Annotated in this window: 93 protein-coding genes, 1 tRNA gene and 1 pseudogene (2 of these 95 running past the window's edge); 19 read left to right on the top strand and 76 right to left on the bottom strand. The window is 47.6% G+C overall.

Annotated elements, in window-relative coordinates; all coding sequences use genetic code 11:
* Positions 1 to 1,973, bottom strand: partial view of a hypothetical protein gene (locus tag V5J77_RS26020; protein WP_338553685.1) — the 5' portion only. The gene continues 1,189 nt to the left of window position 1, outside the view; only the first 1,973 of its 3,162 coding nucleotides appear in the window; the start codon lies at positions 1,971 to 1,973; its stop codon lies beyond the left edge, outside the window.
* 337 nt (positions 1,974 to 2,310) lie between these two features.
* The gene (locus tag V5J77_RS26025; RefSeq protein WP_338553686.1) at positions 2,311 to 5,568 is read right to left on the bottom strand and encodes a hypothetical protein; all 3,258 of its coding nucleotides are present in this window, start codon (positions 5,566 to 5,568) and stop codon (positions 2,311 to 2,313) included.
* A gap of 407 nt (positions 5,569 to 5,975) precedes the next feature.
* Here V5J77_RS26025 and V5J77_RS26030 point away from each other — a divergent pair, with 407 nt between their 5' ends.
* A complete protein-coding gene (locus tag V5J77_RS26030; protein ID WP_338553687.1) occupies positions 5,976 to 9,080 on the top strand; it encodes a copper amine oxidase N-terminal domain-containing protein in 3,105 nt (1,034 codons plus the stop codon).
* An 89-nt stretch (positions 9,081 to 9,169) separates the two neighbouring features.
* Here the strand turns inward: V5J77_RS26030 and V5J77_RS26035 are convergent, their stop codons facing one another.
* From V5J77_RS26035 to V5J77_RS26075, 9 genes are all read right to left on the bottom strand, one after another.
* Complete coding sequence (locus tag V5J77_RS26035; RefSeq protein WP_338553688.1) at positions 9,170 to 9,703, bottom strand: VanZ family protein; 534 nt, start codon at positions 9,701 to 9,703, stop codon at positions 9,170 to 9,172.
* A gap of 85 nt (positions 9,704 to 9,788) precedes the next feature.
* The gene (locus V5J77_RS26040) at positions 9,789 to 10,880 is read right to left on the bottom strand and encodes a HAMP domain-containing sensor histidine kinase (RefSeq protein WP_338553689.1); all 1,092 of its coding nucleotides are present in this window, start codon (positions 10,878 to 10,880) and stop codon (positions 9,789 to 9,791) included.
* Positions 10,873 to 11,568 (bottom strand): response regulator transcription factor, encoded by a 696-nt coding sequence (locus V5J77_RS26045; protein ID WP_338553690.1) that lies wholly within the window; start codon positions 11,566 to 11,568, stop codon positions 10,873 to 10,875. Before V5J77_RS26045 ends, V5J77_RS26040 begins: the two co-directional genes overlap by 8 nt.
* Before the next feature lie 60 nt (positions 11,569 to 11,628).
* Positions 11,629 to 13,179 (bottom strand): tetratricopeptide repeat protein, encoded by a 1,551-nt coding sequence (locus tag V5J77_RS26050; RefSeq protein ID WP_338553691.1) that lies wholly within the window; start codon positions 13,177 to 13,179, stop codon positions 11,629 to 11,631.
* Positions 13,180 to 13,455: 276 nt separating this feature from the next.
* Complete coding sequence (locus tag V5J77_RS26055) at positions 13,456 to 14,376, bottom strand: MBL fold metallo-hydrolase (protein ID WP_338553692.1); 921 nt, start codon at positions 14,374 to 14,376, stop codon at positions 13,456 to 13,458.
* 25 nt (positions 14,377 to 14,401) lie between these two features.
* Positions 14,402 to 15,448, bottom strand: a complete 1,047-nt coding sequence (locus V5J77_RS26060) for an ABC transporter substrate-binding protein (protein ID WP_338553693.1) — start codon at positions 15,446 to 15,448, stop codon at positions 14,402 to 14,404.
* Between the two features lie 27 nt (positions 15,449 to 15,475).
* Positions 15,476 to 16,168: an ABC transporter permease gene (locus tag V5J77_RS26065; RefSeq protein WP_338553694.1), complete on the bottom strand. Its 693-nt coding sequence runs from the start codon at positions 16,166 to 16,168 to the stop codon at positions 15,476 to 15,478.
* Positions 16,169 to 16,172: 4 nt separating this feature from the next.
* Positions 16,173 to 17,012, bottom strand: coding sequence for an ABC transporter ATP-binding protein (locus tag V5J77_RS26070; protein WP_338553695.1), 840 nt, complete (start codon positions 17,010 to 17,012; stop codon positions 16,173 to 16,175).
* A gap of 29 nt (positions 17,013 to 17,041) precedes the next feature.
* Entirely contained in the window at positions 17,042 to 17,611 is a 570-nt protein-coding gene (locus V5J77_RS26075; RefSeq protein WP_338553696.1) for a Crp/Fnr family transcriptional regulator, read from the bottom strand.
* Positions 17,612 to 18,163: 552 nt separating this feature from the next.
* Between V5J77_RS26075 and V5J77_RS26080 the strand changes: the two genes are divergently transcribed.
* The 5 genes from V5J77_RS26080 (at position 18,164) to V5J77_RS26100 (ending at position 24,803) form a co-directional block, all read left to right on the top strand.
* Positions 18,164 to 19,720 (top strand): response regulator, encoded by a 1,557-nt coding sequence (locus tag V5J77_RS26080; RefSeq protein ID WP_338553697.1) that lies wholly within the window; start codon positions 18,164 to 18,166, stop codon positions 19,718 to 19,720.
* Positions 19,721 to 19,727: 7 nt separating this feature from the next.
* Positions 19,728 to 21,470, top strand: coding sequence for a sensor histidine kinase (locus V5J77_RS26085; RefSeq protein WP_338553698.1), 1,743 nt, complete (start codon positions 19,728 to 19,730; stop codon positions 21,468 to 21,470).
* Between the two features lie 175 nt (positions 21,471 to 21,645).
* The gene (locus V5J77_RS26090) at positions 21,646 to 23,022 is read left to right on the top strand and encodes an extracellular solute-binding protein (RefSeq protein WP_338553699.1); all 1,377 of its coding nucleotides are present in this window, start codon (positions 21,646 to 21,648) and stop codon (positions 23,020 to 23,022) included.
* A 90-nt stretch (positions 23,023 to 23,112) separates the two neighbouring features.
* Positions 23,113 to 24,000 carry a sugar ABC transporter permease gene (locus V5J77_RS26095; protein ID WP_338553700.1) on the top strand — a complete coding sequence of 296 codons (888 nt, stop codon included), beginning with the start codon at positions 23,113 to 23,115 and terminating at the stop codon, positions 23,998 to 24,000.
* Positions 23,997 to 24,803, top strand: a complete 807-nt coding sequence (locus tag V5J77_RS26100) for a carbohydrate ABC transporter permease (RefSeq protein WP_338553701.1) — start codon at positions 23,997 to 23,999, stop codon at positions 24,801 to 24,803. Before V5J77_RS26095 ends, V5J77_RS26100 begins: the two co-directional genes overlap by 4 nt.
* A 182-nt stretch (positions 24,804 to 24,985) precedes the next feature.
* On the opposite strand, the gene V5J77_RS26105 is transcribed toward V5J77_RS26100, so the two are convergent.
* The 3 genes from V5J77_RS26105 to V5J77_RS26115 are packed head-to-tail and all read right to left on the bottom strand — an operon-like array spanning position 24,986 to position 29,189.
* Positions 24,986 to 26,413 (bottom strand): NAD-dependent malic enzyme, encoded by a 1,428-nt coding sequence (locus V5J77_RS26105; protein ID WP_338553702.1) that lies wholly within the window; start codon positions 26,411 to 26,413, stop codon positions 24,986 to 24,988.
* A gap of 56 nt (positions 26,414 to 26,469) precedes the next feature.
* Positions 26,470 to 27,891, bottom strand: a complete 1,422-nt coding sequence (gene aspA, locus V5J77_RS26110) for an aspartate ammonia-lyase (RefSeq protein ID WP_338553703.1) — start codon at positions 27,889 to 27,891, stop codon at positions 26,470 to 26,472.
* 32 nt (positions 27,892 to 27,923) lie between these two features.
* Complete coding sequence (locus V5J77_RS26115) at positions 27,924 to 29,189, bottom strand: cation:dicarboxylase symporter family transporter (RefSeq protein WP_338553704.1); 1,266 nt, start codon at positions 29,187 to 29,189, stop codon at positions 27,924 to 27,926.
* Positions 29,190 to 29,385: 196 nt separating this feature from the next.
* Here V5J77_RS26115 and V5J77_RS26120 point away from each other — a divergent pair, with 196 nt between their 5' ends.
* Positions 29,386 to 30,699: a sensor histidine kinase gene (locus V5J77_RS26120; RefSeq protein ID WP_338553705.1), complete on the top strand. Its 1,314-nt coding sequence runs from the start codon at positions 29,386 to 29,388 to the stop codon at positions 30,697 to 30,699.
* Positions 30,700 to 30,703: 4 nt separating this feature from the next.
* Entirely contained in the window at positions 30,704 to 31,633 is a 930-nt protein-coding gene (locus V5J77_RS26125; RefSeq protein WP_338553706.1) for a response regulator, read from the top strand.
* Positions 31,634 to 31,772: 139 nt separating this feature from the next.
* Here V5J77_RS26125 and V5J77_RS26130 read toward each other — a convergent pair whose 3' ends face one another.
* Positions 31,773 to 35,540 (bottom strand): S-layer homology domain-containing protein, encoded by a 3,768-nt coding sequence (locus V5J77_RS26130; protein ID WP_338553707.1) that lies wholly within the window; start codon positions 35,538 to 35,540, stop codon positions 31,773 to 31,775.
* A gap of 193 nt (positions 35,541 to 35,733) precedes the next feature.
* Positions 35,734 to 38,832: a BTAD domain-containing putative transcriptional regulator gene (locus tag V5J77_RS26135; RefSeq protein ID WP_338553708.1), complete on the bottom strand. Its 3,099-nt coding sequence runs from the start codon at positions 38,830 to 38,832 to the stop codon at positions 35,734 to 35,736.
* Positions 38,833 to 39,360: 528 nt separating this feature from the next.
* Between V5J77_RS26135 and V5J77_RS26140 the strand changes: the two genes are divergently transcribed.
* Entirely contained in the window at positions 39,361 to 40,254 is an 894-nt protein-coding gene (locus V5J77_RS26140; RefSeq protein WP_338553709.1) for an alpha/beta hydrolase-fold protein, read from the top strand.
* A 229-nt stretch (positions 40,255 to 40,483) separates the two neighbouring features.
* On the opposite strand, the gene V5J77_RS26145 is transcribed toward V5J77_RS26140, so the two are convergent.
* From V5J77_RS26145 to V5J77_RS26260, 24 genes and pseudogenes are all read right to left on the bottom strand, one after another.
* Entirely contained in the window at positions 40,484 to 42,571 is a 2,088-nt protein-coding gene (locus tag V5J77_RS26145; protein WP_338553710.1) for a methyl-accepting chemotaxis protein, read from the bottom strand.
* A gap of 281 nt (positions 42,572 to 42,852) precedes the next feature.
* Positions 42,853 to 43,629 carry a class B sortase gene (gene srtB / locus V5J77_RS26150; protein WP_338553711.1) on the bottom strand — a complete coding sequence of 259 codons (777 nt, stop codon included), beginning with the start codon at positions 43,627 to 43,629 and terminating at the stop codon, positions 42,853 to 42,855.
* An 18-nt stretch (positions 43,630 to 43,647) separates the two neighbouring features.
* Positions 43,648 to 49,653, bottom strand: coding sequence for a SpaA isopeptide-forming pilin-related protein (locus V5J77_RS26155; RefSeq protein WP_338553712.1), 6,006 nt, complete (start codon positions 49,651 to 49,653; stop codon positions 43,648 to 43,650).
* A 472-nt stretch (positions 49,654 to 50,125) separates the two neighbouring features.
* The gene (locus tag V5J77_RS26160; protein ID WP_338553713.1) at positions 50,126 to 51,241 is read right to left on the bottom strand and encodes a hypothetical protein; all 1,116 of its coding nucleotides are present in this window, start codon (positions 51,239 to 51,241) and stop codon (positions 50,126 to 50,128) included.
* Between the two features lie 179 nt (positions 51,242 to 51,420).
* Complete coding sequence (locus V5J77_RS26165; RefSeq protein ID WP_338553714.1) at positions 51,421 to 51,687, bottom strand: CD3324 family protein; 267 nt, start codon at positions 51,685 to 51,687, stop codon at positions 51,421 to 51,423.
* 481 nt (positions 51,688 to 52,168) lie between these two features.
* Positions 52,169 to 53,065, bottom strand: coding sequence for an AraC family transcriptional regulator (locus tag V5J77_RS26170; RefSeq protein ID WP_338553715.1), 897 nt, complete (start codon positions 53,063 to 53,065; stop codon positions 52,169 to 52,171).
* Between the two features lie 543 nt (positions 53,066 to 53,608).
* Positions 53,609 to 53,866 (bottom strand): annotated as a pseudogene (locus tag V5J77_RS26175) (CD3324 family protein); the annotation flags it as partial.
* Between the two features lie 11 nt (positions 53,867 to 53,877).
* A complete protein-coding gene (locus V5J77_RS26180; protein WP_338553716.1) occupies positions 53,878 to 54,582 on the bottom strand; it encodes a hypothetical protein in 705 nt (234 codons plus the stop codon).
* Between the two features lie 136 nt (positions 54,583 to 54,718).
* Complete coding sequence (locus V5J77_RS26185) at positions 54,719 to 55,738, bottom strand: phosphotransferase (RefSeq protein WP_338553717.1); 1,020 nt, start codon at positions 55,736 to 55,738, stop codon at positions 54,719 to 54,721.
* Between the two features lie 122 nt (positions 55,739 to 55,860).
* Positions 55,861 to 56,157: a hypothetical protein gene (locus V5J77_RS26190; protein ID WP_338553718.1), complete on the bottom strand. Its 297-nt coding sequence runs from the start codon at positions 56,155 to 56,157 to the stop codon at positions 55,861 to 55,863.
* 175 nt (positions 56,158 to 56,332) lie between these two features.
* Positions 56,333 to 56,857, bottom strand: a complete 525-nt coding sequence (locus tag V5J77_RS26195) for an AAA family ATPase (protein ID WP_338553719.1) — start codon at positions 56,855 to 56,857, stop codon at positions 56,333 to 56,335.
* Between the two features lie 788 nt (positions 56,858 to 57,645).
* Positions 57,646 to 58,140 (bottom strand): DUF4411 family protein, encoded by a 495-nt coding sequence (locus V5J77_RS26200; RefSeq protein ID WP_338553720.1) that lies wholly within the window; start codon positions 58,138 to 58,140, stop codon positions 57,646 to 57,648.
* 2 nt (positions 58,141 to 58,142) lie between these two features.
* Positions 58,143 to 59,291 (bottom strand): ImmA/IrrE family metallo-endopeptidase, encoded by a 1,149-nt coding sequence (locus V5J77_RS26205; RefSeq protein WP_338553721.1) that lies wholly within the window; start codon positions 59,289 to 59,291, stop codon positions 58,143 to 58,145.
* A gap of 596 nt (positions 59,292 to 59,887) precedes the next feature.
* On the bottom strand, positions 59,888 to 61,660 hold the full coding sequence (locus V5J77_RS26210; protein WP_338553722.1) for an AAA family ATPase: 1,773 nt from the start codon (positions 61,658 to 61,660) through the stop codon (positions 59,888 to 59,890).
* A gap of 176 nt (positions 61,661 to 61,836) precedes the next feature.
* Positions 61,837 to 62,574: an HNH endonuclease signature motif containing protein gene (locus V5J77_RS26215; protein WP_338553723.1), complete on the bottom strand. Its 738-nt coding sequence runs from the start codon at positions 62,572 to 62,574 to the stop codon at positions 61,837 to 61,839.
* Between the two features lie 260 nt (positions 62,575 to 62,834).
* Entirely contained in the window at positions 62,835 to 63,314 is a 480-nt protein-coding gene (rlmH, locus tag V5J77_RS26220; RefSeq protein ID WP_338553724.1) for a 23S rRNA (pseudouridine(1915)-N(3))-methyltransferase RlmH, read from the bottom strand.
* A 226-nt stretch (positions 63,315 to 63,540) separates the two neighbouring features.
* Complete coding sequence (mmuM, locus tag V5J77_RS26225; protein ID WP_338553725.1) at positions 63,541 to 64,569, bottom strand: homocysteine S-methyltransferase; 1,029 nt, start codon at positions 64,567 to 64,569, stop codon at positions 63,541 to 63,543.
* 124 nt (positions 64,570 to 64,693) lie between these two features.
* The gene (gene mmuP, locus V5J77_RS26230; protein WP_338553726.1) at positions 64,694 to 66,067 is read right to left on the bottom strand and encodes an S-methylmethionine permease; all 1,374 of its coding nucleotides are present in this window, start codon (positions 66,065 to 66,067) and stop codon (positions 64,694 to 64,696) included.
* 298 nt (positions 66,068 to 66,365) lie between these two features.
* Positions 66,366 to 67,133: an anti-sigma factor gene (locus V5J77_RS26235; RefSeq protein ID WP_338553727.1), complete on the bottom strand. Its 768-nt coding sequence runs from the start codon at positions 67,131 to 67,133 to the stop codon at positions 66,366 to 66,368.
* Positions 67,134 to 67,135: 2 nt separating this feature from the next.
* The gene (locus V5J77_RS26240; protein WP_338553729.1) at positions 67,136 to 67,705 is read right to left on the bottom strand and encodes a sigma-70 family RNA polymerase sigma factor; all 570 of its coding nucleotides are present in this window, start codon (positions 67,703 to 67,705) and stop codon (positions 67,136 to 67,138) included.
* A 61-nt stretch (positions 67,706 to 67,766) separates the two neighbouring features.
* A complete protein-coding gene (locus tag V5J77_RS26245) occupies positions 67,767 to 68,597 on the bottom strand; it encodes a cupredoxin family copper-binding protein (protein WP_338553730.1) in 831 nt (276 codons plus the stop codon).
* Between the two features lie 58 nt (positions 68,598 to 68,655).
* Positions 68,656 to 70,269, bottom strand: coding sequence for a plastocyanin/azurin family copper-binding protein (locus V5J77_RS26250; protein WP_338553731.1), 1,614 nt, complete (start codon positions 70,267 to 70,269; stop codon positions 68,656 to 68,658).
* A gap of 175 nt (positions 70,270 to 70,444) precedes the next feature.
* Entirely contained in the window at positions 70,445 to 70,612 is a 168-nt protein-coding gene (locus tag V5J77_RS26255) for a CxxH/CxxC protein (RefSeq protein WP_338553732.1), read from the bottom strand.
* Between the two features lie 273 nt (positions 70,613 to 70,885).
* Positions 70,886 to 72,232: a S1C family serine protease gene (locus tag V5J77_RS26260; protein WP_338553733.1), complete on the bottom strand. Its 1,347-nt coding sequence runs from the start codon at positions 72,230 to 72,232 to the stop codon at positions 70,886 to 70,888.
* A gap of 184 nt (positions 72,233 to 72,416) precedes the next feature.
* On the opposite strand from V5J77_RS26260, the gene V5J77_RS26265 reads away from it, so the two are divergent.
* Positions 72,417 to 72,656, top strand: a complete 240-nt coding sequence (locus V5J77_RS26265) for a hypothetical protein (RefSeq protein ID WP_338553734.1) — start codon at positions 72,417 to 72,419, stop codon at positions 72,654 to 72,656.
* Here the strand turns inward: V5J77_RS26265 and V5J77_RS26270 are convergent.
* From V5J77_RS26270 to V5J77_RS26340, 15 genes are all read right to left on the bottom strand, one after another.
* Positions 72,625 to 73,431, bottom strand: a complete 807-nt coding sequence (locus V5J77_RS26270; RefSeq protein WP_338553735.1) for an MBL fold metallo-hydrolase — start codon at positions 73,429 to 73,431, stop codon at positions 72,625 to 72,627. The genes V5J77_RS26265 and V5J77_RS26270 overlap by 32 nt on opposite strands.
* A gap of 45 nt (positions 73,432 to 73,476) precedes the next feature.
* Positions 73,477 to 74,214: a two-component system regulatory protein YycI gene (gene yycI / locus V5J77_RS26275; protein WP_338553736.1), complete on the bottom strand. Its 738-nt coding sequence runs from the start codon at positions 74,212 to 74,214 to the stop codon at positions 73,477 to 73,479.
* A gap of 14 nt (positions 74,215 to 74,228) precedes the next feature.
* Complete coding sequence (yycH, locus tag V5J77_RS26280; RefSeq protein ID WP_338553737.1) at positions 74,229 to 75,590, bottom strand: two-component system activity regulator YycH; 1,362 nt, start codon at positions 75,588 to 75,590, stop codon at positions 74,229 to 74,231.
* Positions 75,590 to 77,434, bottom strand: coding sequence for a cell wall metabolism sensor histidine kinase WalK (gene walK, locus V5J77_RS26285; protein ID WP_338553738.1), 1,845 nt, complete (start codon positions 77,432 to 77,434; stop codon positions 75,590 to 75,592). Before walK ends, yycH begins: the two co-directional genes overlap by 1 nt.
* Complete coding sequence (gene yycF / locus V5J77_RS26290; RefSeq protein WP_338553739.1) at positions 77,431 to 78,195, bottom strand: response regulator YycF; 765 nt, start codon at positions 78,193 to 78,195, stop codon at positions 77,431 to 77,433. Before yycF ends, walK begins: the two co-directional genes overlap by 4 nt.
* A 235-nt stretch (positions 78,196 to 78,430) precedes the next feature.
* On the bottom strand, positions 78,431 to 80,014 hold the full coding sequence (locus tag V5J77_RS26295) for a peptidoglycan DD-metalloendopeptidase family protein (RefSeq protein ID WP_338553740.1): 1,584 nt from the start codon (positions 80,012 to 80,014) through the stop codon (positions 78,431 to 78,433).
* Between the two features lie 143 nt (positions 80,015 to 80,157).
* Entirely contained in the window at positions 80,158 to 81,003 is an 846-nt protein-coding gene (locus V5J77_RS26300; protein ID WP_338553741.1) for a hypothetical protein, read from the bottom strand.
* 98 nt (positions 81,004 to 81,101) lie between these two features.
* Positions 81,102 to 81,650, bottom strand: a complete 549-nt coding sequence (locus V5J77_RS26305; RefSeq protein ID WP_338553742.1) for an NAD(P)H-dependent oxidoreductase — start codon at positions 81,648 to 81,650, stop codon at positions 81,102 to 81,104.
* A 92-nt stretch (positions 81,651 to 81,742) separates the two neighbouring features.
* The gene (locus V5J77_RS26310) at positions 81,743 to 83,029 is read right to left on the bottom strand and encodes an adenylosuccinate synthase (RefSeq protein ID WP_338553743.1); all 1,287 of its coding nucleotides are present in this window, start codon (positions 83,027 to 83,029) and stop codon (positions 81,743 to 81,745) included.
* A gap of 188 nt (positions 83,030 to 83,217) precedes the next feature.
* A complete protein-coding gene (dnaB, locus tag V5J77_RS26315) occupies positions 83,218 to 84,579 on the bottom strand; it encodes a replicative DNA helicase (RefSeq protein ID WP_338557082.1) in 1,362 nt (453 codons plus the stop codon).
* 18 nt (positions 84,580 to 84,597) lie between these two features.
* Positions 84,598 to 85,041: a 50S ribosomal protein L9 gene (gene rplI / locus V5J77_RS26320; RefSeq protein WP_338553744.1), complete on the bottom strand. Its 444-nt coding sequence runs from the start codon at positions 85,039 to 85,041 to the stop codon at positions 84,598 to 84,600.
* Positions 85,038 to 87,005, bottom strand: a complete 1,968-nt coding sequence (locus V5J77_RS26325; protein WP_338553745.1) for a DHH family phosphoesterase — start codon at positions 87,003 to 87,005, stop codon at positions 85,038 to 85,040. The genes rplI and V5J77_RS26325 overlap by 4 nt, the downstream gene beginning before the upstream one ends.
* 18 nt (positions 87,006 to 87,023) lie before the next feature.
* A complete protein-coding gene (locus V5J77_RS26330; protein WP_338553746.1) occupies positions 87,024 to 87,974 on the bottom strand; it encodes a DUF2232 domain-containing protein in 951 nt (316 codons plus the stop codon).
* Between the two features lie 186 nt (positions 87,975 to 88,160).
* Positions 88,161 to 88,583: a CBS domain-containing protein gene (locus tag V5J77_RS26335; protein ID WP_338553747.1), complete on the bottom strand. Its 423-nt coding sequence runs from the start codon at positions 88,581 to 88,583 to the stop codon at positions 88,161 to 88,163.
* A 55-nt stretch (positions 88,584 to 88,638) separates the two neighbouring features.
* A complete protein-coding gene (locus tag V5J77_RS26340; protein WP_338553748.1) occupies positions 88,639 to 89,688 on the bottom strand; it encodes an LCP family protein in 1,050 nt (349 codons plus the stop codon).
* A 212-nt stretch (positions 89,689 to 89,900) separates the two neighbouring features.
* Between V5J77_RS26340 and V5J77_RS26345 the strand changes: the two genes are divergently transcribed.
* Positions 89,901 to 90,254, top strand: a complete 354-nt coding sequence (locus V5J77_RS26345) for a DUF4870 domain-containing protein (RefSeq protein ID WP_338553749.1) — start codon at positions 89,901 to 89,903, stop codon at positions 90,252 to 90,254.
* Positions 90,255 to 90,319: 65 nt separating this feature from the next.
* On the opposite strand, the gene V5J77_RS26350 is transcribed toward V5J77_RS26345, so the two are convergent.
* Positions 90,320 to 91,087, bottom strand: coding sequence for a DUF1836 domain-containing protein (locus tag V5J77_RS26350; RefSeq protein ID WP_338553750.1), 768 nt, complete (start codon positions 91,085 to 91,087; stop codon positions 90,320 to 90,322).
* A gap of 268 nt (positions 91,088 to 91,355) precedes the next feature.
* On the opposite strand from V5J77_RS26350, the gene V5J77_RS26355 reads away from it, so the two are divergent.
* On the top strand, positions 91,356 to 92,657 hold the full coding sequence (locus V5J77_RS26355) for a hemolysin family protein (protein WP_338553751.1): 1,302 nt from the start codon (positions 91,356 to 91,358) through the stop codon (positions 92,655 to 92,657).
* 225 nt (positions 92,658 to 92,882) lie between these two features.
* On the opposite strand, the gene V5J77_RS26360 is transcribed toward V5J77_RS26355, so the two are convergent.
* The 5 genes from V5J77_RS26360 to V5J77_RS26380 form a co-directional block, all read right to left on the bottom strand.
* Entirely contained in the window at positions 92,883 to 93,227 is a 345-nt protein-coding gene (locus V5J77_RS26360; RefSeq protein ID WP_338553752.1) for an MmcQ/YjbR family DNA-binding protein, read from the bottom strand.
* Positions 93,228 to 93,341: 114 nt separating this feature from the next.
* The gene (locus V5J77_RS26365; protein WP_338553753.1) at positions 93,342 to 94,520 is read right to left on the bottom strand and encodes an NAD(P)/FAD-dependent oxidoreductase; all 1,179 of its coding nucleotides are present in this window, start codon (positions 94,518 to 94,520) and stop codon (positions 93,342 to 93,344) included.
* 31 nt (positions 94,521 to 94,551) lie between these two features.
* Positions 94,552 to 94,980 carry a DUF1641 domain-containing protein gene (locus V5J77_RS26370; protein WP_046234592.1) on the bottom strand — a complete coding sequence of 143 codons (429 nt, stop codon included), beginning with the start codon at positions 94,978 to 94,980 and terminating at the stop codon, positions 94,552 to 94,554.
* 253 nt (positions 94,981 to 95,233) lie between these two features.
* A complete protein-coding gene (locus V5J77_RS26375) occupies positions 95,234 to 96,400 on the bottom strand; it encodes an AI-2E family transporter (protein ID WP_338553754.1) in 1,167 nt (388 codons plus the stop codon).
* Between the two features lie 31 nt (positions 96,401 to 96,431).
* Positions 96,432 to 97,424, bottom strand: coding sequence for a helix-turn-helix transcriptional regulator (locus V5J77_RS26380; RefSeq protein WP_338553755.1), 993 nt, complete (start codon positions 97,422 to 97,424; stop codon positions 96,432 to 96,434).
* 183 nt (positions 97,425 to 97,607) lie between these two features.
* Here V5J77_RS26380 and modA point away from each other — a divergent pair, with 183 nt between their 5' ends.
* The 4 genes from modA (at position 97,608) to V5J77_RS26400 (ending at position 100,842) form a co-directional block, all read left to right on the top strand.
* On the top strand, positions 97,608 to 98,486 hold the full coding sequence (modA, locus tag V5J77_RS26385) for a molybdate ABC transporter substrate-binding protein (protein ID WP_338553756.1): 879 nt from the start codon (positions 97,608 to 97,610) through the stop codon (positions 98,484 to 98,486).
* On the top strand, positions 98,483 to 99,157 hold the full coding sequence (gene modB / locus V5J77_RS26390; RefSeq protein ID WP_338553757.1) for a molybdate ABC transporter permease subunit: 675 nt from the start codon (positions 98,483 to 98,485) through the stop codon (positions 99,155 to 99,157). Before modA ends, modB begins: the two co-directional genes overlap by 4 nt.
* A gap of 151 nt (positions 99,158 to 99,308) precedes the next feature.
* Positions 99,309 to 99,587 carry a metalloregulator ArsR/SmtB family transcription factor gene (locus V5J77_RS26395; RefSeq protein WP_338553758.1) on the top strand — a complete coding sequence of 93 codons (279 nt, stop codon included), beginning with the start codon at positions 99,309 to 99,311 and terminating at the stop codon, positions 99,585 to 99,587.
* A gap of 67 nt (positions 99,588 to 99,654) precedes the next feature.
* Entirely contained in the window at positions 99,655 to 100,842 is a 1,188-nt protein-coding gene (locus V5J77_RS26400) for an MFS transporter (RefSeq protein WP_338557084.1), read from the top strand.
* A gap of 261 nt (positions 100,843 to 101,103) precedes the next feature.
* Here V5J77_RS26400 and rpsR read toward each other — a convergent pair whose 3' ends face one another.
* The 3 genes from rpsR to rpsF are packed head-to-tail and all read right to left on the bottom strand — an operon-like array spanning position 101,104 to position 102,275.
* Complete coding sequence (gene rpsR / locus V5J77_RS26405) at positions 101,104 to 101,388, bottom strand: 30S ribosomal protein S18 (RefSeq protein WP_099517875.1); 285 nt, start codon at positions 101,386 to 101,388, stop codon at positions 101,104 to 101,106.
* Positions 101,389 to 101,406: 18 nt separating this feature from the next.
* Entirely contained in the window at positions 101,407 to 101,952 is a 546-nt protein-coding gene (gene ssb, locus V5J77_RS26410) for a single-stranded DNA-binding protein (RefSeq protein WP_338553759.1), read from the bottom strand.
* A gap of 38 nt (positions 101,953 to 101,990) precedes the next feature.
* The gene (rpsF, locus tag V5J77_RS26415; RefSeq protein WP_099517873.1) at positions 101,991 to 102,275 is read right to left on the bottom strand and encodes a 30S ribosomal protein S6; all 285 of its coding nucleotides are present in this window, start codon (positions 102,273 to 102,275) and stop codon (positions 101,991 to 101,993) included.
* A 267-nt stretch (positions 102,276 to 102,542) separates the two neighbouring features.
* On the opposite strand from rpsF, the gene V5J77_RS26420 reads away from it, so the two are divergent.
* Both V5J77_RS26420 and V5J77_RS26425 read left to right on the top strand, forming a co-directional pair.
* Positions 102,543 to 102,725 carry a YjzC family protein gene (locus tag V5J77_RS26420; RefSeq protein ID WP_338553760.1) on the top strand — a complete coding sequence of 61 codons (183 nt, stop codon included), beginning with the start codon at positions 102,543 to 102,545 and terminating at the stop codon, positions 102,723 to 102,725.
* 476 nt (positions 102,726 to 103,201) lie between these two features.
* Positions 103,202 to 104,413 (top strand): MFS transporter, encoded by a 1,212-nt coding sequence (locus V5J77_RS26425; protein WP_338553761.1) that lies wholly within the window; start codon positions 103,202 to 103,204, stop codon positions 104,411 to 104,413.
* Between the two features lie 125 nt (positions 104,414 to 104,538).
* Here the strand turns inward: V5J77_RS26425 and V5J77_RS26430 are convergent.
* The 5 genes from V5J77_RS26430 to V5J77_RS26450 form a co-directional block, all read right to left on the bottom strand.
* Positions 104,539 to 104,629, bottom strand: a tRNA-Ser gene (locus tag V5J77_RS26430).
* A gap of 51 nt (positions 104,630 to 104,680) precedes the next feature.
* Complete coding sequence (gene asnB, locus V5J77_RS26435) at positions 104,681 to 106,600, bottom strand: asparagine synthase (glutamine-hydrolyzing) (RefSeq protein ID WP_338553762.1); 1,920 nt, start codon at positions 106,598 to 106,600, stop codon at positions 104,681 to 104,683.
* Between the two features lie 319 nt (positions 106,601 to 106,919).
* On the bottom strand, positions 106,920 to 107,156 hold the full coding sequence (locus V5J77_RS26440) for a DUF951 domain-containing protein (RefSeq protein WP_338553763.1): 237 nt from the start codon (positions 107,154 to 107,156) through the stop codon (positions 106,920 to 106,922).
* Complete coding sequence (locus tag V5J77_RS26445; RefSeq protein ID WP_338553764.1) at positions 107,146 to 108,021, bottom strand: mechanosensitive ion channel family protein; 876 nt, start codon at positions 108,019 to 108,021, stop codon at positions 107,146 to 107,148. The genes V5J77_RS26440 and V5J77_RS26445 overlap by 11 nt, the downstream gene beginning before the upstream one ends.
* Positions 108,022 to 108,034: 13 nt before the next feature.
* Positions 108,035 to 108,274, bottom strand: coding sequence for a DUF3343 domain-containing protein (locus V5J77_RS26450; RefSeq protein WP_338553765.1), 240 nt, complete (start codon positions 108,272 to 108,274; stop codon positions 108,035 to 108,037).
* 116 nt (positions 108,275 to 108,390) lie between these two features.
* Between V5J77_RS26450 and yyaC the strand changes: the two genes are divergently transcribed.
* Positions 108,391 to 108,993, top strand: a complete 603-nt coding sequence (gene yyaC, locus V5J77_RS26455) for a spore protease YyaC (protein ID WP_338553766.1) — start codon at positions 108,391 to 108,393, stop codon at positions 108,991 to 108,993.
* A gap of 29 nt (positions 108,994 to 109,022) precedes the next feature.
* On the opposite strand, the gene V5J77_RS26460 is transcribed toward yyaC, so the two are convergent.
* From V5J77_RS26460 to mnmG, 7 genes are all read right to left on the bottom strand, one after another.
* Positions 109,023 to 109,505: a DUF4446 family protein gene (locus V5J77_RS26460; RefSeq protein ID WP_338553767.1), complete on the bottom strand. Its 483-nt coding sequence runs from the start codon at positions 109,503 to 109,505 to the stop codon at positions 109,023 to 109,025.
* A gap of 26 nt (positions 109,506 to 109,531) precedes the next feature.
* Complete coding sequence (locus V5J77_RS26465) at positions 109,532 to 110,704, bottom strand: aminotransferase class V-fold PLP-dependent enzyme (protein WP_338557087.1); 1,173 nt, start codon at positions 110,702 to 110,704, stop codon at positions 109,532 to 109,534.
* A gap of 108 nt (positions 110,705 to 110,812) precedes the next feature.
* Positions 110,813 to 111,679 (bottom strand): ParB/RepB/Spo0J family partition protein, encoded by an 867-nt coding sequence (locus V5J77_RS26470; RefSeq protein ID WP_338553768.1) that lies wholly within the window; start codon positions 111,677 to 111,679, stop codon positions 110,813 to 110,815.
* Positions 111,660 to 112,433, bottom strand: coding sequence for an AAA family ATPase (locus tag V5J77_RS26475; protein ID WP_338553769.1), 774 nt, complete (start codon positions 112,431 to 112,433; stop codon positions 111,660 to 111,662). Before V5J77_RS26475 ends, V5J77_RS26470 begins: the two co-directional genes overlap by 20 nt.
* 217 nt (positions 112,434 to 112,650) lie before the next feature.
* A complete protein-coding gene (gene noc, locus V5J77_RS26480) occupies positions 112,651 to 113,472 on the bottom strand; it encodes a nucleoid occlusion protein (protein ID WP_338553770.1) in 822 nt (273 codons plus the stop codon).
* Positions 113,473 to 113,968: 496 nt separating this feature from the next.
* The gene (gene rsmG / locus V5J77_RS26485; RefSeq protein ID WP_338557089.1) at positions 113,969 to 114,661 is read right to left on the bottom strand and encodes a 16S rRNA (guanine(527)-N(7))-methyltransferase RsmG; all 693 of its coding nucleotides are present in this window, start codon (positions 114,659 to 114,661) and stop codon (positions 113,969 to 113,971) included.
* A gap of 44 nt (positions 114,662 to 114,705) precedes the next feature.
* Positions 114,706 to 115,343, bottom strand: partial view of a tRNA uridine-5-carboxymethylaminomethyl(34) synthesis enzyme MnmG gene (gene mnmG / locus V5J77_RS26490; RefSeq protein WP_338553771.1) — the 3' end only. 1,249 nt of this gene lie beyond the right edge of the window; only the last 638 of its 1,887 coding nucleotides appear in the window; its start codon lies beyond the right edge, outside the window; the stop codon is at positions 114,706 to 114,708.

Raw genomic sequence — 115,343 nt, forward strand, 5'->3', positions numbered from 1 at the left:
CCCTGCTGCCACAGCGCACGGCCGGCTGCCGCAGTCTTCTTAACCGAGTCCAGCGATTTGGATAGCTCCTTCTCCTGCTCTTTCTTTTCCTTCTTAATGGTCTTATCGCTTTTGAAGGCTTCGTCTATAACAATCGTCTTACCCTCAGTCGCTAGATTGTTAATCGCCGAGCGCAAAGCGCCGCCCACTTTGAGTGCTCCAACGACAGGAGCCACACCCGTAGCCAATGAAACACAAGTAACCACTATATCTACTGCTATCTTCAGCGACTCCACACGCAGCTCGTTTTTCAGTGCCTCGACAAAATCAGTCGCTTTCTTCTGCAGCTCATCACCTTTGCTGTGTACATCCTTCAGCATCGCGTCGATATTATGCTTAAGCTCGTTTCTTTCTTTAACAAGCACTTCTTTGCGTTTTTTTATATCTACTGCTTTGTCCGAGGATTGAGCTAGGGCATCCTTTATGACCCGCACCCGACTGTCTTGATTGCCCTGCACGTTTAAATAATCCTTATATAAATCCTCCGCTTGCTGGGCAGCTGTTATTAAGTTGCCGCCAAGCTCCAAATAACGGTCGAACGGCATGAGCGGAACCCAATTCCAAGGATGTCCGAAATAATCAAGCCCTTGGCTGAGCTGTGCGATTAGAATAGCAGCTTTGTTACGCAGAGCCAGCCACTGAAGCGAAACCTCCAGCATATGGCTTTTAAAATCTTCAAACCGGTGCTCCTCATCATCATGCACCTCATGCAGCGCCGCGTAGCGGAGCTCCTCAAACCAATCTGCATTCGGCATCGTTTTAAGCAGCCAGCTCAGAAGAACGGCCGCTTCTTCTAAACGCTCCTCGCTCGAAGCCAGATAAGCAATGCTGGCTTTGTGCAGCGTAAGGCTTTTTTGCTCTAGAGATCCCATTAGCCGTTGATCAAAAACGAGCAGCTTGGAATCTTCTGACCGATGTACCACCTCAAAGCTGCCGAAGAAATCGGTATAATCAATAGACGCAGGTTTACTATCATTATTCATTCCGCAGCGTCCCGGCTTGCCGTCTGTTGCAGCCTCCTTGTACTCGCCATCTTTGCCGTTTGTTCCGTCTTTCCCGTCCTTTGCCCTCCGATCACTACGGGCATAATAATAGCCGCCTCTACTTCCTGCCACAAACTTCTTGTAATAAAACCAACCGCCTTGGCCGCCCTTTCCTGCACTTTCTCCCTTGCCGGGGACTGCCTGCTCACCAGCCTTGCCCGCCTTGCTCTCCATCGTAATGTAGTGCTCATTGGCGGAGATGACGTAGCCGACCACAATATCTCCTCCGTTGCCGCCATCTCCAGAGGCTCCAGCATTCCCGCCGTTGCCTCCGTTGCCGCCGTCGGTACCATCCGTTGGATCGTCGTCAAAGAAAAGATTAATTTTGTAGTCTATTCCTTTAATACCTTCCTTACCTGTGCCTCCTTTTCCGCCATTTTCCCCGCGCCCGCCTCGGCCGCCGTTAGCGATCAGCTTCAATTCGCCCTGCAGCTCAAAACGTTCTGCCGCCAATGTAATGGCGCCGCCATTATAACCATCTGCACCATTTCTGCCATCTGACCCATTCGTTCCTGACTGGCCCGGATTGGTTGCTCCTGTACCCTCTTTAGCATGGTCCGTCTCAGAAAAGTCTTTTTCAGGCTCTTTGCCCGATGCGTTGATTACAGCCTTCCCCTCAGAGGAGATGATACGGGCATTAATGGTAATATCTTTTCCTTTCGTTATAAGCTCACCCGATAGGCAAACGGTATCCGCATGAATAACATAATTACTTGTATCATCATTTAAATATTCGGAGGTTAAAGTGAAATCAGCAGCCGTCAAATAAACGGTATTCCCCCTCTTGCCACGCTGAACATTCGAATACTTTAATTGATTAGCCAGCCACTCCTGCTCCACATTTTGCTGCGCAGGTCTATTGTTACCAGTCGTACTATCTTTCGTTGGCATTCCCTTCGCCTCCCTGTATTTTCCTCATAAAATAGCGAAAAACCAGATTACTTCCCATATCTGACGGCATTATCCCTGTAAAAGCCTGTAAGCTTTCACTGAATTCATCATATCAAATCGTTCTGAACGAATATTGAACCATATTCTCCTCTAAAAAATGACAGCAAAATGACAAACTCCGACAAGAAGCATGTAAATCCGATAAAGAAGCGGCCTTCCTCAAAAAAATCCTTCGAACGAACAAAAGCACCCTTTCCGAATATAGGAAAAGAACCAGCCCTCAAGCGGGCTGGCCTGTGAATAAACAAACGCTGCATATACAGCTTATAATTAATAATTACAGCTCGATTACAATGATTTCTGCATCTTGCTTCTGTTCATCCGCCACGGCAAAGAAATCATGATCGGGAATGGCTTGTATTTGCTTGGCAGAAAGCTCTACTGCACGCAATCGGCTGCTTGGCACCTTATCTGTATAAGCTTCTGATTTCCCCTTTAGCGTCATCACGATTTTCTTGACGTTGCCCAGATTGACCCCTTCATTCAGTGGCATATTAGCTAAATCAACCGTAGGCACCTTAATGGACCACACCGAGAGCAGTCCCGGCAATATTCGATTTTTATCGTCTCCAACTACCCCGCCAGCTTTAGGTTTATACTTTTCTACGATACCGCCTGTCCCGCGCCCCTTCTGAAAGGAAACCTCATACTCATAATAACCGAGGGTACTGTTATGAATAAAATCATGCCGCTTAGCGTACCGATCCAGAAACGCCGTTGAACCAGCGTGTGTGTATTCGACATGCACATTACCTGGGGATTGGCGTGCTCCATGCAGTTCAATCGAGCAATCGCTCACCACCAAATGCGCTTTTCCAGCTATCTTTTCCCGAATAGACTGGTTATCAAGCGAGATGGAGAAGACCGCTGCTTTCCCCTCACGCATAGCTTGAAACTGCTCTGGGAAGGTACCCTCATTAAAAATAAATTTAATATCGGTAAAGGGCTGCGTCGGGCCTTCCGAGTCATTGAGCGCTTTTGTTAATTGACTAGTAATCTCGGCATGGGCCATACTTAGCTCTGCAACATGACTGCCCTTAATTTTAGGAAAGCGAACATCGCTGAGCACCATATATCGGTAAGCCTGATACTCCTGATATAGGAAATCAATTAAGGCAAGCTTAGCTTGACTGTACAAGTCATAAATATATGAATGAAACAGCTGCAAGCTCTCGTCGTTATTGTCCCCTAGCCTCTGGCGCAAGCGATCTTCTTCGGCATGGATTCTGATCAGCTCCGTTGCTAGCCTCTGATCCTCCAAATAAAATCCATTGTACGCAAGCACCTTGTTTTGATAATCCTCTACTACATTCAAAAATTCATAAAAATGTTTACGATACTGTCCGGCAGCCTCCGGAACCTTGCTGAAGACCGGTGCAAGCATTTCCTCAAACTCTTCGCGGGACATTGCCAGTAAGGTGGAGTTATATCCAAACGTTTTCTTTGCGCCATCTATTTGGTTTGAGAGGTCTAGCAATCCTCCGCCCTGCTTATATAACGCATACCCGGCAGCCGCTGTATTTTTAACATTGCCAAGCGCTTTCGAAAGCTCCTTCTCTTGCTCCCTCTTCTCCTTCTTAATTGCCCTAGCCCTATCACTTTTATCGTCTTCTTTAATAACATTAGCCTTGCCGTCATTCCTCAAATTGCTAATAGCAGAGGCAATTGCTCCGCCAGACTTCAGAGCGCCTACTACAGGAGCAGCACCCGTTGCCAAAGCGACTCCCGTTACAATTAAATCCACTGTAAGCTTTAACGAATCTATTCGCAGCTCTCTGCGTAAAGCCTCTACAAAATCGGTTGCAGTCTTCTGTAGAGCTTCGCCTTTGCTTTTTACATCAGCTAGCTTTGTATCTATATCCTGCTTGAGGCTCTCTCGCACATAAACGAGCTCCTCTCTGCGATTCTCAAATTCCTTATACTTTTTATTGGAGGCATCCAGCCCTTTCTTTATAATAGCAACCCGACTGTCTTGATTGGACTGAGCCTGCAAATAACCCTTGTATAAATCCTCCGCCTGCTGAGCCGCAGTAATGAGATGATTACCAAGCACCAAGTAGCGATCAAGCGGCATAAGTGGAACCCAGTTCCATGGGTGACCAAAATAGTCGAGACCTTGACTAAGCTGAGCCACTAGTATGGAGGCTTTGTTGCGCAATACAAGCCACTGGAGCGAGTCGGACAGCACTTTTTTTCCAAAATGAATGAATGACTTGCCCTCCTCATTATGCTCGGTTTTCAATTCCGCTTGCTCCATAACGTATTGAAGCTTATCAAACCATGCAGCATCTGGAAGCGTCTTTAGCAACCAATCGAGCAGCTTCGCCGCTTCTTCAATTTTATCTTCATTCCCCGCTAAATACGCTATGCCAGCTGTGTGCAGGGTCAGTGTTTTTTGTTCCAATGTACCGAATAAACGCTGATCCATTAAACGTATGGCTTGCAGCTCAGGCTCAAGATTATCCACATTTGGGCTACTCTCTAGCAGCTGTGCGGCTTGCATAGCCCCATAAAAATGCTTGTATTGAATAGCGGCAGGCTGTCCATCATTTTTGATGCCGCAAATTCCTGGTTGTCCATCTAAAGCGGGAACAGCAGGCTGTCCATCATTTCCTTTTTCCCCATATTCCCCGCTTGATTCACGTTCATTACCTAGAATATATTTTGAAAAAGCTGGGAGAGGCAAAGTATTCCAAAAATTTTTATTTTCCTCCATTGCAGGAGGCATCCTCAATTTACGACCGCCTATTCCACCCATGCCCCCTACGTTTCCCTTTCCCGGAGTTGCTAACTCGCCAGCCAATCCACCCTTGCTTTCCATTGTAATGAAATGCTCTTTGGACGGAACGACATAGCCTACAAAAATAGTTCCTCCATTGCCTCCATTACCAGATTTTCCTGCATTCCCTCCATTACCGCCATTGCCTCCATTACCTCCTACAGTGGCATCAGTAACAGAAAAACCTGCCTCGGCATCGGAGCCCTCTGAGCCTTCTGCACCTTCGCCCCCGCATCCGCCATCCTCTCCACGACCGCCGTTGCCGCCGTTCGCAACGAGTTTTAGCTGGCCGCCCAAATTAAACTGCTCAGCTGCTAATGTAATGTTGCCAGCAGAGGGTCCCTGCCCGCCGTTTCGTCCATTAGGACCGCTTTTGCCATGTTCACCTAGAGCTTTAGCTTTATTAGCTATAACCGCTCCTGGCATAAAATGATCTGCCAGCGTCACCTTATCGGCCGATGTATCAATAATGACTTCCCCATCCGAAGAAATAATACGAGCATTAATTGTAATATCTCTTCCCTTCACCTCAAGCCTGCCCGCTAAGTGAATAGTATCTGCATGAATGAAATAGTGAACAGACGAATTCTGTAGGTATTGCGAGGTTAAAGAAAGATCAACAGCTGTTAAGTAAACCTTATTTCCTTTTTGTACGCGCTGGACGCTCGAATACTGCATTTGGTTTGCTGTCCAATCACGTTCTATATGCCCTTGAACAGCTCCGTCTCCACTGATGTTATTCGTATCAGTTGCCAATCCCTTCGCCTCCCTGAGATTATTTCATATTGACTGCAAGCTATGCTAATCCAAGCAACAACTTAGCTTCCCAGCTGTAGAGCCTATAAGCTTCCAGCTAGACTAATATTAACAAACCGCTCTGAACGGATTATGAACTAAATTATCCAAATTTTCGTCAATTAATGACATTTAAGCATGGACATTTCATATACAAAAGACAGCCCCTACAAGAGGGACTGCCTGGTTAGCCTCTTAGTATAACTCCCTCAAATCGTCGCATTTTAAATCTCTCAGCATCCCGTTGTCCGGAGCAGTAGATTTTTATGAACAAAATATGAATAAACAGAAACATTTAATCGCCTTGCCTCGTCTTATTATCGATCCAGAAAATGATGGAAGAATGATCCAGAGGGGATATGAACGCGATGAGAAAAATGATTTCCGCTCTAGCTGCTTTTGCAACGCTGTTTTTTGTGTTACTTCAGCCTGTAGCGCAGGCAGCATCAACCGATATTAACATTTATATCGATGGGCAAGTGCTGCAAACTGATCAACCCGCTATTATTATTTCAGGCAGCACCTTTGTGCCTTTGCGCGGGATTTTTGAAGCTTTAGATGCCAAAGTATTATGGAGTCAAAAAACCAAAACGGTAACCGCCACGAAGGGCGATACGACCGTTGTTCTTAAACTGGGTGCAAGAACGGCTACGATTAACAATACAACCGTTACACTGGACGCCCCAGCCCGTTCGATTAAGGGAAGAACTGTCGTCCCTGTCCGCTTCGTCAGCGAGTCGCTTGGCGAAGATGTCAAATGGGACTCAAAAACAAGGAGTGTGCGCATTACTACAGCTGCATCCGTAAGTGTTGGCGCAGCTACTTCGGTGAGCGTGTCCACGGTTAGCCAATATGGAGACGGCAGAGATTTGCAGGTTAATTTCATACCTCCCTCCGACATGACGAACGTGAACAGCTACCGCATTCTTGTCGTTCCGGCAGACAAGGCTGCGTCCTTTAATTTGGCTAAAGCGCAAATTGTAGGCAGTACGAATTATACGGCACTTCCTACATCGTCTGCTTACCAAAACAATGTATTAACGGCTCAAACAAGAGATACAGACGGGGCGCTGCTTCGCTCTAATCTGCCTTATAAAGTATTTATTTTGACCGTTGGCAATAACGATCGCTATGCGCTATCCAGCGCTTCCGCATCCATCACCCTGAGCGCGAAATTGACGGTTGATGCGGCATCGAATGTACGAATTAGCGATGTTGGCGATTTCGGTGACGGCCGTGACCTTTCAGTCAGCTTTAACCGCGCCTCCAATGAAAGCAACATTTCCAGCTACCGGGTTATTATTGTAAAAACGGCGAATGCCTCCCGATTTGATCTGGCAGCAGCAAACTCGCTTAATAGCTCCTATTACACGACCGTTTCCAAAACCGGCAGCAGTACGATGAGTACAGGCTTCAGCTCCTCGGCGAGGGACAGCTCGGGGGAATTTATTAAAAATGGGGTAGCCTATACGGCTTATGTTCTTTCCATGAGCAGCAGCGTCGGCACCACTTCTAATACCTTGTCCTCGGCTTCTTCGTCTGCGACGCTTGGCTCCTCCTCTGGCTATACTCCGTCTATTACGAGCGTAGCCGATGTGAGCAACTATGGGGATGGACGCGATTTGCGCGTTAACTTCAACCGGGCATCGGATGAGTCCCGGATTAGCTATTATCGTATTTTCGTCGTCAGAGAGGCTGATTACGGAAGCTTTAATTTAAACGAGGCGAATAATGTAGCGTCGGGAAGATATACCGATGTTTCTCGAAATGGAAGCAGCAGCTACAGCCAAATTCTCTCTTCCAGCGCAAGAGACGTGAAGGGAAACTCCATTATTAATGGTGTTGCCTACCGCGTATTCGTGATGGGTGTTACGAACAACAGCTCCACCTATTCCAGCACCTTGTCCAATGCCTCCTCCAGTATTGCTCTTTATAGCACAGGGGTTAGCAGTGTCACAAATGTTGGCGTAAACGACGTGAGTGACTACAACAATGGACAGGATTTGCGTGTTTCATTCACAAGAGCTGGAGATGAAAGCAGCATAAACCATTACCGGATCTTCGTCGTTAGGACGGCAAATGCAGGCAGCTTCAATCTGGCGGCAGCGAACAGTATAACGAATTCCAGCTATTATACGGCCGTTTCCAAAACAGGCGGCAATATTAATCAAGTATTGCCAGCGACAGCTCGTGACATTAATGGAGCGCTTATTCAAAATGGCATCAGCTATCAGGTATTCGTATTGTCCGTTGGAAATGGCAGCACGACTAGCGATAACGCCCTTTCCAGCAGCTCGGTAGCGATCACGCTGTCCTCCGGTGCTGTAACAGCAGCAACGAATGTGGCGGTCAGTGACGTAAACGAGTTTAACAATGGACAGGATTTGCTCGTTGCCTTCGCCAAAGCAGCTGATGAAACCAATCTGAACCATTATCGCGTCTTCGTCGTTAAGGCCGCTAATGCAGCCAGCTTCAATCTGGCGGCGGCTAACGCCGTGAGCAACGCCAATAACTATACGACCGTAGCAAAGACAGGCGGAAATATTAGCCAGGTGCTCGCTGCAACGGCTCGGGATGTTAATGGCGATCTCATTCAAAATAATATTAGCTATCAAGTATTTGTATTGTCCGTTGGCGGCGGCAGCTCCGCTGGCACTAATGCGCTGTCCCTCGGTTCAGCAGCTATTACACTGACAGCTAAGAGCGTATCTGCCGCAGCCAATGTCGTTGCAGCTGAATACAATGGCGGTCAAGATATCAAGGTTGATTTCACCAAGCCTACGGACGATACGAATATTGATCATTACCGGATTTTTATCGTCAAAAGTGCGAATGCTGGCGGTTTTGATCTGACCACGGCAAATCGGATTACTCAGCCTGATTATTTTACCGCAGTCAATAAAAGCGATACACCAAGCAAAGTGCTTACTCGCAACACTCGCGACACAGCTGGAGAGTTTATCCAAGCTGGCGTCAGCTATCAAGTATTTGTATTGTCCATTGGCGGCGGCAGCTCGGCAGGCACTAATGCGCTGTCTTCCGCTTCTGCACCTATTACACTGCCTGTACCGCTGCCTCCGGCAGCAGCAGCAACCGCCGTTAATGCAACCCTGCTCGCAAGCGGTCAGGAAATTCAAGTATCCTTCACGAAACCGACTGATGGGCGTAATATCTCGCAATATCGCGTGTTTATCGTGAAAGAAGCCGATGCTGGCAGCTTCAACCTCGCTGCGGCGAGTGCATCGGGCAACTATACGACATCGCCAGCTGAAGCCATGCTGACGCTCTCCAGAAGCACATCCGATGTGAGCGGACAGCCACTAGCATTTGACACCAATTATCGTGTATATGTCCTTTCTGTAGCCAATAGCGGTGCGAATGCCTTGTCCGATCCTTCGGCGGCCGTGCTAATGCCGACGCCAGTGGCGCCTGTAGCACCAACTCCCTCTCCTGATCAGCCAGCAGGAGCTTAAGTTTGAATAGAAGCAAGATGTACGCAGAAAGGCCGGAAACCCCTCGGTGGGTTTCCGGCCTTTTCTAGCTCATGTATGCTCGTATATGCTCATGGATGAGAAGTTCTCTTTAATCCTCTCGCCGTTGCGGGCTGGAGTACCTTCACGCCAATTGTAATGACTTTCCAGACGATGTATCCGACCATTCCGCCAACGGTGTTTAACAACAAATCATCCACATCAAAGATGCCAATACCTAAGAAAAACTGAGAGAATTCAAAAAACAAGCTTAACAGGAGGGACAGCACGAATATTTTTATACCTAATCCCCGTTGGAGTTTGCTTAGCATAGCAATAAAAACACCAAACGGAATGAAGGCCAGCGTATTGCCAACTAAATTCGTAAACAAGGTAGTGCCGGAGAAACGCGAGAGCGATAATTCATTAAGATCCCTTGAAATTTCATCAAATAGCGTTAGATTCGCTTGGCGCTCGTAAATCAGATACGGGTGGTGTAAAAACGTTTTGAAATGATACCACAAAGCTTCGAGACCAATGGCATTCCATTTGAGCAAAATAACTTTAAATAATAAAAACAGATACACAACAAACAGCGACCCTATAAACATGCCCCGCTTCGTCATCAATGCGCCCTCCCCTTGCCTTATACTTCTAGGATAGAGAAAACTAGTTAAAAAAAAGCGGGACAAATTTAAAGTTTTTCTTAAATTATGAGCGAGCAGGTACTCGCACCTCAAATACCGTCCGCACCACATTGCTCTCGGCCGTGAGGGTTCCCTCATGCTGCTCTACAATATTTCTGGCTATGAACAGCCCGAGGCCCGTGCCGCCCTCTTGATGCGCCCGAGACCGGTCGCCGGTATAATACATTTCGAAAATATGCGGCAAATCCTCAGGAGGAATTTCTCCTCCATAATTAGCGACTTGAATGACTACATCCCCCGCATCAAGGCGTCCATTAATGTCCACGTAGAGGCCTTCTTTGCCGTGTCTGGCGGCATTAGTCAGCAAGTTCTCGAATACACGGGCCAGCAGCTCCCCGTCGCCATCCATATACAGCTCGGGAGCCACATCCATTCGGGCTGTTAAATGATTTTTCTCAAAAACAGGATACAGCTCCTCGTTCAGCTGCCTGAGCAGCTCGCTGAGGTCGATAGACCCTTTCTCAACGGGCAGCTTGCCATAGTTCATCCGCGTAATGTCGAATAGCCCATCAATCAGCTTCTCCAGACGCTGTGATTTGTTGAAGGCAATTGCGGTGTAATGCTTGATCTGCTCATCGGTTAGCTGATTATCCTTCACCATTAAATCCAAATATCCCAAAATTGAGGTCAGCGGCGTTCGAAGATCATGCGCCAAATTCACAACCAGCTGATCCTTGCTATTTTCAGCAAAATCCCCTTTTTCAACTGCCGCTTGCAGCTTTTCGCTGGCCATATTCAAATCCTCCGCAATGCTGCTGAACTCATCGTTTGAGGAGATCTGAACCCGATTAGCGAATTCCCCATTAGCCAGATGGCGGATTCCCTTAGAAATTTCATTGAAATAAGTCCCATAACGCTTTGTAAACCAGAAGAAAAAGACAATAGCCAGCGGGATGAAAAGAATGAGGAATACATAAATATCCCCAACCTCCCTCATCATCCTCCGGTACAGCGCCAGTCGATCCCCTTCGCGGACATCGACATAATACAGCTGAAGCATCTTATAAACGCCATATGTAATCGCACCGGATAAAAGCATGCTTAAGCCCAGCAGCATAATCATCGTGGTCCGAAAGCTTCGTCTGCTCTTAATCATTGAACGTGTACCCTACGCCCCAGATCGTCTTGATGAATTTTCGCTTGGTCGTATCTTCTCCGAGTTTTTTGCGCAGCGTGCGAATATGGACCATAACTGTATTGCCGCTCTCATAGTAAGCCTCGCCCCACACCTGTTTAAAAATGCTTTCCGCGCTAAACACCTGTTTCGGGTGGCTCGCTAGCAAATATAGAATGTCGAACTCCTTCGGCGTTAATTCGACGTCCGCGCCGTACAGGGTGATTTTATGCTGGTCGGGTGAAATGACGAGTCCGCCCAGTTCCAGCACCGCTTTATTCATGACGGCTGGCTGATTGAATTGCAGCGACCTGCGGAGCTGTGAATGGACGCGCGCTACCAGCTCCATTGGGTTAAAGGGCTTAGTCATGTAATCGTCTGCCCCCATAACAAGCCCTGTGATCTTGTCCAGATCGGAGGTTTTAGCGCTCAAGAAAATAATCGGCAGATGGTATTGCTCCCGGATTTTACGAGTGACCTCGTACCCATCCATTTCCGGCATCATAATATCCAAAATAGCCAAATCAATCGTCTGCGATTGCACAGCTTGCATAGCTGCCTTCCCATTGGATGCTTTTATAATGTAATAACCTTCTTTTTGCAGGTGCAAGGCAACCAGATCCGCGATTTCCACCTCATCATCCGCGACCAAAATCGTAATACGCCTCAAAACCCAGCCACCTCCAACTGTTCCTAAAAAATAATGATCAGCAACTTTAGCCGACGCTTGTTATTCAAATCTCCCCAGCAGCGCCAACGCCTCTTCATGATCCGGCTCAAGCTCCAGAAATTGCTGAATATAACCCAATGCTTGCTCGCCGAGCTCCAGCTCAAAGCAGCAAATAGCGAGACAATAAAATACGGTTGAAACAACCTCTTCCTGTTCCTGCTGCACCGATATTTCAAGAAACTGCTTGGATTCCTCGTACATTTCCATCTCAAACAGCAGCAAGCCCGCATCAAGCGCCAAGTCATAACGCTGCTCCATGACGTAATACGACGACCACATCAGCTGAATGCCTCTTAGCAGATCCTGCAATTCTTTGTCATTTGCATCCGGCAGCAGGCTGGCAATTTGCTTCGTGCTCTGAATGAAAAACTCCGCATCATATCCACCCAAACGCCAAAAGGCGAGCAATGGTTGCAGCTCCATGCTGGCGAGATTGTGGTCGACCCACATTTTCATGCTAAAAAACTCATCAGGGCCAAAACGCTCCACAGCTCGGCGATAGGCTAATCTAGTATTCGCGTATGCCAGCGGTTGATCCATATGGACAATGCAGCCGACATTTATATTTTTATAATGGTGGGGAGGAAATAACGCCTGAGCCCCCCTTTGCTCAAAAACATGCTGAATCGCATGGTAGTTGGCGGTCAATGAAAAGCTGCCATGCAGGAACAGCTCTGGCGGCTCGGCAAATTTCCAGTTATCCAGCAGATGGTCGCCTTTGTCAGCGGTTATCAATAGAAACCCTGCCTGAGACCATTGATTCAAGCGCTCCAAGCAGGTGAGACCAGCAGCAGGGAATAAAATATGTGAATCCTCCAGCTGCTCTTGATAGACGGCAATGACATCGCGGTAAGGATAGTCGTCTTGCTCATACTCGGGCGCCCGCCTGTGCTCGTAATGCAAGGCGAGTTGATCCAATAGCTCGGCTGGTTTAAGAGCATCCCAATTGTCAGGATATTCGACAAAAACATCCGCCTCGTATATTTGGCCGTCGCCTACATAAATCAGCTCTTGTGGAATACTGTCAAAAAAGTAGTTGGCGACAATAATTAACGGCTGCTCTAGCTCCTGTTCTCTAATCGTTCTACCTGACACGGCAAGGCTTAACGACGTATCATGAACCGCATCAAATCGCGCAAAATCCAGCAAGCCCTCCGCGATAAAAGCTTGCAGGGCAGGATGCACCTGCCAGGCCAGAACATTTTTCATAGCCAAATCGGTCATAATATAGCGGAAAGGGGGGAGGGCTATCCCCGCATAGTCTCTTAACTGGCACAGCTCTTGCAGCACATGGTAGGCAAGACGGCCTGCTCCTGCCCCTAGCTCCACAATGAATACGGGCTCTGAGCGATTCCCCTGATTGGCCCGATCCTGAAGCAGCCCAAATATCATTTCGGCATAGGCCGAAGCAATCATCGGATTACTCGTTATATACTGAGGGACTTGATCATTATTCCAAGCCTTCATGCCTGCTTCTTCGAAATATTCCCTTTGGAGATGCCAGATTGGAGCTTCACTGAAGCGATAGCGCTTTGTATCGTTAACGGTCATTTATATGAATCCTGCCTTCTGAAGGTTATTGCGTTACATTGTATTTCAGCTTACTTGCTCGCACATGACTTATTTTCATAATATCCCTTTTTATGATAGCACATCCCTTTCAAGTACGCCGTCGCAACCTGCTCAGGGGGGAGCAGCGCCGATATTTTAAGTTAAAGGGCAACAACCATCAATAGTCCGTTTGCCGTACAAAAAAAGGGCGCCCAAACCGGCGCCCCACTCTAAATGGATAAAATTATTATTCAGGTTCAATAAGTCCTATGTCCGCTACTTTAATTCGAAGACCATCAAGTCGCGACCTACAGTGATCGGGCCGGCGTAAATGCCAGCCATCCCCTCGATATACGCTTGCTCAGCCTCTGGATTCGCCTCTGGCGCGGGAATGTGATGCGTGAGCACGAGATGCTTGACTCCCGCCCGTTGCGCGATTGCAGCCGCTTCCAGCGTCGTCGTATGATACTTCGCGGGGTTTGACAGCGCCTTCTCATGCTTTGGATATTGCGCGGTCAAGGCGTCAAGCCACGACTTGTTGTACGCTTCGTGAACGAGCAGATCTGCCCCGGTCGCTTGTTTCTCCGTATTGGCCACAGGAATCGTATCGCCTGATATAACGACCGTCTTGCCGTTATACTCGAACTTGTAAGCGATGGCCGGATAGACAGGGCGATGGTCCACTTCGAAGGCCGTAATTCGGATGCCGTCCTTGTCGTACACAACTCCCTCATTGCATTCCGTATACTCGATTAGCGAGCCCGCTTCATCCGACAGATTATAGCTGATTCGGAGCTTGACGTCGAATTCGAAGGACTCCCGCATTTTACCGATGATCTCCTTCGTCGTCTCTGGTCCGTACACTTGCATGGGCACTGAACGACCTTCGAAGACGCGTTCTGCGGTAATATGCGTGCGCCAACTCGTGATGAACACGTCGAAGAATCCTCCGTTATGATCGTAATGGTGATGGGTGAACAGGACATCGGATATCCGTTGAGGCATGATGCCCGCTTTGATTAGTTGGTCCACCGTAGAGCCCCCGCAATCAACGAGGAACGTCTTGTCTCCCGCGAGCACCGCGGCTCCGGGCTTCGCTCGACCATAGAAGGCACGGGGAGAACCCGTCCCGAGCAGAACGACGGTCAGATCTGGGTGGTAGTCTGGCCTCAAATTCATTTGTGGCTGGATATGCATCGCTGTCAGTCCTCTCTTCTTCGTTTTATTTGCCTTCCTGCGTCTCCTTCAGCAGCGACAAATCGTACAAGCCTGCCAGATCGAGGCCATCTGCTCCGACTCCCTTGATATAGCCGGCATCGACCGCCACCTGCGCCATTATCTTCAAGGAATCTTGGTCGATGTTCATCGTCAGATTGAGATGAGACAGTGTGGCCTTGATCAATTCGGCGTCCAAGCCCTTGCCCGTCAGTTCCTTCAACTCGTCGCTAACGAGAGAATATGTGTCCTCTGGACTATCCTTGATAAACTTGATTGCGTCCTCGTTGGCCAGAAGAACGGATTTGGCCAAATTCCGATGTTCCTTCAGGAAGTCGTCGCTAGTTACGATAATCGTAAGTGGATAATTCCCCTTATTCGGCGGAATCTGATCCCACTCGACGACGATATTACCGATGCCTTCGTTCTCGATCTGCGTACCCCATGGCTCCGGCAATAACGCCGCTTCTATCTGTCCTTGCTTCATGGCCGTCAGCGTATCCGCTGGAGCCATCGCAATAAGCTGAACTCCGCTATTGTCCGTAGACACCTCCAGGCCATGCTCCTGAAGAAGCAGACGCAGAGATATCTCATTCGTGCTCCCCTTTGTCGGGATGGCGACCAGCTTGCCCGCCAAGTCCTTGACGCTCGTCACGCCGGAGCCCTTCCTCGTCACTAGCACGGCGCCGCCGTTGTTCGCTCCTGACAAAATCTTAATGTTCTTGCTCCTTGTATATTGGTTGATTATCGGGCTTGGCCCGACGTAGCCGATGTCGATCTGGCCTGTCGCCATAGCAGTCGAGAAGTCGGAGCCGTTATTAAAGCCCTGTACTTCGATCTTCACATTAGCGCCAAGACGGTCTTGCAGATAGCCCTTCTTGATTGCTACGAAGGCCGGAGCATGGGTCACGTTCTTGAGCAAGCCGATCCGCACCGTAATGGGGTCGACTGGCTTGGAGCTTCCGTTACTCCCCGAGCCAGAGGTACCGCAGCCGGACAGCAGCGTCAGAATCAAGACGATCATAAGACTCGAATAAGCCACTCTTCTAAACATGCATCATTCCCCTTTTCCTTGATAAGCTTACGTTTTGGCAGCATTCAGACCGTACTGGGTCCAGATCCGTTCCTCTATTCGCTTGAAGACGAGGTGGTCGGAGATTGTACCGAGAATCGCGATCACGAGTACGATGCAGAGCATAAGAGAGGTGTCGCCAAGGCTTCGCCCCTCTTCCAGCAGCTGCCCCAAACCGATGCCGCGCGCAATGAGCTCACCGGAGACGAGTGCCCGCCAGGCGAACGCCCAGGCCATGCGCATGCCCGTAATGAGCTGTGGTATGGCTGCGGGGATCATCACTTGGTAAAAGAGTCGGAACCCTCGGCCTGTTCCAAACATCTCCGCCGACTTCAGATAAATTGGAGAAATGTTCTTGATCCCACTCCGACTAGCAATCGTCATCGTCCACGTCGCCCCAATCGTCGTGATGAACAAAACGGCGAAGTCGTTCAGCCCGAACCATATGATAGCGAAAGGCAACCAAGCGATGCTCGGCACCGTCTGTAGAGCGACGACGACAAATCCGAGCGTCTCGTCCAGCAGCCGGCTCCGAGCGAACAAGACGCCGAGTGTCATGCCGATGCCGCATGAGAGGACGAACGCGATGAGGATTCGCCTCAAGCTGCTAAGCATCGCTTCGAGCAGCTGCCCATTTGCCATCCCATCGTAGAATGTCTGCACGGTCTGCAGCGCCGATGGAAAGCGCCAGCCCCAATGCATTGTCCTATATGCCGTCTCCCAGATTATTAGCAGTAGAATGAGAAAGAGGGCTTTTCTCCAAAGTGTAGTCATTGCCATATTCCTCCTTCGCCACCTTCTCCAGTTCAGCGGCCAACGTATCCATAATCTGACTCTCGATATGGTGCAGAAGTGAGTCGCCAGGCTCCCGCGGCCGTGCTGCCTGCACGCGGAACTCCTTCTTAATCCGTCCCGGCCGGGTAGACATGACGAGCACTCTGTCCGACAGGATGACCGCCTCCCGAATGTTATGCGTGATGAACAGAATGGTCCTCCGCGTGTTCAGCCATATTAGCTCCAATTCCTTATGCAGCAGCAGCCTAGTCTGTTCGTCCAGTGCAGCGAATGGCTCATCCATGAGCAAAATCTCCGGGTCCATGACGAGCGCCCGCGCTATCGCCACCCTCTGCTTCATCCCGCCCGACAGCTCGTGAGGATAGCGATCCGCGAACTTCCCCAAATGGACAGCCCGGATCTGCTCCATGGCTCGCTCGCGGCGCTCCTTCTTTTTAATTCCCTTTTGCTTAAGGCCGAATGCGACGTTCTCCAGCACGGTAAGCCAAGGATACAGTGCATGGTCTTGGAATACGACGATCCGATCAGGCCCTGGGGCCGTGACTTCCTTGCCGTTTGCTTCTACTCTGCCGTGATCCGCCAGCTCCAGCCCTGCAACCAAGTTAAGCAATGTGGACTTGCCGCAGCCGGAAGGACCGAGGATGGAGACGAACTCTCCCTTTCCTATCTCGAAGTCAATGTCTTCCAACGCAGTATAGCCCGCTCTACCCCGTTGCGCGAACGTCTTACCTACTCCATCTACACGAATCATGCTCCCGCCCCCCATGGCTTTCCACATCGTTACAAGTGCTCTTGGAACTTGTTGGTATCTTGAATGACAACTATTTTCTTCTCATAGCGAATGATGCCTTCCTCCCGCCATCGACCCAATGTCTCCGTAACCGTCTGCCTGCTGCAGCCGATGACATAGGAGATCTCCTCATGGGTAAGCGAAAGCGTGACGACCGTCTCCTTCCCCTCACGAACTCCGAGCTGCATTAGCAGTTGAGCCAGCCTCCAGGCAACCGGCCGTGAGATGAGCGTCTCTACGTAACGCTGTGTCTGCAGCAGACGACGGGCGTTGACTACCGTTAGCGCGTAGAGTGCATCTGGATATCTCCTCAGCAAGCTGGTGAATTGGGAGGTTGGAATCGAGACAATTTGGCTGTCCGTAATGCATCGCGCGTAACGTTGTCTCTTCTGCCCCGTCAGCACCTCGGCCGCACCGAACACCTCGCCCTTGTGCCTCAGGAACAAGGTAATGCTCTGGCCCTCTTGCGCAAACTGCGAGATCTTCACCAGTCCGTCCTGGACGAAATAGATCTCTTGACTTTCTTCCTCGCTCCTGAAGATAAAGGAGTTCTTCTTCATGCCGCGAGAAGCACCAAATTCCTGGAAGAGCTTCGCTAACGCGAGTTGCTCGGCTTCACCGTTATCCGTTACAGTTCCTTCCCAATAGGAGGACATACCATCATGGTCCATCGTCGTTCCACCCTTCTCTAGCTGTTGGCTAATTCAAAGTTTGCCTATCGGTATTTACAATTATAATTCATGGCTTAAAACAAAAAAAGTCGGCTAGCCGACAAAATATAAGACGTATCATTGGTTTATTTGTTGGAGATGGTAGTGACAGATCTTCTGAATGACTAGTTTTTATACAACGCTAGCGAGGATCGGTCATATTAAAAATACAAATTCTCAGGTTTTCGTCGTATACTTGGCGAAAGTTAGTCCATTTCTAAGAATACCTTTGGGTCCTCAGATCATCTGTCATTTACTTGCCCTCCATGAATGCAATGGGGCATCAGGAAATTATTTTGCACAGAAAAAGAATTTGAAAGAGAAAGACTCAATTCCATTTAGATGCATGGCGCAGAAGAATGATAAATTTTAAGCATTAAGAAGTATGGAGGCAGGGAACAGATGAACGCGGTTAAAGTGATGCTCGTGGATGATGAGGTATTGGCGATTGAGCATATGAAAAATCTAATCTCGTGGCCGCAGCTCGGTTACGAGATCGTCTGCACGGCGAGCAAGCCGTCTCAAGTCATACGGCTGGCGAGAGAGCATCGCCCAGACTTGATTATTATGGATATCGTCATGCCCGGCAAGGATGGGCTGGCGCTTAGCAAGGAGCTGCTGGCAGAGGAACTGGCGCTGAAAGTCGTGCTGCTTACCTCCCACAAGGAATTTGAGTACGCCAAAGAAGCGCTCAAGCTGGGCGTGTCCAACTATTGGATTAAGCATGAGATGGACGCGGAAACAGTCAAGCGAGAGCTCGGCGGCTTAAGGGAGGAGATTGAGAGCGATAGGCGGCTTCAGAAAAATGATCGCGGCAGACTGCTTGTTGATTGGCTCGGCGGAAGGCCTCTGTCGGACACGCAGTGGAGGACGGCGACAGCGGGCTTGTCCGAGGCGTTCGATCGGCTTCATCTGCTCGTGCTTGAGCCTGTTCGTATGATGCCAATACTGCCCGACGTAATGTCAATTAAACCGATTTGGCCGACGGAGTGGCCCGATGCAAGAGACTCCGGCCTATTAGCGGCGATCCCCTTCCTGGAAAGCTGCTTTGTGCTCATCTATGGAGATAAGAGCAGCAGGGGCGAGAGCAAGATGCGAGAGCTGCTTGAGGAAAAAGCGGCCGAGGCACGGCGTATGATCGAACAGCTGACAGGCCGCCCGGCATCCATAGCGATGGCATACGGTTTGCCGAATCGGGCGGACGTTCCCGGAAAATTGGCTGAAGCTTTGAAATGGCTGTCACAGGCCATGTTTCATAGCCCCAATCATCTGTTTCGATTGAACGAGCTTCAGCGTGAGGAAGAGAAGGCTCCCTTGCAGCTGGAGTGGGAGGATGGCCTCAGGAAGACGAAGGAACGGCTGTCGGATAGCCAATATGAAGAAGCCGCGCGCGAGGTTTCGGCTCTATTCTCGCTAGCTTCGGTAGCAAAGGATGCCAGCGGGCTCGCGGACCTATGTCGGCAGCTATTCAGCATGTTGAACCGCTATCGCTCCACTTGCGGACTGCCATCTCTAACGGACACTTGGGCTGCTGGCCCGGGCACTGATGCAGATTGGTCCTCGCTTGCGGGTATACGAGATTGGTTCTTGCAAGAGTTGAATACGCTCGCGCAACTGTCAGCCGGACTGCCAACAATATCCCGTAAAGTGCGCCAAGCACTGGAGCAAATGGAGCGGCATTACGGCGATCCCGAGCTAGACGCAGACACACTCGCACGGCAGCTTGGCATTTCACGCGACCACTTCCGCCACTTGTTCAAGCTGGAGACAGGCAAGACAGCGCTCGACCGGCTTACAGAAATCCGAATGGATAAAGCCAAGCAGCTGCTGGATGAAGGAAGCCTCAAGGTTTATGAAATTGCCGACCGGGTCGGCTTCCGCAATGGGCAGTATTTCAGCCAAGTCTTCCGCAAGCTGACGGGCATGACCCCGCTCGAATATATGGAGAAACGCAGGTGACCCTACAATGCGCATGAGGATACGCACCAAGATTATCGCCAGTACCGTTCTCGTCGTTTCCATTTCGCTTATTCTTAGCGGCTTTTTCATCTATGACTACGCCAAGGATATTATTCGCGAGCAGTCGATTAAGGACAGCCGGACGAAGCTCGCGCAAATTTCGTTTCAGCTTAATAAAATTCAGGAGCAGGTCGTTAAGACAGCGGAGTACATCGTGTCCGACGAGGAAATAGCTGCTCTCATTAATGCGCCAGCAAGCGAGGACATTGAGGTGAATTACTTTCGCAAGCAAGCGGTGCAGGAGAAGCTAGGGCGGTTTGTGGCGCTCAGCAATTTCATTTTGAACGTCGTGATCGTTACGCCGAAGGAGGAAACCTACTCCAACTATAGCGGTTATGAGGATTATTTCTCCGAGTACTTGAAGCAGGAATGGTTTGTGAAAATGAAAAATTCACGCGCCGCTTACAGCGAGCCGCATCCGTTCTTTTTTATTAGCGGCAACCGTCAGGTTTTTAGCTACGTGTTGAAATACCGCCCCCTTGGGCAGGAGTCGCATGAGGAAAGCTATCTTGTTATTGATATCGCCTATTCCGAATTAGCTAACGTCTTTTTGCAAAGCGCTCAGGATTTCGAGCAAATCGAGCTGTTTACCGGCTCGGGCGCCCTGCTGCTTGAGGCCAATAATAAGCTGCCGGAGGCAGATCGGTCGTTCATGAAGAGCGTCCTGCAAGCCGGCGAGCCGTTCGCGGAGGACGCCCGCACGATTGTGTTAATGGACGATGCCATGAATCAGGGCTGGAAACAGGCGGCTTTGCTGTCTAAGAGCAAATTATTTATGAAAATTAATCGCGTATTCTTTTTCTATATCCTTATCATCGTTACCGCTATTATGGTGACAATGGTCGTCATGCTGCCCATTATTGTCAATTTGATGAAGCCATTGATCCGGCTGACGAATGCGATGAAGCGCGTTGCGGTCGGCGATCTCGGGACAAGCGTCCATATTCGCAGCGGAGACGAGCTTGAGATTATTGGCACAGGCTTCAATCGGATGGTCAGAGACTTGAAAAGCCTGATGGACACTGCCGTCCAGAACGAAACCGTGAAGCGGCAAATGCAAATCGACTTATTGATGGCTCAGATCAATCCGCATTTTTTGTACAACTCCTTAAATACCGTCATTTACTTGTCCCATGCCAATCGCGGGACCGAAGCGGCCGAGGTGACGCAGGCGCTCATCTCCATTTTGCAAAATACGATTAAGACGGGGGAGGGGGCTGTACGCGCACCTCTTTCGGAGGAGAAGCAGATCATCGACAAATATACGGTTATCCAGCAGACGCGTTATCCCGGCCAATTCCGGCTCGTCTGGGAGATCGACGAAGCACTGCTTGATCGTTCGGTTCCCCGAATGGCGCTTCAGCCGCTCGTGGAGAACGCGATTGTGCACGGCATCATTCCGTCGGAGCTAGAGGAGGGCACGATTATTGTGCGGGCCTACCGGGACGGAGAACAGCTTGTCTTGGAGGTGGAAGACGACGGACAAGGTATGACGGTTCCCGAGGAAGGCTGGAGGATGCACATGGGACAGGCGGGACAAGAGCCGGAGCGTACGAGAGGAATCGGATTGTCTAATATCCAAGAGCGGCTGCAAACCCATTTTGGCGCATCGGCTCGTCTGGAAGTATCTAGTGAACGGGGCCAAGGCACCCTGATACGCATGAAGCTTCCCTGGATAGACCGGGCGTAAACGGATCTCGCTATCCTCTGGCGGCAAGGCGCAAGCCTTCCGTATCGTAAACCACTTGTTATGATCGCCGGATATTATACGAAATCGCCGTTTTGGCTAATTACCGGCTAATGGGGTCCTGAGTTACGATAATAATGTAAGCACTTACAAAACTACTTTAGGGGGACTCACCAACGTGAACATCAAAAAGCAGAGCAAATGGGTGGGCGGTTTCGTATCTGTAATGATGCTGACTGGGCTGCTTGCAGCCTGTGGCGGCGGCAACACAACTGGAGACAATAGTACGGGCAACAACGGAGGCACTGCTGCTCCTGCGGCATCGACTGCGGCCAGCACCGATCCGACACAGATTAGCGGCACCGTAAAGGTGTGGGACTGGGATGAAGCGTTCCAGAAGGGCATGATCGTAGAATTTAATAAAAAATATCCGAACATTAAAGTCGAAGTTACCGTCGTTAATCCGAACGATTACTTGCAGAAGCTGCAAAGCGGCATCGCTTCCGGCTCTGACGTTCCCGATGTCATTCTTGGAGAGTCGGCCTACCGCGGCAAGCTGTTTGACCTTGGTGTGCTTGACAACCTTGAAGCAGCACCATATCACTTCGATAAAAGTACGATTATGGATTACGTCGTGCCTTACGTCTCTAATTCCAAGGGTGAAGTCATTGCCGTTGATCAATCGCTAACGCCCGCAGGCTTCGCGTACCGGAGAGATTTGGCGAAGCAATATTGGGGCACGGACGACCCGGCTGAGCTAGAGAAAAAGATTTCGACATGGGATGATTTCATCGCTGCCGGCAAGGAGCTTAAAGAGAAGAGCGCTGATAAGGTGCTCATGTTCCCCGGCCTGGGCGACGCCTTCCTCGCCTTGAAAGGTCAGAACTTCGCTTCCTACGTAAACGGCACAGAAATTGATTTGACGAGCAAGCTGCAAAAGCCTTTGAACCGCTTGTTTGAGATGCGTGACGCTGGCATTATCGGCAAAAATGAATTGTGGACTCCCGCTTGGTCGGCCTCCATGGCGAAAGGCGAGTTCATGTTCTACCCAATGGCACCATGGGGAGCCAAATGGCATATTTCAGCGAATGATCCCGATGGCTCGGGACGCTGGGGTCTCGTCAAGGCGCCAGAGGGCGGCTTCACCCGCGGTGGAACAGCAATTGGCATTTATAAGGACAGCAAGGTGAAGGATGCGGCTTGGGCCTTTATCCAATATGCCTACTTGTCCGAGGAAGGCTCAGCATACAATTTTAAAACCTTTGGCAATATGACCAGCACCAAATCATTCTACGAAACCCAAAAAGCGCTCATCGACGCGCCAGGACCTTATGACGAATTTTTCGGCGGCCAAAATCTCGCAAAATATTTTGTCGAAAATATCGTTCCCGATATGAAAGGCGAAGCACAGTCCAAATACGATTCTGTCGTAGACTCTGTGTTCAACGCCCTTTATCCGCTATGGATGAAGGATGGATCGGTTACCGCCGACTCTGCGCTGCAGAAGTTCATTCAGGAAACGAAGAACAAGGCATCGGATGCGACCGTTAAGTAAATTTGGGGAAAACGAGGGATGACCGTGAATGCGGAACGCATAACTACCAACACTTCCGCCGCATCCAGCAAACGCAGATGGGGGCCACGCATGTGGCCCTATCTTTTCGCCCTGCCTTTCGTGCTGACGTATGCGGCATTTCAATTGTATCCAGTCCTATACTCATTCTTGCTCAGTCTGCATGACTGGAATGGCATAGGCGAGAAGACATTCGTCGGCTTTAAAAACTATGTACAGCTTTGGACGAACGACCCTTTGTTTATTAAATCCTTGTGGAACACCTTAATCATGATGGCGATGTTTATTCCCTTAACCTTGATTTTAGGACTCACGCTGGCGTATTGGACCTTCCATTTGACGCGTGGCAAGAGATTATTTCAGACAATCAATGTATTGCCATATATTACGACACCGGTAGCCATAGGCTTTATATTCTCCTACCTATTTGACTGGCAGACGGGCCTGGTGAACCTGCTTCTTACGAAGGTTGGATTGCTGGATGAAGCCTTCTACTGGCTTCAGGACCCATGGGGCTCCCGGGCGATTATTGCTCTAATGGTCATCTGGCGCAATCTCGGGTATTTCATGATTATTTTCATGGCTGGCATGACGGTCATACCGCAAGATGTATACGAGGCGGCTAAAATGGACGGCTCAACAGGGCTTCATACGTTCCGTAAAATCACAATGCCTCTGCTGCGGAGCATTATCGTCTTTCTCGTCGTCACATCCGTTATTAACGGCTTGCAATTATTCGATGAACCGAAGCTGCTTTATGGCGGATGGTCCGGCTCGGCGCAGGTTGGCGGCCCTGACAATACAGCGCTAACGATTATTTGGAAATTTGTGGATGAGTCATTTGGTTCCAACACGCGGTTTGGCTATGCTTCAGCTATTGCCTATTCGCTGTTCTTGCTCATCGTATTATTCTCCATTTTAAGCTACAAACTCACAGCACCTAAGGAGGACAAGCGATGAAAGCAGCCAGCATGTGGTTTTGTTTAATTGTCATCTCCCTGCTCTCGCTATTCCCATTTTATATTATGATCGTTATGGGAACGCATTACAGCGAGGATCTATTCAAGGGGATTCCTATTCTTCCGGGCAGCTATTTAGCTGAAAACCTGAGAACCGTACTACAGGCCGATTTTCTAAAGGTGTATGGAAACAGCTTGCTCGTATCTATTGCGTCCGTCGCTTTGGCGACATTAACAAGCACCCTTATCGGCTATGCTGTAGCGAAGTTTGATTTCCGCGGACGGAAGCTGCTCCAGACGTTCGTTATTATTACGATGATGGTACCGACCCAAGTCGGGTTGATCGGATATATTATCGAAATGAGACATCTCGGAGTAGGCAACACGCTGTGGCCAGTCATTCTCGTCTGGGCGGCATTCCCGTTTGGTGCGTTTTTCATGATCCAATTCATGCGCGATTCGATTCCGAACGACTTGCTCGAATGCGCGCGAATTGACGGCTGCTCGGAGCCTGGCATTTTCGTTCGGATCGTACTGCCCATCATAAAGCCGGGTCTTGCGACGCTCGCAACTCTCGTGTTCCTATGGTCGTGGAATAACTATTTGCTGCCGCTCGTCACCATTAATAAATCCGAGTGGTACACGCTCCCGATCTTCATCTCCAACCTGGGCATTGTGCATCGGACCGATTATGCGGCACGAATGACCGCTCTTACGATGACGACGATTCCCGTGCTCATCCTATTTATTCTTGGCTCCAAAACATTCATGAAGGGCTTAACCGCAGGTGCGGTAAAAGGCTAGACCCTTATTGGCAAAATAAACAGGCTCTACCTATAGCAACAGGTTTTATGACAAACCTGCCTGCTATAAGGAGAGCCTATTTCGCGTAAAGCAAGCATTCCTTTTGTTCAGGTCCCTTACTATCGAAATCATTTCGAGCTAATTGGGCTCAGCATTGCCCCCTCGCTGGCAGGTGGCTCCATTCATTCTTTACTTGATTCTCTTAATCTTTTGCGGGCAACGCCCGTACGATAGGCCGCTTCTATAACTGCCTCTCTTACTCTTTCTACTACCTTCTGATTGAATACGCTCGGTATAATATACGTTTCGCTCAACTCCTCATCCGTCACAACCGATGCAATTGCCTGTGCGGCCGCAAGCTTCATCGCTTCATTGATTTCACTCGCCCGGCAATCGAGCGCGCCGCGGAAGATGCCCGGGAAGCACAGCACATTGTTGATCTGGTTCGGCTTGTCGGAGCGTCCGGTTGCCATCACCCTAACATAAGGCTCCGCCAGCTCCGGGTCGATCTCCGGCACCGGGTTCGCCATGGCAAATACGATGGGGTCCTTCGCCATGGACTGGACGTCCTCGACCTTGAGAATATTCGGAGCCGAAACGCCTATAAATACATCCGCTCCCTTAATGACGTCGGGAAGGCTGCCCGCTTCCCGATTCGGATTCGTTAGCTCGGCAAACGTCGCCCAATGCGGGTTGTCATAATGCTTGTCTCCATGAATGGCGCCTTTGCGGTCCACACCGATTAAATTGCGCACGCCTGCGGCTAGAAGCATCTTCGAGCAAGCAATGCCTGCTGCCCCGATACCATTCACAACGACCTTAATATCCGACATTTGCTTGCCGGTAATTTTGAGTGCATTCAGCAGGCCAGCCAAAATAACGACAGCCGTTCCGTGCTGGTCATCGTGAAAAACAGGGATATCCAATTCCTGTTTCAGACGCTCCTCGATTTCAAAGCAGCGCGGTGACGAAATATCCTCTAAATTGATGCCTCCGAATGCGGGAGCGATGGACTTGACGATACGGATAATTTCTTCCGTGTCCTTCGTATCCAGACATATTGGAAAAGCGTCCACTCCCGCAAATTCCTTGAACAGCATCGCCTTTCCTTCCATGACAGGCATAGCCGCCATCGGACCGATGTCGCCAAGTCCAAGTACAGCCGTCCCATCGGACACGACGGCGATCGTATTGCGTTTGATCGTCAGCGAATACGCCTTGCTCGGCTGCTCAGCAATAGCTGTACAAACCTGAGCAACGCCGGGAGTATAGACCCGTGACAAATCATCCCGATTTTTCACTGGTATTTTGGAGGCGATTTCGATTTTCCCGCCCAAGTGGACAAGGAAGGTGCGATCGGAAACATGAATGACTTTAACGCCCTGCAGCCTCTCCAGTGCTTCAACAATTTGCTTGCTGTGTGCCTGATCGGATACGTTGACGGTAATATCGCGGACGGTGCTCGTACGACCCGACGAAATAACGTCTATGCCAACAATGTCCCCGCTTGTCCTTTCAATCGCAGCGGCGATATCGCCGAGCGAGGTGAGCTCCTTGTCGATTTGCAGCCGAAATATCATATACGTGCTTGCGCCGTTTGTGATGGACATGTTTATCTCTCCTTTTTAATTAATCGTCAGTCAATTGAATGGTGGGCATTGCTTTTTTATCTTTTGTCCAAAAGCTCCACTCCCGCAATTCCCGGGTTCGTCATCTCATACGGATCGAGAATGATTTGGAGCTCCTCTTCCGTCAGCACATTATAAAGCAGACATAGCTCACGAACGGGACGGCCTGTCAAAATGGCCTCGCGTGCAATTCTCGCTACAACCTCATAGCCAAGATGCGGGTTGAGCGCAGTAATAACGCCGACGCTTTTCTCCACATACTCTTTGCAGCGCTCCACATTCGCTTCAATTTCCTCCAAGCAATGAGCTCTGAAAACCTTGAACACTTGATTCATCATGCTGAGCGATTGGAGCAAATTAAATACAAGCACAGGCTCCATAACGTTAAGCTCTAGCTGACCGGCCTCCGATGCCAAGCATATCGTGTGGTCATTGCCGATAACCTGAAACGCCACCTGATTAACGACCTCTGCCATGACCGGATTAACCTTGCCCGGCATAATGGACGAGCCCGGCTGACGGGCGGGCAAATTCAATTCCCCGAATCCGGCACGCGGCCCGGAAGCCATCAAGCGCAAGTCATTGGCAATCTTGGACATATTAATCATGCATACTTTGAGCGCAGCGGACACCTCTGTATAAGCATCCGTATTTTGCGTAGCGTCTACCAAATGCTCGGCATTCGTAAGCGGCAGCCCGCTAATTTCAGCCAGCATTTCCACGACGCGCTTAATGTAACGAGGGTCGGCATTGAGACCCGTTCCGACGGCTGTTGCCCCCATATTCACCTCGTACAAATGGCCGCGCGTTTGTTTAATTCTCTTGATGTCGCGTTCCAGAACGCGGCTGTATGCCTCAAATTCCTGCCCAAGACGAATCGGTACACCATCCTGAAGATGCGTCCGTCCCATCTTGATAATGCCATCGAACTGCACCGCCTTTGCTCGAAACGTCGCCAGCATTTCCTCCATCGTCGCCAGCAGCTTCTCAATTAATACGAGCACTGCAATATGAATGGCCGTTGGGAAGGCATCGTTAGTCGATTGGGACATATTCACATGCGTATTGGGGCTGACTTTAAAATAATCGCCTTTCGTTCCTCCGAGCAGCTCGATCGCCCTATTGGCAATGACCTCATTCGTATTCATATTAATGGATGTGCCTGCTCCACCCTGTATTGGATCTACGATAAATTGCTCATGCCATTTGCCGTCGATCACTTCCTGCGCTGCCTGCATAATCGCTCTTCCAGTGTCCGGGTTCAGCTGTCTAATCTCCATGTTCGCTGCAACCGCCGCATGCTTAACGATAGCCATCGCACGAATTAACTCTTCATGAATGCGGTAGCCGGTAATTGGAAAGTTTTCCACTGCTCGCAGCGTTTGAATGCCATAGTAGGCGTCTTCCGGCACTTCTTTAGAGCCAAGAAAATCCTTTTCGATTCTGAAATGAGCTGACATTGGACGTTCCCCCTTGTTTTGAGCTTATGAGCTTATGAGCTTTTTTTGAGCGTCTCCAAATATTGTTGTCCCTTATTCTGATCATATTGTTTCTCCCATTTCGCCATTACAACCGTAGCAACGGAATTTCCGATAACATTCACTACGGTACGAGCCATATCGAGAATCCGGTCAATCCCTGCAATGAAAGCAAGGCCTTCAAGCGGGATGCCTACAGACCCAAGCGTGGCGAGCAATACGACGAACGAGGCACCCGGCACTCCAGCAATGCCCTTAGAGGTCAGCATCAGAACAAGCACCAGCATAATTTGAGAGCTGATTGGCATATGAATGCCGTACATCTGGGCAATAAACATCGCCGTAATCGCTTGATATAAGGTCGAGCCGTCCAAATTAAACGAATAGCCCGTCGGTACGACAAAGGAGGTGATGGCTTTCGGCACACCAAACTTCTCCATTTTCTCCATCATCTTAGGAAGTGCGGTTTCAGAGCTTGCTGTTGAGTAGGCTAAAATGAGCTCATCCTTTAATATGAGAATGAATGACATCAGTTTTGTTCCGCACAGCTTCGCAATTAAGCCAAGAATAAGCACCACGAATAGGAACATTCCAACATATACGGCTAGTACCAGCTTCCCCAATGGAATCAGAGAGGCGATGCCAAACTTGGATACCGTCATGCCGATTAAGCCAAATACGCCGATGGGAGCAAACTTCATAATTTGATTCGTGACCCAAAACATGGATTCAGCTAGGCCTTGGAAAAAAGCCAGCACCGGCTTTCCTTTTTCCCCAATAGCAGCAATCCCCAAGCCTAAAAATACGGAAAAGAATATAATAGCGAGCATATCGCCGGCAACTAAGGATTCGAAAATGTTTTTCGGAACAATATTGACGAAGGTGTCCATAAAGCTATGACTGGTTACCTCCTTCGTCGCCTCCACGTATTTCGTAATGTCCGATTTCGCCAGAGAATCCATATGAACCCCAGCTCCAGGCTGGAACAGATTTGCGATGATGAGGCCAAAAACGATAGCGGCTGTCGTCACGATTTCAAAATAAAGAATCGTTTTCCCGCCTAGTCTGCCAAGCTTTTTAATATCTCCTACCCCAGCTATTCCGACAACCAAGGAGGATACGACAATCGGAACGACAATCATTTTGATCAATCGAATAAAAATATCTCCCGCTGGCTTCAAATAGCTTTCGATGGTTGGATTGCCATAAAAGATGGCTCCTACAGCAACCCCTAAAATAAGGCCGGCTAAAATTTGAAAAGCCAATCCAAATTTTTTCATCCTTAATCCCCATTTCTATTGTTTATTAAGCGCTTTCATTTATGTGTCTAAGCTGTTTCCTTGAATGGTCTCATTGTACGGGCAAGCTACACCAATCTATTCGAATCTACAAACTCGTTATAAGAATTTATTAATTTCGGCATAATGAGGAGACAAAAGGACGCTTTTCACGAAGGAAAATGGGAAATGATGTCGAATGACTGTTACGTCATACAAGAAAGGGGGCTGGAATGCAGCATTGAGGGACAAATGGCTTTTGCTGCTGCTCATGGTTGTTTCGGTGCCGCTTGCGGGGGAATTGAATTTTTATCCGTTTCATAATGATTTTCGGGTCAGTCTGGGAACGCCAACCTTCTTTCTGTTTTTACTATGGCTAAGGTTTCCTTCCCCCTTCGTCTCCGGCCTGCTTGTCGGCGCTGCGGTTACCTTTTTTCGCACGGGGCTTGAGGTGGCTATCGAACCAGCAAGAAGCTGGGACGCTGCTTTTCTGCACCATTATCCGGTATTTTTCTACTATTTGATCTATGCGGCTGCATTTGGAGCTGTACGACTGAATCGCTATCATAATCGCCCCATTATTCTCGGCTTATTAGGGGTGACCATTGAAATTGCCGCATCGCTCACAGAGCTGCTGATGCGCTATTCGGTTACGGAGCAGGTCGTGAGCTTCTCCACTTGGAATCAAATTTTGCTCATCGGGGTTTTCCGAAGCTTCTTTGTGCTTTCCTTATTCAATCTCGTCATGCTAAGGCAGTCGAGGGCGGCCGAGGAGCTGACGCGCAAGGAAAATGAGAAGATGCTGCTGCTCATCTCGGAGCTGTATGAGGAATCCATTCAATTGAAGAAAACGCTGCACAATGCCGAGAATATCGCTCGGGACAGCTATGGGCTCTATCAATCGTTAAAGGCTGAACATCCCGCGCCGCTTGAAGAGCTGGCTCAAAAGGCGCTGCAAATTGCGGGACAGGTTCATGATATCAAAAAGGACAACCAACGCATTTACGCCGGACTGTCCGGCTTGATCACGCACGAAAGCGAATATATGCGGGTAGAAGCATTAGTCGATATTGTTCTACGCTCCAATGAGAAATATGCCCGCTCGCTCGGCAAGCAAATCGATTTCTCCCTGCACATGGAGGGAGTCTTTCCCTTGTGTCACGTATACGTTTCATTGTCCTTGCTCAATAACCTGGTCGTGAATGCCGTTGAAGCCTTGAATGAAACAGGCATGATTCGGATCAAAGTTACGCGGGAGCAGGAGTCTGTTGTTTTTAGCGTAGCCGATACTGGCCCGGGCATTGCACCCAAGTATCGAGAGAAAATCTTTATGCCCGGCTATACAACGAAATATGATGAAGCCGGCACTCCCTCTACGGGCATTGGCCTTGCTTACGTCAAGCAGGAGACAGAGCGTCTGCTCGGAACCGTCCGGGTTCAGGCTGGCAGCGATGAGGAGGATACTATTTTCACAATTACGCTGCCTGTGAGTCAAATAGGAAAGGAGGAGTAGAACGATGCGTTTCTTTATTATTGATGATGACCCGGCCGTACGCTCCATGCTGGAGCAAATGATCGAGGATGAGGATTTAGGAATTGTTGTCGGCGAAGCGGAAGACGGGGCGTATGTCGATCATACTTTGCTCACCCTCAAGCAGGTGGATATCGTGCTGATTGATTTGCTGATGCCCATTCGAGACGGCATAGAAACCGTTCGAGCCATCACAAGCAGCTTCAAGGGAAAAATCATCATGCTATCTCAAGTGGAATCCAAGGATATGATCGGCAAAGCCTATTCCTTCGGAATTGAACACTATATTACCAAGCCCGTCAATCGTTTGGAATTTATATCGGTTATTCGCAAAGTTTCCGAGCTGCTGCGTCTTCATCAATCGCTTCGGGATATTCAAAAATCGCTCAGCTCCCTTGGCATAGGCGGCGCATTAACAGAGCAAGAGGCGGCCTCTCCTGATAAAAGCATCACCACCTGCGGTAACTACGTTTTATCGGACCTTGGTCTAATCGGCGAATCCGGCTGCAAGGATCTACTGGAGATGCTCGACTACTTGTTCCGTTATGATCGCGAGCATCCATTGGAGCAGGGCTTTCCTCCGCTTCAAGAAACGTACCAGCAGCTTGCCCAGAAAAAGCTAGGCCCCGGCGCTTCGGCATCCGACTTGAAGAAAGAGGTCAAAGCCGCCGAGCAGCGGGTTAGGCGGACGGTCAATCAGGCATTGACCCACTTGGCCTCTTTAGGGTTGCTTGATTATGCGAATCCCAAGTTCGAGCAATACGCGAACAAGTTTTTTGATTTGAGCGATATCCGCAAACGAATGAAGGATTTGGAGAGTGAGGAAGCTGATTCAGCCAGCTTGATTAGGCAAAACACCAAAAAATTTATTCAAGTGCTTTATTTTGAAGCTAAAAAGCTAATGAGTCAGCGGTAATAGAGCTGACTCATTCAAAAAAATATCCCCCAATTGGGGGAGAATCGGGGGATATTAACTTCATATCGGGGGAGATATGAGTTTTCATAAAACGACTTGGATTTATTTATCCTGCTTCGCCTTCACTCATGCGAATTGGCTATTCCATACCTTGAATCAATTCCTTAATTGAGCTATTGCTCTCCAAGGCACGGAGGATGATCGTCAAGGCTTCAGCACGAGAGCCGCTAGTATTAGGTTCAAATCGTTGGGCAGATACACCTTGAATCAGTTGGGCAGAGGAGGCCTGTTGAATAACTTCCTTCGCCCAATAATCGTTGTTAATATCCTCAAAGCTGGCTGGGTTGCCTGCTGCCAGCTTGCTAAAATCAAGCAGGCGCGCTAATATTGCCACCATCTCCGCACGGGAGATCGTTTCATCCGGTTTGAAGCTTCCATCAACATATCCCATCACAATACCCTTCGCTGCCAAGGTGTTAATGTAGGTTGATGCCCAGCTTGAGGCTGTATCGTTAAAAGAAATGGACGACTTGCTATCTGTTTCCAGTGCAAAGGCACGGGAAATCATTGCCGCGAACTCCGCTCTCGTCACCGAAGCGTTCGGGTGGAACGTGCCATCCTGATAGCCGTTAACAATACCCAGCTTTACCGCGATAGAGATCGACTTATTTCCCCAATGATTGGAGCTGTCACTAAAAGTGACATTCTCGTCCTTAGCGGCAGCGATTGAGTCGCTGACAGCTTTCATTAGGGCCTCCTCATTAATGACCTCTGAACGGAAAGCATTGACCTTTGGATCAATTGGAGCCGGACTTGGCGTTGGCGGTATAACGACGGGGCTTGATGTTGCTCCGTTCCCACTGCCGCCACTAGTCGAAGTGGATGCTCCCGCCCTCGTTACGGTTACCGTGTAAAGCTTCGTTGTGCCGTCTTGCGCCGTCACAAGGATGCTGATTACATTGCTGCCAACGTTAAGAGCAATCGCTTCGCTGGCTTGACCGCTTGCGGTCGCTGTACCATTCACCGTTATTGTCGCTTGGCTATCGGATACGCTTGCCGTTGCAGTCGTACTGGTTACGCTATTGTCTACACTAACGTTGTACGAAGTAGCTTCGGATGTGAAGACTGGCGATAGTGCGCCGCTTGACAACGCTAATCCGCTCAGATCGGCATTTTCACTGCTTGCGCGATTTACGGACAGCGTATAAGTTTTTGCTGTACCATTTTCTGCTGTTACCTCAATTTGAATCTGATTTAATCCAATGCTCAGATTCGGGGCGTAATAAGAATATACATTGTCCGTTACCGACACATATTGTGCGCCCGTTACCGCAAGAGTTTGATTCGAGTCTCCTTTGCTCAGAGCCAAATGGAGGCTCGTGACGGTATTCGCTACATCAATGTGATAGTCAAATTCCGCTGCTGAAAATGCCGGGGTCAAAGCTCCCTCGTCTGTTGACAGGTTAGACAGCAATGTCTCTGCCGACTCCCATTTCGCATATAGCAGTGTATTTTCAATAATGGTTGTATTGAAATCGAAAGCATGGGTGAAGCTGCTGTCGCTGTACCAGCCTGCGAATGTATAGCCTGCCTTCGTTGGAGAGCTTGGCTCCGTCGCATTGCCATTATCACTCACCGTCTGGCTGCTGACCGACGAGCCTCCGCTGCTGTCGAAGCTAACGGTAAAGGTCAGCGGCGTGTTTACCGTTACCTTCGCGGCTCCGCTTGTGGCTATCGCCGTCTTTGTTCCATTTACGCTATTGTTCGTATTCGTCACAACAACGTAGTAATACGTTGTACCTGCGCTTGCCGTCGGCGCCTCGTACTCGGCGTCCGTCGCATCGTCAATCACCGTACCGCCACTGTTGCTGTTAGTCGTATTGCTGTACCACTGGTAGCTCAGCGTACCTCCATCGCTCACCGAAGCCGTGACGGACAGCGTTGGGCTCGTATCCCCGACGTTCGCCGTCTGATCCGCTGGCTGGCCGTTGATGCTTGGCGCTTCCGCGTTTACCAGCGCATTTACGGATACCGCCGCAGGGCTGCTCGTGGTTGAGGCTGCTTGCACACCGTTCACGCTATTGTTCGTATTCGTCACGACAACGTAGTAATACGTTGTACCTGCGCTTGCCGTCGGCGCCTCGTACTCGGCGTCCGTCGCATCGTCAATAGGCGTACCGCCACTGTTGCTATTAGTCGTATTGCTGTACCACTGGTAGCTCAGCGTACCTCCATCGCTCACCGACGCGCTGACGGATAGCGTTGGACTCGTATCCCCGACGTTCGCCGTCTGATCCGCTGGCTGGCCGCTGATGCTTGGCGCTTCCGCGTTTACCAGCGCATTTACGGTTACCGCCGCAGGGCTGCTCGTGGTTGAGGCTGCTTGCACACCGCTCACGCCATTATTCGTATTCGTCACGACAACGTAGTAATACGTTGTACCTGCGCTTGCCGTCGGCGCCTCGTACTCGGCGTCCGTCGCATCGTCAATCGGCGTACCGCCACTGTTGCTATTAGTCGTATTGCTGTACCACTGGTAGCTCAGCGTACCTCCATCGCTCACCGAAGCCGTGACGGATAGCGTTGGACTCGTATCCCCAACGTTCGCCGTCTGATCCGCTGGCTGGCCGCTGATGCTTGGCGCTTCCGCGTTTACCAGCGCATTTATGGTTACCGCCGCAGGGCTGCTCGTGGCCGTGGCTGCTTGCATACCGTTCACGCCATTGTTCGTATTCGTCACAACGACGTAGTAATACATTGTACCCGCGCTTGCCGTCGGCGCCTCGTACTCGGCGTCCGTCGCATCGGCAATCGGCGTACCGCCACTATTGCTATTAGTCGTATTGCTGTACCACTGGTAGCTCAGCGTACCTCCATCGCTCACCGACGCGCTGACGGATAGCGTTGGACTCGTATCCCCAACGTTCGCTGTCTGAACCGCTGGCTGGCCGCTGATGCTCGGCGCTGCGGCGTTAGTCATTGACGCTGTTTGCCGGATTATCCCTTGCTGACCGGTCACTAGGTAGGTGCCAGCGCCAGATGCCAGACCCCATAACCCCCCTGAGTAACCGATGTTATGACTCGTCCAGTTGATGCCATCGGAAGAGCTAAGCAATTTGCCCGACTGCCCTGCCACAATAAATCGGCCGTTATCATAAATGGCCCGATAATATGCATATGCAGCCGGGAACATCGGATCTGTCCCTGGTATTCTTTGACGCTGCGTCCAGGTGACGCCGTCCGCAGAAGTCAAAATAAGCTCTTCATACCCCGTCGCTACGAATACCCCGTTGCCGTAAGCTGCGCCGTAAAGCTGATTAGTTGTGCCGGAGGTGCTGCTTGTCCAGTTAATCCCGTCCGTCGAAGTGACAATTGTACCCTGATTACCTACGGCCACATACTTTCCATTGCCATAAGTGATGCGATTAAGCGCAGACGAGGTGCTGGAAGCCCGACTCGTCCAGGTTACGCCATCCGTGGAAGTTAGAATGTACCCATTATCCCCTACAACTACGTACAAATTGTTCCCGTATACGGCATCCCGAAGCACGCTAGACGTGCCGGAACTCTGCCCCGTCCACGTAGTACCGTCCGGAGAAGTGAACAAATTGCCCGACCAGCCAACTCCGATAAACAAGCCGCCACCGTAGCTGACGCTCGCCAAGAACGAAAAACCCGGAGGAGAAGTCACGGCGCTCCACGTTACGCCGTCGGTAGAGGTGACGATCTTGTCTCCACCTGCCACGAACACACCATTGCCGTAAGCGACCCCATACATCGTGTCCGTAGAGCCTGATGTTCTCGCCGTCCAGTTGTCCAGCGCAGTAGACGCATACGCGGAATTATACGCGGGCATGAGACCCGCTACTAAGAGCACAGCCAAAACCAGAGATAAGTAACGTTTCATTGCGGTTTCTCCCTTTCTTTATTCAACAGGATTCAATCTCCTGCTAAATCATAGCAATGAGTCTCTTTGCAAAGACTCAACAAACACTCAACAAGAAATGATAAATTTCGTCAAAAAAGAGCGCGTATCCGAATCCCATGTCGATAAAGGGCTTCGTATACGCGCTACTGCTTTCGATTGCCATTGTGATGTGCTAATGAACGTCCATCCATTGTCTGGCTTCCTTCCCGACCTCTACTCCAAACTCGGTTTGAAGCATATGATGCAGCCAATCATATTGCTTCTTCGCCGAGATACGGTCGTCGGCAAGCACATAGACGCGAATCAGCTTCGTATGCAAAGTCTCATTAAACGGATCACATGCAAGCGCCCTTTTTAAAACTGCGGCAGCAGCAGAAAATTCCTGCTCCTGTACGTAATGGTCATGAATTTGCAGCAATAGCCCTACGTATTCGCTTTCCAGGCGGCTCCGTGTCTGCTCAGCCCACGTAAAGGCGCTGTCTTCCAGATAGCCCGTAAGATAGACGTTCGCCAGCTCTTTTTCATAGGCTTTGACCTCCTCGGTCGCAATCGGAATACCGCCTGATACCAATCGACGAAACGCATCGTAATCGCAGTCCAAACGGTTCATCTCCAGCTTGTAATAGCCTTTGACGTAATGGATGCTGCCGTCTAACCCGGCATTCTCCAACTGCTTTCGAAGATAGTGTACCGTCGTGTTTAACTGAGCGACTGCCCGTTTTGCATCAAAATCGCCCCATAAAGCATCTATAATTCGATACTTATCTATCGGTTCTCCCCGATGGTGGATTAAATAAGCCATAAGCTCCTTTGTTTTGGAGGTGCGCCATTTGATTTCATCTTTATCTGCTTGCCCCGTATGCACATGGAATCGGCCAAAGCAGCGTACCTTGATACTCATCGGTGTTTTTATTTGCTCTTGCGACTTGTTCAAAGTCTGAAGCAAGCGATTTGCATAACCCGATAAAATCGAAGAGCCTCGCTCTGAGCGGTGCTCCTGATGCGCTCCCAAATAGGCGGACAGCATCTCCGCCATGATAGGCCCTTCATCCGCGAAGCTGCGAATGAATCCTTCCGGCTCCGCCAAGCGTAAAGCGGTGTCTAGCAGGCTGAGCGCCTTCTGCGTTTGGCCGGCGTGATACAGCGTCACGCTTTGCAGGATAACCATTTTAATGCGATCCCGAAGACGCTCCTCCTTCCAGAACAACCGCTGCAAGGCTTCCGATAAAAATAGGGCTTCGTTCGTGCGCCCGCATGCAGCAAGCACTCTCGCCAATGCCATATACTCAGCTACACCATTAAGCGATAATTCATCCGCAGCAGCTATCCCGCACCGTTCCAACCATTCGAGTGCATAGGGCATGGACCGTTGCCGCACAGCCAAACAAGCCTGCTCTGCTTCGATTTTTCGCAAAAACCGCCCATAATCAGGTGATTCGATACGCAATTTCAGCTCCTCCAGCAGCTCTAGAGCACGTTCCTGATTCCCCAATGCTTGCTGAATTCTCGAAGCGCTAATGTATATTTGCAACAGGCTCCGCGGATTATATTTTTTTCCAATCGGCTTCAACAAATGATCAATATGAACCTCGGCTTCCTCCAAACGGTTCCATTCATAGAGCACCGCACTGTAAGAAGCTTGAAATATGGCGGCAGACGGATGGATTTTACTTTGCCCCCAATGTTGAATCCACTTGATCATAAAAGCAGCGGCCGCATGATAATCGTTAATATAGGACATATGATCATCAAATTCATCGTGACCGTAGTATTTGTTATCCCCCATGGATTCGAATAGGCTGCCTTCTGGCGCGACGCGCTCCGACAGCTCAAAATATTGTGATATCCGATCCAAATCCTTCTGAAAATAACTCGCGCTCGCACACAAAAAGTACATGTTGCCCATTATTTGCTTCCATTCCGAGTCGTCCATGCTCCCTCGCATGGCCTCATAGCGGACTTTCGCCTGTTCTATTTTTCGAGCGGCCGATTCCCACTGCCGAGTACCGATTAAGAAGGATAAATAAAACATTTCGACCATGGGCCTCTTTGAAAGGACGCTTTCTGGCAACTGCAAAACCCATCCGCTTACTTTTTCAGCCTTTTTGTGCAGGAAATCCTGAAGATTTTTTTCAATAATCCGAACAACGTCATCGTACTGACGCCCCTCCAAGTAATGCTCGACTGCCTCCTCCTCAAAGCCATGAGACTCCTGCCACTTCGCCGCATGAACATGGGCTTGCGCCCATAGCTCGGGAGACGTGCGGGTAAACTGCCTCTGCAAAAAATCGGACAGCAATGGGTGATACCGATACCAGTGGCTATGATCGTCCAGCGGGATCGTAAACAAATTCAACTGCTCTAGCTTTTCCAAATACGCCTGACAGCTCGAATGCCCTGTAACGGCTTGGCACAGAGAATCATTCATGCGGCTTAAAATAGATGTCTGGAGCAAAAAAGTGCACAGGTCTTCTGGAAGATCGCGGAATACTTCCTCAAACAGGTAATTGGAGATGTAATGCTGATGACCGCTGAATTGCTTTATGGATTCCGCGATGTTTCCGCTGCTCTTTAGCGTGAGCGCCGCAAGCTGCAATCCGCTGATCCAGCCTTCCGTCTGATCGAACAGCTCTGCAACTTGCTCCCTCGATAGCGACAAATCCGTCGTTTCTCTGAAGAACATTAACCCTTCCTCCAGATGAAACCGCATATCCTTCACTGTAATTCGTCGCATTTCTCCTTTGGCCAGCAGCCTCGCGGTAGGAATGGAGAGCTCGGTACGGCTGGCGATATAGAGATGAATATGAGAAGGCATGTGTTCCAGCATATAAATTAATGACTTCTGAATATCGGGATGCTCAATGAGATGGTAGTCGTCCAGAACAATCACCAGCTCGCTGGATTGCTGATCCAACGCGTTCAGCATGGCCGAGATTACAGGCTCCAAGGACATGGAAGAGGCCAAGGGCCCTTTTTCCAGAAGGGGCTCAATAGTTTGGGCAAAACCCGGAACCTCCTTCTGAATCGAAGCCGTTACACAGCTCCAAAAAGGAATCCATGCATCGTCCTGCTTATCCAACGATACCCAAGCCACTTGTGCACCTATTTGTCTCGCCCATTCGCTTAACGCTGTCGTCTTTCCATAACCAGCCGGAGCGGTGATTAGCGTCAGCTTGGCTCCCAGTCCCTCGTTGAGCCTGCGTATCAGCCTTGGCCGAAGCACTAAAGGGTTTCGTACATGGGGAATATATAGCTTCGTTTGAACAATCAACTGGAAACCCTCCACGATAAATGCTATATCCACTCGATAATTAGGAAGATGGCTTTTATTTAAATTTTGCAACACCCTCTTACACCGACAGTCGATTTCGAATGATTACTATTTCGACAATAACAAACATAATCCTACATGCTTAACGCTATTGCCGCTATCAAAATATTTGGCTGCCCGATTCGCTTTTTTAATAGTGCGGTTCGTCTCATGAAGTTTCAAACATAGCTGGTAAATATTTGCGAAAATGTGATTTACATAATATGCTAAATATGGTACCATCGTTTTGAATACGTTTACATTTATGGATGCGCATGGTTTTAATTAGCGAGTTTGGGTGCTGCTGCGTGTCGGAAGAGGGGAGGCTATTTCGTATTGAAAGGGCTTACAACCAGATAGTAAAAGGAGAGTAGTTTCTAAAAAGTTTAATTAGCTTCTAAAGAAAGTAATAGAACCGAGTGAATCAGGGTCCACTCGAACTAGCAAGGCCAAGAGCAATCACCAATTTATTCAAGGAGGATATTTGAAATGAAGAAAACCTTATCTCGCATTGTTAGTCTAGCTTTGGTCACTGCGTTAATGGTGCCTGCGATGTCTTATGCTGCGTCCCAGACACCAAACCAGAGCAGCGCTGCTGTCACGGCTGCCACCGGACCTATTATCCCGGCTCCACAGGGTTATACCAATTATCGTGCCAATATTCCGCACGGAAACGTACAGCAGATTTCCTATTATTCCTCAACAGTAGGCAAGACGAGAAATGCAATGGTGTATACGCCTCCGGGCTATTCACCTTCGAAAACCTATAATGTCCTATACTTGCTGCACGGTATTGGCGGAGATCAGTATGAATGGCTCAATAATATGAATCCACGGAATATTCTCGACAACCTGTACTCCGAGAACAAGCTGGCTCCGATGATTGTCGTATTCCCGAACGGCCGCGCAATGTGGGATGATCGTCCAATAGGCGATATTTATGCTGCGGACAAGGTTGCTGCTTTCGAAAGATTCCAATTTGATCTGATTAATGATCTCATTCCTTATGTTGACTCCCATTTTCCGGTAAATACAAATCGACTGAATCGCGCAATAGCTGGCTTATCCATGGGAGGCGGACAAACACTGAACTTTGGACTAGCTAATCTAAACAAATTCGCTTGGATTGGCGCGTTCTCATCCGCCCCTAATACGAAGTCGGCATCGCAGCTCATCTCCAATCCAATTCAGGTGGCGAGCCAACTGAAGCTGCTGTGGCTGTCATGCGGCGCATCGGATGGCCTGCTGTGGGTCAGCCAAAATTTCCATAATAGCTTGAACTCTATGAATGTACCGCACATGTGGTATCTGGACGTGGGCGGACATGAGGGGAAAGTTTGGAGCAGCGGACTTTATCAATTCTCGCAACGCATCTTTAAATAAAACAATTGCTACTGCGCTCCCCATACGTGGCATAAGCCCATAGCGCTGTCCTAGGAGCCCTTTAGGAGCCCTTATGTGAAAGCTGGACGAAAACCGTAATGTTTTCCGTCCAGCTTTTTTTGCGTATTCATGCTGATTCGGGCTATTTTTGACCGCATACCTAATTTCGCAAATAGCTTTTGCAATCTGAAAAAGGCGCCCCTTCGGGCACCCTCTGACGCTGATTCCATTATAGCTTGAACTTATCCACGACCGCTTGCAGTTCCACTGCCATACGGGTCAGATGCGACGACGAGGAAGATATATCCTCCATTGAAGCCAGCTGCTGCTGCGTTGCTGCCGATACCGTCTGAGCGCCCGCTGCTGTCGATTGAGAAACATGAGAAATATCTCCAATTGCCTTCACCACTTGCGATGTCCCTGAGGAAATTTGCTCAGCTGTCACGGTAACCTCACGAACCTGACGATCCACCTCGTCAACCGAATGCTCAATATCGGCGAATAGCCTTCCCGCCTGCTGAACGACATTCATGCCTACGCTTACTTCCTTCGTCGTTACACGCATCGAATTTTCCACTTCGCTGATTTCTTCACGAATCGCAACGATTAGAGCAGCGACTCTCTCCGTAGAAGACGTGGATTGCTCGGCTAGCTTCCTTACTTCTCCTGCAACTACGGCGAAGCCGCGACCTTGCTCCCCTGCCCTTGCGGCCTCAATTGCTGCATTTAATGCAAGCAGGTTTGTTTGCTGGGATATAGATGAAATAGCCTCAATAATTTGGCCAATCTCCGCCGAAGTATGCACCAAATGGCTAATGACGTCCGACAATCCGTCGACTGAGCTGTTTATCGAGCTCATTTGCTGCACGGCGCTTTGAACCGCTTGTCCGCCTTCCGTTGATTTCACCGAAACCTGCTCCGTCATTGCTGCTGCCGTATGCGCGCGTTCGACAATTTGCTGTATTTTGCCCGAAACGTCATCAATTGTGCGTGAACTATCGTCAACTAAGCTCACCTGCTCATTTGCACCATCCGCCATTTGCTCAATTGTACCTGCAATATACTCCGTGGCCGATGCGGTTTGACCCGCGCTTGCTGACAGCTGTTCTGACGATGCTGCCAATTGAGTGGCCGAATGACCAACCTCGGATAAAACCGTTCTAAGTGAATCAACCATTAGATTAAAGGTAGCGCCAAGCTCACCGAACTCATCCTTCGACTTAACGTCCACCCTCTGACTTAGGTCTCCCCGACTTATGATTTGGGAGGCATCGGATAGAGCTCGCAAAGGCTTCGTAATGGACCGAACGATGAAGAACATAAGGCATGCCCCGATTAGCGTGAACACCGCAATGACGAGCAGCGTATTATTTAAAATAGGGGCCGCTGTACGTGTAACCTCACTTGGCGAGCGATCGCCTGCTATTTTCCAACCCGTTAATGCATTTGTAATGTAGATCAACCGCCGAATATCTCCTTCAGGAGATTCCTGTTCCATTTGACCTGACTCGTCGGTGAACATCGCCGGGGGTTGATTAGCTGCATCTGTTGTTGCTTCCTCGGATGTATCGGTTGTCATGCTAGCATCTGCGCTGGTTGTCATGCTCGCTGTCATGTTAGCTTCAGCAGCGGTACTATCCGTTCCCTCTGATGCTTCTCCCACGCCCCAAGGAGGAGGAACGATGCCGAAGCCATCGGAGCTGACAATAACTATAAAACCATTTTCTCCGATTTTAACGTCACCGACAGTCTGCTTTAACTCTTCCAAATTAAGCACAACAGCGACTACCGACTGTCCGTTACTCGCGGCTTTCGTTACAGCCACCACCGTATTTCCTGTTTCCGTCGAAGTGTATGGCTCCGTAATTACTGCCTGACCTTTATTTTTCATAGCCTGCGTGTACAGCGTACTTTCCACCGGATTATAATCCGAGGCCAGCTTCAGACTGCTAGGGGCATAAAGGTACTCCCCGCTGCTTTCAATGACGGTGACAGCCTCAGCCTCGGGGTGATTCTGCGCATACACATTCAACTGCTCGCTAGCCGTTTCAGTGGAGAGCTGCTGCGACAATGTATTTACATCAGTAATCTTAGCTTGTATGTATTGATCGACCATCTTGCTAACAAGGGCTATATCAGTTGTAGCCATGCTCTGGAGCTGGTCATCGACCTTGTTTTTGGCCGCAATGTAAGAAGAACCCCCGATTGCTAAGCTAGGCAACAATAGAATAAGCAGAAACGAAATCATTAATTTATTTCGGACTGAGACGAGCTTCATCTTAAACCTGGATTGAAATCGTTTTTTAATGGGTTTCATCTAGATGTCTCCTTCATCTATAACTTTGTTACCACGATTATATTCTATTTCAAATTTTTACATATGAACCTAAACTTAAACTCCGCTGAAGAAACGCTGAAAGGGCAAAACCAAGCAAAAACGACTTCGTCGTCCTTCTAGGTAGAGCGAAGAGCTATGCCTTTGACTTCTAAGCGGATATTAAGGATGCACCTTATTATTTCTTTGAATTTAAAAAAATCGCGTCCTCCAAGTGGAGAACGCGATATGAAGCAGAATAACTTCGTATTTTAATAGGTTCACTAACGCTTTCGAGCGACTACCGCTAAACGGCCGTTTTCGGTCGAGTACTCGCAAGTGGACAGCACAATAAGCTTGTCACCATACTGGGCTGTTACGCCAGTATCATAAAGAGCGAGTTCCTTGATGCTCTGAACATACGAGTCGAACTCGGTGGACGTACTTACATTCTCAATCTGGTAGTATTTAAAAACGTCGTCCGATTTGCGATAAATTTCTGAGACGATAACGGCTACTATTTCATACTCTTCCTTCTCGTAAAGCGTGCTGAACTGAAACGTAGCATGCTCTTTATAAAAGCTTTCGTTCTTGTACTTCATTAAATCCTTAAACATCCAGCCGCTTTTCATGTGATGTCCATGAATCAGCAAAATGTCCGAGCCATTGGCCTGACTATGTGCATCCAAAAAAGGGAGGCCGCCTTTGGTTTCCTTCTTATCGAAATCATGATTGAGATAGTACTCCGCATCCTGTGGCCTCTGCATGACCGGGTACTCAATTCGGGTGCCGTCCATTTTCAGCCAGCCGACAATGTCCGAGTTTCTCTCGTAAAGCTCTCGAAATTCAGGAAGCATGACCGGCTCATTCGCCTTATCAAGCAAAAGAGAGGGGAATACATCCCCTCCTACTTTTTCCGAGCCTTCCTCCCAAACCTTTGTCAGTTCGTCGATTTTCTGCTGCTCAGCATAGTCGCGCAGGAGAGTTCTCGAAATACTAACGAGGGAGAATACGAACACAAGGAAGGAAACGGCGATAAGAATTTTTTTAGCTTTGCTCATTTCTTACCGCCTTTCCGATCACTGGATGTGCTTTTTCCTCTTGTTACCGATTAGACAGAACCCAATTGTCATCAAGGACATCAGTGCCAAAGCCATGTAGAAGCCTGGCGGTAAGCTATCGTCTCCAGTCTTCGGAGCATCGTCCAGCTCGTTGCTGCCATTAGCGGTTCCGCTATTGCCATTTGCTGCTTCGTTGTTACCGCTATTGGTTTCACCGTTTCCGTTGCTGGTTCCAACGTTTCCGTTGTCGGTTCCGCTGTTACCATTGCCTGTTCCAACGTTTCCGTTGTCGGTTCCGCCGTTGCTATTGCCCGTTCCAACGTTTCCGTTGTCGGTTCCGCTGTTGCCATTGCCCGTTCCAACGTTTCCGTTGTCGGTTCCGCTGTTGCCATTGCCCGTTCCAACGTTTCCGTTGTCAGTTCCGCTGTTACCATTTCCCGTTCCAACGTTTCCGCTGTCGGTTCCGCCGTTGCCGTTGCCCGTTCCAACGTTTCCGTTATCGGTTCCGCCGTTGCCGCTGCCACTACCCGAGTTGCCGCCTGAGCCGCCACCGGAACGGATCGGCTTCATTGGCACATCATATTTTACGATGTCGAAATCGACAGAGATCGTACCACTCGTATGTGTCTCGTATCCGTCCTTTGTTACAATTAAATAGTAATCTGCTTCAGGAAACACCATGTACGCATAGAAGCCATTTACATCGCTATCCTGCTCAGGGCTCTTGTTGTCGTGCGGTGGAAAATTTGGAACCGCAGGAAGCGTTACTTTTGTATCCGGAATGCGGCCTTTATCTCTATTGCGCTGTGTATCCGCATAATACAATGTAACCTTGGCTCCATCAATTTTCTTGCCAGTAACGGCATCTCCTGTCGTTTCATCATACACCGTACCGTAAGGGTCGACCAATTCCTCGGAAATATTAAGCTCTCCATTAGCCTTTACGTCCAGTTGCGTTACTTTGAGAAGCAGCTCCTCACCCGTATCAGCTTTATAGCGAACCTCCATTGTGTACTTTTGCTCGCTTAGCCCTTCCACGGAGAAGGTTCCGTTTGAAGCCATTGGAAACGCCTTAGGACGACCGTTCTCCTGAATATAATTTCCGTCCCTGTCCTTCAAATAGATAGACATCTGGCTAGTAAATGAATCACTAAATAGCTCTGTCGCTCCATTCGACTGCTTGAACAGCACGATCCCTACCGCCGTAATATCCGCTGGAACGGTTTCGCCTGTCACATTGCCGTCCACATTTGCTTTTTGCGTGAACGCAACAGGGACATCCGTCCCGCCTACCTGATACCACTTCGTATACGTGATCGTATAGTCGGTATCTGCTGCGGCAGGGATTGAATATTCACCCTTCTCATTCGTCTCCGTCTGAAGCTCCCTGCCGGTCTTCAGATCAATCACCTTAATTGGTGCATTTGGAATGACTTTTCCCGTGTTATTGTCACGCAGTACGCCTTCCAGATAGGGGCGCGTATTGACAAAGTGTGCTTCTGCCACCTGTTTCTCCGGAATGGTGCCTGTGTGAACGAAGCTTTCGGGATCGGTCACATAGCCATCAATCGAGTAATCATCTTGGGTCACCTTATACTGAAGACCAGTTGGGAGTCCTTGCACAATGAACGTCTGGCCATCTGTAAGCTCGAAGGTATCTCCGCTCTTGATTACGCCCTTGTCACCGTCCGACCTCTCGTAGGAGTAGGATTCGCCTGCTCCCTCGCCTGTGAAGGTGACCGTGTACTTGAATGGCATTATTTTATCATTGTCTTTGCCTTTAACCGTGTTGCTAATGAGCAGGCCGCCCTTCAACACTCGCAGGTTTGTGAACGGTGCTGCTTCATCTTGACCTTTCATAACTTCCGTATAATACCGCTCCTCGGGAATAGTCACATATTCTTCAGCTGTGTATTCCTTTTGGGTAATGGTGTATTTCAAACCCTTAGGCAAGTCCAAAATATCCAGCGTCTCTCCATCCATGAGCTTGAAGGTATCACGGGACTTGATCGTACCTGTGCCGCCGCCCGTTTTCAAGTAAGAGTAGCTTCCATTCTTGCCTGCATCCTCAAAAATGACCGTGTACTCGAACTCCTTCGTCTTGTCGCCGCCGTTGCCCATAACCGTATTGCTGATGGTCAGCTTGTTAACGGTTCGCTCATTGATGAAATCCGCCTTGTGGTCGCCTTTATTAACAATTGTGCCAGAAATCTCCCTTGTCTCTGGCGTTGTGATATAACCATCAACGGTCGTATAGTCATCCTCGGTAATGGTATAGACCATATCCGCAGGCAATGCCGGAAGCGTCAGAGATTCCCCATGCTTGAGGGTAATCTTGTCTCCGCTCTTAATCGTACCAAACGTGCTATCCGACTTCTGATAAGCGTACTCCCCATCCTCGCCTTCGCCAGTGAAGATCACGGTGTATTCAAAATCCTTGGAAGGATCGCTCCCGTTTCCTTTCACCTCATTACTAATAGTCAGCTTTCCTTGTGCTGGCGTAGGAACGACCAGCGGGTTATCAGAGGTTACTTTCACACCATCTACCCAGATAGGCTTTCCAGGCGTATTCCCGACGTAAACCTGATAAATTCTTGTAGTTGGCAGCCATGTCGTTGTGTCGATATACGTTTCCTTCAGCTCATAATACCCTGGATCCGGGAATAGTAAATTCAGCTTCCCTGCACTATCGGTTATTCCCTTAGACACCTGAGCTCCGTCACCCTTCTTATAGAGCGTGAACTCTACATCCTTTAACGGATTGTTGCTAGGATCTACCTTTTTCAGAGGCAGAAGAGCATTCGAGCTTGAGCTGCCAGCTACGTCTGAACTGTCCAGCGTGCTTTCACTTTTGGCACTGACAGAAGTGAGACTCTCATCGCCCATTAGCTTAACCTCGTTGCCCATCTTATCGCCAGCATTTGCTTTAGAAGGATCAACCTCGGTTTGGTACACGAATTGGTAAAACTTATTTGGGTCGTCCATTTTGAATAGGAGAACCGTGGTACCATCCGCGCCTGGCGCAGCCTCCAACTGAACCTCAGCATTCGGGTCGCTAAGATCCAGTGCAGCACCGTCCCGTTCCAGAGCACCGCTAGCAGTCAGTTTAGCGGGATAGACTGCCATACTTGGCGCTGTCAGCTCAGGCTTTCCGTCTACTCCATAGCGTAGATTCATACCTGCCCCTAGAGTATCCTGCAAATAAACGCCCTGCTCCATGTTGAATGGCGGGGTATAGTTCACCGTCCATTCCAGCACTCCTGGAAATGGTTTCGTTACCGACTTGCCCAGCGTCTGTATAGGTACAATAACTTTACGCTGTTCGGTGATAACCTTTTCCACTCCGCCCCATGTCATATGCAGGTCGGCTTTGTTATACAGCACCTGCTTGTCTATGCCGTTAGTCGTATATTCCTCTAAATATTTCTCGAGAGCCTCATTTGAGGGTCTTGCCTTTACTAGGATGACATAAGGACTTTCCAGCTTGGAGAAGCTGAAGGTACCTTTATTGCCATTCTGGGAGAAGCTCGCTACGTGAGCAGGGTCGTTTGGCTCGATAATGGACACAGCGTTGTTTCGAACCCCATACCCAGTGCCGCTGGTATTATCCGAGTAGCCCTTATAAAGCTCATAGTCCTTTCCATCTCCAAAAGGAACGAACTCCCAGCCCTCGGGCAAGGTGTCCACCAGCTTCACATTGGTGATGACCCGACTTCCACCGTCTTTCGCCATTTCGACTGTGTTGAAGCCCGGCATATTAATGCCTAAACGGAAGGTCACCGTCTTGGTAACCCGGTCATAGCCGGCCAAGGTGTATGTGTCGCTGCTTGATGAGCTGTCATAACCGATATAGCGTTGAACGTTGTTCGGCGTATACCAGGTGTCGGCCGTCCCATCCACCTTGATAGGATAGGAGGCCGCAAGCATATCCTTGTTCAGCATATGCAGGTGGAGATTGGCGTTGTTTTGCGCTTGCTTTACGGTTGCACCGTCAAAGAGCAAAGCCCGATTCCAGATCGTTTTCCCTGCGTTAATATCCTGTCTGAAAAGGATATCTGGATTGGTCTCAAGTGCACGGAAGCTGAAGGATGCAGCCTCTTCGGTGTATCCGGTCACCTTGATCAAATCAGCCACCACTTTACCGTTAACGGTTAAAGGGATATTTTTCATGGTCAGGCTAGTTGCACTGCTCTTCAATGTTCCTACCTGATATTGCTTCCAAAGCTGCGCAGTATTGATGTTAGCTTTGATTTTCGAGATCGTTTCCGCGCTAACCTCACCCGTTTCATCCACAGCGTTGTCTAAGACGTTAAGGTCTCCGCCATGCACCAGCACATCGTATACCGCAGCATTTGGCAAGGCATACTGTGGCGTTAGGTTAACGGTCCATGTGATGCCTCCCAGGTTATAATCCTCCATCATAATAGCGCCTGTTTTTGTAAACGTGTGCGCCCCAATCGTAACATTGGCCTCGTCAGTCACTGCGTTAGGTCTTGTGCCCGTCATGACATCGTTGTTCTGAATGCCATTTGGAGTATCCAAATTCCAATTGGCACGAGGATCGATTCTAAAGCTGGAACCGCTGCTCACCTTGCTCTTAATTACCAATTCCACTTTACCGTTAATATCCCCAAAGGAATAAACTCCGTTTGAATCTGGTGTAATTGGTGTTTCTTCAGATACGGTACCGTCTACCGTTGTCTGCCATGCAGCCGATTCAAAATCCAGCCCAGCAGGCAGCACATTGGTTATTGCAAAGTCCTTTAACCCTTTTTTATTATATTGGTTAACGGTTACTTTCCATGTAATCATTTCATTTGGATGGTCATAGGAGGCGGTGGCTTGAATCCAGTCGGGCGCTATCCACGTTTCCCGTATTGCGCTGGCTTTTACACTAGCACTCGCATCCCTCAGTTCAACCTGTGGATCAAAACGCTGACCGCCAGATCGACCGGGATCGAGTGCCACACCCCGATACTCTTTATAATAGACATCCTTGTTAAACCACGCTTGATATTCAACCTTTGGATCTACCCCAGTACCCGACGGGAACATGTAGCTCAGTCCGCCATCTGCATCAATGGCTGGCTCTACCGTAGTGCCGTTTACCTTGAAGGAGCCCGGTACATAGACCATGCGGTAATCGGAAGGCTTCGTATAGAACGTCATCCCATCTAGTTGCAGCTTGATGGTTGCATCAAGCACATCAAAAGAGGAAGGAGTAGATTGAATGGTCAGATAACCATCCTGATAGGCTGGTACAGTCACATACCACCAAGTCCAGCTGCCATTCTTTGGCCAGTTGTTTCCTGTTATATTAATGCTGTACGCTGGTGTAACATCTGGATTCTTCAGCACATAGGCTCCCCCGAAAATGGAGATAGGCTTAGTATCGCCGTATTGCATGCCCGTTACATCCGAATTGGCGGTCGTTTCAAAGCCGAAGGTAACCCCTTTTCCGACCCCATTAAAAAACCACTCATCGCCATTAAATACAATCTTGATGCTATTCGGGGTGAAATAGGCGGTGCCCAGCTGTTTCACTCCAAAATCAGTTGTAGCCATTAAGGATTTGGTTGCTGTCGGCAGCACCACTTCTTTAAAGTAGGGATCTCTTTCTAGCTCAATTGAGTCTCCCTTCTGAATGTACTTGGTCGTGTCATCCACATCCGAAGTACTTGCAAAATCCCCCATCACCGGCACCTTGAGACCCTCAGATTTGAGGGTAAATGCCTGTCGGCCCTGAATCGTGCCGCCTGAAGCAATTTCAGCTCCCTGCGTTACCTTCAGTGGAAAGGTTGCATTCTCATCCATGAATACCGCTGTTTTGTCCGTCGCGGCTACTCTCATCACGGTGGGATTGCTAGGCACATCATACACCGCTTCCGTCACTGACTGCGGATCATCCACGCTTGGCGTGCTTTCCGCATATGCAGGGACAGCAAATGCCACAGTCTGCATAATAAGCATAATGGCCAGGTAGAACGAGAGTATCGCTTTTCCTAAGCTGCGTTTACGTTTCAAGACACATTTCTCCTCCATTCCCAAAACTACTAATACACTTTGAACCGAATTTGAACACGTTCTTTCATAGTTTAAAAAGCTAGCCTCTACAATATCTCTACAATGCAAAAAATTCCCTTCTCGTGGCACCTTCCTATTTGGAGTTCTGATTTCATCGAATGAAGATATTTCCTGATATGAGTTTTTCCTTATATATGCGTAGTTTGGGTAGTTTGGGTAGGGGATTTCTTACAGAAGCCTAAAGAAGGAGAGTTGTTGATGAGAGGAAAAACGCCGTTTCTACATATACACAAAAAATATAGCTATCATTACAAGCAGCTGTTTGTGCCTGAGCTCGTCACAAGCCTCATTACACAGGCTTCGTATTCGACGACTATTGCAATGCGCGAGCTTGCTCCTCTAATTGAGCAACTGTCTCTTCAAGCTTTTTTATTGGATGGTAGCCTAATTCGTCAAAAACCACTTTATTGCCCTAGACTTTGTTTGTATAAAATGACTCGAACTCAGCCACAGTGTCAAACTGATTCACAGGAACACCTTCTGTTTTGAGGTGATTTTCTAACATCTCAGTAAGCTGTAGAACGGCTAATCGCAATGGCTCAAAATCTGTTGGATTTAGCAGCGCAACAAGATCCGGATACCCATATTGGACATAGAACTCGCGATACTCGCCTAAATCAACATGGCTAGGCCAGCATCCTTTTTCCGCCGCATACAAATTTCGGGCTAACCCATCCTGCACACTGATCGCAACGAAAAAGGCTGTTTCGTAATGCCCCTTCTCGCACGCGGTTAAAAGCTTATTCAGCATCCCTTTTTCTTCTTCATAATACCCTTTCATTTGCAAAGCATAAGAGCGAAGCTTTTTTTGACTGTTTTGTCGCTCCGATATAAGGCTAAGGGTAGCCGTAATTAGTTTTTCACAAGCTAATATAACTTCGCCTGGAGTACGGCTGAACATAATCGTATCAAGATAGTGCTCCATCTGGTCAGGCTTAATGGGGAGACTTCTAACTTGCTCGCGATAGTGCCCCCACATGCGCTTATAATAAATTTGGTTCAAGTAGCCAAGCGCCTTAAAAAGGTTAACCATAATCATCTGAGCCTGCGTTCGACAATAGGACAACTGCTGCGAATTGCCGGCAAGCTGCATTTTAGCCATGTTGATAAAGCAATCCTTTACTACTAATTCGGCCTTGATGGTCAATTCAGTTGCTTTGGATTCACTACCCATGCTGGCAATGGTCTCACGAAGCTCCATGAACCTCGCAAGGTCACCTTCGGATCGGCTATATAACAGCTCACAGTCTGCTATAATTGTCGTATTCCACTCCTCGAAGGCTGCCATTCTCTCCGCACGATTCCACTCAATTGGCCAGAAATCAAAGCTAATGCCGTCGATGATAAACTGACATTCTGCTTGTCTCCCTCTAGCTGTAGCCGGAATAAAGAAAAAATCCAAATCCGATCGTTCGGTCGCTCGACCCTGCTGGTAGGACCCGTAGTAGCCGACAATGGCAACATCCTCAGGGTAATAGGTCTTTATATGTTTAACTATAATGTCCGCCACAGCAAAAACATTAATCATTGAATAATCGCCCCATTGAAAATCAAGTTATCATTACTTTGTTTTTATCCCTATAGTAACCATGCCAGAAGCTTAATCATAGATAATAAACACTTAATAACCATTTATTACTTAAGGGCTGCTGGATAATGGAATAGAAAAAGCCACACAGGAATTCCTTCCAATGTGACTTTATGAGATTATTTTTTTGAATAAACGATTTTCTTAATGCTATCGCAAGAAAGGCAAAATTGTTCGGATAGTTGATCAATTTTGGCACCAGCGGAAAAGTTTTTACGTATTTCGTCATTTCTTTGGTTTAAGTATGTTCGGCCCCCGGAGCATTCGCCCCATTTTTTACGAGACTGCTCTGGAGCAGGTATGTAAATCATTCCACCTTGGACATACTTCTGCACTTCCTTCAGTAAGCTCTCAGGAAGGATCATATCGGCATTTATATATTTCATAGTAGCTCTGCCCCTTAAAATAATTTTTAAGTTTTAAGGAAGCAAAGTCTATACTACAAAAAGCTCCATCATGCTAGGATGTCAGGCGGTAAATGATTCGTTCGCTCTATGCAACAACCGCCGTTGTTTGTAGTATAGACTTCGCATAGAGCAAATGGTTAAAAAACAAGTCATCTTCAGCCCTCCTTCCTAAAAGATAGTTTAAAGCTCTATTATAACGGTAAACCGCTTTCAAAAATATGCAAAAAATAGTTTAGAAGCGTTTATTACACTGAAAACAGTGTGAACGACGAGTTTATTTAAACAAATTATTACGCAATAAGCCAACACCAATAAAATACAACTTATAGGAATGTGCGTATTTTATCCAGGCATTCATGGACTACTTCATCGGGAGCTTTGCCAATGACATCTATACGCGGCAAGCTTCAGAGCCATCCCATATGGGATGGCTCTGGCTTTGGATGCTCATGCACTCTATTTACACTTTACGAACCGCGAACCATAGCTCGATATAGTTGAGATCGTCTTTCACACCAGTCATCTCAAGCTCAACCCCGTCAACCTGCTCATAGCCTGCCGTCGGGAGCCACTCGGTGTAAAAGCGTTTGTATAACGTTTCAATCGTCTCGCCAAACTGCTCCCAAGGATGTGGCTCCGACGGAAAAACCACCCATGTATGCGCGGGAATACTCACCGAGGTGTACCCGTCCGTGTTGCTGTATTCGTCTTTAAATACACACAGCATGTAAGGGAACGTATCTGGTCCAGTCTTTCGGTAGCTGCATACTGAATGTACGGGATGTAAGTTTTGGCTGACAAACGATGGTAAATCACCCGCCAACGCTTCGAGCCGCTTAACAGCGCCGTTCGCATGGCTCTGCTCCCACAGCTTCGCTGGTGTTTGCGGCTCCTCCCCGCCCCCATCGACGCGGAATACCCCTTCAATGCCGAACACTTCAAAACTTTCCTTCGTTTCAATGCGATAATTCATTGCCTCTGCCCCTTTAATTGTAATAAGGAAGGACAGGCGGGGGTAGGCTTTGAGCGCAACTCCCTCCTGACGGGACATAGCGGGCGTAATCCCGTGCAGTGCATGGAACGCCCGAGCAAATGAGACTGGTGATTCGTATCCGTACTTCAGTGCGACATCAATCACCTTAGCAGCCTCAGAATGCTGTAGCTCCAGCGCTGCGAGCGTCAGCCGTCTCCTTCGAATGTACTCGCCCAGCGTCACATCCGTAATGAACGAGAACATCCGTTGGAACTGATACGACGAACAGCAGGCCACGCGAGCGGCTTCACTTAGCTTGATCTCTCCAGTCAGGTTTGTTTCAATATAGTCGATCGCAAGGTTCATCCGCTCCAGCCACTGCATCTCAATCCCTCCTCTCAAATACAAGTATAGGCGGGGCAGAAAATTGCTTCGCAACCATTTGTGCCTAAAGATGTTGCTTATAAAAACATGCCTTTATTTATGAATATACATGCTTTATTTGACGAAAAATAATACGGTTCCAAAATGATTCATAAATCTTTTATAATCGGTACCCTCACGCAATACAATAATGGTCGGATACGAATTAACCTTGCGCTGGATCAACCCCGCCAATAGCGCCTTTTGCTCGGTACAATAGAATTTTCCTTGATGATACTCAATAATAAGAGGCGGGGGCGCGTCATGCTCGTCGGTTGCAATTGTATGAGAGTTACCCATATTGAGCTCATCCCTTTGAATAAGACGCAATGGAAGCTTTACGATGCCAAAATAGAGTCGATCTAACGCGATATTTTCTTTTTCAACCTGTGCGTTCCTAGAAAGCTGCCAGTAGCAGTACATCCACTCTTCAAGCATCCCACCAGTCGCATATTTCACAGCCGACTCAATAGTCGGTGCATACACTGCGTAGTCATCCTGTTTCTTTGAGTAAAGGATTTTTTTAATCGAGTCCAAAGACAAGAAGTATTCGTCAGCAAGCTCCGATACGGTACGGCCATGAGCGTACTTGTTGCGAATCATGCGATTTCTTCTCTGCAACTGCTCCCGATATCCAGAGGCTGCACCCCAGGCTCTCTTTTCCTCTCCCGCAGGAATGTAAAGTAGTTTACCCGAGGCGTACTTTTGAACCTCTCTCAATAGTTCCTCTGGAAGGATGTCACTGCCATTCTCATATTTCATGTCATCACCGTCTACAAACTATATATTCGATCTTTTAGTTCACTCATGGATTTCATCATAGATGTACACGATTCTTCATCGTCAATTGATGCGTGCCAACGCAAACCATCTATCCCTTTATAATACGCCATACATAAAAATCTTTCCTTAAAGTCGGGTATAATGATATTCCTTTTCTTGCAGTACGCCATCAGAAGCTCAGGTATTTGGAGATAAGGCTTGTTTAAATCCATAATTGCAAAATCAATCAGGAAGTCACCTATGCCGGAGTAGCTCCAGTCGGGAAACCCAACCGTCGTTTTTCCATCCGTAATGATGTTGATGAAGAAGGTAAAGTTATTCACTAAATAACGTCTGCCCTCGCAATAAGAAATTCGGGCCTCCATCTCCTTGTAGTACTGCTCAAAGAAATCCCGTTGCAAAACCGTCGTTCCGAACATTTCCCTCCAGTTATACCAATACCCTTCCTTATCCTCAGTAAACGTGTTGATCAGAAAATCCCTGCAACTCTCATATTCCGGTGTGCCATCCTCGTCGAACCGTCCGTAGCCCTCTACTCCCGATAGGTCAGACGCATGAATTTCAAACAGACTGTCAAAAATCAGCTCATGACAATCCCTGAATTGTTCGGGGCTTAATTGATCGGCCACGAATCCATTCGGGGTCATGTTGACCTTCTCGGATAGCATGGATCGCAAAAAATTGTCTTTACCCATCTTCTCATCTCCTTCACTTGATTCATATCTCACTGCCATCATGTGCGCACCTGATATGTAAAATCATAGCATTGGGTAGATTTGGGGGATAGGGCATCTATGTCTTAAATCGACTTTACACAGGTCAAAATTAGTATTAATCCATATTTACAGGCTCAATCACTTCGAATAAAAATGGATTACCGTTTAAATATTCTCTTATATATGCTTGGGCATATTTTTGTTCATCGATTAAACTGGCTGTTTCTCTTGGATCAGAGGCGTGATGGCAGGTGTTCTCGATCATGAACATAACGAAAAAACATTCCAGATCCCGAATATAGTCCGTTTCCAACTTCCTAATACTCTCATAACCTTGGATAAGCATCCATCGATGCTTTGGCCAAAGCTCCAATAGGGTGCCTGCCATATCGTAGAGATAATATCCGTACCCACATCTTCCAAAATCAATCAAATAGGGTTGATCATCCTTAAAAACCATATTACCGGTATGTAAATCAGCATGTATGAGCCCATAGTTATGTTCACTTGGATGCATAGCGGTAAGTTGGGATACAACCTTCTCAGCTGCATCTTGATACAGCTTCCATCCCTCTTCAGATAAAAAATGTTCATAATAACGTTCCAACTTAGCCATGTCACGTTTAAAACTTTCTACTCCCCAAGCAGGTCTTACGAAATCAGAAGGTGGATTGAAATCCTTTGCTGCTGCATGGAGCCTGCTCATCACTACACCGATGTTATATGCATGACTATCCGTAAATTCACCTGTTGCTTTTTCACCCTCTACCCACCGCATCAGCGTTACATAAGGGCGCCTATATCCTATTTCTGTTTCGATGTCCAATACATAAATACCATCACAACTTGCCACCCCCTCTGGTACATTTAGACCCTTCGATTTGTTCAGTGCTTGTAACAGTAGGAGCTCCGAACGAATCTCCTCTCTACTCAATCGGTCGGAATGAATGCGAAGCAAATAATTGTTATCTGTACTGGTTTCAATTTTATACGTGATCGTATCGGATAGTTGAATAAACTGGATGCTATCCCATTCTAAGTTATACTGTTGAATTGCTAATAAAGCGACTTTCCTTGCTCTGATTAATAACGCCCGCCGTTCTTCATCCGTATCAAATCTAAAAAAATCATTCATTTGTTATCCCCCTGCCGTTTTTATGAAGTAAAATCAACTACTTCTTTATATGTTATTGTAACGATAGTAAAAGCTTGAAAATATGCAGCAAATAATTTCAACTATGCTATACATAACAAAAGTCACATTAGAATTTCTTCCAATGCGACTTTTGTTAAACTATTTTTTTGAATAAACGATCTTTTAATAGTATCGCTTGAAAGGCAAAATCGATCTGAAAGTTGATGAAAGTTGATCGATAGTGTCACCATCAAAAAAATTTTGCCGGATTTCATCATTTCTAAGATCCAAAATTTTTCTGCTGCCTGAATTTTCACCCCATTTTTTACGCAAACCTTTTGATTTAGGAACGTAAACCAAGCCAAACAATTATCACTATCCGGATTTAAGCGGTCACTTATATTATTAGCTCTATACAAACAACCTCCATTGTTCATAGAATAGACTTTGCATAGAGCATATCTCGAACCTTGTCATAATGCCTCGACTTCCTGATAATGTATGTAAAGGTGAGTTTTAGATCTATCCTATATGGGATGGCCCCTTCGTCTCTCTCGCTTTGTTCAACTATCGTCTCTCGTTGCCTAATGCAGTTTAATTCTCTGACAGGCCAAACAAACTCTCTAAGATTGAATCTGCACATTCTTCTGGAGAATTTAGATGAGTGTTGACCTTGCAGTTATACTGTATATCCTTAGCCATTAATTTATTTTGCCACTCCGACTGATCTTCGGTTCTATCTCCACGTTCAATATTTCTTTGGCGACAAATATCCAAGGGACAAAAAACCTCAACAACATAGAACGGATACCCGGCAAATATGTCCTTAACCTTTTCATAATGCGGCTTTAACTCCGGTCTTTCCACCAAAATGCCATCAATAAGCACATTCTTTCCATGATCCGAAAATAGTTTAGCCGTATGATACATCATAATTATTGCATCACTTAAATATTTCCAGTAATTTCCACGAAGATAATTGTCGCCAATTGTATTCTCAAAAAGATCATTTGCAACAACGTAAAAAAATTCATCCGCTCTCGACTGAATAGCATCTACAATAGATGTTTTCCCAGCGCTAGTTACACCGTTTAGAAATACGATTTTACCCTTTTCCATTTCAATATCCCTCCCTTACTCATGCTCTCCAAAAATATTCATTACTATGTCAAAGGCTCCCTTTCAGTGTACCTCCCTTACCCATAAATCAGTTAGGTAAAGAACTTTTATAATCATTTTATCCTGCTCGATAAAGTGAGATTCACCAAAAAACTTGCCTTATTTATTATACGATTCTCCGCGTTTAAGGCTTCGGTAACGAGTTCCCCGAATCGAATAGCAAAGCCCACTCACCTATAAAGAGAGCGGGCTTTGCTGAATAATGACTAATTTTTGCAACCGTTTTTGTCACAAGTGATCTTGGAGTGACTATCAACCCAATGAGTAGGATGCTCATTAGTGTTAAAACCACAACCAATGCTACCACCTTTGACACCACTGTGCACAATATCTGTCGGAGTATGCTTTACCGCCATTTCCTCACCCCCAGAACCCACTATTGGATAAATTATACATCTATAATAACAATTGACCCATACAAGAACAATTGCTTTTGTTGATATTTATTACACTCCTTAATAACAGTCTTCTCTTAAAAAACCTCACAATACTCTGAGAACTTAAAGCTTAAGAGGTTTCTAAAGCGCTTAATTACGAGGTTAGTAGATTGCCCTACTGCGTTCTCAGTGAGGTATCCACTTATTTACTAATATAGCTGATTTCAATCTTTTGTTATATACTTCCATTTTTCGCAAATGCTACATTTAGTTTCATTTACTAACCTATAAAGAAGCCGCCCCAAACATAAGGAGCGGCGGGTTGAAACCAACCATTACTGTATACTTTCGCTAGAAACTTACCTTAAGATCCCTTAACATCTCAAAAGTGTTTACATATTTCACGTTAAATTGTCTGCACACTACTGGAATCAGTATTCTCTTCTTTATATCTGGGTTATATGCCTCATGGGTTACAAGAATATAGTCTTTAGATTTTGCATATGCAACTAGCCATGCATCGGCTACATTAGCAAACTCTTCTTTTGCACTAGAGGTAAACTGTGGGTTACTATGTGCCCATTGTTGTATCTCAGCATATTTTTCAATTACGTCTTGAGAATCCGTTCTCTCGAAATAACTTTTGAAGTTATCTGTAGTCCATAAATGCAACCTATCTGCATTTTTAGGATCAGGAGAAATAATTTCATCTTGAATCCTATCTATACTACGAATGTTATTTATGCTAGCTTGGGATATTAAAGACTTCCAGAAACTTGGCGCCACATCAAAGTCGTAATATCCTCTATGTGCGCCGATAAACACATTGGCGTCTAGTACATACAAGTCTATACACCCCTTTCTTGTACTATTTTAACTAATTTTTCAAACGTTTTTGTTTTAAGCCCAGTTAATCTGAAAGCCTCAGAATATTGGATATTTCCTGTGCTAGCTTGATAGACCACAGCACTCGTAAACGGATTTCCAAGTCTACTCATGAGAGTATTATAAAAATTCCCACTAGAAGCAGAACTGGCCTTCTGATTTTTCAACTTTTCTAAGTATTCATAATAGAAACTAAAAAAATCCTCTCTCGGTACTACATTTAGATCCAGCGCCCTTCTGCCAATAACAATTGGACTTACCTTAAATATATTACTAAGTGTTTCATAAACTGCACCGTCAGGATAGTGAGTGTGCCATTGCCTTATAAACAAATCTTTAGGACATAACATTTCTGCTGCAGCTTCATTACAAAGTTTTTCCACATCTGCATTCTGGGAGTTTAATGGAGAAGCTTCGACGATTGCACTAGAGCCTATTAGAATATGTGCAATCTCATGAACTAAAGTGAAAATTTGAGCAGATTTTGCATCAACCGCATTGATAAAAATCAGTGGAGCTACCTCATCAACTAACACAAATCCTCTAAACTCCGAAACATTCAATGCACGATGGGTATTACCTCCCACTATGCCATTTTGCATCACTGTAATTCTAACTTTTTCACACTTTTCAATTAAATACTTTAGTGCTTCATGAAAGTTCCTATGTTGTCTCGCCCAGTCTTGCTGTAACCCTAATAAATTAAAAACTTTCTGTGCTATTTGGGAAACTGTTAAACCTTTATAAGATCCAACAAAATCTAATTTTGTCCCAACATGTTGCTCATAATAGTCTCTCATGAAATCCTGTCTTCTTTGCATAATATGTAGAGTTTCTATTAAATCAGGGCTAACTTTTCCACTTTCTCCATCCTCAACTGTTCTATAATGCGGTATTGGCAATGTTTCAATCGGGGGCTGCTTTAAGAAAAAATATCCTAGTGGAGTGGCGGTGGCTGCTGCATAAGCTTCAAGCTGTTTAAATGTTGGTTGCTTATCTCCTGCTAGCCATTTATCCAATAACTTGAATTTTTTATGTAACTTATCCTGATGAAGGCTCCTATTATAAGCCCAGTTCAATAATTCTTTTTTTACAGGAACTTTTGCAGCCATGTTCCACCTCCTGTATGCTTGTTTGTTATGTAATTTGCTCTATGTACTTACTCTCAATTATAGGCTGTATTTTGAAAGATAATGTCTCATTTCTTATTTTGGAAAGTCATTTTAATCATACCACAAATTAGGTGATGTATCCAACCAATTGGCCCAGTAATCAAAATTTATATAGCCCTTTAGAATCATTTCATGCAAGTGCTTGGTCTCAAAGTAACGCTAAGATGTTCAGTGATTCTGTAAACTAAAATTTATTTATTGCTCTAATGCCCGATTTTATGAATTAAATCACTAAGCTCCAATATGAAGTTGCAGCATCGCCGCTTCCACCTTTAACTCCACTCTCTATTTTACCACTATTTATAATAAGGTTCTCCATAACGGGGCTATCGGCAAAAATGCGAAAGGAGCCTGCCTCGCAAGCTCAGAATATTTGCTAACCCCAATCTTTGGTGTTTGGAATTGCAGTCAAGTTTGTCAGTCATCCCTACTATGATAATCACAACTCCCTACAGGCATGTTTATTTCGCCACTTTGAGGTTTGAGCTATTTTTGTATAGAAGAATCTTGACCCAAAACAGCTGTATTTTGTAAAGTCATTTTTGCTTGTTTTTGAGATTATTTAGTCCTATAAATTGCTCCAGTGATTTTGGAAATATGTCTTCACCAAAATCAGACTTTCTTTTTAATGCATTCCAAATCCCTGAGCTATTTTTATCATTGGATTCATATCCGATTGCAGATTCTAATTTCGGAATATTAAAATGTAAATTATTTAAAGAAGCCTCATTAATTAGTCTCCAATTTGTAGTTATCATGCCTCGTTTCGTTTGATCACTCAGTGAATTACCTTTTGCGTTAAATGCCTTAAATACTGATACTTGCTCCTTATACACTTTACTTTCTTTAAGCTCATCAAGGGAGTCAAACATTAATGTTGAAACGAAGTCATCCTCAAAATCAAAATCATTAATACAAAAGAAATCTATGCCAAGGTGCTTGCATAGTCTAATCAAAAACGTTGCTGTTATCTTGCCATGATGCGGAACTATTGATATGTTATTAAAATTTAAATATGTTTCAGCGTACTTTTCATCCCCCGTAATTTCGAGTACCTTTTTCTTTATTATTTCTTTATAAGTCATCAAATCATTTGGACCTTCTACAAGTATGACTCTTTGGCTAAATATTATTTTATTAAGGTTCGGTTCTATTAATTTTATATAATTATTGTAATCTTTAATTTCAGAAAGTAGCTCTTCTTCTTCGTCTAATTCGGAAAGTTCCTTATCAGGCTTATTGTATTTTAGTACTGTTTGTTTACTTGTATCATTAAATTCAAAACGAATCAGTCCTCTAGTATCGAAAATATCTAACATTTTTTCAGAATGAGTCGTATATATTACCTGATGACCATTCTCAGCTAGGCCACATAGAACTGTTTTATAAAAATACTCTTGATGATTTTCATGTAAAAAGCTTTCGGGTTCTTCAAACAAAAAAAGACATTTATCTCTTTCGTTACTCTCCGCAATAGCTTGGACAACCGCCATAACGAACATAGAAATGTATCCGTCCCCAAAGTGGTCAATTGGAATAAGGTTTTCCATATCCCCATTTAGACCTATTTTAAATATCATCTCTAAGAAAATATCTTCATACTCTGGTAATCCGAATTCAATATGACACTTATTTTGCCGTAAATTGTTCGAATAATTAGTTTGTATTTTATCAAGGAATTCGTTTAATTTTGAACCTACAAGAATTCTTTCAGTTGAACCTTCTATGTCCTTTTTAAAGGCTTCTCTTTTCCCTAACATAATCTCATCATTGTCAACTATACTCTTTATATGTTTAGCCAAAAATGAAGATAGGTTTCCCCAACCCGTCTTTTTGGTCGCTAGTTCCTTTTTCACCTCATGAAAATTTACATAAAAAATTTTAAAATATTTAGAAGCGCCAGATGCATCACGGTTTCGGTCTGTTTTACCCAGATTTTTATATGATAAAATTTTAGCACTTTCTATCTCAATACCATCTAGTGTTATCTCCAAAAAATGATACCCTGAAAGTTCTGCTGGATTTCCATCTACTTTTACTTCAATACTACTTTTAATTTCTGTAGAAATTTGAGGCACATTTTCGTAATTACGGTTATGAAAATCATTAATAGTAAAGGTATCCTTCGTTATATATTTTTCAGTAATTCCATATAAAATTGCATTTAGGAAATTAGTTTTTCCTGAGTTGTTATACCCAACTATAGCAACCGGCTTTTTATAATTTCCGTCTGGAAAACTAACATTTACCTCTTCGTTAAAGGATCTGTAATTCTTAACGCCTATTCTTTTAATGCGAATATAGCTCATATTCCCACACTCCTTTAGTTTGTTCATTAAATCATCAAACGCTCATATTCACGAAATATGACGGATGTGTTCGGATGTGTCGGCCTACTCATCAACGAACTATTTCACAGACAGAACAGAAAATACGAATTATAAACAAGGTATAAGGCTAATAAAATCGGCTACAATAAGTTTGACTATTTTGCGCTCTGCATCAGTAAATTATCTTTGTGCTTCACATATACAATCGCTATAGGAAAACTTGATGGAGCCCCCTTTCCCCCCTCTAGCACTCTGACTTCACGTGCACCGAAAACGTAATAGTCATTGTCTAATAATTCTTTGATCAGTTTGGTTATTTCAAAACCGAATCTAACTCTTTCACCTGATTCAAAATCGCTAAGTAAGTCCCCAAAATCATGCATGTATTGTAAAAAGCCTGAAATCAATTCAACCTCAGGTTCATTTCTGGGTTCATCATGATCAAATTCATATCCCATTGCTCTATCCAAAATATTAATGATTTCTTTTCCGGTTGTAACTCTAGGTAACTTTTCAGGAATATTTTCCTTAATTCTTTTAATTCTCGGAGGTTTGTCTTCTTGTTGGTCAAGTCTTTTAGATACCCAAAGCTCATGATTCACTTTAATTTGTTTAATAATATCTTCGGTAAACGTCTCAGGTTGGTCATCAATCATCTTGTGATGAATACGACATAACAGAATTAAGTTATCATAAGTATCTATTTTATCTTTAGGACGGTTTGAATCATGTCTAGGCCCATTCTTCTGCCCAGAAATAATATGGCATTCCTCACCGACAATTGACGAATCATCTTTTTCAGTCTCATCAATAATTAGTTCAAGCTTGCATATGGAACATCTATTTCCTGATCTACCCCATAGTATCTTTCTAGTCTTATCTGAGATCGACATGGAATTATCGCTTACCTCCCTTAAAAGTGACCTCAACTAATGTCCTACAAATAAAATTTTTATATTTCATCCCGAGTTTTTAATGGAACATATAGCTTGAATAAGTACAATCATACCATGAAATTGGTAAACATTTTCGTTTTAGGTGGCACAAAAATCCCACTAGATCCTATCTCTAGAGGGATAACCATATTTCTATAGCACCTTTCTTCACACTTTGGAAGGTCTCTAAACCCTTCTTATCACTCAAATTTTGCGCCCTATTTATGATAAGGCTCCCCCCGCACAATCTTAAACACCCGATAAACCTGCTCTGTCAGCACAAGACGGAGCAGCTGATGCGGATAGGTAATCCGTCCAAAAGACAGCTTCATATTAGCGCGGCGCATGACTTCGTCAGCGAGCCCCAAGCTACCGCCAATGACAAAAGCGATCTGGCTTTTCCCATACGTGCCAAGCTCCTCGACATGCTTCGCCAATTGCTCCGACGTCCACATTTCGCCTTCAATTGCCATTGCGATAACGTACGTATCCTGCTTAATATGGCTCAGAATTCGCTCGCCTTCCTTCGCCTTTACCTGCTGCTCTTCACTCGCACTAAGCTGCTCGGGCGCTTTCTCATCCGCTACCTCAACTAGCGTGAGCTTCGCATACGGAGCCAAGCGCTTTGCGTATTCCGCGATCCCTTGCGTTAAATATTTCTCCTTTAGCTTACCGACTGAAATAATCTGTATTTGCACTGACAACTTCTCCTTTATTCACAGCCTGATCATCGGCTTGTCCTATTACTCCCCATCATACCATCCGCCCGCGGCAAAAACACTTGTGTAAGCTCAGAAAAAAGGCCAACCAGACCGTCCTCTGGCTGACCTTATGAATCAAAAACCTAAACAATATCCCAGTATATCCAATAGGCACTACTACTCACTAATACCCATCAGACTCCGGCTTTCAAAAAAAAGCAGCTCAAGCTCGCCATTTTCTCGCGACCGCTTCAATCTGCTGCGGCGAAGTCCGGCAGCAGCCTCCAATAATACGGGCGCCGGCTTCGTACCAGCCCTCTGCTTCCTCAAGGAAGCTCGGGCAGCTGCCCTCGCCATGCCAAGTCTTCGTCTCCGGATTATAGCTTTCTCCCGAATTCGGATAAACAATAATCGGCTTCTGCGAGTGAGCGCGAAGCACCTTAATTGCCTCCGTCACGACAGCGCCGGGGGCGCAGTTCATGCCGATTGCGGCAATCTGCTCGCTATCTGCGAAAGCAGCCGCGCATTCCGCCAGCGGAGTACCTTCGCTGATCGCCGTTTCATTTTTCAATGAAAACGATAGCCACGCATACACGCCCGGAAACTCCTTCAGCAAGGCATCCAGCACTCTGGCCTCCTGAAGGGAAGGAACCGTCTCGAACGCCAGCAGGTCAGCGCCAGCCTCTATAACCGCCGCCATTCTAGGACGGTGGAACTCCGTCAGCACCTCATCCGATACGCCGTAGTTGCCGACATACTCCGAGCCATCCGCCAAATAAGCGCCATATGGGCCAATGGATGCGGCTACAAGCGGTTTTGGCCTGCTAACAGACTTAGCATCTCGCGTAGATGCCGCCTGCTCACTAGCACCATTCCCCACTTGATCACCATCAGCAGCACCTGCAACCTCTTGCTCCCAATATTCATCACGCGCCTTCCGCGCAAGCTCTACTGTGCTTTTGATCAGCTTCAAAGCTTCCTCTTCACTAAACCCGCGCTTGCGAAAACCATCCACCGTCGCCTGATAGCTCGACGTCGTCGCGCAATCCGCTCCTGCGCGGTAATAATCCAGATGTACCTGATAAATTAGCTCAGGCTGTGACAGCAGCACCTGCGCCGACCACAGCGCATCATTCAGATCGCAGCCATGCCGCTCCAGCTCCGTCGCCATTGCGCCATCCAGCACCATAATCTCATGCTTTTGCAAAATATCTTCTATAACATTGTGCGCAGTACCGTTAGGCTTTCCCATAACGTTTTTCCTCCCCTGTTCCTACTATCTATCGAACTCTTTTTCTTTCAGCTCTATATTTCCCGTCACTTAAAGTCTCTTGGAGTCACTTTAGGGTTACTTCAAGTCACTTCCAGCCTCACTTCTACTTCTTCACACGATAAAACGCATAATAGCTGCCGTAGCACAGCGCAATAAACGGAATCCCGCAATACAGCGCAACCCGCTGTGTCGGATCAAAGGCAATCCCGATGCAGGACGCCAGGCATAGCAAGAACGAGGCAATCGGTACAAAAGGATACCACGGCGTCCGGTACGCCAGCTTGTCCACCGAGTTCCCCTCGCGGACGTACTGTCTGCGGAACATAAACTGCGAAGCGCTAATGCTCATCCAGACGACGACAACCGCCAGCCCCGATATGGATACCAGCGCAATATATACCGTGTCCGGTGCAACAATGCTGGAGAGCAGCGCGAGCGCACCACCTACCATGCTCAAAATTACCGCATTCAGCGGCACACCTTGCTTCGTCAGCTTGGCAAACATAGGCGAGATGGTCTTCTTGTCAGCCAGCGACCACAGCATTCGCGAGGACGCATACAATCCCGAGTTCGCCGCCGACAAAATCGCGGTCAAAATAACAAAGTTCATTACATCCGCCGCATACGGCACACCAACCCGCTCCATTACCGTCACGAAGGGACTTTCCGTTACCCCCGCCTCCGACATCGGCAGCAAGGCCGACAGCACCACGATCGTTCCGATGAAAAAAATAACGAGGCGAAACAGCGTCGTGCGAATCGCTTTCGGAATCGTCTTCTCGGGATTAACCGATTCTCCCGCTGCAATCCCAATGAGCTCCGTGCCGGAGAAAGCAAAATTGACCGCTAGCATCGTCAATAAAATCGCAAACGCCCCGTTCGGGAACCACCCTGCGCTCGTAATATTTGAGAATAAGGGCGCTGGCTCCGAAGCCGCCATTGGCACAATGCCGAACATCGCTCCCGCTCCGATAACAATAAACAACACAATCGTGACAACCTTTACAGAGGAGAACCAAAATTCCGACTCCGCAAAAAAACGTACCGAGCGAGCATTTAACACAAATATGAGGGCAGCAAACAATGCGCTCCAGATCCATACATTAACCGAAGGAAACCAGCGCTGCATAAGCAGCCCTGCCGCCGTAAATTCCGAGCCTAACGCTACCGTCCAGGTGAGCCAGTATAGCCAAGCAACCGTGTAGCCAGTAGCCGGGCCTATATATTTTGCCGCATAGCTGTGAAACGCTCCAGTCTCTGGCATATGCACAGATAGCTCGCCCAAGCACAGCATAACGAGATATACCGCAACGGCACCAACCAGATAGGACAAAATCGCGCCAAATGGCCCTGCCTGCTGAATCGTATAACCGGAGCTTAAAAACAAGCCCGTCCCAATTACACCGCCAAGCGAGAGCATAACGATGTGCCTCGCTTGCATTTTTCGCTGAAACTGCTGCTTACTTCCATTGTCCACGTTCATTCTCCTAGGTATCATATTCAGACAAGCACCTCTTTTTCTTTTGAAAAAGAATGCGCTGCCAACAAATCCGCATTGGCGGATTTTAAACGGCTCCGGCCCCTGCTGCAAGCTAAATTCAATATATCGGGCTGTCAGGTTCGTGTCAATGTTAATCATTTTGGAATCTCAGCGCTCCGAACGGCATAGCTGCTGAGCAATAGGTAAAGGGGCGATCCCTTAAGTCATGGAGATGACTTTGGGACGCCCCTTTTGCTTACTCCTCTAAATTGACAATACTCCCGCCTGCTGCCCGTTAGACTGAGCGGTATATTTGCTTGCCCCTTGGCTGGGCACCGTGATCATCCGGCTCCAGCGTAATACCGATGGAGTCAAATGACAGCGTCTCCGAGGCTAGGGGTACGGCCAATACAGCAACACCCTGATCGTTGGCGACGCGCATCGTTCCAGCGCTCTGACGAACGCCGTCCTTAACCAGCCATACTTGATAAGACTCTTCTCCAACGGTTTTTTCAGCACCAAACAAATAGACAACGAACTGCGTATTCTGTCCGCTTCCCACAACGCACACTACGCCTGAGCTACCCCCCGGCTGCCCCACCGTCTCCAGCAGCACCATTTGCTGTATTTCGGAGGCAGGCAAGCTCAGCGCTTGAGCAATAGACAGCGGAAGACTTGATTTTTCCTGATACAGCCATACATTTCCGAGCAAGCTGGCGGTCAGCATAATGAATAGCAATATGGCTGATGCAGCCATATAAGGTCTTATCCGTCGCTTACGCCAGCTTATCCTGTTTGTCCCGTTCATCTTGTTTGCTTGTTCCGCACCCTGCTGCTCATCGGCCGCAAGCACCGCATCCATCACCTGCTGCTTCAAATCTATTGGCGGCTCTAACCATTCCATATCGACAGGAATTGCCTCCCATGCCATACGCAGCTCTTCCATTTCGATCCGGCACGCTTCACAGCCCGAGAGATGCCGTTCAAAGGCAAGCCGTTCCTCCTCGGTGCAGGTTCCTGATAAGACCTCTAGCATCCATTCACAAAGCTTCTTTTCCTCCACTGTCATCCCTCCCCTTCAACTGCCAGATGTCTGCGTAATATTTTTAATGCTTGATGCAATCTGCTCTTGACGGTTCCAAGCGGCTCCTTATAACGGGCAGCTAACTCGCTCAGGCTATATCCATGCCAATAAAAATGCTCCAACAGCTCAATTTGCTGCTTCGACAGAAAACGGTAGGCGCTTTGGAGCTGAGCCTTCAGCGATTCACGCTCCACATATTCCTCCGGCGAAGCAGCCTGTTTATCAACAAACTGCTCCAGCTCCTCTGGGAGATAAGAAACCACATCATTCCCTTGCCTGCGCTGCTTGCGCAGCCAATCCGTTGCTAGATTTCGGGTTATTGTGAGCAGCCAGCTCTTAAATTGCCCTTTTTCAGATTGATACTCTGATTCTGTCGTCCACAGCCGTACAAAAACAGATTGTACAATTTCACGGGCGGCCTGCTCGTCTCTCACCGCTTTTCGGGCAAAGGAATATACCAACACCGCATAGCGGTCATATAACTCGGACAAAGCATCATGCCGCTTTCGCTTTACGAGCAGCATCAGTTCATAATCGGAATGATTCCGCATACCGCAGGTCCCCCAAGTCGGCATAGTATAAATTTTTTATTTTTCTATTTAAAGCAAATGGTCAGCCGGCTGTCACCCTAATTAAGCCTGTCATGCCTGGGTGAGGGGTGCAGAAATAGCTGAAATCCCCTTCTTTGTCAAAGGTAATGACCTTCTTCTCACCTTCACCCAGCAGACCCGTATCAAAGGATTTATCATCCGCGGTTGCTGTATGCTTCATTTTATCCCGATTAATAAACGCCACCTTGTCGCCGACCCTAATATCCAATTCGGCAATCGAAAAGGCAAAGTCTACAATTTCAACGACATGCGTAACACTTGCACGCTTTACATTCGGCGTCTCCGTAGGCTTGGAGGATGCAGCTGTTGCACTGCTGGCACTCGCCTCTGGTGTAGCAACGGGCTTAAGCTTAGGCGTTGGTGTTGGTGTTGGTGTTGATGTTGGTGTTGGTGTTGGCTTATTTACGCTCACCTTGTCCTGCGGGCTCTCAGATGCTGCTGCTTGGCCGCTTTTAGCTGACGTTTCCTTTGCACTCGTGTCCTTGTGACCCGACGTCTTGTGACCCGACATCGTTCCGCTTCCATCGCCCTTTGTTTCCTCCGTGCTCGCTGTTGACGACGGCTTGGCTGCATGTTCGGCAGCTATTTCATCCGGCTTATCGGTTTGAGCTGCATCGCTTGGTTTAGCTTCATGCTCTTTATGAGGCTGATTTTCCATTTTAGTCTCTTCATTGCCGTTTTGGGTGTTAGTCTCAGCATTTGTCTCAGCTGCTGTTCCCGTCTGATTTCCTTCTGGCGATGCTTCTATTGTAGGGCTGCTGCTTGCTGGCACCTGATTAGCATTAGATTCCGAGGATGTACCCGAGCTTCCACAAGCAGCTACAAACAACATCGCAGCTACCGTCAGCCAAGAGGCTGTTATTCGAATATGCTTTATAATGATCTATCCCTCACTTTACAATAATTTGGCCGGTCATAAAATTTTTGTGGGGCTCGCAAAAATAATTATACGTTCCTGGCTTATCAAGCTTAATGGAAGCCGATTCACCTTTACTTATGAGAGGAATGGCGAAGGAGCCATCCTTGGCCACTGCATTATGCTTCATATCGTCTAGGTTCGTGAAGATGATCGTCGATCCAGCCTCCACCGTTAAGGGGCCTGAACCAAAAGAAAAATCCTTAATATCAACACGATACGTTTTGGCTGTCGGTGTAGCTGAAGCAGCCGCTTTCCCAGCAGTCGTACCTGTAAATTTTGCCGGATTGATTACGAACCAGACATTATTCACCTCTTGTCCATTCGTATCGCCGTGGGCTTTGTCCGCAATAAATGTATATAACGGATAGCCTTTGTAGGTTGCCTGAGTTGTTCCGTCCACTCGCTTAATGGAGCCAAAATCGGCCTTGGACAAGGTGGATGGCACACTGCCTCCTGCAATGCTGTATGCTGGCCAATTAACAAGACATTGACCTTCACATCCGCTTGTCTGTGGAGCATCGTTGTCAAAATAGTACAAGGTGCGTCCCATGCTATCTGTCAAATAATGACCCAGCACACTGTTCGTTCCTAGCATGACGGAGTAATCCGGCTTGGCTATAAACCAAACATCCGCAACCGCTTCACCCTGTACATCGCCCGGCTTCGAATCCTTTATGAAGTAATACAGCGGCCAGCCCTTATACATCCACTGCTTCGTACCGTCCTTGCGTGTCAGCGTAGTGAAATCAGCTGCGTTAAGCGATGTCGGAATTTGCAAATGCTCGGAGGTCAATACCGGCCAATTCTCCATACATGAGCCTGTGCAAGCATTCAGATCCTGCGCGTCCTTCGTGAACAAATACAAGGCGCGTCCTTTGCCGTCAGTAAAATAGGTGCCTAGCTTCTCATTTGAACGCAAGGCAATCTGCTCGCTGCTGGCCAGCGCTGTGTCCTTAATTACCCCTTCTGCTTTCAACATATCGAGCAGCGAATGCCCATGAGCTGTAGTTGCTGAGAGTGCTTCGATCAGCGCAGTAGCGATATGGCTGTTGGTCAATGCGGCCGTTCCAGAAATCTGGACAAGACCTTTGCCAGCGGCAAAGGATTCGGTGTCTTTGTATTGAAAGTCACCCCCAGCCTTGTAGCCTATTGCCTCTAATATTGCCTTATACAGCTGCTGCGAGCTAATCGGTGAGAGCGGGTCGAACTTCGCTCCACCCGAGCCGGACCAGCCTGCCTGCGGGTGATCCTTTAAATAAGCAAGCACCGGCTGATTGCTCTTTCCTGCCAGATTTGCATCCGCAAAGGTACGGCTGCCTTTATAAGCGTGAGCTTCCGCAAGCTTGCCTTGCAGACGAAGCGAAATAAGTGCTGCCTGGATTCGGGTGCTCTTTTTGGCCAGATAAGCTTTGGTCACGCCTTGTCCCTCTCCAACCAGCAAGCCAAGCGACTCCGCCGTTTGAGCGTAGGTCTGCACCTGCTCGCCCGCCTTCTGACCTTCCTCCGCAGCAGTCGCCGTGGCAAATGGCACTGCAAGAAGCGCACAAAGTACAAAATAGATAATCAAGCTTTTTCTTCTTCTCATTTCATCATTCTCCCATCTAAAAATAGCTTCTATTAGGAGATAACGCCCGCAAGATAAACTCGGTTTGCCATTCCGCAAAAAAACATGAAAAAGAGCCGTCCCTAGAGTCATATGTATGACTGAGGGACGCCCCTTATTTTCTTCCTATTTTCAATAATGGATCATTAAACTCATGCTATACGACAAGAAACAGTGCCCCATCCTCGCATAAATCGCATTTTCGCGGCGGGTCCCAGTCAGCAAATTCCGTTTCCTTCAAATCTACGATATCCGGCGCGTCCTCGTACTCATCAACGAACTTATCAATCGCTAGCTCCACGTGTTTTTTGCATACACAATACATAGTTGGTTCGCTTCCTCTTCTGCTTGATTTAATCAGGGTGTTGTCCCTTTGCCTTCCGTTAGCATAACAAACAACCTGCATAATGTGAAGCCCGAACCTATTGGCCCTAGGTGAAACGGCTTCGCCATCCTCTGACGGCGCGGCGTGTTTCATTCCGAGAAATATAAGCCCAGTTATGATGTGAAACATATAAATTCTTATATTTTAAAAAAAGAGCCGCCGCAACAGGCTCCTCCTGTTCACGACCGCTCCCCTTAATCGGATGACGATTTTTTATTGTTGCACCTTATCGGTTAAATCCAATTGCGCCGTTGTCAGCTTGCCATCCCGATAGAAGGTCACTTCCACTTTATCGCCAATATGCTTCTTGGAATAAAGGTACCTCCGCAGCTCCATCGTACTGCCAACGGCCTGCTTATCCAGCTTGACGATCACATCATTGAAGACGAGGCCAGCATCCTTCGCTGGACCAACCGCCTCGAGCACGATGACGCCAGCACGAACATTGTCCGGCAAAATAAGCTGCCCCGCTCCTTCAGCCTCTTCATCGCCGTCATCCTTCGAGCCGCCGGCTTTACCTCCAGCGCTGCCGCCCTGCTGTGCAAAATATTGCGCCAAGTCCATCGTGTACACGCCCAAATACGGACGCGGCACATAGCCTTTGGCGAGTAGATCGCTGACGATTGGCATCGCATTGTTCGTCGGAATGGCGAAGCCTAGCCCCTCCACGCCAATATCGGCGATTTTCATGCTGTTGATGCCGACAACCTGACCATCGAGATTAATGAGCGGGCCGCCGCTGTTGCCTTGGTTGATGGACGCATCCACTTGAATAACCTCTTGCTCCCAATCATAGTTGCCATCCTGATTCAGCGAAACAGGCACAATTTGACGGGTTTTGCTCACGATACCCATAGATAAGGAATCGCCCAAGCCGAGCGGATTGCCGATAGCAATGACGAACTCGGCCGGCTGCAAGGCAGAGGAATCGCCAATTTCTGCAACGGTATCAATGCCCTTATCGTCGATTTCCAAAACAGCCATATCCGAAATTTGATCCTCGCCAACCATTTTCGCCTCGCGCTGCTCGCCGCTAATGAGCGTCACTTTAAGAGCGTCCGCATCGACGGTGACATGATAGTTTGTCATAATATAGGCTTTGCCATTTTCTTTTTTGAAAATAAACCCTGAACCAACGCCCGCCTGCTGCAAGCTGTTCTTCTCGGCGCCTTCTTTGCCTGCGTCCTTGCTGCCTTCGCTCTCTTCATTCGGAGTGCCCATGCTGAACACCTGACGCTGCTCATTAATGACGCTCACGACAGCAGGTCTCACCTTCGCCGAAGCCTGAATCGTCTTCATTTCCAGCGATTCGCTGTCACCCGACATCTTCGCCGTTGAAACCGCCTGCACTTTGGGGCTGCTGCCAACTCCACCATTAAAGAACAGCCCGAACAGCAGCACTGCCGCTATTGCACTCGTGGATGAAGAGATAAAGGCAATGCGCACACTGGACCAATTCCGCCTCGTCTGCTTGCTCGACAAGATGCGCCGCTCCTTGCTGAAGGCGCGTGTACGTCTGGACACCTTCGTCGAATAGAAATCGTCATCGAATAATCCCATATCTATCTCTCCTCTCGATGTCCGGCCGACATCAAGACTTTTTTGGTATATCTCTCGATCCATATTCATGCTACTAGGAATAATTTCGGAAGATTGGACTAGAATAATAATAGATTACATTGTACAGCTGAAAATTTTATGGAGCATTCGTCTTCTATCCTCTAGCCAAAGGAGCTTGATTTTAATGAAAAAGCCTTCCTCCATCCCGTCCGCCTGGGAGCATGTTCAGCTTGGCGCGATGCTTGCAGATCTGAAAGAGGAGCACTATCGTACCGTTCTAACGTTAAGCGCATTGCTAGAGCTTCTGCTAGAGAAAGGCATTATTACACTAGAGGAATTACAAGCCAAGACTAGCCAGCTTGACGGGCAAATGGATGAACAGCTTCAGAAGCTTATTTCTTCTTCACTTCGTCCCATTCAGTAGGCTTGTTGTGATACGTATGACGCAGCGGAAAATCCTCTTTTTTGAAGAAAATTCCGTTGTCTTCTAATATATTATTAACGGTTAGCATCGCTAAGTCCATTAAATTATGATCAAGGCTAAGATGGGCCAAATACACCCGCTTAGTGCGGTCCGTCAGCAGCTCGCAGAGCGCTTCCCCAGCCGCTACATTGGATAAATGTCCGACGTCGCTTAAAATGCGCCGTTTCGTATTCCATGGATAACGCCCCATACGAAGCATCTCCGTATCATGATTGGATTCCAGTACCAGCACATCCGAATCAATGATCGCCTGCTTCACCTTATCGCTCATATAACCGAGGTCGGTCGCCAGACTCAGCTTAACGCCCTGATCGACAAACGTATAGCCCACCGGCTCCGCAGCATCATGCGAAATCGGAAAAGACTGTACTTGCAGCGAGCCAAAATGAAGCGTATCTCCCGTCTCGATCACAATGCGCTTATCGGCATCAATTTTGCCAACATGCCGCTCCATCGCGCCCCAGGTCGCTTCATTCGCATAAATAGGCAGCTCGTGCTTGCGTGCAAATGCACCAAGCCCTTTAATATGATCGGAGTGCTCATGCGTGACGAGCAGCGCATCCAGCTGATGGCCGAACACTCCGCGCTCCTTCATGAGCTCCTCCATTTTTTTGGCGCTAAGCCCTGCATCGACGAGTACCATCTTGTCGCCATTATTGATAATTGTTCCATTCCCCGTTGAACCGCTTGCCAGTACTGTAAACCATAGTCCCATTTCCGCCTCGTCCTATCCTTTCTCCCTCTTGAGCATGGCAAGTACCTACTGCTCCTTATCCTGGGCAACCTCACCGCTTACCGCATGGATATAATAAGGGCGATCCGCATCCTCTACCAGCACTCGCCAATAAGGAGCGGATACTTGCATGTCCGTATCAAACGTCTGTCCATGATAGCCGAGCTGAATATCGGTAATAACCGAGCCATCCGGCAAATTCCGCTCAATGAACGGCGCTACCGCCTTCGCCGCCGGCAGCACCATCTGCTGCTTGACATCATTGCTATCCAGCACCTCAATGCGCGACTGCTTAAAACCCGTAATTTTCTGATTGCTGTAATACAGCTCCAGCTTGACCTCGAACAGCGGCCGGTTATCAACCATTCGGTACAAGACGAATACGCCTGCCTTGCTGCCGAGCGGATCGAAAGCGTATAGCTCAATATCAGGAATTTGATTGCCTAGCGCAGCGAGCAAATCCGTTTGTGAGAATACGATTCGTCTATCCACTGGCGTCTCCAGCTTCACAATCTCCTGCTTCTCCAGACTTAGCGACTTGAGCTGGTAAGTTAAATCACGCATGCTTGGCGTTTCAAGCGGCAAGTTGGCGTTCAGCTCGATGCGCTTCTGCTTCATCACCGCGACGGTGTCTGGTGGAAGCTCCGCAGAGTGATTGTTAATGTCCAACTGCTCCCGCACCTCCAGCCATACCTGATAGCCAAGCAAAATATTTAGCAGCAGGAAGCTGCCGATTAGCACACTTTTCGCTCTGCTCCAATCCAAACGCCTCTCACCTCCTACTTGGCCGCTCCAGCCGATCCTTCAGCACCGGTCGTTACCTCCAGCGGAATGTAGCCTGTTGGATAAGCCTCCATCAGCACGTCCTGCGTGCCATCTGCAAGCCTCACACCCCATACGGGGACAAAATCCAGCTTGCTGCCTTCCTTCGGCACCGCCTGAAGTGCCGGGAACAGGCTTGTGACCTCAGATAGCTTTGCGTAATGCTCCAAAGCACCGCGTAAATCATCGCCACCCGGCAAATAGCGCGATTCCCGCGTTTCTGCCTGATTGCCAAGCGTAATCAGCGAACGATTGTACTCCGTCACCACGCCCTGCTGCAAAATCAGCCGAATCCAGCCATACTGAAAGCCGGCGGCCTCCAAAACCGGATATTGCTCCAAGTACTGCTGGAACAGCACCGTTCTGCCCTGCTTGCTGTCCGCATCCAGTACAGGATTAACGAAGCGATGTGTGCCATCCCAGCCGCCATGCTGATTCACGTACTCTACTGCGGCATACACATTATCGCTCAAAATATTATCTGCGCTCTTTGACGCCGCCGGATCGGTATAAATCATCCAGTTGCCGCTCTGCTCCACTTGGAGACCGCGTTTGCCGTCCGTATAGATTTGAGCGCCGCTTCGATCCTTGAGCGCCTTTGTTGTGCCCGGATCGAAAAACAAGTTGCGCTGCACGACATCGGCGGAATAAACCGTATACGGATACACGATTTCCACCGCCTGAAGCGGCTTATCCGGAATATAAAGATCGCCGTCCGCATACTGATAATTCGTCTGATATTCCCCGAAGCCGACGTAATCCTGCACATCGCGAACCGTCAAGTCGGCCTGAACCGATTCATAGACGATATCCCCGTCCTCGCTAAAGAAGAAGGTTCGCACCTCTTCCGTATTGCTCGTTTTAAAAATCCAGATGCGGTCAATCGTCTCATTCAAAAACATAATGTCGCCCTGCACCTTCAGCAGCTTGCGCAGCAAATCAACCGGTACGCCATTTTGGAAGCGCAGCTCCACACCCGCATCCCTTTTACGCACCTGCTCCCAATCCATAACATCAATTGGACTGCGCTGAAACCCTTTAAACTCGCGGCCCTGTATGCGGTCCTTGAGAATCATATTATAGAAGGTCATGCCCGGATACAGCACCGTATGCTTGTCCCCGCCAAAGTGGATGATCAGCTCATCGGGAAAAACAACATTTTCCACTGTCGTCTCTTCACCAAGCGGCTCCGCATTAATGTAGTCCTGCTCCGTCCGTACCGTAGCCCCAAGCCCTGGCATGCTGTAAGCGAGGAAATAGCTTTGTATAAGGCTGAAGGCGACCAAAAAAATTAATAGCATCGTTTTCGCCCGTTCCATTAGCTTCGCTCACCGTCCTCTTCCAGCATCGGCAGCGTGAACGTAACCGTCGTCCCGACATTCAGCTCCGATTCAAGCGAAATCGTGCCGCCATGCGCTTTGACGATTTCCCGGGCAATGGATAAGCCGAGCCCTGTTCCGCCCATATTGCGCGAGCGCGCCTTATCTACACGGTAGAAGCGGTCGAAGATTTTTTGCAAATCCCGCTTCGGAATGCCAATTCCCGTATCCTTGACGCTAATCGCGATTAGCGATTGCTCCTGCTTGCGGGCGCTCAGCTGAATTTTGCCGCCGTCCAGCGTGTATTTAATCGCATTGGAAAACAGATTATCCAGCACCTGATCAATCTGATCACGGTCCAGCCAAGCGTCCTTCAGCTCGCTTTCGACCTGAATAGAAGCCCGTATCGACTTCTGGCGCAGCTGGAACGAGAACCGATCCGCCACCTCGTCGAGCATGTCGTGGATGTTCGTCTGCCTGCGCCGCATTGGCGCCTGATTGGAATCCAGCCGCGACAAATGCAGCAGATCGGTGACGAGCCGAATCATCCGCTCCGTCTCATTGCTAATAACACCGACGAAGCGCTCCGACAGCTCTCGCTCTGCTAGCGCACCGTCATTCAGCGCCTCTGCATAGCTCTTGATCGTCGTCAGCGGCGTCCGAAGCTCATGGGACACATTCGCAACGAACTGCCTGCGCGACTGCTCCAGCTTCTCCTGCTCGGTGACATCCTGCAAGACGACGATCGTTCCCGTCGTCCCTTTATCCCGGCGGTGAATAGGTGTAAAGGTGACTCGCATTATCCCTTCGGCCTCATCCATTTCCGCCTCCTCGCCCCGGTCGAGAATGAGCGTCTGCTCCTTGCCCTGGCGCAGCTCGTCCAAGCGCTGCTGAGGCAGCGCAAGCAGCTCGGTCAGGCTGCAATTTTCGCAGGTTTTGCGATCGAGCATTTCCAGCGACCGCCGATTCCAGACAATGACCTTCCCGTGCTCATCGGCCGCAATAACGCCATCGCTCATATTCGAGAGAATGGAATTAAGCTTCTCATTCTCCTCCTCATTGACCGACAGCGCCTCCTTCAGCCGAATCGTCATATCATTAAACGCCATGCTGAGCCGCCCGATTTCATCATCGCCCAGAACGGGCACCTTGAGATCGAACTTCCCTTCAGCGACCGCTGTTGCCTGCCGGGTCAGTCCTTGAATCGGGCTCGTGATCGTATGAGCCAGCAAAATGCCCAGCACTCCCGTTAGCCCTAAAGCGATAAGCGTTCCTGAGAAAAAAATCTGATTGACCCGATTAACCGTGTCATACAGGCTATCCATCGACGCGACCATATAGACAGCGCCGAGCACATTGTCATTGTCGTTGCCTGTTACCGGCAGCGCGATGATTTTTTTTCGGACATTATTTTCGTCAATAATCTCTTCCTCGTTCTCTGGAATGCCGACCAATGCCCGGCTCACCGCAAGCGACGGATTTTTCTTGCCTACATAGGATTCCGGCACCTGAACAGACGTCGCAACGATTTTGCCATTCGCATCGAGCACCTGCACCTCTGTGCCGCTTATGCTGAACAGGTTGCGAACGACGAGGCTGAGCCCCTCTGCGCTCTCTGCATTCGTATCCAGATCGCCGCCCGGCTTGATCGACAAGTGTCGCGCCGCCAGCTTGGACAAAATATCGGCCTGCTCCTTGAGGTTATTCGTGAAGCTGTCTGTAAGCGACGTCTTGACCGTACTGATAAAATAAACGCCAATAAGCTGCATCGCCACCAAAATCAGCAGCAAATAAATAATAACCAGCTTCACCTGGATCGTGCGAAAAAACCGCCGCACCATCATACGTAACCGTAACCTCCCGGCTTCGTGCTTCGCATCATATAACCCAGCCCGCGCCTTGTCATAATGAACTCCGGCCTGCTCGGATCATCCTCAATCTTCTCGCGCAGCCTTCGGATCGTTACATCTACTGTCCGCACGTCGCCAAAATATTCAAAGCCCCATACCGCCTGCAGCAAATGCTCCCGCGTCATGACCTTGCCGCTGTTGCGCGCCATATAATACACAAGCTCGTATTCCCGGTGCGTCAAATCCAGCGGCTGGTTGTCCTTGTACACAACATACATATCGGTATCAATAAATAAATTAAACAGACGCAGGCCCTGCTTCTCCTGCTCCGCATCCTGTCCGCTGTCCGCGCCCTGCGCGCCTGCCGCGCTTACCGTAACCTCAGCCGACTTCTGCTGCCGTCTTAGATGGGCCTTCACTCGGGCCAGCAGCTCGCGGGTACTGAACGGCTTCGTCACATAATCATCCGCGCCGAGCTCTAGGCCAAGCACCTTATCAATTTCCGTATCCTTCGCCGTCAGCATAATGATCGGCATATGCAGCTTCGCGCGAACTTCACGGCACACATCCATGCCATCCTTCACTGGAAGCATCAGATCGAGCAGCATTAAATCCGGCTTCTCTGAGAAGGCAAGCTCCACAGCTTGTCCGCCGTCGAAAGCACAAATGACCTCGTAGCCTTCTTTCTCCAAGTTGAACTTCAATATATCTGCAATCGGCTGTTCGTCGTCGACCACTAAAATTTTTCCGTGCATCGTCACACCGCCTGTCGCTTCCTAATTGGATCTGTTTGATCTTCCTACACATTAGGGTAAAACTTTATATACATAGCAATACTATCTTACCATACTGCCCTACACAGTTCCCAATTAAAGTTCCTTCATGCGCTTGGTGTCAAGGTTATAGCTGCTTATATTTTTAAAATAATAAAAGGGAGCGCCCCCGCAAGCTTTCGCTTCGGCAGCACTCCCCCTAATGGTATAAGTCCGATTATAAATATTTCAACGGGTTTTGAAGCTCCCCGTCTTTATGAATTTCAAAATGAAGGTGGACGCCGTATGACCGTCCCGTGTTTCCCATAATACCTAATTTATCGCCTTTTTCTAATATATCGCCTACGCTGACGCTAATCGAATCAAGATGCCCGTACAGCGTTTCATATCCGTTCTTATGGTCAATAATGACTACGTTGCCATAGCCGTTCTTCGTGCCCGCAAAACTAACAACGCCATTGTCAGCTGCTGTAATCGTTTTGCTGCCCGTCATGTCGATGCCTTTATGCATCCGTCCCCAACGCTGTCCGAACGTGCTGGACACCGAATAGCTCGATACTGGAGAAGAGAATAAGCCCGTTCCTTCACCCAAAATGACCTTCGTGCCCTTCATCATTACAGTTGGAATAGCTTCCTTAATCACCTGCTGGTCTATCAGCTCTTCGCTGATTAGGTAACCATTCTCTTTCACGATTTTGTAGGTCAGGCTTTTGGAGCCGCTGACGCCTGCGCTGATCAGCTTGGATTCTCCAACGCGCATGTCATCATTTTGCTGAACCTCGGTTGGCGGGTCAATCGTAACGATTTCCGTCAAATTCTCGGTTGTCCGTACCGACAGCTCCGGCTGGCGAACCGTAAGATCAAGTACATCTCCAACCTTGATCATATCATCTTCAATGCCTTTGTTATTCTCATAAATTACTTGCGGTGAAATATCAAATTTCTGAGCGATACAGCCTACGCAATCGCCTTGTGCTACCGTATATTTTGTTGGTTTAACTGTGCCCTCTACGAGCAGCTTGTACATATCATTGTCTGAGACAATTTCGCTCAGCGAAGTCGATACCGCATCCGTCTCCACCTTCTCTACGAAAGCGACATCCATCAGCTCCTTGCCTGCCTTAGGTGTATGCTTGTCCGCCTCTGCTTCCTCTGGTGAAAAAGCGAGTGCACGAACCTTCGTCGATTCCTTCTCCGCCACCTTTTTCGGTGCATATTTGCTCTGCACACGCGCCAGTATAGCATCTGCTGCTTCTTGGTTTTTCACAATACCGATTACTTTGCCATTTACCTTCACCTCTACGCCAACAGCGTGGGTTGTAAGCAGGCCCTCCAGCTTCGCAAGCGTCTGCTGCGTATCCGGGGCACCTTTGTATGCACTTGTACTCGTATATGTAAGCTGACCTGAATCCACCAAGATTGGAATATCTGGTGTTGCCTGCTGTGCTTCGGATGCCTTCTGCTCAAGCAGCGCTCCAACCTCCAGCGGACTGCCAACCGTCCCGATTTCGGTGCCGTTCATATATAAGTGATAATAGTCATTCGTGTTAGCCTTAATATATTGTATACCGCCAATTCCGACTGCTGCCAAAATCGCGATAATTCCGCCTGCAAGGATGAAAGGTTTCTTATAGTTAGTAGCTGCTTTAGTAGCTGCTATTGTCGATGTTGATGTCGCTTGCACTGCTGCGGTCGGTTGCTGATTGATGCCTTTCGAGTCTTGTGTTCGGAATTGCCGAAAGAACTCAATGGATGTATTCCACGCCTTTCGGATCCGACCCGTTGCCCTAAAATCGGTCATGATCGTCTCCTTCTCGCCTTAATGCCGCTATCATAATTAGGTCTTCCGATTCATATCCGGGCCATTTGGCCCGTCAGAACACCCGACTATTACTTTAACATAGCCTTAACACGAGGAGCAACCTCTCTGATTACTGCCTAATATTAATATTTCTTCAGAATACTCATAATTTGCTCGTACTCTTCCTTGCTCAAATGCTGGGAAATGACCTGTTGAAGCGCTGTAAGCTCTTGATCTGTAAGGCCATTTTCCATATAGCCGGATATTGTCTGCCACGCTTCTTGGGGCAGCTTGGTCATTAATAATCCGAACAGCTCCGACTTGTCTGTGTCGCTCATTTGGCTTTTGACCTGGTTCAGCTGATCCGTCGTAACGGCTGTTTCCGTACCGTCGATGGAGGCTCCCTCTTCACTCTGCCCCGACTGTACTAAAGGCTGCTCCCCATCCGCTTCTTCCATATCACCGTTCGTTGTGCCGCCACCCTCAATCCCGCTTTCCGTGCCGCCTGCACCTATACCTAAGGCCGAACCGCCGCCCGCTTTCGTTCCGCCGCCAATGCCAATATCCGTAAGCGGCGGCTCCGCTTGCTGACCGAAAGCATCGACGGCAAGCGGAGAATCTGCCCCTTCCCCTGCTGCTGCGCCCTCGTCTGAGGAAACCTCCCCGCTGGGCTTCTGAGCTCCTGTCTCTCCTTGCACAGCCGAGCTGCTGCTATTCGCCCCTGAGACATCCTTACCGGCCTGCGAGGCGCCAGACTGTCCCTTAGAGCCGCCTGTATCCGCCATCAACGGATCAGCGCCCCACATTTTTCCCCATAATCCGGTCAACGCCATTGGCTTTACTTCCAAGGGTAAATTATATTGCTTCAAAATCGTATCCACATAACTGCTCACAATATAGCCTGTCGTCCAAATCGACAAAAAGCTTATAATGATTCCCGCTGCCACCGTTTTCGCCAGCCACCCCGTCAGCTTCCACATGCTCTTCACCTTGCCCTTCCTGCTTGACCTATTTCAATAATGGTTTCTTTTACCATTATGGACAAGAGAAAGGGCGCATAACCGCTGCTCAGCGCTGAGAGACTCTTTTATTCAAGAGAATTGGGCCGCGCTAGACTAGCCAGCATAGCGAGCAGTTGCTGCTTCGTGCCTTCATCCGTAATAACGCATTCTTTATTCATTTTGAGAGCGATATGCGGAATCATGACTGTGCCTTGATCCACGATCAGCGCATTAATCATATTCAGCGTGAGCAGCAGCGAAGCATTGGCTTTATCCCCGCCCATTGGAGATGGAGATGCCGTGACAACCGCCACTCTTTTGTTAACGAACTCGCCAGAGGACACGGTCCAGTCGAGCGCATTTTTTAAGGAGCCCGGGACACCATTCCCGTATTCAGGTGTACAGATGAGAACGCCGTCAGCCTCCTTTAGCTGTTTGCGCAGCTCTCTAACCGCTGCTGGCCCTTCCTCTATATCCAGATCAGGATTAAAATGCGGAAGCTCGCCCAGCCCGCTGTAAACGCTGAAGCGCACAGGCTCGGCAGACAGTCCAATAATCGCGCTCATAAGTGCCGTGTTGGAAGACTTCTCACGCAAGCTTCCCGAAATCGCCAAAAGCTGAATATCCTTGCTCATTCCTCATCATCCCTTTTCCCTTATTGTGAAAAAAAGAAAGAAGACAGCATTCTCAGCTGTCCTCCTACTGGTTATCCGTCTAGCGGATTCGTCTATTCGTATATAGCTACAACCGGGTTTGTCTGCTCGCGGTTGCGGCCGACTGAGAAAATCGCAATCGGAATACCTGTCAGCTCCGATACACGGTTCAAGTAATTGCGCGTGTTCACTGGTAGATCATCCAGCGTTTTTGCGTCAGAAATATCCTCGGACCAGCCTGGAAGCTCCTCATATACCGCTTCGCATTCCGCAAGCATTTTCAGGCTTGCTGGATAGTGCGTAATGATTTCCCCCTTATATTTGTAGCCTGTGCAAATTTTAACCGTCTCAATGCCTGTCATAACGTCGAGCGAGTTAAGCGACAAGCCTGTGATTCCGCTAACACGGCGAGCGTGACGTACAACTACGCTGTCGAACCAGCCTACGCGGCGCGGACGACCAGTAACCGTACCATACTCGTGGCCTTTATCGCGAATCAGATCGCCAATAGCATTGTTTTGCTCAGTTGGGAATGGACCATCGCCAACACGTGTTGTATAGGCTTTAGCTACGCCGATAACTTGCTGGATCTTGGATGGGCCTACGCCGGAACCGATACATACGCCGCCAGCGGATGGATTCGACGAAGTTACGAATGGATATGTACCTTGGTCAATATCCAGCATAACGCCTTGCGCGCCTTCGAAGAGCACCTTGCTGCCCGCATCAATCGCATCATTAAGCACAACGGAAGTATCCGTTACATAGGAACGAAGCACTTCAGCATATGCAAGGTATTCCTCCACGATGCTGTCGGCGTTCAGCGGCTCGCCGCCGAATACTTGCTCAATCACTTGGTTTTTCTCGACAACAAGGCGGCGCAGCTTCTGCTCAAACTCCTCTGCATCCATCAGGTCGGCGATCCGAATGCCGTTGCGAGCGGCTTTATCCATGTAACAAGGGCCTATGCCTTTGCCCGTTGTACCAATTTTATTATCGCCTTTGCGTGTTTCTTCCAATGCATCAAGTACGATATGATATGGCATAATGACATGGGCACGATCACTGATTTTCAAGTTTTCAGTGGAAAACCCGTTTTCTTGAATATAGTTAATTTCTTCAATTAGCGCTTTAGGGTTAATAACCATACCATTACCAATGACACACACTTTATTGTGATTAAAAATACCCGAAGGTACCATCGTCAGTTTATATTTCTTATTGTCAATGAGAATAGTGTGTCCGGCATTGTTACCACCTTGATAGCGAGCGACGACGTCGGCGCCTTCAGCCAGATAATCGGTAATTTTGCCTTTTCCTTCGTCTCCCCACTGCGTACCAACAACAACAACCGTAGACATAAACATACCCCCGTCCGGTGTATAGACACACCGAAATTTACTGTTCTTCTATTGCACCGGCTTTCCCTTTCGCAAGAGAACGGCGGGTGACACACGAAGACAGCAATATTAGTGTAGCAGTACCCGAAATAGAAGTCAAACTAAAAACGAACAATTGTAGAAAGAGCTCTACAATTGTTCGGATATCATTAGGATGCCTGCGATGGATCCTCATGAGAACGGTCCAAGCTGACGAATTTATTGAAATTTTTCAGAAAGACCAGCTCTACCGTCCCAACGGGTCCATTCCGCTGCTTAGCGATAATAATCTCGATAATATTCTTTTTCTCCGATTCCTTATCGTAATAATCATCCCGGTAAAGGAAGGATACGATATCGGCATCCTGCTCAATCGAACCGGATTCCCGAAGGTCGGACATCATCGGACGCTTATCCTGACGCTGCTCAACACCCCGGCTGAGCTGCGACAGCGCGATAACCGGCACTTCAAGCTCACGGGCAATCTGCTTCAGTGTACGGGAAATTTCCGATACCTCCTGCTGCCGATTTTCCCCTGCCTTGCCGCGGCCGGAAATAAGCTGGAGGTAATCAATCAAAATCATGCCCAGTCCGCGTTCTTTCTTGAGACGGCGGCATTTTGCACGAATGTCAGCCACCGTAATACCAGGCGTATCATCAATAAAAATTTGTGCCTCGGATAAGGCGCCAATTGCCATCGTCAGCTTTTCCCAGTCGTCGCCCTCCAGATAGCCTGTCCGCATACGGCCCGCATCCACATTCGCTTCTGCGCAAATCATCCGCTGCACAAGCTGTGCAGCCGACATCTCCAGACTGAATATGGCAACCGTCTCGCGCGCGCGAACGCCGACATTTTGGGCAATATTCAGCGCAAACGCCGTCTTACCAACGGAAGGACGAGCCGCAACAATAATGAGATCACTGCGCTGGAAGCCCGATGTCATTTTGTCCAAATCGACAAAGCCCGATGGAATGCCTGACGTACCGCCTTTGTTCATATACAAGTGCTCGACCTTCTCGAACACTTCCATCAGCACATCGCGGATGGAAATAAACCCGCTGCTGGAGCGGCGATTGGATATTTCAAGAATTTTCTGCTCCGCATCCCCTAGAAGCGCACCTACCTGCTCCGTTCCGGCATAACCTTCGGTTACGATATTCGTAGCCGTGCGAATCAGGCGGCGCAGCAGCGATTTCTCCTCGACGATCTGAGCATAATAATCGACGTTCGCCGCCGTTGGAACGGAGCTGGCCAGCCGCGCCAAATAAGATACGCCGCCAATTTCTTCGAGGAGCTGCTGATCCTGCAAATGCGCAGTGAGCGTCACCAGATCAATCGGCTGATTATTTTCAGCCAGCTCAATCATCGCTTCATAAATACGCTGATGGGGGCCGCTGTAAAAATCTTCACTGCGAAGACGCTCCATAGCTGTAATCAGCGCTTCCGCCTGCAGCAGCACGGCACCGATAACGGCTTGCTCCGCCTCCATGTTCTGCGGCGGAACGCGATCAAACTTCAGCTCTGTACTCATCATTTCCCCCTATAACGATTATTCCTCAGTTGTTTGCACGCGCAGCTTGGCTTTCACTTCAGGATGCAGCTTTACAAGCACTTCCGTCATGCCAAGTGTACGAATAGGCTCTTCCAGCTCAATTTTACGTTTATCGACCTTAACGCCTTGTGCAGCAAGCTGCTCGCCGATTTGCTTGGAAGTGATGGCACCGAACAAACGGCCGCCTTCGCCGGCCTTCGTCTTCAGCACGATCGTCATTTCCTCCATCTTCTTCGCTAGCGTTTTTGCATCTTCCTTCTCCTGCGCTTTACGCTTCTGCTCGGAGGCATTTTGTACTTCTAGCGTCTTCAGGTTGCCGTCTGATGCTGGTTTGACCAGTCCTTTAGGAAGTAAAAAATTGCGCACATAACCTTCGGATACGTCTTTAACCTCGCCTTTTTTCCCTTGTCCCTTAACATCTGCCAAAAAAATTACTTTCATTCAAATAACCCCTCTTCCTTATCAATTTCTTTGAGCACCGCTTTAAGCTTCTCTGCTACTTCACTAACGGTGCCTTCAAGCTGGGCGGCAGCATTCGTTAAATGACCGCCTCCGCCCATTCTTTCCATCACGACCTGCACATTCATGTCGCCAAGCGAACGTGCGCTAATACCGATTAAGCCGTCTGTTCGCTCGCCAACGACGAACGATGCCAAAATATCGGTCATATTGAGCAGTGTATCCGCCGCCTGTGCAATTAACAGCTGGCCTACCTTGCGGCCCGGCTCGGTTACCGCAATCGCGATATGCTCATAATGCACGCTCGCATGCTTAATGATTTCCGCCTTGCGGACGTATTCCTCCAAGTCTTCCTTCAGCATCTGCTGCACCAGCATGGAATCCGCTCCGTTGCGCCGGAGGAAGGAGGCCGCCTCGAACGTTCTGGCGCCGGTGCGAAGCGAGAAGCTCTTCGTATCTACCGTAATGCCCGCAAGCAGCGCAGTCGCTTCCCACACATCAAGCACGATACGATCCGCAATGTATTGCAGAAGCTCCGCTACCAGCTCGCAAGTGGAGGACGCATACGGCTCCATGTAGACCAGAATCGCATTCGTAATAAACTCCTCACCTCGGCGATGATGGTCAATGACGACGATTTTCCCCTGTGCTCCAATTAGCCGTGGTTCCTTCACCATCGACGCCTTATGGGTATCGACGACAACCGTGAGCGTCTTTTGGTTCGTCATGGACATCGCCTGCTCCGGCGTAATGAACCTTTTGGAGATACGTTCATCCTGCCGCAGCATCTCCATCATCTTCTGAATAGAAGGATTGATGCCTTCCAGCACGATAAAAGCTTCCTTGCCGAACATATGCGCTGCCTTCGTAATTCCAATAGCTGCGCCGATTGCATCCGTGTCCGGCATCTTGTGGCCCATGATGATTACATTGCTGCTTTCCTTAATCAAATCTCTAAGCGCGTGCGCCACGACGCGAGCCCGCACACGGGTCCTCTTCTCAACCGCATTGGACTTGCCGCCATAAAAGGACTGCCTGCCGCCGATTTTGACAGCTGCTTGGTCGCCGCCGCGCCCAAGAGCAATATCAAGGCTGGATTGCGCCCACTGACCTAGCTCGACGATGCTCTCTGCCTCAGCAGCAAAGCCGATGCTTAGCGTCGTCGGAATTTTTTGATCGCAGGTAAGCTCGCGAACTTCATCGAGCAGCACAAACCGGGATTGCTCCAGCTGCCTAAGCGTCCTGAGGTCCGTGATGAGCATAAACCGGTCTGAGGTCAGCCGCTTAATATGAAGCTGATAACGCTGCGCCCACTCGGTGATCTCAGTCGTAACCTTGGACAGAAGCGCAGAGCGCTGATTATCATCCATGCCCTGCGTTACTTCATCCAAGCTGTCAATCATGACGATGCCGAGGGCCAGCTTCTCCTCTTCATATTTCTTCGAGAGATGCCAAAGCTCGGTAATATTTTTCACGTACAAAATGCGCTCTTCCGGCTTGAAAATCAGCTGAAAAACATAGTTTCCCACTATAACCTGCTGCTCCGCCTCCCGGTCCTTATCCTTCGACTGATGCAAGGAGGGGAACAGCTCTACGATGGTTTGCCCTATGACAGAATCTTGGCCCAAAATCTCAGCAATATAGGGGTTATGCCATTCGACCGTCTTATCTTCATTATACAATATAATGCCGAAAGGAAGCTCGCTAATCACATCATTGCCGGCCTTCTTCACCCGGTAAGAAATCGTACCTAAATACGTTTTTAAATCTTTGCGGAACGCCCGCTCCGCTAGAAAACCATATACGCTGAAACCAATCATAAACATCAGTGCAATAAGCCCGATTCGCCATTCGAACCAAGCAAGGGCTGTCGTCATAATCGCCATAATAACAAAAGCCGCCAACTGATGCATGCCATGCCAGCGAACAACTAAAAACTTTGGCATTTCCTGATCGCTCCTGTGTTAGGATTTCTTCGTAAATGACTTTCGGATGGGGAAAGCAGCATCAAGCACACCGATTAAGCTCAGCGGCGAGAAAAGCAGTACAGGTATTGCAATAAGAACTGGAATAGCCGGATTCCATTTGCGCTCATGGGCCAAATAGAAGAAGAAACCTACGGCCTGGATGGCAAAAGCGAGCCTCAGCAGCGGCAGTAAATTCAGCACGGCTACTCCCAAGAAGGACTTGCTGTCTGGACTGACAAACAGGCTTAAAATGTAAACAATCACATAATAAATGACTAATACCCGCGGCAGCATCCAATCTTTCGCCAGCGGCATTCTCGGCAGCTCTACGCCCGAGGATGCAAGCACACGCCGCGAAATATATTGGGTAACGACAGCGTAGAAAAATGATACGCTAATAACAGCGAGCGGAATCGTATTCAGCATCATTTGAATGAGCATCTCGGTATACTCATCGCTCCATTCCGCAGGAAGCAGCGGCTGCAATTGCGGATCGCTAAATACGGAGCGGACAAAATTGCCCATTTCACTCGTCAGGGACAAATCTAAAATCACTTCAAAAGCTGCAAATTCCATCAAAAACAGGACAAGCAGCGTAATAACCGTTCTTGACAGCACCTTATGCGCGGGCAGCTGCTTCTTAAACATATGTCCCATCACTATAGAAGGAACAAGAAAAAACAAACCGATAATTAACGCTGGAGCCCCTAATATGAGGAAGGATATTACCCATACCGGCAGCATATGCAGAATGAACGCACGCGCGGAAAGCGCTGTGTACAACACCACATAAGGAACCATAAGACACAATATGGTCAAAATATTAAGAACAGGTACAGCTATGGACAATAACAGGAGCAGTGCTGCCGCGCTCCATAAAACAGATTTCATACCGGTCTTCAAACCGTTCACCTCTTGCACATGTATATTCGTAAATCTAACCGCCATGCTTGCCAGACCCCATTATATCACAAATAAGCTTCACCGCATCCAACAAGCGTAAACGGCTTTAGCATACTTTGCAGGCAATGCTCGTTTCGCGGAGAAATAGAAGCTTACTTCAAGCATAAGCAGCATAGCCTGACATTAATAAAAGGCGGAGAGCCGCTGCTCCCCGCCTTCTTTAGAAATAGACTATGCCTCAATCGCAATTGCGCTTTGCATAATCGTCTGGCAATAATCAATAATTTCACTGCGCCGCACAATGCCAATAAAATGCTCGCTATCATCGACGACCGGCACAAAGTTTTGCACCTTCGCCAGCATAATGAGATCCTCCATGTTGGCATCAATTCGCACCGAGCGTTGATTCAGCCGTAGCGGAACGTCCGCCAGCTTGACTTTATTCGTCATTTCGAAGGTCAGCTCCGGCCTATTTTTCATAAACCATAATAAATCGCCTTCTGTAACAGCTCCGGCAAATTTGCCTTCTGCATCAATAATCGGTACAGCTGTATAACGGTGATGCTCCATTTTCTCCAACGTCTGCCTAAGTGTTGCGTCATGCGTTACCGTTACGACTTCCTGCTTGGGCAGCAGAAAAAACGCAATGTTCATCCGTCAATCAACTCCATTTCTTCCTTCGCTTAACGCCCTGAAGACTGCCCGCAGTCTACTTGGCGCCGCTTGCGCTGGACAATGAGCCAACCGGCTTTTGCACTTTGGAGGTATACTCATCCGGCATAATTAAATTCTGCTTCGCCGTATCTGGGTTTAGCCAGCTGCCAATCATCGCCTGCGTCTTGGACAAATCGTCTTTATCTGCAAAATAATACCACGCGCCGCCGTTCGTCAGCCTGTGCCCCTCGCCTTTCAGCGTATGGCTGTATATCGTGCGGTTATCCTGTTGCAGCAGCTGCTGCGCCAGCTTAATCATTTGGTCAGGCTGGATGTCCGTACTGAAGTTTTCGCCCATAATGTCAATCAGGTCAGGGATTTTGCTCCATTGACCGACCTCTGACGCTTTATCCAGCAACTGATTCAGAAAAATTTGATGTCTTCCCGTACGGCTCATATCGCCTCCGGCATCTTCACGGTAACGAACGTAATTCAGCGCATCATTGCCATTATATACATCCTGACCGCCTTTCACGACAAATTTTTCGTGATCGGGATCTTTATTTATTATATCTTCTGCAATTGGCAGGGAAATCCCTCCCATTGCATCAATAACATCACGAAAACCCTGAAAATTAATAGCCGCATAATAGTTAATAGGCTGGTCAAATAGATTTTCGACCGTCTCAATTGCCATTTTGGCACCACCAAAGGCATATGCATGCGTAATTTTGTCCTCTTTATTTTTACCCACAATTTCCGTATACGTATCACGCGGAATAGATACCATGAGAATAGCGCCGTCCTTCGGACGTATGACTGTGTAGATCATCGTGTCCGATCTTCCGGTTTCCTTGCCCCGCTGGTCGACGCCAAGCAGCATCAGTGCGAACGGATTCGTATTCACATTGCCGACTTGAATAGGCTCGCGGCCTTCTATTGGTTTATAGGTTTGCTCCAGCCCAGCAGCTACCTGATCAGAGAGAAACCAGTTGAAGCCCAGCATAGCGAGCGCTCCGCGATTAAAATAGCCCGCTGTTCCAAGCACGAGCACCGCTGCGCACAACGTATATATCCATTTCTTCTTGTTCGTCCAATTTGACATTTCCCTTACTCCTAACTATTAAGGTTCTAGTGCTTCAGAAGCACACTCACCATCATAAACGACAACTTTGAGCCATAGGTTACAAAACTTTTACAAGACTTTGCTACCAATTGATGTATTCTAGCGAGTTTTGGCAGGAATAATAGTGGGTAAGGAAGAATATAGTATAATGCACTATTCATTTTTCGAATCAGAAAGGATGACCCTCACAAATGCAACAAATCAATCAACCTGATCAATCCTCAACTGGGCTCGATCCTAAGGTCGCGGCGCTGCTTTGTTATGTTCTGGGCTTTATCAGCGGCATCATTTTTCTTGTCTTGGAGAAAAATAGCCGCTATGTGAAGTTCCATGCGATGCAATCCATTATTACATTCGGCGGATTGCTAGTAGTCTCAATGATAGTGAACATTATCCCCGTTATTGGCACGCTGATTGGCGCTTTGCTCAGTATTCTTGGATTCGTCCTTTGGATCTTCCTCATGCTGCAAGCTTACCAAGGCAAGCCATTCAAGCTGCCTTACGTAGGCGACATTGCTGAGAAGCAAGCTAACCAATTCAAGTAAATTTGATAAAAATAAGGCTCCCATCCGCTTAAGGATAGGAGCCTTATTGCTTCCCTGCCGCCTTGTTACCGATGCAGAAACAAAGTCGCATTCAAATAACGACGGGCAAGCGAGTGGAAATACGCCGTCTGAATCGAGATCGCCGCAATGAACAATATATTGCGCAGCGCCTCCGATTGGTCGTTCGTTAAATCCGGCAGCTTGCGGGCAAAGCGGTCCGCCGAAGCTTTAATCGCATTTTCCGTTAATGCGTCCTGCTTGCTGCCGCCCTTTACATGGCCGAATGTATCCAGCAACTGGTCATTGTTTGCATCAAGCTCTTCAAACATGGCCGAGTAAGATGCATACAGCTCAAGCGGTCCAATGAGATCGGCCGATTCATCCTCCGGTTTAATGAATAAAATTTCAAGCAGCTTGCGGATCGACTCAAAATCGAGATTCGACTTCAAATCATCAATGACGAACAAAAGCGCCGCTTGATTCAGTGAATATTTTTTACCCATTTTTGGACAATCGAAATAAGCCTTAAAATCGCGCTTCACCCAATTCTGCATAGAGGTAATAGACATGTTGGAATACTCCACCATATGGCCGAGTGTAGCGATTTCCTGCAGTGAGAAGCCTCTCACCTCATTGCCTTTTATCATCTTCTCCAGAATGGGGGGAAGGGCCGTGGATAAGAAGGCGGGTAGTGTTGCTCCGGCTTCCCATGCATCGCGGTGCGTCTTCTTCCAAGCATCCTGCAGCACCTGCAAGGGACGATGTCCATCCTGTCCATCCAGTGCCATCAGCAGGCAAGCCATTTCTTTTCGAGTAAGCGTGAAAGACTCCATATCGCTTTCCTCCTACTTGTACTGAACCATTTCAAGTTCGAATGAACTTATCATACGCCCGCGATAAAGGAATGTAAAGATGAGATAATAGCCAATAATATCAACATTTTTCGCATTTTCGCCTGTAATTTGCCTCATATGGTCTGCTAACAACGAATGGCGAGATTGCATATTGACCCTTGAGTTCGGTATATTAGTTCATAAGAACTTAAAATTCATTTAAAAAGGATTGTGAAAAGTAGACATGGGTATAGGACTTAATCTGTTATTGATTGCATTATTAATTGTGATGACTGCCTTTTTCGTGGCAACGGAATTTGCTGTTATCAGGCTACGGGCAAGCCGGGTCGATCAATTAGTGCTTGAAGGCAAGAAAAACGCTCTTGCCGTACAACAGGTTACAAGCAATTTGGATGGTTATCTGTCGGCCTGTCAGCTTGGTATTACCATTACAGCTCTCGGGTTAGGTTGGCTGGGTGAACCGACAGTGGAGAAAATCCTGTTCCCTCTTTTTCAACAGCTTAGTATAAACAGTGAAGTTAGTCACGTACTGTCCTTTATTATCGCTTTCGCTTCCGTTACTTTCCTGCACGTTGTAATTGGTGAGCTAGCTCCGAAGACTTGGGCGATTCAAAAAGCAGAATTTATCAGCTTTGCTGTAGCGAAGCCCATCATTTTGTTCCACAAGATTATGTATCCGTTTATCTGGGTACTCAACGGCTCCGCTAATGCGCTTGTGCGCATGTTCGGTCTTAAGGCTGTGAAAGAACACGAAGATGCTCATAGCGAAGAAGAAATTCAGATTATTCTGAACGACAGCTACCAGAGCGGCAAAATCAACAACACGGAATATGGCTACGTGAGCCGCATTTTCGCTTTTGACGAAATGCTCGCGAAGGAAATCATGGTGCCACGCACCGATATGATTTGCCTTTACTCCAACAATTCGTTAGTTGAAAACATGGAAATTATTCATAAAGAACAATATACACGCTTTCCTGTCGCTCAAGACAGCAAAGACAACATTATCGGCATGATTAATACGAAGCAGATGTTTTTGCAATTCCATCAAAATAAAGAGTTTGATTTTAAAAAGCTGATCCATCCTGTACTTACGGTTTCCGAAGTGCTTCCTGTCAAAACGCTGCTTAAGCGCATGCAGCAGGAGCAAGTGCATATTGCCATTTTGATGGATGAATACGGCGGGACATCCGGCCTCGTTACGATTGAGGATATATTGGAGGAGATCGTTGGCGAAATTCGTGATGAATTTGATGCTGACGAGCGCAAGGATATTGAGAAGCTGGATGACAACTCCTACCTGCTTGACGGCAAAGTATCACTCGACGAACTAAGCGAGCTGACAGGCATCAACCTTGAGCATGAGGAAGTCGATACGGTAGGCGGCTGGCTGTACAGCGAGATTCAAGATCCGCGCATTGGCAAGGAGCTCCATCACCTCAATATGCGCTTTATTATTCGCGAGATTGGCAAGCATAGAATTAAGAAGGTCGAACTGATTATCGAAGCCGATGATATAGATGCACAACAGGTTGTAACAACCGCATAAGATTTATAAGTTAAAATCGGGGCGCTTCTCTTAACAATAGAGAGCTGCCCCGATTTATTTGTAATTCCCTACATGCTCCGTCGTCTTAGACTTAGTTTGCCGCATGCTCCCGCTTGAACAGCTGCTTCATCAGCGGCGGCGTAACCAGAATTGTCACCGTAATGACGATTACGACGGGGAACCTATGGTCTATCAACTTCGGTATTCACTTCTGTATCTTCTGTATTAGCTCCCCATCAAGCTTTCGCGTACTGCCTTTGGAAGCGACTTAACAACCAGCTCATAGGAGTGGGTGATCATGCTCTCGACCTCTTCCTGCTCCAAGCTGCCGTCCAGCAGCACTGTATTCCAGTGCTTCTTGTTCAAATGATAGCCGGGAATGACCGCCGCATGCTGCTCGCGTAAATTTTCTGCAATGACCGGGTCGCATTTCAAAGATATCGACTTGCGGTCGTCTGAAATCAGAGCAAACATCTTTCCCTCTACCTTCATAACAAGTGCTTCCGGCCCAAAAGGATAATCTTCGAACGCACCCTTCTTGCCCAAGCAATATTCAACATAATGTTCCATGGTCGTTGTCCCCTTTCTTCCTATCGTACCATCTTCCGTTCAAAAAAATAAAGCTCCCGCCTAAACAGCTGCTGCCGTTTAAACGAGAACTTATTATGGTTATTTATAAATAAATTAGTAAACGAGCGAGAACAAGCCGTTAACATGCGACAAGTAACGAACGTTACTTGCTTCCTTCATTAGGGAAGCGGCAGTGCCTCTCAGACGAAGCTGGCTTGCGCCGATTGTTCCGATTGCATCTTTGCGGCCAAGGCTCGCAAGAACGCCGGAGTTAACGAATGTAAACGATTTTTGCGGCAAGCCTTTGGATTGTGCGAACAGATTGTAGCCGATTGCTTCGCCCATTTGCCATGCGATTTGTGCGCTTGGCGGATATGGACGGCCATCTGGGCTAAATACAACTGCATTGTCGCCAGCCAGATAAACGTCAGGGTGCGAAGTCGATTGCAGGAACTCATTAACTGTCGCGCGGCCACGGTTCACTTCAATACCGCAGTTTGCTACGACAGGGTTGCCTGTAACGCCGCCAGTCCATACGAATGTGTTAGCCACAAGCGTTTGACCGTCCTTCAAAATAACTTCATTGCCTTTTACTTCAGTAACCGCAATACCCATCAGCAGTTGAACGCCGCGTTTCTCAAGGCTTGCTTTCGCACGGTCAACAAGCTCCGTAGGGAATCCAGCAAGGATTGACGGGCCTGCTTCAACGTTATATACCGATACTTCGCTGATGTTTACGCCGTTTTGCTCACACCACTTTGGCAGCATGTCGGCAATTTCACCGATCAGCTCAATACCAGTCAGGCCGCCGCCGCCAACAACGATCGTTGCGTCAGCTTTGTTTTTCGATTTTGCATACGCAGCAAGGCGCTCTTGAATGTGCGCGCTCACGCGGTTAGCTTCCTCAACCGATTTCAGCGTCAGGCTGTTCTCTTCAAGGCCTGGAATGCCGAAAAATGCCGTTTCGCCGCCAAGAGCGATAACAAGCGTATCATAGGAAGTTTTTGCACCGCTCGAAAGATGAACTTGCTTCTGATCCGGATCAATTTTGTCGACAGTGTCGATAACCAAATTGATGGATTTATCTTTGAACAGCTTTGTCAGCGGCAGGGCAACGTTGTTCTCATGAACGCCGCCAACAGCCAGACGATGCAATTCGGTTACGATTTGGTGAGATGGAATACGGTTAACAACGGTAATGCTTGCTTCCTCGGGGGATAAATGTTTGCGAGTTGTAAGTGCGCTCAGCAAACCGCCATATCCGCCACCCAAAATCAAAATATGCTTAGACATACTGTTCCTCCGTTCTCATTCTGATCCGATCTTAACGTTGTTTGTTGCGCTCAGCCAATACATCTAGGAACGATTGCGCGAAACGCAATGTTTGTTGAACCTGAGGATCCTTCAGCATTTTGAGAATGCCGAACAGACCAATTGTCGTAGGCTCTGCTTGTGCACGATCATTTGCTTCTACAGCAGCCGATGCAATGCCCTTAGCCTTGTCCGTAATCGGCTTAACGAATTCCTCAATACCATGCTTCATGTCGCCCATAAGCACTTGGTCATTCGCCACAGTTGTTGCTACATCATAAGCTTTGGTCATCAAAGTAACCATTTCAGCAAGCTTAGGCAAGCTTTCTACCAGCTGATTCAGCGAGCTTTGGATTTCCGGTTTAAGCAATTGCTCCAGAACGTCCAGTTCACTACGTACAGATCCCGTCTGTACTTCTTGCTCTGTTAATGTTTCCGACATACGAAAAATGCCTCCCTTGCGTTGTTTGTTGCATGATTAGTTAAACGCCGTTACAACGGCAAGCCTCCTCTGAAAAAAGCCTGAATTTGTGAAATGTTTCACAATAAGGGTGCATAATTAGAGGGACTTGACCACACTCATGTTCATTTTATTCCTTTACGACAAAAACTGCAATTACAACTTTTAGATCCTTTATTATATTTTAATAAAAGGACTGCTTCTGCGAGCAGTCCTCCGTTTTATAATGCTTATATTATAGCTTAAAATCATTATCCGCATTCACTTCCTCTGCCGCATAAAGCGGGGAACGCGCCTGTAGCCAATGGAAAAAATTCGTTGCGATAACCTTCAGCACTGCATAGCCTGGAACGGCTAAAATAATGCCCGCCACGCCAAACAAATTTCCCGCAGTTAAAATGACGAAAATAATCGTAATGGGATGAATCTTCATGCTTTTTCCCATAATTTGCGGAGAAATAAACTTTCCTTCAATCAGCTGGACAATCGTCCAGATCACAATCATTTTAAGCAGCATAACAGGTGAGGTTACCATCGCTACAATGAGCGCCGGCGTAATCGCGATAGCTGGCCCCAAATACGGAATAATGGCAGTACAAGCAGCGATCAACGCTAGCACCAGCGAGTACTCAAGTCCAATAATCAAATAACCGATATACAGCAGCAGGCCAATACAGAAGCTCACAATAATCTGCCCTCTTATATAGCTGCTGATTTGGCCGTTCATTTCGCCCATAATGCGCTTCGTGTGCACTCTCATGTTCGTTGGCAGTATCGCAGCAATATAATTCGGCAGCTTCTTGCCATCCTTCAATAAGTAGAACAGAATAAACGGCAGCGTAATGACCGCAAGCACAACATCTTTAAGTGCCCCTACGAATGAACCTACACTTTGCCATACGCCATTTAACAGCTCCGTTCCCCGCTTCGTAATATTGCCGCTCAAATCTGACGGATTTATATTAAGCCACCGCCCAATTTCCCGCAGGTCGCCGCTGTGCATCAGCTCATCAAATTTCGTTCGCAGCTGATCCGCATAGCCGGGCAAATTTTCGACCAGACTTACGACCTGTGTGCTGACAATGGGAATAACCACCGTCAGCAATATCGTCAGCAAGCCCAAAATGACTGCAAAAATTACAAAAATAGAGTAAATGCGCGGAGCCTTCTTCGTCTCCAAATAGTCAACAATCGGATTTAGCAAATAATAAGCCACACCAGCTAAAATTATCGGCAGCAGAACCGTCTTGAACAATACAGTGAGCGGTGTGAACACGTAGGAGATTTTGCTCATAACGAAAATATTCAAGCTTACCAGGAGCAGCACGATTAGAAATATAACAAATTTATTATTTAAAACAAATTGTACAAACCGCTCTGTTCCTGTTTTAAAATGGTTCATCCGCTGTTCCTTCTTCCTGCTTTTGATATTCTCAGCTTTCCGCCGTAATTTCCCCGGTACGGGTCAAATCATACCCCTCGATAGCTCCCAGCTCCTGCTTGAAGGCTTGCGACCTTAAAATACGAATGACCGCATCAATAAAAACTTGATTGTCCGGCTTCTTCAACATAACCAAGTCATATTGCTCCTTAACAAGCGGAATATAGGCAACGCCGGAAACGTTCGCTGCGGCCCTCTCCGTTCCAATACCCACATCAGCCTCTCCTGACGCAACCTGCGCAGCTACTCCAAGATGATTCGACTGCTCTTGGTCATAGCCCATTATGGAAGTTGCTGGAATTTGGTGCAGCCTCAGCTGCTCATCGAGCAGCACGCGTGCGCCGGCACCGCGCTCGCGGTTGATGAGGCGCAGTCCCGGCTTCGCCAAATCGGCCCAGCTTGCCAGCTTAAGCGGATTTCCCTTCTGCACGAATAAGCCCGAACTTCTAGTCAGCAAATGCACAACGATATAAGGTGCTCCAATCAATAGTTTACGAATATAGGGAACGTTATATTCCCCTGTATCGCCATCCAGCAGATGTGTGCTGACAATATCAGATTCCCCTCTATACATGGATACGAGGCTATCCATACTGCCGACGTAGGAGCGCAGCGGACGCAGCCCCAAGCCCTCTCGCTCGATATGCTTGGCTAGAATATCTAGGCTCATATCTTGTCCGGTAATGACGATGGAACGTCCCCGGCCAGCGGCAGCTGAAGTGGAGCCTCTGTCCGATAAATTCTGTGTGTACGCGAATGGAGTACCTTGATGCTGGGGAGCCGCTGGCTTGCTGGCAGGCGTATTAGACTGAAGGCCTTTGGCCCGCAGCTTGTATGCTTCCAGATCGGAAGCATCAATTCGCATCTGCTTCCCTACCCGGTAGGATGGCAGCTCTCCTTTTTTAATTAAATCGTAAACCGTCAGTTTGGAAATTTTTAATAGCTTGGCGATTTCTTCCGTTGTATATGAGATGTCAGCGGACATATTGGATCTCCTTAACCTCGCTCAGCCTAGATTGCGGGCAAAATTTGGACGTTATTTTTACATCCTTAATTGTAACATAATATATTTCAAACATCCCATCTCCCTTTACAGTACAATTGCGACCAGTCTATAATGATGTTTAGATATAATTAGATATAATAAACTATATTTGGAGGAGAGTTTATGTTTACATATTTCAAAAAACCAGCTGTACTGTTTTTCATGTTGGCTGTGCTGCTAGTATGTGCGGCATGTGGCGCGAGCAATACCGGAATGGCTGCAACGGATACCAGCACAAGCAGTCCTAACGCTGCTGTTGTACAATCGGCATCGCCGCAAGCCGGTGAAGCTGCCGCACCCGCCGAAAACGTAGCACTAACCATTTCCGCCGCTGCCAGCTTGACGGATGCGCTGCAAGAAATTAAGCAAGCTTATGAAGCTGCAAATCCTTCCGTTTCCTTGAACTTTAACTTCGGCGCCTCTGGCGCGTTGCAGCAGCAAATTGAGCAGGGTGCTCCAGCGGACCTGTTCCTTTCGGCTTCTTCCAAAAACCTGAAAGCGCTCGTTGAAGGCGGCTTTATCGCAGAGGATCAGCAAAAGAAGCTGCTAGCCAATGAGCTCGTTATTATAACGGGAGCTGACAGCAAAGTTAAATTAGCAGCTATAGCTGATCTCAGCCAAGATACCCTTGGCAAAATCGCAATTGGTATTCCAGAAAGCGTTCCTGCCGGCAACTATGCAATGGAAGCTTTGACTAACGCTGAGCTGTGGGACAGCCTGCAATCCAAGCTAGTCCAAGCGAAAGACGTGCGCCAAGTGCTGCAATATGTAGAAACAGGTAATGTAGACGCTGGTTTCGTCTATCGTACAGATGCTTTGACCTCCGATAAAGTCATAATCGCCGCTGCCGTTGATCCAACAGCCTATACGCCCATTGTATATCCAATCGGTATTGTGAAAGACACGAAGCATCAAAGCGCAGCAGAAGCTTTTTATGCTTACCTGCAAACAGCCGATGCGATGAACGTATTTACTAAATACGGCTTCTCCGCAGCTCAATGATTGGGGCAGGTATAGATTGGCCCGCATTTTGGACGCCGATCCGGCTTTCTCTACAGGTTGCCTTGCTATCGAGTGTTGTAACCCTTTTGCTTGGAGTCCTCATTGCAAAATGGATGTCGAAAGCAAAGTTTAAAGGCAAGCTGCTGCTTGAAACGCTATTCATGCTGCCGCTCGTGCTGCCGCCTACAGTCGTTGGATTCCTGCTGCTTGTATTGTTGGGCCGCAGGGGCTGGATGGGCAAGCTGATTGAATGGGTGTTTCATGCACCCGTCATATTCACCTGGTGGGCGGCGGTTATCGCTTCCATTGTCGTTGCCTTCCCCCTCGTCTACCAGACGATGAAGGTTGGCTTCTCAGGAGTAGATCATCATCTGGAGGATGCGGGCCGCTCCATGGGCGGCAGCTCGTGGCAGATTTTTCGCTATATTACGCTGCCGCTTGTATGGCCATCACTCATCAGCGCTTATATACTCGGCTTCGCCAGAGCGCTCGGTGAGTTCGGCGCTACGCTCATGATTGCTGGCAACATTCCAGGCGTTACGCAGACGGTACCAACCGCAATCTACGTCGCCGTAGACGGGGGAAATATGACGATGGCTTGGGCTTGGACAATCGCCATTGTGTTAATATCCTTCCTTATGCTGGCGCTTACCCGAAGAAAGACCGAATAGCCATGTAGAAAAAATACACTTAAAACAAGCCGTGCTTCTCTGTAGCAGAGAAACGCGGCTTGTTTTGAAATTAGTGCTTTACTAAACCCATTCTAATATGTTAGCCTTGTTTCTACAGATATAGAAATACTAGTGGAGGAGGGACTAGACCGTGGAGGAACAAGAAGCCGTGCAAGCCGCCGTAAAAGTTTATAAAGCGCTTGGAGAGCCGACTCGGTTTAAAATCGCTCAACTGCTCGCTAAGCAGCCTGATCAATGCTGCAGCATGCTTGGTCAGCAATTAAAGATGGTTGCAGGCTCTACGCTTTCCCACCATTTGAAGCAGCTGTCCGAATCCGGCCTGTTAAAAATGCGCAAGGAAGGTACGTTTATTTACTACAGCCCGGATATGGACGTTATACAAAAATACGCTCCTTATTTACTGGCGTAATTTTTTTGATTTTAATTTCTATATTTTTAGAAATATAAAAATATAAGTGGAGAGGACTATCATCATGCTGTCAAACACGTGGAAAATTTATTTACTCGCTTTAATTAGTTTTTTGGTTGGAACTTCGGAGTACGTAATTGCGGGGATACTGGATAAAATCGCGGAGGATATTGGGGTATCAGTCAGTGCCGCAGGCCAGCTCATCACCTTCTTCTCGCTTACCTACGCGCTTGGCACTCCTATTCTGATGGCTCTGACGGGACGAATTGAACGCCGCAGGCTGCTCATGTATGCAATGGTGGTCTTCGTACTTGGCAACTTGCTTGCCATTACGCTTCCAGGCTTTAGTTATTTCATTGCCGCACGCATCATTATGGCGCTCGGGGCGGGCGTCGTCGTTGTAACATCATTAACGCTTGCTACTAAAATGGCACCTCCAGGCAAACAGGCCAGCGCACTCGCTACCGTCGTAACCGGGTTTACTGCGGCGTTGATCATTGGCATTCCAATTGGCCGTATGGTAGCTGCCTCTTATAACTGGAAAAGCGTCTTCGGCGGCATCGGCGTACTCGGCTTGATCGCCATCCTTATTATTGCATTTGCTATTCCAAAATATGATGGCGAGCCTTCTGTACCGCTGCGTGAGCAGCTAGCTCTGCTCAAATCTCCAAAAATAGCAGCTGCTCTTGGTGTCACTTTTCTATGGATAGCCGGCTATTCAATTCCCTATACGTACATTTCGCCCTACCTTCTAAAAGTCACTTCTATGAGCGAAAATACACTAAGCATCGCCTTATTCGGTTTTGGGGTAGCCAGTCTGATTGGCTCCAAGCTAGGCGGCTTCAGCACAGATAAATGGGGCGTGAAGCGTACGTTAATGGGAGGCATGCTCGTTCATGCTGCTGCTCTGCTGCTCATTTCCTTCAGTTCCAGCTCTTCCGCTATCGTCTTCCCGCTGCTTATGCTGTGGTCATTTGCGGCTTGGTCATCCGGGCCTACACAGCAATATAATTTGCTTACGCTTGCTCCAGGCGCATCAAGCATTATGCTCAGCCTGAATACTTCCGTACTACAGCTAGCAATGGCTGTCGGTGCAAGCGCAGGCGGACTAATCGTCGCCAAGGTTTCCTTGCCTAGCATTACGTGGATTGGTGCATTCGGCGTGCTGCTTGCTGTGATTTTAATTGTGTTTTCACGCAGGCTGTCCAGCAGCCACGAGCAAGCATCCGTTCCCAGTGTGGCCCCGCAGGCATGAAATAAAGTGACTGACTTGCAATGACTTGCAATGATTAGTAATGTATTTGCAAAGTTCTCTTCATCTTGCTTTAATAAATTACCTCTATACTAGTACTCAACCCCCCTTTTAATTAATATAAATGCTTAGACACACAGCCCGTTGCTGTGTGTCTCTTTTTGTCTTTTATTCAGCATACATGAAACACCTATCGCAAATAGGCGTAAATAAAAGAAGCCTGCCGAGACGAATCTCAGGCAGGCTTCTTTTGAATAGAAAAATCTATTCAGTTGTGTACGGCAGCAATGCTACTTGACGCGAACGTTTGATCGCAACAGTCAGCAGGCGTTGGTACTTCGCGCTTGTTCCAGTTACACGACGTGGCAAGATTTTGCCGCGCTCGCTGATAAACTTTTTAAGCAGGTCCGTGTCTTTATAATCAACTTTAGTGATTTTGTTCACGGTGAAGAAGCAAACTTTACGGCGTTTGTTACGTCCGCCTTTGCGGCCGCCGAATTTGCGTTCTGGACGCTCTCCGTCTCCGCCATCTCTTGGCTTAAAGCTCATTCGAATCCATCCTTTCAATTAAAATGGCAAATCATCCTCAGATATATCAATCGGTCGACCATCATCCGAGAACGGATCACGGTTGTCGTTACGTGAGTTGTTACTGGAGCGGCCGCTATTGTTATTACTGTTGTTATTGCTGTTATAGCCGCCTCCGCCTCCTCCACCGTTACCGTAGGAAGAACCGCCTCCGAAAGAACCGCCGCCCATGCCACCGCTGTCCTCACGCGATCCGCCCGCATCCTTGTTGGATTCCAAGAAACGGACGTTGTCAGCGATTACTTCCGTCACATAGACGCGCTTGCCTTCGTTGTTCTCGTAGTTCCGAACCTGAATGCGACCTTCAACCGCCGTTAAGCGGCCCTTGCGCAAGTAGTTGGCACATGTCTCGGCTAGCTGACGCCACGTGACTACCGGAATGAAATCCGCTTCACGCTCGCCCTGACCGCTCGTAAACGGACGGTCAACTGCTATTGTAAATTGCGCTACTGCAACGCCCGCAGGCGTGTAACGCAATTCAGGATCTCTCGTCAATCTACCAATAAGTATAACACGATTCAACATCGTCTCCGACCTCCCAATCGATCAATCCTTGGCTTCAACTAAGCTACGTCTCTGACGACCAAGAAGCGGATAATTTCATCCGTAATCTTCAGGATACGGTCAAGTTCGTTAACGACTTCCGTAGTTCCGTTGAAATGAACCAGAACGTAGTATCCCTCACGAATCTTGTTGATCTCATACGCAAGACGGCGTTTACCGCTAACATCTTGTTTCGTAACTTCTCCACCATTGGAGATGATGCCATTAAATTTCTCAACGACAGCTTGAAGAGCTTCTTGCTCAACATCAGGACGAACAATGTACATCACTTCGTATTTGCGCATTATGTTTCACCTCCTTTTGGACTAACGGCCCCATTACTGGAGCAAGGAGCGAGGTTCTTACTCGCATCCTCTAACTATACCAAATATATAGCCCAAAAACAAGCTTCGTTTTCCTCCCGTTATCTGGTGTTCATGAACGTCTGTCTCTCGGCTCATATTAATGTAGGCAGGCTGACCTAAGGCATACTGCTTGCAGCAGGCGGCATATGTCTTTGCATTAGCCTGGCTTAAGTAACAATCTACATCAAGCACAGGAGGTAACTAACAATGGGTGAAGGAACTTTTTATTCCGCTGGCGACAAGGCACCGAATGATGGGACGTACATCGAGGATGGCGTCAATTCCTTTCATCAAGGCATTCAAAATCCACAGAAGGTGAAGCTGAGCAAAGGACAGCGCTTCCCGGAGAACTCGAACCATGAACGCAAGTGGAGACGAATGGGTCATTAATTTTCAGAAAGCATGTATAGCCTTCGCCTTGTATGGGCATTCTAATTTGTGACGGTGTGAAGAGAGGTGTGGTTCCGTTGGACTTCATAGTGCAAGGGCTGCTACAAGAGGAATTTGTCCACTGAGCTTTAGAAGCGGAGGGTTGTGCCAAAGACAATGTCCGTAACACACGCACACTTGTCCATCTCCAACAGTAAAGCGGTATATGCCGCCAGCCAAAAGAATGGACAGGTCAGTTAACGATTACGCAGCAGCGGAAACGTTGGTACTGATTGAATAGTGATTGCTCCCATGTTTCTGTTGTAAAGTAGTGAGAAAATATACTCAATCGATCAAACACCGTCAGGAGAAGGAGCTCGCAAGAGCTCCTTTTTCGTATGTTTATTTTTTATTGTAAAATGCCTTTTCCATGGTAAAGTAATCAAAGTATGGACTACCATTTACTCCAATTGATTTGCATAAAGGTGGGTATTATATTGCATTTTGTATCAGCGAAGCAGCAGCATCCTCAGCATCCTTCCTCTGCTTCATTTATTCGCTTGTATGCTTTGGCCTTTTTCTTTTTCGCAGCCAATTCGGCTTTAACGATTATTTTGCCACTCCGAAGCGAGGCGGTGGGCATGAATCAGGCGGAAATTGGCTTCATTATGGGAGCCTATATGTTTACATGTATGCTCCTCAGACCTTTTGCCGCACAGCTCATTGGCCGTTTTGGCCCGCTTGCCGTTATGAAATGGCTGCTTTGTGCCCATGCTGTCCTTCTTCTCTTTTATACCGTCAGCGGAACGGAGCAATACCTATGGCTCAGAGCGCTGCAAGGTGCAATCACAGCTTTTTTCTCGATGACGATGCAGGTAGGAATTGTTGAATCTTTGGAAAATAAAGATCGGGCTCAAGGGTTGTCCATGTACACCTTGTTTACGATGCTCCCTTCGCTCGTTATTCCAATCGCCGCTTTACAAATATGGCAAAGCGACAGCCATCTGCTCTTCGCCCTGCTGATGATCGTGCTGGCTATCGGGCCTCTTCTCGTCTTCTATCGGTCGGCGCTTCCGGAACGCACTGTTCAGGATAAAACCTATAAGCTTCGCGATATGGCTGCTTCCCTAGGCACGATTTGGACGAGTCCACCCCTGCTCATTAGCAGCATCATTATGCTGCTGGCTTCCTGCGTGTTTGGAGCAACCGCGACCTTTCTTCCGCTGTTCATGTTAGCAGCCGGCTCAGGGAATGCCGGTATATATTTAACGATACAAGGCCTGGTCGTCATCACCTGCCGCTTTGTTTTACGCAAAAAAATCCCGTCCAATGGCAGCTGGAATACATGGCTCATGGCTGGGATGCTGCTGTCTGCTGCGCTGGGGAGCCAGCTGCTGGCCATGCTGGACATTGTGGGTGCTTTTGTATACGTGTCTGCCGTATTTAATGGCTTCGCCGTTGCGCTGCTCTATCCAACGCTGACGACTTATCTTTCTTTTATTTTGCCGGAGAAAACCCGCTATGTGCTGATGGCGATTTTTTTATCGTCCTATGATCTCGGCTTTTCCCTTGGCGGCTTCGCAATGGGCATTCTCGTGCAAAACAGCTCTTACCCTGCCATGTTTACAAGCTGTACCCTGTTATCCATGACAGCTGCATTTCTTATTATTTTTTCCAAAAGAACAATGGAAGCGAAGCCAGCCCCTTAAGGAGCTGGCTTCGCTTCATAATAAACACAATAAAAAGAGCTGATTCCCGTTTGAAGCAGGAAGCAGCTCTTTCATAGGTAACACTATAGTATTACAATCGCCGTAACAGCGCATATGTGCGAGAATGGCGGAGAAGGTGGGATTCGAACCCACGCACGCTTTGACACGCCTAGCTGATTTCGAGTCAGCCCCCTTGGGCCTCTTGGGTACCTCTCCGCATATAAGAATATCTTATCATATTTGCTGACTCGATGCAACTAAAAACTCTTATATTTTTATGCCCTTTGCAAGCAGTCGATTCGTGCTCTTTTGCAGCTGCTGCGTGCGCGCTTGTCCAAAGGAATACGGACCAATAAAGGTGGAATGCCATACCGCGAATATATAAAGCGCCCACAGCTTCCGCGAGTAATCCCCCTTACCCTCGCGGTGCTGCATTAGCATTAGACGGGCAGCATGGACATTAAACCATTGCGGTACAAGGCTAATTTGCTCGAGCATTTGATCCCCGATCTTTCCATGCAGCCACTTCCGAAGCGGGATCGGAAATCCAAGCTTAGGCCGCTGTAATAGCGGTTCAGGAAGAATGCCACGCATCGCTTCTCTCAACACGTACTTGGTCGTTCCGTTTGCCAGCTTATATTCGGCTGGAATTTTGCGGGCCACCTCAAATACCTCTTTATCGAGAAAAGGAACACGCAGCTCCAGCGAATGCGCCATGCTCATTTTATCCGCCTTCATCAAAATATCACCCGGCAGCCAGAAGTTCACATCAATCAGCTGCATACGAGTCACATCATCTAAATGGCGGCTATTATAATAAACATCGCTTGTCAGTGAAGCCGAAGGCTGCATCGCCTCAAAACGCTCTGGATTAAGCTGGGTAATTTGTTGTTTATCTTTTTCATTAAACAGCTTGGCATTTCCATAAAAACGCTGCTCAATCGGCGAGAAACCACGAAGCAAATAGTTTTTACCGCGAAAAGCGAGCGGAACCCGCTCCACCATTCGATGCAGCCGCGACTTCATACCGTTTGGCAGCCATGAGACAGGCCTCAACGAGCGCGGCTCGCCATAGATTCTATAACCGCCAAACAGCTCATCTGCTCCCTCTCCCGACATGACGACCGTTACCTGCTTTCCTGCCAGCTGAGATAGGCTGTATAATGCAATAGCTGACGGGTCGGCAACCGGCTCGTCCATATGCCATACTGCTTTTTGCGTATTTGCGAAAAATTGCTCCGGCGTTATTACCTCCTCATAATGCTTTGAGCCAATTACGTTAGCCGCTGTCCGGGCATATTCATTTTCATTTCGCTCTCCTGCAAAGCCTACCGAGAAGGTTTTCGTTAGCTGCTCCTGCATGGATAACGCTGCAATCACCGACGAGTCGATTCCGCCTGATAAAAAACTGCCAAGCGGCACATCACCCTGGCGATGCAGCTTCACCGAATCGTGAAGCACGGCTTTAATTTCCTCAATAAATGTGCCTATCGGCCGCTGCTCCGGTTCAAAAACAGGCTCCCAATAACGCCGCTTGGTTATCCTGCCTTCCCGATCAACCAGCATAAAATGCCCCGGCTCCAGCTTGTGGACTCCTATAAACATCGTCTGCGGCTGCGGTACGTACTGAAAGGTCAAATAGTGCATCATGCTGGCATAATCCACATGCGGCGCTTGTCCGCTTACAGCCAGAAGCCCCTTTAACTCTGATGAAAAAAGAAACTGATGCTCCTCCTGCGAATAATAGAACGGCTTTATTCCAAAATGATCCCTCGCCGCAAACAAGCGCTGTTCCCTTCTATCCCAAATCGCAAAGCTGAACATGCCTCTCAAATGATGCAAGCAATCTATTCCATATTCCTCATAGAGATGAACGATGATCTCTGAATCAGTACGATTTCGAAACTGATGGCCTTTGCTTTGCAACTGTTGCTTCAGCTCTTTATAATTGTATATTTCTCCATTAAATACAAGCCAAACCTGCCCATTTTCATTGGTCATTGGCTGGGCTCCATCTTCAATATCAACAATAGAAAGCCTGTTAAAGCCTAATGCTGCTCTATCCATAATCTGGATGCCGGATTGATTAGGACCACGATGTCCTATCTGCTCCATCATGCTGCTGATTTCTCTATCCGTTGGATCACTTCCATTGCCATATCGGATGATTCCGGAAATTCCACACATCGGCCTCTCTCCTCCACTCTCCTGATCGCTAAGACGTAGTATTTCTTAAAATATAAGCATTTATAAGTTTTCCCTTATAAACAGGCTTATATTTCTCCGACAAAGCTCTTCGGTCGTCCTAGAAGGACGACAAAGTCGTTTTTGCTTGTGTCAAAACATACTATACGGAGCGAAAGTATCTGAAAAACGTCCGTGTTGTTTCCAAGCAGTAAGCAATGGAAAAGGCGAGAAACAAAAAAACTCCATCTCCTTTAAATAAAAGGATGGAGTTCACTCATTTCTGCAATCATTTATTCCGTTAACGATTTTTTATTGTGAGTCAGTCCGTTTCAGACTGGATCGGCGCTTGCCCTCCATCAGCAGAAGTGGTGGAACGAAGCACTTTTTTCATATTTTTCTCAAACTTCGCCCGAGGTATTAATACACTGTGCTTACAGCCTACGCATTTAATACGAATATCCATGCCCATTCGAATAATTTCCATCTCATTCGAACCGCAAGGATGCTGCTTTTTCATCTGGACGACATCACCAAGCTCAAATTGCTTACGCTCCATTTCTTTCTCCACTCCTCTCATCTCGATGATAGGTAACCATACGTGGATACGGCGTATCCATACCATTCTCAACCAGCGCTTTCTTCACCTGCAAATTAATCTTTCTGGCCAGCGCATGCTGGGTATTTGGCAAGCATTCCGCTATAATACGGATTTTCACTTCTGTTGCACCCATCAGTTGAATACCAAGCACCTCTGGCGGTTTCACAAGATTTTCATCCTCCAGCTTATCTACTGTTGCTTGGATAATGCTTGTCGCCCGATCTACATCCTCCTCATAGCCGATCGAAACGTCCACGACGGCTACTGAGTTGCGCAACGAGAAGTTCGTCACCTCATTAATCATGCCGTTTGGAATGATAAATACTTCCCCAGTCCAGCTAAGCAGTCTAGTTGTACGCAATCCGATAACCTCGACCGTTCCTTTAAACTGTCCCGCCTGAATGACATCGCCCACAGCAAACTGGTCCTCCAAAATAATAAAAAATCCGGTTATAATGTCCTTCACCAAGCTCTGTGCCCCAAAACCAATAGCCAAACCCACGATTCCCGCACCAGCGAGCAGCGGCCCAAGCTGAATACCCAACTCCGACATTAACAGCATGCCGCCAATTAAATAACAAGCATACATAACGATATTTTTGAGCAGCCGTCCTACCGTGACCATTCTTCTAGCCTGCATCGGCAACCTGCTCGTTTGTTTATTTGATAATATACGATCAATTGATTTATTGACAATCCATATAATCAAATGCGTAATAACAATAATGAGCGCAATCCGAATCGCTGATTCGCCGAAGCGTTGCCAAGTGTCCACATTGGTCAACCACTCCATGAAGTTTTTATACATGTTTAGTGTATTCAAGAGCTATTTCCTCCTATAGATTCACTGGTTCATATCCCAAATGAATAGGCTTAAAAATCCCTCTTATTTCAACGTTTTCAGACACAATCACCTGCTTTACCGTCTCCAAATCGTCCTCTGGAAAATGAATAGACAAGGCGCATCCTGCCGTAATTTCTTTAGGGGTTGGACAAATATCTATTTCAATATCCGCATATTCGAGCAGCATTTCCGCGCGCAACGCCTGCTGTGTGGAATCAAAGGCAATCAACATAAGCCAATTTTCTCCTCTCCCTCTTTTTACGCAACGTAATCAGTGGGTTTATGACGTATAAAATGGTTGTCCCATCCATATACTAGATAACATATTAGCTATAACGGAGGGATTCTATGAAACTTTCTTTTTTGAAGGATGTACCTTTGAAAGTTCCGCATACCGATACCAACGCTATGTCGTTAATCGTAAACCGCCTCTCCCTGATGCTCAATGAGCTTTCAGGTGCCAGACCGCTCATCATCGTATGCGTGGGTACCGACCGTTCAACGGGCGACTCGCTTGGCCCCCTCATCGGAACCTCTCTCGCAAAATATAACAGTCCTTACTTTGCTTTATACGGTACGCTGGAAGAGCCGGTTCACGCGATGAACCTGACTGATACACTGGCCCTTATTCACCAAAACCACCACAATCCATTTATCATTGGCATTGATGCTTGTTTAGGACAGGTGTCCAGCATTGGCTCCGTTCATATTGGGACGGGACCGGTACGTCCTGGAGCGGGCGTTAATAAGGAGCTTCCGCCTGTAGGTGATATGCATATTACCGGAATCGTGAATGTGGGTGGTTTTATGGAATACTTCGTGCTGCAAAATACCCGTCTGCATCTTGTTATCAAGATGGCCGACCTTATAGCCTTTAGCCTGTTCTCCGCTATAATGGGCAGCAATCGTGTCATGCTTCAGACTAGAGAGCAAGCCGCTTCAGCCGAATGATGCAATTCTCGGCCCTAGACTTATCTTTTTCATTTCGCTTTCGCAAGCGCCTGCAGCTCTTCCGGTGTTAAAGGATACGTTGATTGTCCGCCCTCTAACGGCTTGGCATACACATATGCACTATCTCTGCTATGAATACTCGACACGACGACTCCATCTTGTGCTGCATTTACGATTGCGATGGAGAAGCTAAGGTCGCTTCCTTGCTCCGAGAACGCATTATAGCGAATAACACCCAAGCGTCCCTTCTCCTCTAGCTGGCGCCGTTCCAGTTGCTCCAGCTTTGCCTCCACTGCTCTGGAGTGCCTTGCATGCTCCGCTATTTCCTGCTTCAGCCCAACAACGACTTCTTCAATATTTGTCACACCTGTATTACCCATAACCTCAACGTATTGCTTGCGCAGTTTTTTGAGCCTTCTCCCCAGGGAAATGACCCAAATTAAAATAATAAAAAGCAGCAGTGCCAGTAATGCCAACAAACCGTATAAAGGGTTGTTCATCCAATCATTCATGTAAACCTTTCCGCCCCCAAAATAAATCAAATTTTATATTGCGAACGTATTTCACGCACCGCATCAACAAGAGCACTCACTTCCGCCTCTGTTGTAAAATAACCCACACTCGCTCTAACCGCTCCTGTAGCCATCGTACCTGCGCTGGCATGAGCAAGCGGCGTACAATGGAAGCCCGCACGCACAGCGATCTGATAATGCTGATCTAAAATAAAAGACATCTCCGAAGGATCGACACCTTCCGCCACGAAAGAAACCATGCCTGTTCGCTGCTGACCAAGCTTCGGCCCAAGCAGCCTGATTCCTTCTATTGTAGACAGCCCCTCCATCATCTGCTGAGTAAGCGTCCATTCCTTAGTATGGATTTTATGAACCGTCTCATTCAGAACATATTCTACGCCTGCCTTCAAGCCAGCCAGGCCTGGTGTGTTTTGCGTCCCTGCTTCATAACGATCTGGACGCACACTAGGCTGCTCAGCCGCCTCAGATTGGCTCCCAGTACCACCATGGAGCATTGGGACAAGGTCTAGCTCAGGATGGATATACAAGCCCCCTGTGCCCTGTGGACCAAGCAGCCCTTTATGCCCAGGGAAAGCAAGCATATCAATCCCCATCGCTTCAACATCAATCTCTAAAATCCCAGCACTTTGAGCGGCATCTACTAGCAGCTTCACACCTCTTTGGCGGGTCAGCTCGCCAATTTCAGCCAAAGGAACAATGGTTCCCAGCAGGTTTGAACTATGACTCACGATAACTAGCGTCGTCTGTGGCACAAGCGCGTCCTTCACCTGAGCAACCGTTATATTACCCTGCTCATCCGCCTCAACGTAAGTGACCTTTATTCCGAGTGCCTGCTTCAAAAACTCCAACGGCCGTCTGACGGAATTATGTTCAATTCCAGTAGCAACTACATGGTCGCCTGCTTTTAGATAGCCTTTTATCGCCATATTCAAAGCGCCTGTCGTATTCCCTGTAAATGCAATATCGTTAGGGTTTCTCACCCGAAACAGTTTAGCTAATTGCTTTCGTGTATCAAACAACACACGGCTTGCCCGAACAGCCATTCGATGACTGCCTCTACCCGGGTTAGCAGCATCATGCAGCATAGCATGATTTACAGCGTCAATAACCGAGTTAGGCTTTGGCCATGAAGTTGCAGCATGATCTAGGTAAATGATTTTTTCACCATCCGTATTCATCATCCATCCACTCCCACCATCACTAGTACATCTTCTCATAACAATAGCATACCTTAGTTTAATCTTCAGGATCAAAGATTACACCTCGGGTATGCTATCTTATCAAGACTACGCCATGTATTGAAGCATCTCCAGAAGCCGTTCCAAGTCCTGTTTGTTGTAATATTGAAGTTCGATTTTCCCTTTATCCTTTTGCTGCTTAATTTTAACTGTTGTTTTGAAGCGTTCTCTGAGCGACTCCTCTAAGCTTTCAATATATGGATCGCGCTTCTTCGTCTTGCCTTTGGCCTGTTTGCTGTCATTGCTGTCCTCATCCTTAATCGACTCCAGCTTCTGAATCGCTTCCTCCAACTCACGTACGCTCCAGCCCTGATTTATAATGAGTTCAGCCAATTCCAGCTGCACCTTCAAATCTTTAATACCTGCCAGTGCACGGGCATGTCCCATGGAAATTGTTCCACGTGAAACATTGTCTTTAATAGATTCTGGCAATGCTAGCAATCTCACGAAGTTAGCAATATGCGATCTGGACTTGCCTACCTTCATAGAAAGCTCTTCTTGGGTCAGCTTGAACTTGTCCATGAGGTTCTGATAAGCTATCGCCACTTCTATTGCATTTAGATCTTCACGCTGCAAATTTTCAATAAGCGCTATTTCCATAACCTGTTGATCCGAGAAGGATCTGACAACTGCCGGAACAGTCGTATTGCCGCAAAGCTGCGATGCTCTGAATCGACGTTCGCCTGCAATAATCTCGTAGCCCTTCATTACAGTGCGCACAATAATAGGCTGAATGACACCGTGCTGTTTAATTGATTCCGCCAATTCTTTTATCGACTGTTCATCGAATGTTTTTCGTGGTTGGTAAGGGTTTGGTCGCAATTGCGCAATTGCAACCTCAATGACTTTATCATCATCGTTTACCGAAAGCGATGGAATAAGCGCATCCAGACCTCTACCTAGCCGCTTGCTCATACGTAATCACTTCCTTCGCCAGTTCAAGATATACTTCTGCACCCTTCGATTTAGGATCATACGTAATGATCGCCTGTCCATGAGAAGGCGCCTCGCTTAAGCGCACATTACGTGGAATAATCGTCTGGTATACCTTCTGTTGAAAGTATTTTTTCACTTCTTCAATAACCTGAATACCCAGATTCGTTCTGGCATCAAGCATCGTAAGCAATACGCCTTCAATTTGCAGCGTTGTGTTTAAATGCTTTTGCACCAATCTCACCGTATTCAGAAGCTGGCTCAAGCCCTCCAGGGCGTAATATTCACATTGAATGGGAATAATAACCGAATCAGCAGCGGTCAAGGAATTAATGGTTAATAACCCCAATGATGGCGGGCAGTCGATTAAAATATAATCGAACTGATCTTTTAATAAATATAGCGCTTTCTTCAAACGAACTTCTCTGGAAATAGTTGGAACAAGCTCAATCTCTGCCCCAGCAAGTTGAATGGTCGCAGGAATAATTTTTAAACCAGGAATTTTCGTATCTGCCATCGCTTCGTGTGGATCGATATCATTCACAAGCACATCATAAATACAGCTTTCAACATCTGCCTTATTAATACCTACTCCACTAGTCGTATTGCCTTGCGGATCAATATCAACAAGCAGTACCCGTCTGCCTAGCGTGGCCAGACAAGCACCTAAATTAACTGATGTCGTCGTTTTGCCGACGCCACCCTTCTGATTCGCTATTGCTATAATTTTAGACAAGTCTTTCACCTCTATACTCTGTGTAAAAGCTATTAACAAAGAAGCAATATAAGCAGTAACCGTCCAGTAGCGGGACATCGCCTAATCGTAATATTAGCATAAATGGATTCGCCGCCCTCAGCAAGCAGCGAGGACGGCAGCAGTTAAATCTATTATCGCATTTAATAGTATCTACATGCAAATGAGGATTTAAAAAAATCTTTATCGAATCATGCACCTAACGTTTAGGAATTTGAATCACAATTTCATAATGATCCTCATGATCCTTCTCATTCGTCTTAATTTGCAGGCCAGAGCCTGACACCATCTCAATAGACTGTCTAATTGTATTAAGAGCAAGCCGAACATCTTTCGTAAAAGATACCCTTTTTGCTTTTTTCGTTTTAACTGTTTCATTCAGAAAAGCAATTCGAATTTCCGTTTGCTTTACATTAAGTTCTTTTGAAATAATCTCTTCCAGCACTTGAAGCTGTAGCTCCTCAGTAGGCAGCGCCAACAATGCTCGTGCGTGACGTTCGGTAATTTTACGTTCCATTAATGCGGTTTTAACTACTTCATTAAGTGCCAGCAATCTTAGCTTATTGGCAATCGTTGATTGGCTTTTTCCCAATCGCTGCGCCAAGCTTTCCTGCGTCAATTGATGCAGTTCAATCAGCTTCTGATAAGCAACAGCCTCTTCAATAGCCGTTAAATTTTCCCGCTGCAAATTTTCGATTAATGCGATAGATGCCGTTTGTGAGTCATTAAACTCGCGGATAATGCCTGGTATCGTATCATAGCCAAGCTTCGTTACAGCACGCCAGCGGCGTTCTCCCGCAATGATTTCATAACGGTTATTCCGCAGCCGTACAACGATAGGTTGAATAATGCCGTGCGTCTTAATTGTCTGGCATAATTCATCAATTCGTTCATCATCAAATATAGACCTTGGTTGAAATGGACTCGTGTCGATTTCATTAACCGGAATTTGTTTAACCTCTTCATTGTTATTATTGCGTTGGTCATTCAAACCAAACAAGCGAGAAAGTTGTTCTTTCATTTATCCACTACCACCCGATCAAGAAACGGCTCTATGACATTAGCAGAGCCAGCTTCAAAGATGTGCTGCCAAATAACAGTCTTGCTCATATTCTGTTCCACTTCACATAGAGACTAACGGAAATTGTTACTGAAGGCTACAAATGATATTGATTACAAGCGAACAAAGCACGGCTGTTACCGTCCTCTAGCGACAAAGCTACCGTTTAACAATGAGATTTGCACCGACTATTAAGGAGGATAACTAATACATTCTTATATTTAAAATATGTGTGCTGTTCTGCAAAAATAAAGAGCTTCCTGCTATTTTGTTCTCTCTATAAAGTTCTACTTACCCCTAAGTATTTCCTGCTTGACAGCCTTGAATGCGAAATAAAAATACAAGCAGAAATCTGGAAATAGCAAGCAATGTTTCACGTGAAACATACCTATACTTACCATTTCCATTTGTCTGCCCCTAGCTTAAATTCTATAATAAGTAATCTTATAGATCGTGTTTATAAAATAGGCTGTTTTAGCGGTGTTCCCGCCTTACGGGGATATTTGCGCGGAGTTGCTTCACGTTTCTCAATCAGCACAATATGCCGTTCGGATTGTTCGAATGGCAAGGTAAAGCTGTGCTCGGAGCTTACAGCAGCTTTCAGCTCCTTCAAGCTGTTCCCCGCTTCCCGCACCTCTTCTTCACTTTGCGAACCTTTCATCGCTGCGAACAGCCCGCCCTTGCGCACGAAGGGCAAACAAAACTCATTCAGCACATTGAGCCTGGCAACAGCTCTTGCTGTTACCAAGTCATAGGCATCACGATGACCTTGCAGTCTGCCGATATCCTCAGCACGTCCATGAACACAGCTGACATCGTCAGCAATACCCAGTTGCTCTGCCAAAGCGTTAAGAAACTGGATACGTTTATTTAAGGAATCTACAATCACTATTTTCAAATGCGGGAAGCAGATTTTTAGTGGAATGCTTGGAAAACCTGCACCGGATCCAATATCGGCTATTTTATTAACTGCTTTCATATCAGTAAAAAAAGAAAGTGAAACCGAATCATAAAAATGCTTTTCATATACAGCTTCACGTTCTGTTATACCGGTCAAATTCATGCGTTCATTCCATTCGACCAATAAGCGATAATACGTATCGAACTGATCAAGCTGATGCTGAGATAAGGCTATTCCTCGCTCCTGCATCAGCTTTGGAAACCACTCTATCGTCTGTTCCATCGTTTATTCTTCTATCCTCTCGCCGCTACAACGCGATTATAATGCTCTAAATAAACGAGCAGTATGGAAATATCGGCTGGCGTTACCCCAGCTACCCTGGAAGCCTGACCGATTGACAACGGTCTGATGTCCGACAGCTTTTGCTTCGCTTCAGAAGCAAGCCCCTGCACATCGAAATAATTGATATCATCAGGTATCCGTTTTTTCTCCATTTTGCTCAGTCGTTCAACCTGCAATAGCTGCTTCTCAATGTATCCGGCATATTTGATTTGAATTTCAACCTGCTCCTTCATTTCCTCTGTCAAAGCAAGCTCTGAAGGCGTGATGCTTTCCAGCATCGCATACGTAATTTCCGGACGGCGCAGCAACGATAACGCATCTACCGTAAATGGAATTTCAGCTGATTCCGCAGCTTTTAATACGGGCAGTGCTTCCTCTGGTTTCACTTTTGTCATGCGCAATCTTTCAATTTCTTGTTCAACCAATGCTTTTTTATTCAAAAAGCTTTCATAACGCTCTTCCGAAATCAAACCAATTTCATAGCCAATTGGAGTCAGACGCAGGTCAGCGTTGTCATGGCGAAGCAGCAAGCGATATTCTGCACGGGAGGTCAGCAACCGATAAGGATCATTCGTCCCCTTCGTGACAA

Origin of the sequence: Paenibacillus sp. KS-LC4 (genome assembly GCF_036894955.1) — a bacterium.
In the GTDB taxonomy this organism is placed as follows: Bacteria; Bacillota; Bacilli; order Paenibacillales; family Paenibacillaceae; genus Pristimantibacillus.

Coding starts and splice junctions, on each gene's coding strand:
- V5J77_RS26030 (WP_338553687.1), top strand. CDS start 5,976: ATGAGAAAAATGATTTCCGCTCTAGCTGCTTTTGCAACGCTGTTTTTT.
- V5J77_RS26035 (WP_338553688.1), bottom strand. CDS start 9,703: ATGACGAAGCGGGGCATGTTTATAGGGTCGCTGTTTGTTGTGTATCTG.
- V5J77_RS26040 (WP_338553689.1), bottom strand. CDS start 10,880: ATGATTAAGAGCAGACGAAGCTTTCGGACCACGATGATTATGCTGCTG.
- V5J77_RS26050 (WP_338553691.1), bottom strand. CDS start 13,179: ATGACCGTTAACGATACAAAGCGCTATCGCTTCAGTGAAGCTCCAATC.
- V5J77_RS26055 (WP_338553692.1), bottom strand. CDS start 14,376: ATGCATATCCAGCCACAAATGAATTTGAGGCCAGACTACCACCCAGAT.
- V5J77_RS26060 (WP_338553693.1), bottom strand. CDS start 15,448: ATGTTTAGAAGAGTGGCTTATTCGAGTCTTATGATCGTCTTGATTCTG.
- V5J77_RS26065 (WP_338553694.1), bottom strand. CDS start 16,168: ATGCATTGGGGCTGGCGCTTTCCATCGGCGCTGCAGACCGTGCAGACA.
- V5J77_RS26070 (WP_338553695.1), bottom strand. CDS start 17,012: ATGATTCGTGTAGATGGAGTAGGTAAGACGTTCGCGCAACGGGGTAGA.
- V5J77_RS26075 (WP_338553696.1), bottom strand. CDS start 17,611: ATGAAGAAGAACTCCTTTATCTTCAGGAGCGAGGAAGAAAGTCAAGAG.
- V5J77_RS26080 (WP_338553697.1), top strand. CDS start 18,164: ATGAACGCGGTTAAAGTGATGCTCGTGGATGATGAGGTATTGGCGATT.
- V5J77_RS26085 (WP_338553698.1), top strand. CDS start 19,728: ATGCGCATGAGGATACGCACCAAGATTATCGCCAGTACCGTTCTCGTC.
- V5J77_RS26095 (WP_338553700.1), top strand. CDS start 23,113: ATGTGGCCCTATCTTTTCGCCCTGCCTTTCGTGCTGACGTATGCGGCA.
- V5J77_RS26100 (WP_338553701.1), top strand. CDS start 23,997: ATGAAAGCAGCCAGCATGTGGTTTTGTTTAATTGTCATCTCCCTGCTC.
- V5J77_RS26105 (WP_338553702.1), bottom strand. CDS start 26,413: ATGTCCATCACAAACGGCGCAAGCACGTATATGATATTTCGGCTGCAA.
- aspA (WP_338553703.1), bottom strand. CDS start 27,891: ATGTCAGCTCATTTCAGAATCGAAAAGGATTTTCTTGGCTCTAAAGAA.
- V5J77_RS26115 (WP_338553704.1), bottom strand. CDS start 29,189: ATGAAAAAATTTGGATTGGCTTTTCAAATTTTAGCCGGCCTTATTTTA.
- V5J77_RS26120 (WP_338553705.1), top strand. CDS start 29,386: ATGACTGTTACGTCATACAAGAAAGGGGGCTGGAATGCAGCATTGAGG.
- V5J77_RS26125 (WP_338553706.1), top strand. CDS start 30,704: ATGCGTTTCTTTATTATTGATGATGACCCGGCCGTACGCTCCATGCTG.
- V5J77_RS26130 (WP_338553707.1), bottom strand. CDS start 35,540: ATGAAACGTTACTTATCTCTGGTTTTGGCTGTGCTCTTAGTAGCGGGT.
- V5J77_RS26140 (WP_338553709.1), top strand. CDS start 39,361: ATGAAGAAAACCTTATCTCGCATTGTTAGTCTAGCTTTGGTCACTGCG.
- V5J77_RS26145 (WP_338553710.1), bottom strand. CDS start 42,571: ATGAAACCCATTAAAAAACGATTTCAATCCAGGTTTAAGATGAAGCTC.
- srtB (WP_338553711.1), bottom strand. CDS start 43,629: ATGAGCAAAGCTAAAAAAATTCTTATCGCCGTTTCCTTCCTTGTGTTC.
- V5J77_RS26160 (WP_338553713.1), bottom strand. CDS start 51,241: ATGATTAATGTTTTTGCTGTGGCGGACATTATAGTTAAACATATAAAG.
- V5J77_RS26165 (WP_338553714.1), bottom strand. CDS start 51,687: ATGAAATATATAAATGCCGATATGATCCTTCCTGAGAGCTTACTGAAG.
- V5J77_RS26170 (WP_338553715.1), bottom strand. CDS start 53,065: ATGCAGTGGCTGGAGCGGATGAACCTTGCGATCGACTATATTGAAACA.
- V5J77_RS26180 (WP_338553716.1), bottom strand. CDS start 54,582: ATGGGTAAAGACAATTTTTTGCGATCCATGCTATCCGAGAAGGTCAAC.
- V5J77_RS26185 (WP_338553717.1), bottom strand. CDS start 55,738: ATGAATGATTTTTTTAGATTTGATACGGATGAAGAACGGCGGGCGTTA.
- V5J77_RS26195 (WP_338553719.1), bottom strand. CDS start 56,857: ATGGAAAAGGGTAAAATCGTATTTCTAAACGGTGTAACTAGCGCTGGG.
- V5J77_RS26205 (WP_338553721.1), bottom strand. CDS start 59,291: ATGGCTGCAAAAGTTCCTGTAAAAAAAGAATTATTGAACTGGGCTTAT.
- V5J77_RS26210 (WP_338553722.1), bottom strand. CDS start 61,660: ATGAGCTATATTCGCATTAAAAGAATAGGCGTTAAGAATTACAGATCC.
- V5J77_RS26215 (WP_338553723.1), bottom strand. CDS start 62,574: ATGTCGATCTCAGATAAGACTAGAAAGATACTATGGGGTAGATCAGGA.
- mmuM (WP_338553725.1), bottom strand. CDS start 64,569: ATGGGAAAGCCTAACGGTACTGCGCACAATGTTATAGAAGATATTTTG.
- V5J77_RS26240 (WP_338553729.1), bottom strand. CDS start 67,705: ATGCGGAATCATTCCGATTATGAACTGATGCTGCTCGTAAAGCGAAAG.
- V5J77_RS26245 (WP_338553730.1), bottom strand. CDS start 68,597: ATGTTGTTTGTAGCTGCTTGTGGAAGCTCGGGTACATCCTCGGAATCT.
- V5J77_RS26250 (WP_338553731.1), bottom strand. CDS start 70,269: ATGAGAAGAAGAAAAAGCTTGATTATCTATTTTGTACTTTGTGCGCTT.
- V5J77_RS26255 (WP_338553732.1), bottom strand. CDS start 70,612: ATGTATTGTGTATGCAAAAAACACGTGGAGCTAGCGATTGATAAGTTC.
- V5J77_RS26260 (WP_338553733.1), bottom strand. CDS start 72,232: ATGGGATTATTCGATGACGATTTCTATTCGACGAAGGTGTCCAGACGT.
- V5J77_RS26265 (WP_338553734.1), top strand. CDS start 72,417: ATGAAAAAGCCTTCCTCCATCCCGTCCGCCTGGGAGCATGTTCAGCTT.
- V5J77_RS26270 (WP_338553735.1), bottom strand. CDS start 73,431: ATGGGACTATGGTTTACAGTACTGGCAAGCGGTTCAACGGGGAATGGA.
- yycH (WP_338553737.1), bottom strand. CDS start 75,590: ATGGAACGGGCGAAAACGATGCTATTAATTTTTTTGGTCGCCTTCAGC.
- walK (WP_338553738.1), bottom strand. CDS start 77,434: ATGATGGTGCGGCGGTTTTTTCGCACGATCCAGGTGAAGCTGGTTATT.
- yycF (WP_338553739.1), bottom strand. CDS start 78,195: ATGCACGGAAAAATTTTAGTGGTCGACGACGAACAGCCGATTGCAGAT.
- V5J77_RS26295 (WP_338553740.1), bottom strand. CDS start 80,014: ATGACCGATTTTAGGGCAACGGGTCGGATCCGAAAGGCGTGGAATACA.
- V5J77_RS26305 (WP_338553742.1), bottom strand. CDS start 81,650: ATGAGCAAGGATATTCAGCTTTTGGCGATTTCGGGAAGCTTGCGTGAG.
- V5J77_RS26310 (WP_338553743.1), bottom strand. CDS start 83,029: ATGTCTACGGTTGTTGTTGTTGGTACGCAGTGGGGAGACGAAGGAAAA.
- dnaB (WP_338557082.1), bottom strand. CDS start 84,579: ATGAGTACAGAGCTGAAGTTTGATCGCGTTCCGCCGCAGAACATGGAG.
- rplI (WP_338553744.1), bottom strand. CDS start 85,041: ATGAAAGTAATTTTTTTGGCAGATGTTAAGGGACAAGGGAAAAAAGGC.
- V5J77_RS26325 (WP_338553745.1), bottom strand. CDS start 87,005: ATGCCAAAGTTTTTAGTTGTTCGCTGGCATGGCATGCATCAGTTGGCG.
- V5J77_RS26330 (WP_338553746.1), bottom strand. CDS start 87,974: ATGGCGGTTAGATTTACGAATATACATGTGCAAGAGGTGAACGGTTTG.
- V5J77_RS26335 (WP_338553747.1), bottom strand. CDS start 88,583: ATGAACATTGCGTTTTTTCTGCTGCCCAAGCAGGAAGTCGTAACGGTA.
- V5J77_RS26340 (WP_338553748.1), bottom strand. CDS start 89,688: ATGTCAAATTGGACGAACAAGAAGAAATGGATATATACGTTGTGCGCA.
- V5J77_RS26345 (WP_338553749.1), top strand. CDS start 89,901: ATGCAACAAATCAATCAACCTGATCAATCCTCAACTGGGCTCGATCCT.
- V5J77_RS26350 (WP_338553750.1), bottom strand. CDS start 91,087: ATGGAGTCTTTCACGCTTACTCGAAAAGAAATGGCTTGCCTGCTGATG.
- V5J77_RS26360 (WP_338553752.1), bottom strand. CDS start 93,227: ATGGAACATTATGTTGAATATTGCTTGGGCAAGAAGGGTGCGTTCGAA.
- V5J77_RS26365 (WP_338553753.1), bottom strand. CDS start 94,520: ATGTCTAAGCATATTTTGATTTTGGGTGGCGGATATGGCGGTTTGCTG.
- V5J77_RS26370 (WP_046234592.1), bottom strand. CDS start 94,980: ATGTCGGAAACATTAACAGAGCAAGAAGTACAGACGGGATCTGTACGT.
- V5J77_RS26375 (WP_338553754.1), bottom strand. CDS start 96,400: ATGAACCATTTTAAAACAGGAACAGAGCGGTTTGTACAATTTGTTTTA.
- V5J77_RS26380 (WP_338553755.1), bottom strand. CDS start 97,424: ATGTCCGCTGACATCTCATATACAACGGAAGAAATCGCCAAGCTATTA.
- modA (WP_338553756.1), top strand. CDS start 97,608: ATGTTTACATATTTCAAAAAACCAGCTGTACTGTTTTTCATGTTGGCT.
- modB (WP_338553757.1), top strand. CDS start 98,483: ATGATTGGGGCAGGTATAGATTGGCCCGCATTTTGGACGCCGATCCGG.
- rpsR (WP_099517875.1), bottom strand. CDS start 101,388: ATGAGCTTTAAGCCAAGAGATGGCGGAGACGGAGAGCGTCCAGAACGC.
- ssb (WP_338553759.1), bottom strand. CDS start 101,952: ATGTTGAATCGTGTTATACTTATTGGTAGATTGACGAGAGATCCTGAA.
- rpsF (WP_099517873.1), bottom strand. CDS start 102,275: ATGCGCAAATACGAAGTGATGTACATTGTTCGTCCTGATGTTGAGCAA.
- V5J77_RS26420 (WP_338553760.1), top strand. CDS start 102,543: ATGGGTGAAGGAACTTTTTATTCCGCTGGCGACAAGGCACCGAATGAT.
- asnB (WP_338553762.1), bottom strand. CDS start 106,600: ATGTGTGGAATTTCCGGAATCATCCGATATGGCAATGGAAGTGATCCA.
- V5J77_RS26440 (WP_338553763.1), bottom strand. CDS start 107,156: ATGGAGCGTAAGCAATTTGAGCTTGGTGATGTCGTCCAGATGAAAAAG.
- V5J77_RS26450 (WP_338553765.1), bottom strand. CDS start 108,274: ATGTTGATTGCCTTTGATTCCACACAGCAGGCGTTGCGCGCGGAAATG.
- yyaC (WP_338553766.1), top strand. CDS start 108,391: ATGAAACTTTCTTTTTTGAAGGATGTACCTTTGAAAGTTCCGCATACC.
- V5J77_RS26460 (WP_338553767.1), bottom strand. CDS start 109,505: ATGAATGATTGGATGAACAACCCTTTATACGGTTTGTTGGCATTACTG.
- V5J77_RS26465 (WP_338557087.1), bottom strand. CDS start 110,704: ATGAATACGGATGGTGAAAAAATCATTTACCTAGATCATGCTGCAACT.
- V5J77_RS26470 (WP_338553768.1), bottom strand. CDS start 111,679: ATGAGCAAGCGGCTAGGTAGAGGTCTGGATGCGCTTATTCCATCGCTT.
- noc (WP_338553770.1), bottom strand. CDS start 113,472: ATGAAAGAACAACTTTCTCGCTTGTTTGGTTTGAATGACCAACGCAAT.
- rsmG (WP_338557089.1), bottom strand. CDS start 114,661: ATGCAGGAGCGAGGAATAGCCTTATCTCAGCATCAGCTTGATCAGTTC.